The sequence below is a fragment of the Lelliottia wanjuensis genome, from assembly GCF_030238365.1.
GTDB lineage: Bacteria > Pseudomonadota > Gammaproteobacteria > Enterobacterales > Enterobacteriaceae > Enterobacter > Enterobacter wanjuensis.
In genome coordinates this window covers 113,898-229,240 of the sequence record NZ_JASSOT010000065.1, presented here as the reverse complement: position 1 = coordinate 229,240, position 115,343 = coordinate 113,898, and the positions used below count along the sequence as shown (strand labels likewise).

The 115,343-nt window shown below is 55.8% G+C and carries 92 protein-coding genes and 1 CRISPR repeat array (2 of these 93 cut by a window edge); of the genes, 37 read left to right on the top strand and 55 right to left on the bottom strand.

All coding sequences use genetic code 11. The annotated features are described in order from the left end of the window. The 6 genes from rmf to rlmKL all read right to left on the bottom strand — a co-directional run. Positions 1 to 155: the 5' portion of a ribosome modulation factor gene (gene rmf / locus QQF33_RS18955; protein WP_100780687.1), read on the bottom strand. Its footprint begins 13 nt before the window's first position; only the first 155 of its 168 coding nucleotides appear in the window; the start codon lies at positions 153 to 155; its stop codon lies beyond the left edge, outside the window. 254 nt (positions 156 to 409) lie between these two features. Further along, a complete protein-coding gene (gene pqiC / locus QQF33_RS18950; protein WP_095281474.1) occupies positions 410 to 976 on the bottom strand; it encodes a membrane integrity-associated transporter subunit PqiC in 567 nt (188 codons plus the stop codon). After that, the gene (gene pqiB / locus QQF33_RS18945; RefSeq protein ID WP_282492405.1) at positions 973 to 2,613 is read right to left on the bottom strand and encodes an intermembrane transport protein PqiB; all 1,641 of its coding nucleotides are present in this window, start codon (positions 2,611 to 2,613) and stop codon (positions 973 to 975) included. Before pqiB ends, pqiC begins: the two co-directional genes overlap by 4 nt. A 4-nt stretch (positions 2,614 to 2,617) precedes the next feature. Continuing rightward, complete coding sequence (pqiA, locus tag QQF33_RS18940; protein ID WP_285149162.1) at positions 2,618 to 3,871, bottom strand: membrane integrity-associated transporter subunit PqiA; 1,254 nt, start codon at positions 3,869 to 3,871, stop codon at positions 2,618 to 2,620. A gap of 13 nt (positions 3,872 to 3,884) precedes the next feature. Further along, positions 3,885 to 5,792, bottom strand: a complete 1,908-nt coding sequence (locus QQF33_RS18935) for an ABC transporter ATP-binding protein (RefSeq protein WP_282492403.1) — start codon at positions 5,790 to 5,792, stop codon at positions 3,885 to 3,887. 12 nt (positions 5,793 to 5,804) lie between these two features. After that, positions 5,805 to 7,913 carry a bifunctional 23S rRNA (guanine(2069)-N(7))-methyltransferase RlmK/23S rRNA (guanine(2445)-N(2))-methyltransferase RlmL gene (rlmKL, locus tag QQF33_RS18930; RefSeq protein WP_285145407.1) on the bottom strand — a complete coding sequence of 703 codons (2,109 nt, stop codon included), beginning with the start codon at positions 7,911 to 7,913 and terminating at the stop codon, positions 5,805 to 5,807. A gap of 103 nt (positions 7,914 to 8,016) precedes the next feature. On the opposite strand from rlmKL, the gene QQF33_RS18925 reads away from it, so the two are divergent. Then, positions 8,017 to 9,129 (top strand): YcbX family protein, encoded by a 1,113-nt coding sequence (locus QQF33_RS18925; protein WP_285158421.1) that lies wholly within the window; start codon positions 8,017 to 8,019, stop codon positions 9,127 to 9,129. Here the strand turns inward: QQF33_RS18925 and zapC are convergent. Continuing rightward, a complete protein-coding gene (gene zapC / locus QQF33_RS18920; RefSeq protein WP_095281468.1) occupies positions 9,126 to 9,668 on the bottom strand; it encodes a cell division protein ZapC in 543 nt (180 codons plus the stop codon). The two genes, QQF33_RS18925 and zapC, sit on opposite strands and share 4 nt — an antisense overlap. A 166-nt stretch (positions 9,669 to 9,834) precedes the next feature. Next, entirely contained in the window at positions 9,835 to 10,845 is a 1,011-nt protein-coding gene (gene pyrD, locus QQF33_RS18915) for a quinone-dependent dihydroorotate dehydrogenase (protein WP_285145409.1), read from the bottom strand. Positions 10,846 to 11,092: 247 nt separating this feature from the next. Between pyrD and ssuE the strand changes: the two genes are divergently transcribed. From ssuE to ssuB, 5 genes are read left to right on the top strand one after another with little or no spacing between them, the layout of a single operon-like run. Beyond that, positions 11,093 to 11,668 (top strand): NADPH-dependent FMN reductase, encoded by a 576-nt coding sequence (gene ssuE, locus QQF33_RS18910; protein ID WP_282492398.1) that lies wholly within the window; start codon positions 11,093 to 11,095, stop codon positions 11,666 to 11,668. Continuing rightward, positions 11,661 to 12,611 (top strand): sulfonate ABC transporter substrate-binding protein, encoded by a 951-nt coding sequence (locus tag QQF33_RS18905; protein ID WP_285158420.1) that lies wholly within the window; start codon positions 11,661 to 11,663, stop codon positions 12,609 to 12,611. The genes ssuE and QQF33_RS18905 overlap by 8 nt, the downstream gene beginning before the upstream one ends. Then, positions 12,608 to 13,753: an FMNH2-dependent alkanesulfonate monooxygenase gene (gene ssuD, locus QQF33_RS18900; RefSeq protein WP_285158419.1), complete on the top strand. Its 1,146-nt coding sequence runs from the start codon at positions 12,608 to 12,610 to the stop codon at positions 13,751 to 13,753. The genes QQF33_RS18905 and ssuD overlap by 4 nt, the downstream gene beginning before the upstream one ends. Positions 13,754 to 13,763: 10 nt before the next feature. After that, entirely contained in the window at positions 13,764 to 14,555 is a 792-nt protein-coding gene (gene ssuC / locus QQF33_RS18895; RefSeq protein WP_100780699.1) for an aliphatic sulfonate ABC transporter permease SsuC, read from the top strand. After that, positions 14,552 to 15,319, top strand: a complete 768-nt coding sequence (gene ssuB, locus QQF33_RS18890; RefSeq protein ID WP_285145413.1) for an aliphatic sulfonates ABC transporter ATP-binding protein — start codon at positions 14,552 to 14,554, stop codon at positions 15,317 to 15,319. Before ssuC ends, ssuB begins: the two co-directional genes overlap by 4 nt. A gap of 90 nt (positions 15,320 to 15,409) precedes the next feature. On the opposite strand, the gene pepN is transcribed toward ssuB, so the two are convergent. Continuing rightward, entirely contained in the window at positions 15,410 to 18,022 is a 2,613-nt protein-coding gene (gene pepN / locus QQF33_RS18885) for an aminopeptidase N (RefSeq protein WP_285158418.1), read from the bottom strand. A 265-nt stretch (positions 18,023 to 18,287) separates the two neighbouring features. Between pepN and pncB the strand changes: the two genes are divergently transcribed. The 4 genes from pncB to aspC all read left to right on the top strand — a co-directional run bounded on the left by pncB (position 18,288) and on the right by aspC (position 24,116). Beyond that, positions 18,288 to 19,490, top strand: a complete 1,203-nt coding sequence (gene pncB / locus QQF33_RS18880; RefSeq protein ID WP_285155648.1) for a nicotinate phosphoribosyltransferase — start codon at positions 18,288 to 18,290, stop codon at positions 19,488 to 19,490. Between the two features lie 164 nt (positions 19,491 to 19,654). After that, the gene (asnS, locus tag QQF33_RS18875) at positions 19,655 to 21,055 is read left to right on the top strand and encodes an asparagine--tRNA ligase (protein ID WP_282492391.1); all 1,401 of its coding nucleotides are present in this window, start codon (positions 19,655 to 19,657) and stop codon (positions 21,053 to 21,055) included. Between the two features lie 606 nt (positions 21,056 to 21,661). Further along, positions 21,662 to 22,741: a porin gene (locus QQF33_RS18870; RefSeq protein WP_285158417.1), complete on the top strand. Its 1,080-nt coding sequence runs from the start codon at positions 21,662 to 21,664 to the stop codon at positions 22,739 to 22,741. 184 nt (positions 22,742 to 22,925) lie between these two features. Then, complete coding sequence (gene aspC, locus QQF33_RS18865) at positions 22,926 to 24,116, top strand: aspartate transaminase (RefSeq protein WP_282492389.1); 1,191 nt, start codon at positions 22,926 to 22,928, stop codon at positions 24,114 to 24,116. A gap of 76 nt (positions 24,117 to 24,192) precedes the next feature. Here aspC and QQF33_RS18860 read toward each other — a convergent pair whose 3' ends face one another. The 7 genes from QQF33_RS18860 to cmoM form a co-directional block, all read right to left on the bottom strand. Beyond that, the gene (locus tag QQF33_RS18860; protein WP_282492388.1) at positions 24,193 to 24,840 is read right to left on the bottom strand and encodes an MBL fold metallo-hydrolase; all 648 of its coding nucleotides are present in this window, start codon (positions 24,838 to 24,840) and stop codon (positions 24,193 to 24,195) included. Positions 24,841 to 24,855: 15 nt separating this feature from the next. Then, positions 24,856 to 25,407 (bottom strand): YcbK family protein, encoded by a 552-nt coding sequence (locus QQF33_RS18855; RefSeq protein ID WP_282492386.1) that lies wholly within the window; start codon positions 25,405 to 25,407, stop codon positions 24,856 to 24,858. Between the two features lie 175 nt (positions 25,408 to 25,582). Further along, positions 25,583 to 27,406: a L,D-transpeptidase gene (ldtD, locus tag QQF33_RS18850; RefSeq protein WP_285158416.1), complete on the bottom strand. Its 1,824-nt coding sequence runs from the start codon at positions 27,404 to 27,406 to the stop codon at positions 25,583 to 25,585. A 182-nt stretch (positions 27,407 to 27,588) separates the two neighbouring features. After that, positions 27,589 to 32,037: a chromosome partition protein MukB gene (gene mukB, locus QQF33_RS18845; RefSeq protein ID WP_285158415.1), complete on the bottom strand. Its 4,449-nt coding sequence runs from the start codon at positions 32,035 to 32,037 to the stop codon at positions 27,589 to 27,591. Continuing rightward, positions 32,037 to 32,741: a chromosome partition protein MukE gene (mukE, locus tag QQF33_RS18840; protein ID WP_282492383.1), complete on the bottom strand. Its 705-nt coding sequence runs from the start codon at positions 32,739 to 32,741 to the stop codon at positions 32,037 to 32,039. The genes mukB and mukE overlap by 1 nt, the downstream gene beginning before the upstream one ends. Beyond that, positions 32,722 to 34,044: a chromosome partition protein MukF gene (gene mukF, locus QQF33_RS18835; RefSeq protein WP_282492382.1), complete on the bottom strand. Its 1,323-nt coding sequence runs from the start codon at positions 34,042 to 34,044 to the stop codon at positions 32,722 to 32,724. Before mukF ends, mukE begins: the two co-directional genes overlap by 20 nt. A gap of 3 nt (positions 34,045 to 34,047) precedes the next feature. Further along, the gene (cmoM, locus tag QQF33_RS18830) at positions 34,048 to 34,827 is read right to left on the bottom strand and encodes a tRNA uridine 5-oxyacetic acid(34) methyltransferase CmoM (protein ID WP_282492381.1); all 780 of its coding nucleotides are present in this window, start codon (positions 34,825 to 34,827) and stop codon (positions 34,048 to 34,050) included. A 124-nt stretch (positions 34,828 to 34,951) separates the two neighbouring features. On the opposite strand from cmoM, the gene elyC reads away from it, so the two are divergent. Beyond that, entirely contained in the window at positions 34,952 to 35,731 is a 780-nt protein-coding gene (gene elyC / locus QQF33_RS18825; RefSeq protein ID WP_285149153.1) for an envelope biogenesis factor ElyC, read from the top strand. Here elyC and QQF33_RS18820 read toward each other — a convergent pair. The 7 genes from QQF33_RS18820 to QQF33_RS18790 all read right to left on the bottom strand — a co-directional run bounded on the left by QQF33_RS18820 (position 35,708) and on the right by QQF33_RS18790 (position 44,012). Then, positions 35,708 to 36,601 carry a YcbJ family phosphotransferase gene (locus QQF33_RS18820; protein WP_100776991.1) on the bottom strand — a complete coding sequence of 298 codons (894 nt, stop codon included), beginning with the start codon at positions 36,599 to 36,601 and terminating at the stop codon, positions 35,708 to 35,710. The genes elyC and QQF33_RS18820 overlap by 24 nt on opposite strands. Positions 36,602 to 36,744: 143 nt before the next feature. Then, on the bottom strand, positions 36,745 to 37,491 hold the full coding sequence (gene kdsB, locus QQF33_RS18815) for a 3-deoxy-manno-octulosonate cytidylyltransferase (RefSeq protein WP_282492379.1): 747 nt from the start codon (positions 37,489 to 37,491) through the stop codon (positions 36,745 to 36,747). After that, complete coding sequence (gene ycaR, locus QQF33_RS18810; protein ID WP_282492378.1) at positions 37,488 to 37,670, bottom strand: protein YcaR; 183 nt, start codon at positions 37,668 to 37,670, stop codon at positions 37,488 to 37,490. Before ycaR ends, kdsB begins: the two co-directional genes overlap by 4 nt. A 45-nt stretch (positions 37,671 to 37,715) precedes the next feature. Next, positions 37,716 to 38,945, bottom strand: coding sequence for a winged helix-turn-helix domain-containing protein (locus tag QQF33_RS18805; RefSeq protein WP_285158414.1), 1,230 nt, complete (start codon positions 38,943 to 38,945; stop codon positions 37,716 to 37,718). A gap of 43 nt (positions 38,946 to 38,988) precedes the next feature. Beyond that, positions 38,989 to 39,966 (bottom strand): tetraacyldisaccharide 4'-kinase, encoded by a 978-nt coding sequence (lpxK, locus tag QQF33_RS18800; protein WP_285158413.1) that lies wholly within the window; start codon positions 39,964 to 39,966, stop codon positions 38,989 to 38,991. Then, positions 39,963 to 41,711, bottom strand: coding sequence for a lipid A ABC transporter ATP-binding protein/permease MsbA (gene msbA / locus QQF33_RS18795; RefSeq protein ID WP_285158412.1), 1,749 nt, complete (start codon positions 41,709 to 41,711; stop codon positions 39,963 to 39,965). The genes lpxK and msbA overlap by 4 nt, the downstream gene beginning before the upstream one ends. Before the next feature lie 36 nt (positions 41,712 to 41,747). Continuing rightward, positions 41,748 to 44,012 carry a ComEC family protein gene (locus QQF33_RS18790; RefSeq protein ID WP_285149149.1) on the bottom strand — a complete coding sequence of 755 codons (2,265 nt, stop codon included), beginning with the start codon at positions 44,010 to 44,012 and terminating at the stop codon, positions 41,748 to 41,750. On the opposite strand from QQF33_RS18790, the gene QQF33_RS18785 reads away from it, so the two are divergent. Further along, complete coding sequence (locus tag QQF33_RS18785) at positions 44,011 to 44,169, top strand: hypothetical protein (RefSeq protein ID WP_285149148.1); 159 nt, start codon at positions 44,011 to 44,013, stop codon at positions 44,167 to 44,169. The genes QQF33_RS18790 and QQF33_RS18785 overlap by 2 nt on opposite strands. A gap of 56 nt (positions 44,170 to 44,225) precedes the next feature. Here the strand turns inward: QQF33_RS18785 and ihfB are convergent, their stop codons facing one another. The 7 genes from ihfB to QQF33_RS18750 all read right to left on the bottom strand — a co-directional run bounded on the left by ihfB (position 44,226) and on the right by QQF33_RS18750 (position 51,606). Further along, the gene (ihfB, locus tag QQF33_RS18780; protein WP_012016828.1) at positions 44,226 to 44,513 is read right to left on the bottom strand and encodes an integration host factor subunit beta; all 288 of its coding nucleotides are present in this window, start codon (positions 44,511 to 44,513) and stop codon (positions 44,226 to 44,228) included. Between the two features lie 237 nt (positions 44,514 to 44,750). Continuing rightward, complete coding sequence (gene rpsA, locus QQF33_RS18775) at positions 44,751 to 46,424, bottom strand: 30S ribosomal protein S1 (protein WP_100776997.1); 1,674 nt, start codon at positions 46,422 to 46,424, stop codon at positions 44,751 to 44,753. A 109-nt stretch (positions 46,425 to 46,533) separates the two neighbouring features. Continuing rightward, positions 46,534 to 47,217 carry a (d)CMP kinase gene (gene cmk / locus QQF33_RS18770; protein WP_282492372.1) on the bottom strand — a complete coding sequence of 228 codons (684 nt, stop codon included), beginning with the start codon at positions 47,215 to 47,217 and terminating at the stop codon, positions 46,534 to 46,536. Between the two features lie 169 nt (positions 47,218 to 47,386). Further along, positions 47,387 to 48,154, bottom strand: coding sequence for a metalloprotease LoiP (gene loiP / locus QQF33_RS18765; RefSeq protein WP_285149147.1), 768 nt, complete (start codon positions 48,152 to 48,154; stop codon positions 47,387 to 47,389). A gap of 153 nt (positions 48,155 to 48,307) precedes the next feature. Continuing rightward, complete coding sequence (aroA, locus tag QQF33_RS18760; protein ID WP_285149146.1) at positions 48,308 to 49,591, bottom strand: 3-phosphoshikimate 1-carboxyvinyltransferase; 1,284 nt, start codon at positions 49,589 to 49,591, stop codon at positions 48,308 to 48,310. Between the two features lie 71 nt (positions 49,592 to 49,662). After that, entirely contained in the window at positions 49,663 to 50,751 is a 1,089-nt protein-coding gene (serC, locus tag QQF33_RS18755; RefSeq protein ID WP_285149145.1) for a 3-phosphoserine/phosphohydroxythreonine transaminase, read from the bottom strand. A 162-nt stretch (positions 50,752 to 50,913) separates the two neighbouring features. Beyond that, entirely contained in the window at positions 50,914 to 51,606 is a 693-nt protein-coding gene (locus QQF33_RS18750; protein ID WP_285149144.1) for a DUF421 domain-containing protein, read from the bottom strand. A 138-nt stretch (positions 51,607 to 51,744) separates the two neighbouring features. Here QQF33_RS18750 and ycaO point away from each other — a divergent pair, with 138 nt between their 5' ends. The 4 genes from ycaO to pflA all read left to right on the top strand — a co-directional run bounded on the left by ycaO (position 51,745) and on the right by pflA (position 58,046). Continuing rightward, complete coding sequence (gene ycaO / locus QQF33_RS18745; protein ID WP_285149143.1) at positions 51,745 to 53,505, top strand: 30S ribosomal protein S12 methylthiotransferase accessory factor YcaO; 1,761 nt, start codon at positions 51,745 to 51,747, stop codon at positions 53,503 to 53,505. Between the two features lie 406 nt (positions 53,506 to 53,911). After that, a complete protein-coding gene (gene focA / locus QQF33_RS18740) occupies positions 53,912 to 54,769 on the top strand; it encodes a formate transporter FocA (protein ID WP_133159644.1) in 858 nt (285 codons plus the stop codon). A 49-nt stretch (positions 54,770 to 54,818) separates the two neighbouring features. Then, entirely contained in the window at positions 54,819 to 57,101 is a 2,283-nt protein-coding gene (pflB, locus tag QQF33_RS18735; RefSeq protein WP_282492366.1) for a formate C-acetyltransferase, read from the top strand. 204 nt (positions 57,102 to 57,305) lie between these two features. Then, positions 57,306 to 58,046 (top strand): pyruvate formate lyase 1-activating protein, encoded by a 741-nt coding sequence (gene pflA, locus QQF33_RS18730; RefSeq protein WP_095281433.1) that lies wholly within the window; start codon positions 57,306 to 57,308, stop codon positions 58,044 to 58,046. 37 nt (positions 58,047 to 58,083) lie between these two features. On the opposite strand, the gene QQF33_RS18725 is transcribed toward pflA, so the two are convergent. The 9 genes from QQF33_RS18725 to lrp all read right to left on the bottom strand — a co-directional run bounded on the left by QQF33_RS18725 (position 58,084) and on the right by lrp (position 71,459). Continuing rightward, the gene (locus tag QQF33_RS18725) at positions 58,084 to 59,232 is read right to left on the bottom strand and encodes an MFS transporter (RefSeq protein ID WP_095281432.1); all 1,149 of its coding nucleotides are present in this window, start codon (positions 59,230 to 59,232) and stop codon (positions 58,084 to 58,086) included. 273 nt (positions 59,233 to 59,505) lie between these two features. Beyond that, positions 59,506 to 60,369, bottom strand: a complete 864-nt coding sequence (locus tag QQF33_RS18720; RefSeq protein ID WP_285149142.1) for a dimethyl sulfoxide reductase anchor subunit family protein — start codon at positions 60,367 to 60,369, stop codon at positions 59,506 to 59,508. A gap of 1 nt (position 60,370) precedes the next feature. Continuing rightward, positions 60,371 to 60,988 carry a DMSO/selenate family reductase complex B subunit gene (locus QQF33_RS18715; RefSeq protein WP_282492364.1) on the bottom strand — a complete coding sequence of 206 codons (618 nt, stop codon included), beginning with the start codon at positions 60,986 to 60,988 and terminating at the stop codon, positions 60,371 to 60,373. A gap of 10 nt (positions 60,989 to 60,998) precedes the next feature. Next, positions 60,999 to 63,443, bottom strand: coding sequence for a dimethylsulfoxide reductase subunit A (gene dmsA, locus QQF33_RS18710; RefSeq protein WP_285158411.1), 2,445 nt, complete (start codon positions 63,441 to 63,443; stop codon positions 60,999 to 61,001). 208 nt (positions 63,444 to 63,651) lie between these two features. Then, complete coding sequence (gene serS, locus QQF33_RS18705) at positions 63,652 to 64,944, bottom strand: serine--tRNA ligase (RefSeq protein ID WP_100777011.1); 1,293 nt, start codon at positions 64,942 to 64,944, stop codon at positions 63,652 to 63,654. Positions 64,945 to 65,036: 92 nt separating this feature from the next. Beyond that, positions 65,037 to 66,380, bottom strand: coding sequence for a replication-associated recombination protein RarA (gene rarA / locus QQF33_RS18700; RefSeq protein ID WP_282492361.1), 1,344 nt, complete (start codon positions 66,378 to 66,380; stop codon positions 65,037 to 65,039). Positions 66,381 to 66,389: 9 nt separating this feature from the next. Then, entirely contained in the window at positions 66,390 to 67,004 is a 615-nt protein-coding gene (gene lolA / locus QQF33_RS18695) for an outer membrane lipoprotein chaperone LolA (protein ID WP_282492360.1), read from the bottom strand. A 127-nt stretch (positions 67,005 to 67,131) separates the two neighbouring features. Further along, positions 67,132 to 70,830: a DNA translocase FtsK 4TM domain-containing protein gene (locus QQF33_RS18690; RefSeq protein WP_285158410.1), complete on the bottom strand. Its 3,699-nt coding sequence runs from the start codon at positions 70,828 to 70,830 to the stop codon at positions 67,132 to 67,134. A gap of 134 nt (positions 70,831 to 70,964) precedes the next feature. After that, positions 70,965 to 71,459, bottom strand: coding sequence for a leucine-responsive transcriptional regulator Lrp (gene lrp, locus QQF33_RS18685; protein ID WP_000228473.1), 495 nt, complete (start codon positions 71,457 to 71,459; stop codon positions 70,965 to 70,967). A 549-nt stretch (positions 71,460 to 72,008) separates the two neighbouring features. Between lrp and trxB the strand changes: the two genes are divergently transcribed. The 5 genes from trxB to infA all read left to right on the top strand — a co-directional run bounded on the left by trxB (position 72,009) and on the right by infA (position 77,836). Next, on the top strand, positions 72,009 to 72,977 hold the full coding sequence (gene trxB, locus QQF33_RS18680; RefSeq protein ID WP_282492358.1) for a thioredoxin-disulfide reductase: 969 nt from the start codon (positions 72,009 to 72,011) through the stop codon (positions 72,975 to 72,977). 113 nt (positions 72,978 to 73,090) lie between these two features. After that, positions 73,091 to 74,857: a heme ABC transporter permease/ATP-binding protein CydD gene (gene cydD / locus QQF33_RS18675; RefSeq protein ID WP_285158409.1), complete on the top strand. Its 1,767-nt coding sequence runs from the start codon at positions 73,091 to 73,093 to the stop codon at positions 74,855 to 74,857. Beyond that, positions 74,857 to 76,578: a heme ABC transporter ATP-binding protein/permease CydC gene (cydC, locus tag QQF33_RS18670; protein WP_285158408.1), complete on the top strand. Its 1,722-nt coding sequence runs from the start codon at positions 74,857 to 74,859 to the stop codon at positions 76,576 to 76,578. Before cydD ends, cydC begins: the two co-directional genes overlap by 1 nt. A gap of 46 nt (positions 76,579 to 76,624) precedes the next feature. Continuing rightward, on the top strand, positions 76,625 to 77,329 hold the full coding sequence (aat, locus tag QQF33_RS18665; RefSeq protein WP_285145440.1) for a leucyl/phenylalanyl-tRNA--protein transferase: 705 nt from the start codon (positions 76,625 to 76,627) through the stop codon (positions 77,327 to 77,329). Between the two features lie 288 nt (positions 77,330 to 77,617). Beyond that, complete coding sequence (gene infA / locus QQF33_RS18660) at positions 77,618 to 77,836, top strand: translation initiation factor IF-1 (RefSeq protein ID WP_002211347.1); 219 nt, start codon at positions 77,618 to 77,620, stop codon at positions 77,834 to 77,836. A 142-nt stretch (positions 77,837 to 77,978) separates the two neighbouring features. On the opposite strand, the gene cas6f is transcribed toward infA, so the two are convergent. From cas6f to clpS, 9 genes are all read right to left on the bottom strand, one after another. Continuing rightward, positions 77,979 to 78,533, bottom strand: a complete 555-nt coding sequence (gene cas6f, locus QQF33_RS18655; RefSeq protein WP_285158407.1) for a type I-F CRISPR-associated endoribonuclease Cas6/Csy4 — start codon at positions 78,531 to 78,533, stop codon at positions 77,979 to 77,981. Between the two features lie 9 nt (positions 78,534 to 78,542). Next, positions 78,543 to 79,541, bottom strand: coding sequence for a type I-F CRISPR-associated protein Csy3 (csy3, locus tag QQF33_RS18650; RefSeq protein WP_285149136.1), 999 nt, complete (start codon positions 79,539 to 79,541; stop codon positions 78,543 to 78,545). 13 nt (positions 79,542 to 79,554) lie between these two features. Beyond that, the gene (gene csy2 / locus QQF33_RS18645) at positions 79,555 to 80,490 is read right to left on the bottom strand and encodes a type I-F CRISPR-associated protein Csy2 (RefSeq protein ID WP_285149135.1); all 936 of its coding nucleotides are present in this window, start codon (positions 80,488 to 80,490) and stop codon (positions 79,555 to 79,557) included. Beyond that, positions 80,487 to 81,794, bottom strand: coding sequence for a type I-F CRISPR-associated protein Csy1 (csy1, locus tag QQF33_RS18640; protein ID WP_285149134.1), 1,308 nt, complete (start codon positions 81,792 to 81,794; stop codon positions 80,487 to 80,489). Before csy1 ends, csy2 begins: the two co-directional genes overlap by 4 nt. Before the next feature lie 22 nt (positions 81,795 to 81,816). Further along, positions 81,817 to 85,035 (bottom strand): type I-F CRISPR-associated helicase Cas3f, encoded by a 3,219-nt coding sequence (gene cas3f / locus QQF33_RS18635; protein ID WP_285158406.1) that lies wholly within the window; start codon positions 85,033 to 85,035, stop codon positions 81,817 to 81,819. Then, a complete protein-coding gene (gene cas1f, locus QQF33_RS18630) occupies positions 85,032 to 86,009 on the bottom strand; it encodes a type I-F CRISPR-associated endonuclease Cas1f (protein WP_285158405.1) in 978 nt (325 codons plus the stop codon). The genes cas3f and cas1f overlap by 4 nt, the downstream gene beginning before the upstream one ends. Positions 86,010 to 86,254: 245 nt before the next feature. Next, positions 86,255 to 87,421: a CRISPR direct-repeat array (repeat unit 28 nt; unit sequence TTTCTAAGCTGCCTGCACGGCAGTGAAC). Between the two features lie 176 nt (positions 87,422 to 87,597). Continuing rightward, complete coding sequence (locus QQF33_RS18625; RefSeq protein ID WP_285158404.1) at positions 87,598 to 88,038, bottom strand: hypothetical protein; 441 nt, start codon at positions 88,036 to 88,038, stop codon at positions 87,598 to 87,600. A 706-nt stretch (positions 88,039 to 88,744) separates the two neighbouring features. Next, positions 88,745 to 91,024 carry an ATP-dependent Clp protease ATP-binding subunit ClpA gene (clpA, locus tag QQF33_RS18620; protein ID WP_282492352.1) on the bottom strand — a complete coding sequence of 760 codons (2,280 nt, stop codon included), beginning with the start codon at positions 91,022 to 91,024 and terminating at the stop codon, positions 88,745 to 88,747. 27 nt (positions 91,025 to 91,051) lie between these two features. Next, positions 91,052 to 91,372: an ATP-dependent Clp protease adapter ClpS gene (gene clpS / locus QQF33_RS18615; RefSeq protein ID WP_282492351.1), complete on the bottom strand. Its 321-nt coding sequence runs from the start codon at positions 91,370 to 91,372 to the stop codon at positions 91,052 to 91,054. 319 nt (positions 91,373 to 91,691) lie between these two features. On the opposite strand from clpS, the gene cspD reads away from it, so the two are divergent. Continuing rightward, the gene (gene cspD / locus QQF33_RS18610; RefSeq protein ID WP_100777020.1) at positions 91,692 to 91,913 is read left to right on the top strand and encodes a cold shock-like protein CspD; all 222 of its coding nucleotides are present in this window, start codon (positions 91,692 to 91,694) and stop codon (positions 91,911 to 91,913) included. A gap of 120 nt (positions 91,914 to 92,033) precedes the next feature. On the opposite strand, the gene macB is transcribed toward cspD, so the two are convergent. Both macB and macA read right to left on the bottom strand, forming a co-directional pair. Beyond that, a complete protein-coding gene (gene macB, locus QQF33_RS18605) occupies positions 92,034 to 93,974 on the bottom strand; it encodes a macrolide ABC transporter ATP-binding protein/permease MacB (protein ID WP_285158403.1) in 1,941 nt (646 codons plus the stop codon). Then, positions 93,971 to 95,086, bottom strand: coding sequence for a macrolide transporter subunit MacA (gene macA / locus QQF33_RS18600; RefSeq protein ID WP_285158402.1), 1,116 nt, complete (start codon positions 95,084 to 95,086; stop codon positions 93,971 to 93,973). The genes macB and macA overlap by 4 nt, the downstream gene beginning before the upstream one ends. A 159-nt stretch (positions 95,087 to 95,245) precedes the next feature. Between macA and QQF33_RS18595 the strand changes: the two genes are divergently transcribed. Then, positions 95,246 to 96,202 carry a VirK/YbjX family protein gene (locus tag QQF33_RS18595; RefSeq protein WP_285158401.1) on the top strand — a complete coding sequence of 319 codons (957 nt, stop codon included), beginning with the start codon at positions 95,246 to 95,248 and terminating at the stop codon, positions 96,200 to 96,202. On the opposite strand, the gene QQF33_RS18590 is transcribed toward QQF33_RS18595, so the two are convergent. Next, complete coding sequence (locus QQF33_RS18590) at positions 96,199 to 97,857, bottom strand: ATP-dependent endonuclease (RefSeq protein WP_285158400.1); 1,659 nt, start codon at positions 97,855 to 97,857, stop codon at positions 96,199 to 96,201. The genes QQF33_RS18595 and QQF33_RS18590 overlap by 4 nt on opposite strands. 366 nt (positions 97,858 to 98,223) lie before the next feature. Between QQF33_RS18590 and aqpZ the strand changes: the two genes are divergently transcribed. The 4 genes from aqpZ to hcr all read left to right on the top strand — a co-directional run bounded on the left by aqpZ (position 98,224) and on the right by hcr (position 102,790). Continuing rightward, positions 98,224 to 98,925 carry an aquaporin Z gene (gene aqpZ, locus QQF33_RS18585; protein ID WP_255411544.1) on the top strand — a complete coding sequence of 234 codons (702 nt, stop codon included), beginning with the start codon at positions 98,224 to 98,226 and terminating at the stop codon, positions 98,923 to 98,925. Between the two features lie 190 nt (positions 98,926 to 99,115). Continuing rightward, a complete protein-coding gene (locus QQF33_RS18580) occupies positions 99,116 to 100,015 on the top strand; it encodes a lysine exporter LysO family protein (protein WP_285149127.1) in 900 nt (299 codons plus the stop codon). 143 nt (positions 100,016 to 100,158) lie between these two features. Next, entirely contained in the window at positions 100,159 to 101,811 is a 1,653-nt protein-coding gene (hcp, locus tag QQF33_RS18575; RefSeq protein ID WP_285158399.1) for a hydroxylamine reductase, read from the top strand. Between the two features lie 10 nt (positions 101,812 to 101,821). Then, the gene (gene hcr, locus QQF33_RS18570; protein ID WP_285158398.1) at positions 101,822 to 102,790 is read left to right on the top strand and encodes an NADH oxidoreductase; all 969 of its coding nucleotides are present in this window, start codon (positions 101,822 to 101,824) and stop codon (positions 102,788 to 102,790) included. A gap of 103 nt (positions 102,791 to 102,893) precedes the next feature. On the opposite strand, the gene QQF33_RS18565 is transcribed toward hcr, so the two are convergent. Further along, positions 102,894 to 103,328, bottom strand: a complete 435-nt coding sequence (locus QQF33_RS18565) for a DoxX family protein (RefSeq protein WP_285145455.1) — start codon at positions 103,326 to 103,328, stop codon at positions 102,894 to 102,896. Positions 103,329 to 103,480: 152 nt separating this feature from the next. Here QQF33_RS18565 and poxB point away from each other — a divergent pair, with 152 nt between their 5' ends. The 4 genes from poxB to QQF33_RS18545 all read left to right on the top strand — a co-directional run bounded on the left by poxB (position 103,481) and on the right by QQF33_RS18545 (position 108,792). Next, positions 103,481 to 105,199, top strand: a complete 1,719-nt coding sequence (gene poxB, locus QQF33_RS18560) for a ubiquinone-dependent pyruvate dehydrogenase (protein ID WP_285149124.1) — start codon at positions 103,481 to 103,483, stop codon at positions 105,197 to 105,199. 38 nt (positions 105,200 to 105,237) lie between these two features. Further along, positions 105,238 to 106,239, top strand: coding sequence for a low-specificity L-threonine aldolase (gene ltaE / locus QQF33_RS18555; RefSeq protein ID WP_285158397.1), 1,002 nt, complete (start codon positions 105,238 to 105,240; stop codon positions 106,237 to 106,239). A gap of 10 nt (positions 106,240 to 106,249) precedes the next feature. Then, complete coding sequence (locus QQF33_RS18550) at positions 106,250 to 107,686, top strand: SDR family oxidoreductase (RefSeq protein WP_285149122.1); 1,437 nt, start codon at positions 106,250 to 106,252, stop codon at positions 107,684 to 107,686. Between the two features lie 92 nt (positions 107,687 to 107,778). Then, a complete protein-coding gene (locus tag QQF33_RS18545; protein ID WP_095284225.1) occupies positions 107,779 to 108,792 on the top strand; it encodes an NAD-dependent epimerase/dehydratase family protein in 1,014 nt (337 codons plus the stop codon). On the opposite strand, the gene QQF33_RS18540 is transcribed toward QQF33_RS18545, so the two are convergent. Both QQF33_RS18540 and QQF33_RS18535 read right to left on the bottom strand, forming a co-directional pair. Further along, positions 108,793 to 109,620, bottom strand: a complete 828-nt coding sequence (locus QQF33_RS18540) for an N-acetylmuramoyl-L-alanine amidase (protein ID WP_285158396.1) — start codon at positions 109,618 to 109,620, stop codon at positions 108,793 to 108,795. Next, a complete protein-coding gene (locus QQF33_RS18535) occupies positions 109,617 to 109,940 on the bottom strand; it encodes a heavy metal-binding domain-containing protein (RefSeq protein ID WP_012016782.1) in 324 nt (107 codons plus the stop codon). The genes QQF33_RS18540 and QQF33_RS18535 overlap by 4 nt, the downstream gene beginning before the upstream one ends. Positions 109,941 to 110,047: 107 nt before the next feature. Here QQF33_RS18535 and QQF33_RS18530 point away from each other — a divergent pair, with 107 nt between their 5' ends. The 6 genes from QQF33_RS18530 to artJ all read left to right on the top strand — a co-directional run bounded on the left by QQF33_RS18530 (position 110,048) and on the right by artJ (position 114,557). Beyond that, positions 110,048 to 110,566, top strand: coding sequence for a lipoprotein (locus tag QQF33_RS18530; RefSeq protein ID WP_282492336.1), 519 nt, complete (start codon positions 110,048 to 110,050; stop codon positions 110,564 to 110,566). Between the two features lie 217 nt (positions 110,567 to 110,783). After that, the gene (gene artP, locus QQF33_RS18525; RefSeq protein WP_282492335.1) at positions 110,784 to 111,512 is read left to right on the top strand and encodes an arginine ABC transporter ATP-binding protein ArtP; all 729 of its coding nucleotides are present in this window, start codon (positions 110,784 to 110,786) and stop codon (positions 111,510 to 111,512) included. A gap of 19 nt (positions 111,513 to 111,531) precedes the next feature. Beyond that, positions 111,532 to 112,263 carry an arginine ABC transporter substrate-binding protein ArtI gene (gene artI, locus QQF33_RS18520; RefSeq protein ID WP_095281402.1) on the top strand — a complete coding sequence of 244 codons (732 nt, stop codon included), beginning with the start codon at positions 111,532 to 111,534 and terminating at the stop codon, positions 112,261 to 112,263. 6 nt (positions 112,264 to 112,269) lie between these two features. Further along, positions 112,270 to 112,986: an arginine ABC transporter permease ArtQ gene (artQ, locus tag QQF33_RS18515; RefSeq protein ID WP_285149120.1), complete on the top strand. Its 717-nt coding sequence runs from the start codon at positions 112,270 to 112,272 to the stop codon at positions 112,984 to 112,986. After that, positions 112,986 to 113,654, top strand: coding sequence for an arginine ABC transporter permease ArtM (artM, locus tag QQF33_RS18510; protein WP_285145462.1), 669 nt, complete (start codon positions 112,986 to 112,988; stop codon positions 113,652 to 113,654). Before artQ ends, artM begins: the two co-directional genes overlap by 1 nt. Before the next feature lie 171 nt (positions 113,655 to 113,825). Next, complete coding sequence (gene artJ / locus QQF33_RS18505; protein ID WP_285149119.1) at positions 113,826 to 114,557, top strand: arginine ABC transporter substrate-binding protein ArtJ; 732 nt, start codon at positions 113,826 to 113,828, stop codon at positions 114,555 to 114,557. Positions 114,558 to 114,655: 98 nt separating this feature from the next. Here artJ and QQF33_RS18500 read toward each other — a convergent pair whose 3' ends face one another. Next, on the bottom strand, positions 114,656 to 115,343 hold the final stretch of the coding sequence (locus QQF33_RS18500) for a sensor histidine kinase (protein WP_285149118.1). 785 nt of this gene lie beyond the right edge of the window; only the last 688 of its 1,473 coding nucleotides appear in the window; its start codon lies beyond the right edge, outside the window — the gene reads right to left on this strand; it ends in the stop codon at positions 114,656 to 114,658.

Here is a 115,343-nt window from a genome sequence, read left to right as displayed (position 1 = left end):
ACCCTGTCTCCGATGGCTTCTCGCCAGCCTCCCAGCCATTGTGACCTTTGATTTATCGTCTGATAAGGACACATTTCTTTAGAGCGTCCAGCGATGCCAGCCTGATAACCACGTTGATGAGCCCTTTCCAGGCGATCTCGTTTCTGTCTCTTCATGCCTCGTTTCCCTCATTCTTTGGTCTGGTGGAAAGAAAACAGTGTATGCAAAACGTGCAAACACAGATAACGAATAACCCGAATCTCCCTCAGCGTCAATGCGCAAAATTCACGCCAGTGTCATATTTGTGAGCTACACAGAAGATCATTTGTACAAAAATTGTGAGCTGGCACAAGTAACAGCCTGAACAAAAACCGAAAAAAAAGCCGCCATCAGCGAAACGCGGATGGCGGCTTTGAGTGATGAATTTTACTTATGGCAGACGAGAAATCTCCTGCGCGATACTGGCCGATTCCTGGGCCCAGCCCTGCGCCAGCACCTTCACCATTTCGTCATAACCGTCCTGCTGCTGTTTCAGCTCCAGGTGGAACGGACGCTTAATCAGCTGTCCCTGATGGTTCAGCAGCCACTCACCGCTGATCACCACCTTCCCATCGTAACGACCATGGAAACCCGTCACGTTGACGTTGAGGGTGTCCTGATCGCTGCCCAGAGGCTGAGAGGCCACTACCCAGCCCGGAAGCTGGCTGCTCAGGTTCGCCACCAGCGTATTACGTAATTGCTGGTCCAGCGGGCTGGCCCACAGATTGTTATTCGCAATCACGTACTGCACTTCGCTGGTCTGATACACCACGCCGTTTCCGGCGAGGGAATCAGGAATGGTCACCTGCTCAACCCACAGCAGACGATGCCCCTGGCTGGCGGTGCTTTGCCCGCCCGTCTGCGCTCCCAGCGGCAGCTGGTAGTAGCTCTTGGTGTCACTTCCTGAACTGCAGGCTGTTAAAACCAGTGCTCCGACGATTAATAGCCACTTTTTCATTCTTTTGCCCTCTTCGGCTCAGGATCTTTTTTGTCCTTGGCTTCAAATACCAGCGCGTTGCTCTTCTCGTTCAGCGTTTTCAAAACCGGCTGCAGTTCACGCAGGACCTGATCCAGGCGCTGCATATCCGCCACCATCTTGTTGTACGCCGCCGAGCCAGGCTGGAAGCCCTGCATGCTGCGGTTCAGCTCGCGCAACGTTTTCTGCATATCCTGCGGAAGCTGCTGCATCGACTGGTTAGCCGTAATTTTGTTGATATTATCCAGCGTGGTTTGCAGACGACGCATCGTGGCCTGGCTTTCGGTCAGGCTGTTGGTCGCTTGCTCAAGCATCGGATTCAACGGCAGATTGTTTATCTTATCCAGGGTTTCCATCAGACGCTGTTGGATCTGAGCCAGGCCGCTGCTGACGGTCGGGATAATCGTGTATCCGCCGAACTCGCGCGCACCGGTCATCGCTGGGGCTTTCGGATAGAAGTCCATATCCACATACAGCGCGCCCGTCACCAGGTTGCCGGTTTTCAGCGAGCCGCGTAATCCGCGATTCATCAGCTGATTAATATGCTCCCCGATATCCTGATCCTTACCGATCTGGGCCAGCAAGCGCTCAGGCTCAATGCGGATCAGCACCGGAATGCGATAGTCATCATCCAGCACCTGATGCAGGCCCGGAACGAAGTACGGTACCTGACCGACGGTACCCAGACGAATACCGCGGAACTCGACCGGCGCACCTGGCTGCAGGCCACGAACCGAATCTTTAAAGAACATCAGGTAGTCGACGTGATCCGTATAGAGCGCATCCTGAATGCTTTTCTGATCGTCAAACAGTCTGAACGCGGTTTTTGGCGCGACCGGCTGACCCAGATCCATCCCTTCCGGCACATCAAAGCTCACCCCGCCACCGAACAGCGTGGTCAGAGATCCCATCTCAACGCGCATGCCCGCCGACGTCAGATCCACGGCAATGCCGCTGTCTTTCCAGAAGCGGACGTTGTTGGTGACCAGACGATCGTTTGGCGCATTGATGAACAGCTGGTAGCTGATGGCGCGTTTTTGCGCATCAAAGGTGCTGGTTTCCACGGAACCTACGCGATAACCACGGAACAGCACCGGATCGCCCGGGCTGAGCTGCCCTGCTTTCTTACTGTCGAGGGTGACACGAATACCTTTCGCGTCCGGCGGCGCAAGAGGCGGAGCATCAAGCAGCTGATAGTTTCCGGGCTGGCTGCCTTTCGAGCCGGGCTGCAGCTCAATGTAAGCCCCGGAAAGCAACGTCCCCAGACCACTGATCCCTTCCCGTCCGACCTGCGGTTTGACCACCCAGAAGACGGAATCACCATGTAACAGCTTTTCCATTCCTGAGTGCAAACGCGCTTTGATCTCAACGTGCGTCAAATCGTCCGTCAGGGTTGCGCTTTCGACCACACCCACGTCCACGCTGCGGCTTTTGATGGTGGTTTTCCCCCCTTCAATGCCCTCCGCGTTGGTGGTGATCAGCGTCACTTCCGGCCCCTGATGGCTGTAATGATAAAACAGGATCCAGGCTCCGATCAGCGCGGTGACGATGGGGAAGATCCACACCGGCGACCAGTTCTTGACCTTCTGCACTTTCGCCTCTCCACTCTTATTTTCCATGCTCTCACTCTTCCTCATGGCTTGACTCTGGCTCACGATCCCAGGATAAACGCGGATCAAAAGTCAGGGCCGCAAACATCGTCATCACAACGACCAGCGCAAACATCAGCGCGCCCATAGCGGGATAAATACTCATCAGTCCTCCCATGCGCACCAGCGCGGAGAGGACGGCAATCACAAATACGTCGATCATTGACCAGCGGCCAACAAATTCGACGACTTCATAAATCAGATGCATGCGTTCACTGTCGCGTTTCCCGTGCCCTTTGGCATCCCAGCACAGCCAGGCAATCGCGATCATTTTTAAGGTCGGAACCATGATACTGGCGATAAAGATCACCATAGCGACCGGATACGAACCTTCGCCCCACAGCAAAACCACACCCGCGAGGATCGTCGAGGGCATTTTGTCCCCCAGCAGATCCGTAATCATGATCGGTAAAATGTTGGCGGGTAGATACAGCATGATCGACGTGACCAATAACGCCATTGTCCATTGCAGACTGTTTTTACGCCGCACATGCCCTTTTGTCCCGCAGCGCGGACACACCTCGTGGTCAGCAGGCAAAATCGCGGTACAGCACGAACAGGAGCGTAATCCCTGGCGAATCCCCGGCACGCCCACTTTTACCGTCTGATTAAGGGTTGGCGCAGGCGCGATATCATCCCAGGCCCAGCGGCGGTCCACGCACTGGAAGGCGCGCAGTTGCAGGATGCAGTACAGGCACCAGGGAATAAAACTGCTGCCGATCCCGACGTCGCCGTAGGCCATCAGCTTGACGAAGCTGACCAGAATTCCCGCCAGGAAAATCTCAGCCATTCCCCAGCTTTTCAGCTGGAAAAGCACCCTGGCCAGCATAATTTTCACGCTGTCGGGCATTCGGACGCGGTTGACCAGCAGCAGGATCACCACCAGACAAAAAGCCGGAACGATTTGCACGAAAAGGAGGAAGAAGGTGCCGAGACTGGCGTAATCTTCCGAGAACATGACGCCGGGAATTTCCAGCAAATTTACTTCGCTGGTCATCCCGCCGACTTTCATATAGATGAACGGAAAAAGATTAGAGAGCAGCAGCATAAAGAGTGCCGCGAGCGCATATGCAGTAGGACGCGCACGAGGCGCGTCCCACTCAGTTGTCAGCGTTGCCCCGCAGCGGGGGCAAGTTGCTTTATGTCCGTGATCCAGCTCAGGAAGCGCCACGAGCATATCGCATTGCGAGCATAGAATATGCCGGTCGGCATGGTGCTGATCACACATCGGGTATCCCTGTTTATGCGCCGTTTTTGAGAGCCTCAAGGTACTCCCAGCGCTCAAATGCTTCTTCCAGCGCCTTTTCAGCCTGGGAAAGCTCCGCCAATATTTTCTGAGTATAGTCGTGTGGCTGGCTAAAGAAGGAGGCATCAGCAACCTGAGCCTGCAATGTACCCAGATTCGCTTCCAGCTCTTCCAGACGTTGCGGCAACCCTTCCAGTTCGCGCTGCAGGTTATAGCTCATTTTGACCGTCGATTTTTTGACAGTTTCTGCTTTTGCGACAGGAGTTTGCGATCCAGTTTTGGATTTTGACTGTTTAGTCGCCAAAGATTGCGCCTGCTGCCCGCGCGCATCCTGATAGCCGCCGACATATTGACCAATCCGGCCTTCGCCTTCAAAAATCCAGCACTCGGTCACGGTGTTATCCACAAACTGACGGTCGTGGCTGACCAGCATCACGGTGCCCTGATAGCCGTCGATCAGCTCTTCCAGCAGTTCCAGAGTTTCGACATCCAGATCGTTGGTCGGTTCATCGAGAATCAATAAGTTACTTGGCTTCAGGAACAGACGCGCCAGCAGCAGGCGGTTACGTTCCCCGCCGGACAACGCGCGAACCGGCGTCATGGCGCGTTTAGGATGGAACAGGAAGTCCTGCAGGTAGCCCAGCACGTGGCGCGGTTTACCGTTAACCATCACCTCTTGCTTCCCTTCCGCCAGGTTGTCCATCACGGTTCTGTCCGGATCCAGCTCAGTACGGTGCTGGTCGAAATAGGCCACTTCCAGTTTGGTCCCGCAGTGAACGCGACCGCTGTCAGCCTGCAGCTGGCCGAGCATCAGTTTCAGCAGCGTGGATTTACCACAGCCGTTCGGGCCAATCAGGGCGATTTTGTCGCCACGCTGAACCTGAGCGGAGAAATCGGTCACCAGCACTTTGCCATCGATCTGGTAATTGACGTTTTCCATTTCGAAGACAATCTTGCCGGAGCGAGACGCTTCTTCTACCTGCATCTTCGCGCTGCCCATCACTTCGCGGCGCTCGCTGCGTTCGTTACGCATCGCTTTCAGGGCGCGCACGCGGCCTTCGTTACGGGTACGACGTGCTTTGATGCCCTGACGGATCCAGACCTCTTCCTGCGCCAGCTTACGGTCGAACTCGGCGTTTTGCAGCTCTTCCACGCGCAGGTTTTCTTCTTTCTCCAGCAGATAGGTGTCGTAATCGCCTGGATAGGTGACCAGCTTGCCGCGATCGAGATCGACAATGCGGGTCGCCATATTGCGAATAAACGAACGGTCGTGGGAGATAAAGATAATGGTGCCGTTGAAGGTTTTCAGGAACCCTTCCAGCCAGTCGATGGTTTCGATGTCCAGGTGGTTCGTCGGCTCATCAAGCAGCAGCACTTTTGGCCCGCAGACCAGCGCGCGACCGAGTGCTGCTTTACGCAGCCAGCCGCCCGACAGGGACGCCAGCGCCATATCGGCTTCAAGACCAAGCTGCTCCAGCACTTCATTGATGCGATCTTCCAGCTGCCACAGACCGTGGTGATCCAGCAGATCCTGCAGGCGCGCCATCTCGTTGAGATTTTTTTCGCTCGGATCGGTCATCACCAAATGCGAAATATCGTGATAGCCCTTCAGATACTCGGCCTGCTCGGAGATCCCTTCGGCGACAAAATCATAGACGCTGCCCGCGACGTTGCGCGGTGGATCCTGTTGCAAACGGGAAACGATCAGATCCTGCTCGTAAACGATACGACCATCGTCCAGACCCTGCTCACGGTTGAGGATCTTCATCAGCGTGGATTTACCCGCGCCGTTACGGCCTACCAGACAGACGCGTTCGTTGTCTTCGATGTGCAGTTCAGTATCGTCGAGAAGAGGCGCATCGCTGAATGACAGCCATGCGCCGTGCATGCTAATTAATGACATTTATATTTCCTTTCAGACTGCGGTAATCAACCAGCAGTTGTGAATTTGACGGTTACGGGCGAAGTCCTGAGACAGCGTTTTTTGGCTGATTTCTTGTGCTTTCAGCCCCAGTTTTTCCAGCCCGTCATTGTCCATGCGGAAGCCGCGTTTGTTGTTCGAGAACATAATGGTGCCGCCTTTACGCAGCAGACGTTTCAGGTCGGTCATCAGACGCAGGTGATCGCGCTGAACGTCGAAGGAGTCTTCCATACGTTTCGAGTTAGAGAAGGTCGGCGGATCGATGAAGATCAGATCGAACTGCTCGTCGGTATCGCGCAGCCAGCCCAGCACGTCCGCTTGCATCAGGCGATGCTGACGCCCGGTCAGGCCGTTGAGACGCAGGTTGCGCTCTGCCCACTCCAGATAGGTACGCGACATATCGACGGTAGTGGTGCTGCGTGCACCGCCCAGACCCGCATGAACGCTGGCGCTACCGGTGTAGGCGAAGAGGTTGAGGAAGTCTTTCCCTTTGCTCATCTGGCCCAGCATACGACGCGCGATACGGTGGTCGAGGAACAGACCGGTGTCGAGGTAATCCGTCAAGTTGACCCACAGACGCGCGTTGTACTCGCCCACTTCGATAAAGTCACCCTTATCGCCCATCTTCTGATACTGATTGGTCCCTTTCTGACGCTCACGGGTTTTCAGGATCAGTTTGTTCGGGGCGATGCCCAGCACGCCAATGGTCGCAGCGATAATGTCCAGCAAACGCTGACGCGCTTTTTGCGCATCAATAGTTTTCGGCGCGGCGTATTCCTGCACCACCACCCAGTCCGCGTAACGGTCAACCGCCACGTTATATTCCGGCAGATCGGCATCGTAAATGCGATAGCATTCGATTCCTTCCTGTTTCGCCCACTTTTCGAATTTCTTCAGATTCTTACGCAGACGGTTGGCGTAATCTTCCGCCACGGTGGACGGTTTGCTGTCGCCGTCTTTCTCGGTCAGATGGTAGTTTTTCTGCACACAGTCCAGCGGGCCGTTTTTGGCTTTGAACTGGCGCTCGGCGCGGAGCTGCAGGCAGCTCAGCAGTTCCGGAGAACCGCTAAACAGCGACAGATTCCAGCCGCCGAACGCGTCTTTCATGGTGCGGCCAAACAGGCTGTGCAGCGCGATCAGCGCCGGTTCGCTGTCCAGACGCTCGCCGTACGGCGGGTTACTGATCACCGTACCGTATGGGCCTTTCGGCAGCGGATTGGTTAACTGGGCGACGTCTTTCACCTCGAAATCGATCAGCTCACCGATACCGGCGCGACGGGCGTTGCTGCGCGCGCGTTCAATCACGCGAGCGTCGCTGTCCGAGCCGTAGAAACGGGAGGTGTAGTCTGCCAGGCCTTTACGCGCACGGACCTGTGCTTCGGCTTTGACCTCTTTCCAGAGTGCATCGTCGTGCTGCGCCCAGCCGCTAAAGCCCCACTGTCCGCGGTGCAGGCCCGGCGCACGATCCGTCGCCATCATCGCCGCTTCGATCAGCAAAGTACCGGAACCACACATCGGGTCGAGCAGCGGCGTGCCCGGCTGCCAGCCGGAACGCATCACGATAGCCGCAGCCAGGTTCTCTTTGATCGGCGCAATACCGGCGCGATCGCGATACCCACGCTGATGCAGACCTTCGCCGCACAGATCCAGGGAGATGTGCGCCGTCTCTTTATTGAGCCACACGTTAATGCGCAGATCGGGATTTTCACGATCGACGTTCGGGCGCTCGAGGTTTTTACGCGTGAAGCTGTCGACGATGGCGTCTTTCACTTTCAGCGCGCCGTACTGGCTATTACGGATTTCGTCGTTCAGACCGCTGAAATGCACGGCAAAGGTTGCGCCTGGGGCGAAGATCTCTGTCCAGTCGGTCGCCTGTACGCCGAGGTACAGGTCAAGGTCGCTGTAGACCTTACAGGCACCCAGCGGCAACATAATGCGCGACGCCAGGCGGCTCCACATCAGGCTCTGGTAAATAAGCCGTGTGTCGCCCTCGAAATGGACACCACCCTGAACCACCTGGCACTCCAGCGCGCCAAGGCTTTCCAGTTCAGTTTTTAACAGCTCTTCCAGCCCACGGGCCGTACTGGCAAACAGAGAATTCATATCGTCACTTATTACTCGTAGAAAATTGCTGCGCATTATAGCTAATATGTGCGCTATGTCCTAAAGTTGAGGGCTTATTTTAAATCGTTCGAGGGCGTGAACAGTGGCGACGTTATCCAGGCTTTTTATTCATCCGGTCAAATCCATGCGCGGCATTGGCCTGACCCATGCGCTTGCTGACGTCAGCGGCTTCGCCTTTGATCGCATTTTTATGATCACCGAACCGGACGGCACCTTCATCACCGCCCGCCAGTTCCCGCAGATGGTGCGCTTTACTCCTGCTCCGCTACACGATGGCTTACATCTGACCGCGCCGGACGGTTCCAGCGTGATCGCCCGCTTTAGCGACTTCGCCGCCGTCGATGCGCCCACCGAAGTCTGGGGCAACCATTTTACTGCCCGCGTCGCCCCCGAAGAGATCAACACCTGGCTCAGCGGCTTCTTTTCTCGCGCCGTACAGCTGCGCTGGGTCGGACCGGAACTGACGCGTCGCGTGAAGCGTTTCGAAGCGGTTCCCCTCTCCTTTGCCGACGGTTTTCCTTACCTGCTCACCAACGACGCCTCCCTGCGCGATCTGCAAAACCGCTGTTCCGCCAGCGTGCAAATGGAGCAGTTCCGCCCCAACCTGGTGGTAACCGGCGCACAGGCCTGGGAAGAGGACACCTGGAAGGTTATCCGCATTGGGAGCGTGATTTTTGATGTGGTGAAACCCTGCAGCCGCTGCATCTTCACGACTATCAGCCCGGAGAAAGGTCAAAAGCACCCTTCCGGCGAGCCGCTGAAAACGTTGCAATCCTTCCGTACCGCGCAGGATAACGGCGATGTCGATTTTGGCCAGAACCTGATCCCCCGCAGCAGCGGCGTGATCCGCGTGGGTGATGAGATCGAAATTCTGTCAACGGGACCGGCAAGAGTTTACGGTCACGGGCCGGAGGAAGAAGAAGAGCCAGAAGCGATCACCCAGCCGGTGTCGGCGGTGACCATTCAGTGGCAAGGCAAAACGCTGCCGGGAAATAATCAGCAGGTACTGCTGGAACAGCTGGAACAAGCGGGGATCCGCGTGCCTTATTCGTGTCGTGCGGGGATCTGTGGAAGTTGTCGCATCACCCTGGTCGATGGCGAAGTGACGGCGCTGAAGAAATCAGCGGTAAGCGAGGATGGAACCATTCTGTGCTGTAGCTGCATTCCGAAAACGTCTGTGCAGCTAGAGCTTTAAACGGCCTGTTCGAGGCTGAACGAATCCATACGCAGCTGCGGCTTCAGCCGGTCATTCATCACTTTAATCGCATCACCCAGCTGCATTGTGCGCCCGGCAATCACCACGCCGGGTTGCGCCAGCAGGCACAGGGCGGCATTTTCGCCCGGCTCGACCACCAGCAAACTCACCTCTTCCGAGGTATCACTCAAATTGACGCAGGCCGCATCACCTGTGATCGGCGACCAGGACTGGCCGTGAGCGAGGAAGTGCCAGCTTTTTGGCATCTGCGGTTTCAGGAAGCGAATCGCCACCAGCGCATTCAGCACCAGCTCGGCGCGCTGCTCTTTAGAGAGGATCAGATCGCGACATTTCTCTTCAAACGAGAAAAACAGCGCCGCGTCGTCAACACAAAAGCCTGACGGCGCAAACGCATCCGGGGTCAGCATTCGGCGAGCGAAACGAGAGCGAAATAACATGCCATTGGCTAAATCGAGCATCATTCGATCGTGCTCATCGCAAAAATACCAGCGCCAGTTATCGTCAGGTTTTATTCGCATTTTCCTCTCCTTCCCCACAACGTCCTGTTCTTAAAATGTCCGAATTGTCGCTTCGTTTTATAACATCAATAATAAAAGACCATAATGTCTAAATAAGCAACAAAGACGGAATATAAAACAACCAGGGCTGGAAATAAAGCCCTGGTTGTCTGATATGGAGAAAAGATTAGATATGATTAACGATTTCTTTAATCAATTGTGGGCCTTTAAAAATAAAGCCGGAATAGATTTGCACCAGCGACGCACCCGCCGCCATCTTCTCGCGGGCCGCGATGACGGAGTCGATGCCACCCACGCCGATGATCGGTAAGCGACCCTTTAATTCCGCCGACAGCGCGCGAATAATTTCGGTGCTTTTTAATTGTACCGGACGACCGCTTAAGCCACCCATTTGGTCACAGTTTTTCATTCCCTGAACCAGGGAGCGATCGAGTGTCGTATTGGTCGCAATAACACCATCAATATTATGGCGAACCAAACTGTCGGCCACCTGGATCAATTCTTCGACAGAAAGATCCGGGGCGATCTTCACCGCGATCGGAACATATTTATGATGGGTATTCTGCAGCTCATTCTGCTTATTTTTGATCGCACTTAAGAGATCGTCCAGCGCTTCACCATATTGGAGAGTACGCAGGCCTGGGGTATTTGGCGAAGAGATATTAATCGCAATATAACCGGCATAGGCATAGACTTTTTCCATACAAATCAGATAGTCATCTTTTCCCTGCTCCACCGGCGTATCTTTATTTTTGCCGATATTAATCCCGAGCACGCCGTCAAAATGGGCTTTTTTCACGTTCTCTACCAGGTGATCAACACCGTGGTTATTAAAGCCCATCCGGTTGATCAACCCTTCGGCTTCAACCAGGCGGAACAGGCGCGGCTTGTCATTCCCGTCCTGCGGACGTGGCGTCACGGTGCCGACTTCAATGGAGCCGAACCCCATCGCGCCCAGGGCGTCAATGCATTCGCCGTTCTTGTCGAGGCCTGCTGCCAACCCCAGAGGATTTTTAAACGTCAGGCCCATGCACGAGACAGGTTTTTCCTGCACTTTCTGGCGCACCAGCGCTTCAAGAGGCGTTCCTGTAATGCGGCGTAACTGCTGGAATGTCAATTCATGAGCGCGCTCTGGATCGAGCTGAAAAAGGGCTTTACGAACGAAGGGGTAGTACATGAACTCTCCTGGATTCCGGTGTGCAAACCGGACACGGATTATCAGCGATCGCGCCGGGAAAGGGAATTGACCTGCGGCAAAAAATCCTCGTAAAGCGCAATCGTTTACCTTTCTGCTTCTTTCTTATGCAATTTTCGGCATTTTAATTTCAGATAAATCATTTAGTGGAATCACCCCGCAATGTCACACTCCTGAAAATTGTTATGAATGTTAGGTAAAAGCAAACAAATAGTTATAAGGAGCAAACATGCGCGTCATCACGTTGGCCGGAAGTCCGCGTTTCCCTTCACGCTCCAGCGCCCTGCTGGAGTATGCCCGCGAGCAACTCAATTCGCTGAACGTGGAGGTGTGTCACTGGAATCTGCATAACTTTGAGCCGGAAGATCTTCTTTATGCCCGCTTCGACAGTCCGGCGCTGCAGGCGCTGATTGAGCAGCTCAAAGGCGCTGACGGGCTGATTGTCGCGACGCCCATTTATAAAGCGTCGTTTTCGGGCGCACTAAAAACCCTGCTCGATTTGCTGCCTGAGCGTGCCCTGGAGGGAAAAGTGGTGCTTCCGCTAGCCACCGGCGGCACCGTCGCCCACATGCTGGCGGTAGATTACGCCCTCAAGCCGGTTCTGAATGCGCTGAAAGCGCAGGAGATCCTGCACGGCGTGTTTGCGGATGACTCGCAAATTGTCGATTACCAGCACAAGCCGCAGTTCACCCCCAACTTACACCTGCGCCTCGATACCGCGCTGGAAACCTTCTGGCAGGCACTGCATCGCCGCGACGTGCAGGCCCCCGCCTTTGGTCGTCTGAAAGGAGTCGCCCATGTTTAAAACTCTTTTGACCGCCCTGGTTGCGGTCTCTGCGCTGGCACAGGCGGCAGAACCCGCGCCGGAAAGCCTGCGCATCGGCTACCAGAAAGGCAGCGTCAGCATGGTGCTGGCGAAAAGCCATCAGCTGCTGGAGAAGCGCTACCCGAACACCCAATTCTCTTGGGTTGAATTCCCGGCCGGGCCGCAGATGCTTGAGGCGCTGAACGTTGGCAGCATTGATTTGGGTAGTACCGGCGACATTCCGCCGATTTTTGCGCAAGCCGCAGGCGCTGATCTGGTCTACGTCGGCGTTGAGCCACCGAAGCCGAAAGCGGAAGTGATTCTGGTGCCCGAGAACAGCCCGATCAAAACCGTCGCGGATCTGAAAGGCCATAAAGTCGCGTTCCAGAAAGGTTCCAGTTCGCACAATTTACTCCTGCGCGCCCTTCAACAGGCGGGCCTGTCGTTCAAGGATATTCAGCCCATCTATTTAACTCCCGCGGATGCCCGCGCGGCGTTCCAGCAAAACAATGTCGACGCCTGGGCAATCTGGGACCCGTACTACTCCGCGGCGTTGCTGCAGGGTGGCGTGCGGGTGCTGAAAGATGGTGAAACGCTGAAACAGACCGGTTCGTTCTACCTGGCCGCTCGCCCGTATGTGGAAAAGAACGGCGAATTTGTTCAGGGCGTGTTGAATACCTTTAGCGAGGCGGACGCGCTGACCCAGAGCCAGCGCCAGGAAAGCATCGCCCTGCTCGCCAAAACCATGGGCCTGCCGGAGCCGGTGATCGCCAGCTATCTGGATCATCGCCCGACGACGGTGATCAAACCCGTTGACGCCAAAACCGCCGTCCTGCAGCAGCAGACCGCGGACCTGTTTTACGAGAATCGTCTCGTGCCGAAGAAAATCGATATTCGCGACCGCATCTGGCAACCCTCTGACAAAGAAGGATCGAAATCATGAGTCTGAATCTGTTCTGGTTTTTACCGACCCACGGTGATGGGCATTATCTCGGCACCGAAGAGGGCGCGCGCCCGGTGGACTACGGCTATCTGCAGCAAATTGCGCAGGCCGCCGACAGAATCGGTTTTACCGGCGTGCTGATCCCGACCGGACGCTCCTGCGAAGATGCATGGCTGGTCGCCGCCTCAATGATCCCGGTCACACAGCGCCTGAAATTCCTGGTGGCCCTGCGCCCAAGCGTGATCTCCCCGACCGTCGCCGCTCGCCAGGCCGCAACGCTCGACCGCCTTTCAAACGGTCGCGCGCTGTTTAACCTGGTGACAGGCAGCGACCCGCAGGAGCTCGCGGGCGACGGCGTGTTCCTCGATCACACGGAACGCTACGAAGCATCAGCGGAATTTACCCGCGTCTGGAGACGTTTGCTGGAGGGTGAGACCGTCACTTACGAGGGGAAACATATTCGCGTTCGCGACGCGAAGCTGCTGTTTGCCCCGGTACAACAGCCGCGTCCCCCACTCTACTTCGGCGGATCGTCCGATGTGGCGCAGGATCTGGCCGCCGAGCAGGTCGATCTCTATTTGACCTGGGGCGAACCGCCGGAACTGGTGAAAGAGAAAATTGAGCTGGTTCGCGCCAAAGCCGCCGCACACGGGCGCAAAGTGCGTTTCGGGATTCGCCTGCACGTCATCGTGCGCGAAACCAATGCCGAGGCCTGGCAGGCGGCCGATCGTCTGATTTCGCACCTTGACGATGAGACGATTGCCAAAGCGCAGGCCGCGCTGGCGAAAACCGATTCCGTGGGCCAGCACCGGATGGCTTCTCTGCATAAAGGAAAGCGTGAGAATCTCGAAATCAGCCCGAACCTGTGGGCGGGCGTAGGCCTGGTTCGCGGCGGGGCGGGTACGGCGCTGGTGGGCGATGGTCCAACGGTGGCGGCGCGGATTAATGAGTATGCGGATCTCGGTATCGACAGCTTTATTTTGTCCGGCTATCCGCATCTGGAAGAGGCGTACAAGGTCGGTGAGTTGCTCTTCCCGCACCTGGACGTCGCGATCCCGGAAATCCCGCAGCCGCGCACGCTCCAGCTTCAGGGCGAAGCCGTGGCGAATGAGTTTATCCCGCGAAAAGTCGCGCAGAGCTAACGAGGTCCCTATGGCGAATCCATCCCAAAAATGGCTGCTGCGGCTGGCCCCCTGGTTTCTGCCCGTCGGCATCGTGATTGTCTGGCAAATCGCCTCGTCCGTGGGATGGTTGTCGAGCCGCATTTTGCCCTCCCCGGAGGGCGTCGTGGAGGCATTCTGGTCGCTCAGTTCCAGCGGCGAGCTGTGGCAACATCTGGCGATCAGCTCCTGGCGCGCGCTGATTGGCTTTTCCATCGGCGGCTCGATTGGCCTGACGCTGGGCCTCATCAGCGGCCTGTCCCGCTGGGGCGAGCGTTTGCTGGATACCTCAATCCAGATGCTGCGCAACGTGCCGCATCTGGCGCTGATCCCGCTGGTGATTCTGTGGTTTGGCATCGACGAGAGCGCCAAGATTTTCCTCGTCGCCCTCGGTACCCTGTTCCCGATCTACATCAATACCTGGCACGGTATTCGTAATATCGATCGCGGACTGGTGGAGATGGCGCGCAGCTACGGGTTGTCCGGCTTTGCGCTGTTTGTTCACGTGATCCTGCCGGGTGCGCTGCCGTCGATCATGGTCGGCGTGCGGTTTGCGCTCGGTCTGATGTGGCTGACGCTGATCGTCGCGGAAACCATCTCGGCCAACTCCGGTATCGGCTACCTGGCGATGAATGCCCGCGAATTCCTGCAAACCGACGTGGTGGTGGTTGCCATCATTCTTTACGCCCTGCTCGGCAAACTCGCCGACGTCAGCGCTCAGTGGCTGGAGCGTAGCTGGCTGCGCTGGAACCCGGCCTATTCCACGAAGGAGGCCAACGCATGAATACGGCTCGTTTAACTCAGGGCACGCCGCTCCTGCTTAATGGCGTTACCAAACGCTATGGCGATAACACCATTCTGAATGCTTTAGATTTGCACATCCCTGCCGGACAATTCGTTGCCGTGGTCGGACGCAGCGGCGGAGGTAAGAGCACCCTGCTGCGGCTGCTGGCCGGGCTGGAAGCGCCAAACGGCGGGGAGCTGCTGGCGGGCAATACGCCGCTGGCGGATATTCAGGATGACACCCGGATGATGTTCCAGGATGCGCGCCTGCTGCCGTGGAAAACGGTGATCGACAACGTCGGGCTGGGGCTCAAAGGCAACTGGCGGGACAACGCGCGTCAGGCGTTGAGCGCCGTCGGGCTGGAAAACCGCGCGGGCGAATGGCCTGCCGCTCTCTCCGGCGGACAAAAACAGCGTGTGGCGCTGGCGCGGGCGTTGATCCATCGCCCCGGCCTACTGCTGTTGGATGAACCGCTCGGGGCGCTGGATGCGCTGACGCGCATTGAAATGCAGGATCTGATCGAGTCGCTTTGGCAGGAGCATGGCTTTACCGTGCTGCTGGTGACGCACGATGTGAGCGAAGCGGTGGCGATGGCTGATAGGGTTTTGTTAATTGAGGAAGGCAAAATCGGGCTGGATGTGGCGGTGGATATTCCGCGCCCACGGCGCAAAGGATCGGCACGGCTGGCGGAGCTGGAAGCGGAAGTGCTGGAAAGAGTGATGAAGCGTGGCGCGACTGAAGTCCAGGTCCGGCGTCACGGGTAGAAAAAGGCCGGGCAGCGGCTTCGCCTTGCCCGGCCTACGAGTATTGTGCCGTTGTAGGCCCGGTAAGCGCTAGCGCCACCGGGCATTCACTCAGGCCAGCGCCTTCGTAATCTTCTCGAACAGATCGCCCGACAGATTTTCCAGCCCTTTCAACTGCTCCAGCGCGGCGCGCATTTTCGCCTGACGCGACGCATCGTAACGTTTCAGACGGATCAGCGGCTCAATCAGACGCGACGCCACCTGCGGGTTACGGCTGTTCAGCTCGGTCAGCATTTCCACCATGAACTGATACCCGCTGCCATCTTCCGCATGGAAAGCGGCCGGGTTGCTGCTGGCAAACGCGCCAATCAGGGAACGTACGCGGTTCGGGTTGCTCATGGTGAAGGAGCGGTGTTTCAGCAGATTGCGCACGTTGCTCAGCACATCCGCCGCCGGGCTGGTGGATTGCAGGATAAACCACTTATCCATCACCAGACCGTCCTGATGCCACTTGTCATCGTACTCCTGCATCAGCGCATCGCGGCACGGCAGCTCTGCCGCCACGCTCGCCGCCAGAGCCGCTAACGCGTCGGTCATGTTATCCGCTTCGTGATACTGCTTGCTGACCAGCGTGTTCGCCAGCTCGGTTTCACCAAACGCCAGATAGCGCAGACAGGTATTACGCAGGGAACGCTTGCCGATATCGGCGTGTTCCACGCGGTATTCGTCGAGCTTATTAGCGTTGTAGATCGCCAGGAACTCGTCGGCCAGTTCGGTCGCCAGCGTACGGGTCAGGGCTTCACGCACGGCGGTAATCGCGATCGGATCGATGATCTCGAACAGCTCGGCGATTTCGTTCGCGGAAGGCAGGGTCAGGATCTCAGCGGCCAGCGCCGGGTCGATTTTCTCATCCAGCAGAATCGCGCGGAACGCGTCGGCCACGTGTACAGGCAGCGACAGCGGCTGACCCTGCTGATGACGGTTCACGTTCAGTTTGATATAGGTTGCCAGCAGGCTCTGCGCGGCATCCCAGCGGGAGAAATCGTTGCGCGCATGACGCATCAGGAAGGTGAGCTGCTGATCGCTCCACTTATATTCCAGTTTCACCGGTGCGGAGAATTCGCACAGCAGCGCCGGAACCGGCTGGAAGTAGACATTATCAAAGATAAAAGTCTGCTCCGCCTGGGTCACATTCAGCACCTGATGCACCGGATGACCGCCTTTCTGCAGCGGGATCACTTTACCCTCGTTATCGTACAGCTCAATGCTGAACGGAATGTGCAGCGGGTGCTTCTCTTCCTGCTCAGCCGTCGGCGGCGTGCGCTGGCTGATGGTCAGGGTGTACTGCTCGGTTTCCGGATTGTAGTCATCTTTCACGGTGACAATCGGCGTCCCGGCCTGGCTGTACCAGCGGCGGAAATGGGAGAGATCGACGTTGGACGCGTCTTCCATCGCCTGCACGAAATCGTCGCAGGTGGCGGCGCTGCCGTCGTGACGCTCGAAATAGAGCTGCATCCCTTTCTGGAAGTTCTCTTCGCCGAGCAGAGTGTGGATCATGCGGATGATTTCAGAACCTTTCTCGTACACCGTCAGGGTGTAGAAGTTGTTCATCTCAATCACTTTGTCCGGACGAATCGGGTGCGCCATTGGGCTTGCGTCTTCGGCGAACTGCAGACCGCGCATGGTGCGCACGTTGCTGATGCGGTTCACGGCGCGGGAACCCAGATCGGAGCTGAACTCCTGATCGCGGAACACGGTCAGACCTTCTTTCAGGCTCAACTGGAACCAGTCGCGGCAGGTCACGCGGTTGCCGGTCCAGTTGTGGAAATATTCGTGGCCGATGACGCGTTCGATATCGAGGTAATCTTTATCGGTGGCAGTGTCGGTACGCGCCAGCACGTATTTGGAGTTAAAGACGTTCAGGCCTTTGTTCTCCATCGCGCCCATATTAAAGAAGTCGACGGCAACGATCATATAGATGTCGAGATCGTACTCGAGGCCAAAACGCTCTTCATCCCACTTCATGGAGTTGATGAGCGACGTCATCGCCCACGGCGCGCGATCGAGGTTGCCGCGATCGACAAACAGCTCCAGCGCCACGTCGCGGCCAGAGCGGGTTTTGAAGGTGTCGCGCAGCACGTCGAAATCACCCGCTACCAGCGCAAACAGGTAGCAGGGTTTCGGGAACGGATCCTGCCACTGTGTCCAGTGACGGCCATTTTCCAGCTCGCCCTGCCCCACACGGTTACCGTTGGAGAGCAGGTACGGATAGAGTTTTTTATCGGCAATGATTTTGGTGGTGAAACGCGCCAGAACGTCCGGGCGGTCCAGATACCAGGTGATATGGCGGAAACCTTCGGCTTCGCACTGGGTGCAAAGCGCCACGCCTGACTGATACAGGCCTTCCAGTGCGGTGTTGGACGCCGGGCTGATTTCGGTCACGATGCGCAGGGAGAAACGCTCTGGCAGATTATTAATGACCAGCTGGCTCTCTTCTTCTTTATAGTCTGTCCACGCTTCGTCGTTGACGTGGATCGAGACCAGCGTCAGGTCTTCACCGTCGAGACGCAGCGGTACAGCCGTCGCACTTTGGCGTGTGACCTGGCTTACGGCCGTGACAACGGTTTTGGTGGCATCCAGGTCAAAAGTCAGATCGATATCGCTAATCAGGTATTCCGGCGCACGGTAGTCGTGGCGGTATTTGGCTTGTGGCTGTTGTGTCATAGAAAACCTTATGCATCGTTTGTCGAATAACGAATCCAGTCTATTCCTGTTGTGTAAAACGCGCTACGCAGAATGTTCATCTTTTCAGGGCGAAAACCCAATTTTGCTACATTCGTATAACACGGGGCACGAAATGCTCTCGACCATAACGGCAGCTTATGTTGTGATCGGGGTTCAATAAATCGCTAAACAAGGTATACTCCAGCGGTTTCAATAGTTGTTTATTGTACTAAACGCTCCCGTGAGAGGATGCTACTGCGCACCTATGACTCAATTCGCTTCCCCTGTTCTGCATACACTGCTGGATACCGACGCGTATAAACTGCATATGCAGCAAGCCGTTTTTCACCATTACTATGATGTAGAAGTAGCGGCTGAATTCCGCTGCCGTGGTGATGACTTGCTCGGTATTTACGCTGATACGATCCGTGAACAGGTCGATGCCATGCAGCATCTGACTCTGCAGGACGACGAATACCAGTGGCTCTCTGGCCTCCCCTTCTTCAAAGCCGACTACTTAGACTGGCTGCGCGATTTCCGCTACAACCCCGAACAGGTCACCGTCACCAATAATAATGGTCGACTGCACATTCGTCTGGCCGGGCCGTGGCGGGAAGTGATCATGTGGGAAGTCCCGCTGCTGGCGGTGATCAGCGAGATTGTGCACCGCTACCGTTCGCCGGAAGTGGGCGTTGAGCAGGCGCTGGAAACGCTCGAAAGCAAGCTGGTTGATTTCAATCGAATGACGGAATCGGTGGATATGTCCCGTTTCCGTCTGATGGATTTCGGTACCCGCCGTCGTTTCTCTCGCGAAGTGCAGCAGGCCATTGTCGAACGTTTGCAGCAGGAACCGTGGTTTGTCGGCACCAGCAACTACGATTTAGCGCGTCGCCGCAACCTGACGCCGATGGGCACCCAGGCTCACGAATGGTTCCAGGCACATCAGCAGATCAGCCCCGATCTCGCCACCAGCCAGCGCGCCGCGCTCGCCGCCTGGCTTGAAGAATATCCGGATCAGCTGGGAATTGCCCTCACGGACTGTATAACGATGGACGCGTTCCTGCGCGACTTCGGGCCAGAATTTGCCAACCGCTATCAGGGCCTGCGCCATGACTCCGGGGATCCGGTGGAATGGGGTGAAAAAGCGATCGCCCATTATCAGAAGCTGGGTATCGATCCGCTCACCAAAGTGCTGGTCTTCTCGGATAACCTCGACCTGCCAAAAGCGGTCGATCTCTACCGCCAGTTCTCCTCTCGCGTTAACCTGAGCTTTGGGATCGGTACACGACTGACCTGCGATATCCCTCAGGTGAAACCGCTGAATATCGTGATCAAACTGGTGGAATGTAACGGCAAGCCGGTCGCCAAGCTCTCTGACAGCCCGGGTAAAACCATCTGTCATGACAAAGCCTTCGTGCGCGCCCTGCGAAAAGCCTTCGATCTGCCCCAGATTAAGAAAGCCAGCTAATCCTCTATCGGGGGCTTACCGGCCCCCTGCCTAAATTTTTACTAATTTATCTCTTTTCGCTGCGAAATCTGCTTGTCTGACGGCGGATGCCAGGTAACATAGATATCCCCCCTATAAGGGCGGACAAATATCTATTTTTTCCGACTATTAACAGAGAGAATATTATGAGCGTTGTGCCTGTAGCCGACGTACTCCAGGGCCGCGTCGCCGTTGACCAAGAAGTCACCGTGCGCGGATGGGTGCGTACTCGCCGAGATTCTAAAGCTGGCATCTCCTTCCTCGCCGTCTATGACGGTTCCTGCTTTGATCCTGTACAGGCCGTAATTAATAATTCTCTGCCCAATTACAATGACGAAGTTCTGCGCCTGACCACCGGCTGTTCCGTGATCGTGACCGGGACCGTCGTCGCCTCTCCGGGCCAGGGCCAGAGCTTCGAACTGCAGGCAACGTCTGTCGAAGTCACCGGCTGGGTTGAAGATCCAGACACCTACCCGATGGCGGCAAAACGTCACAGCATCGAATACCTGCGCGAAGTGGCTCACCTGCGCCCGCGTACCAACATGATTGGTGCCGTAGCGCGTGTTCGTCACACACTGGCGCAGGCGCTGCATCGTTTCTTCGACGAGCAGGGTTACTTCTGGGTGTCTACCCCGCTGATTACCGCATCCGATACCGAAGGCGCGGGCGAGATGTTCCGCGTTTCGACGCTGGATCTGGAAAACCTGCCGCGTACGCCAGAAGGCAAAGTCGATTTCGACCAGGACTTCTTCGGTAAAGAAGCGTTCCTGACCGTATCCGGCCAGCTGAACGGCGAAACTTACGCCTGTGCGTTGTCCAAAATCTACACCTTCGGCCCAACCTTCCGTGCTGAAAACTCCAACACCAGCCGCCACCTGGCGGAATTCTGGATGCTGGAGCCGGAAGTGGCGTTTGCCGATCTGAATGACGTGGCCGGTCTGGCTGAAGCGATGCTGAAGTATGTCTTCAAGGCGGTTCTGGAAGAGCGCGCTGACGACATGAAATTCTTCGCAGAGCGCGTCGACAGCGATGCGGTTGCCCGTCTGGAGCGTTTCGTCTCTGCAGATTTCGCCCAGGTGGATTACACCGATGCGGTGGCAATTCTGGAGAAATGCGGCGAGAAATTCGAGAACCCGGTTTACTGGGGCGTGGATCTGTCTTCCGAACACGAACGTTACCTGGCTGAGAAACACTTCAAAGCGCCGGTGGTTGTGAAAAACTATCCGAAAGACATTAAGGCCTTCTACATGCGCCTTAACGAAGACGGTAAAACCGTTGCCGCGATGGACGTGCTGGCCCCAGGCATCGGTGAGATCATCGGTGGCTCCCAGCGTGAAGAGCGTCTGGACGTGCTTGATGCGCGTATGGAAGAGATGGGTCTGAATCCAGCCGATTACAGCTGGTATCGTGACCTGCGCCGCTACGGCACCGTGCCGCACTCCGGTTTTGGTCTGGGCTTCGAGCGTTTGATTGCCTATGTCACCGGTGTGCAGAACGTGCGTGATGTGATCCCGTTCCCACGTACCCCACGCAACGCCAGTTTCTAAGCGCAACTATTAATAACGGCCAGCAACTGCTGGCCGTTATTTTATTCTGTACTGTCAATTTATGTCAGCCGAAAGTCAGTAACTTCCAATTGCAACCCCGCCAAATATTCCACCTGTTACGTTTTATTTCCACGAAACATCTACGAACAAAAAATAAACCGCATTCTTATTGCGCCTAATGCCATTGAAATGCTTTAGCACAAAAAACGCTCACTTACACAGCCACCTGGATGGCTAATGTAAACAATAAGAAAAAGTGAGTTGTTTAACTTCTGTTGATACGAAACGCCTTTATCAAAATTAAATATAAGCAATTCATATATATAGGAATGGGTTAGTGTTTTTATTCAGCAATCAGTTCTGAAATTTGAGGTGCTTCACAAAGTTCCCAATAATTCACATTTAGTTACACATTATTTCTTTTTGTTACTCAATCTTTATCTTTGTAGCACTTTCAGGCTAGCGAAACGGCTATATGAATGGAAAGATGCCTGTCAGATACATAAAGACACCTAACTCTCATCAATAGTTCCGGAAATATTTATTGACAGAATTTATTGACGGCAGTGGCGAGTGTCATAAAAAAACCAATGAGGGTAATAAATAATGATGAAGCGCAATATCCTGGCAGTGGTTATCCCTGCCCTGCTGGTAGCCGGTGCAGCAAACGCTGCAGAAATCTATAACAAAAACGGCAACAAACTGGACTTCTACGGTAAAGCTGTAGGCGAACACCAGTGGACTACCAACGGCGACTCTAACAACAACGACACCACCTATGCCCGTATCGGCTTCAAAGGTGAAACCCAGGTTAATGACCAACTGACCGGTTACGGCCAGTGGGAATACAACATGGACGCTTCCGCTCAGGAAGGCGCTCAGGGTACTAAAACTCGTCTGGCATTCGCTGGTCTGAAAGGCGGCGACTACGGTTCATTCGATTACGGCCGTAACTACGGTGCGTTCTACGATGCACTGGCTTCTACCGATATGTTCGTTATCTGGGGTGGCGACTCCCTGGCAGCAACTGACAACTTCATGACTGGCCGTAGCACCGGTCTGGCAACTTACCGTAACTCCAACTTCTTCGGTCTGGTTGACGGTCTGAACCTGGGTCTGCAATACCAGGGCAAAAACGAAAGTGGCCACACCGCATCTCGTCAGAACGGCGACGGCGGCAGCTACTCTCTGGGCTATGACTTCGGCGAAGGCTTCAACGTCACCGCAGCTTACACCAACTCTGACCGTTCTTCTTTACAGTCTCAGGACGGCAAAGGTAAACGCGCTGAAGGTTGGGCAACTTCTGCTAAATATGATGCAAACAACGTGTACGCATCTGTTATGTACGGCGAATCTCGTAACATGACTCGTGAAAACGACGACGAATTCGCGAACAAAACTCAGAACATCGAAGCTGTCGTTCAGTACCAGTTCGACTTCGGCCTGCGTCCATCCCTGGGCTACGTACAGTCTAAAGGTAAAGACCTGACCGGCCGTAATGGCTTCAGCGGTGGTGATGCTGACCTGGTGAAATACATCGAGCTGGGTACCTGGTACTACTTCAACAAGAACATGAACGTATACGCGGCTTACCGCTTCAACCTGCTGGACGAAAACGACTACACCCGCGCTGTGGGTCTGTCTACCGACGACCAGGCTGGTGTTGGTATCGTTTACCAGTTCTAATAAGCAGCCCTCTCTGCTAAATGCCTAGAAAACAGGACTTCGGTCCTGTTTTTTTATGGCTGAAAGAAAAAAATGGCGTCTTTTGAAAAGGCGCACGCTTTTTGTCGCAAACGGTTGGCATTTTGTAAATCTACCGTTAACCTGATAGCGGATTTCACTTCTGTAATCACAATGGAACCTCGTCATGTTTGAGAACATTACCGCCGCCCCTGCCGACCCTATTCTGGGCCTGGCCGATCTGTTTCGTGCCGATGACCGCCCTGGAAAAATCAACCTGGGTATTGGTGTCTATAAAGATGAAACCGGCAAGACTCCGGTCCTGACCAGCGTTAAAAAAGCTGAGCAGTATCTGCTGGAAAACGAAAACACCAAAAACTACCTCGGTATCGACGGTATCCCGGAATTTGGTCGTTGCACTCAGGAACTGCTGTTTGGTAAAGGCAGCACGATTATCAGCGATAAGCGTGCCCGCACAGCCCAGACGCCTGGCGGTACCGGCGCATTACGCGTCGCGGCGGATTTCCTCGCGAAGAACACCTCTGTGAAGCGTGTTTGGGTGAGCAACCCGAGCTGGCCGAACCATAAGAGCGTGTTTAACTCTGCAGGTCTGGAAGTGCGCGAATATGCTTATTATGACGCGGCGAACCACACGCTGGACTTCGACGGATTGCTGTCCAGCCTGAACGAAGCCCAGGCCGGTGACGTAGTGCTGTTCCATGGCTGCTGCCACAATCCAACCGGTATTGATCCGACGCTGGAGCAGTGGGAACAGCTGGCAAAACTGTCAGTAGAAAAAGGCTGGCTGCCGCTGTTCGACTTCGCCTATCAGGGCTTTGCTCGCGGTCTGGAAGAAGATGCTGAAGGCCTGCGCGCCTTTGCGGCTGTTCATCAGGAACTGATTGTCGCGAGTTCTTATTCCAAGAACTTTGGCCTGTACAATGAGCGCGTGGGTGCCTGTACGCTGGTGGCTGCCGATGAGCAAACCGTTGATCGCGCGTTCAGCCAGATGAAGTCGGTCATTCGTGCCAACTACTCCAACCCACCGGCACACGGTGCCTCAGTGGTCGCGACCATCCTCAGCAATGACGCCCTGCGCGCCATCTGGGAGCAAGAGCTGAACGACATGCGTCAGCGTATCCAGCGCATGCGCCTGCTGTTCGTGAACACGCTGGCGGAGAAAGGCGCGGATCGCGACTTCAGCTTCATCATCAAACAGAACGGGATGTTCTCGTTCAGCGGCCTGACTAAAGAGCAGGTTCTGCGTCTGCGCGAAGAGTTTGGTGTGTATGCTGTGGCTTCAGGGCGTGTGAACGTGGCGGGTATGACGCCGGACAACATGGCGCCGCTGTGCGAAGCGATTGTGGCTGTGCTGTAAAAAAGTCTGTCGGGTGGCGCTTACGCTTACCCGACCTACAAAAAAGCCTGCATTATGCAGGCTTTTTTAATGGGATTTACCAGACAGGCATTTCATCCTGTAGGAACGGGTTATGTACCCGCTCATATCCTAACGTCGACATCGGGCCGTGCCCTGGAATAAACGTCACATCATCGCCTAACGGCAGTAACTTCTGTTTAATCGACTGGATCAACTGACCGTGGTCGCCGCGAGGGAAGTCGCTGCGTCCTACGCCGCCTTTGAAAATCACATCGCCCGAAACGAGCAACCGTGACTGGTCGTCAAAGAAGACGATATGCCCCGGCGTGTGGCCCGGGCAGTGCAATACCTGAAGCGTCACGTTTCCGACGCTAACGCTCTCGCCTTCATTCAGCCAACGATCGGGCGTCAAAGGCTGACACTCATCGAGGCCAAACATCCGGCTTTGGGCAGGTAAACCCTGCAGCCAGAACTCATCTTCTTTTTCCGGTCCAATCACGGGCACACCGTAATGTTGTGCCAGCTCCGCCGCAGCCCCCACATGGTCAAGATGGCCATGGGTCAGCAAAATCTGCATCAGCGTCACGCCGGACGCTTCGACTTCCTGCTTGATCTTCTCAGCATCTCCGCCGGGATCGACAAGCGCGGCCAGTTTGGTTTGTTCACACCAGATTAATGAACAGTTCTGGGAGAACGCAGTCACCGGAATAATACGATAGTTCATACTGCTCCTTCATTATTACCAGTGCCGTGCTGGCCCGGTATCAATATGCACAAAGTTGCTACGTGGGTAATATCCTACACCACCTGCGCGCATAGATAACGCAGCTTTGCGAATATTGGCTAATGAAACGCCTTCGATGTGAAAATCCATCGCCTGTCCTTTGGTGTGGTAGCTTTTTTTGGCTACCCCACGGCTATGGGCGCGCAGTTCGTTATTGGTATCAATAGAGCGATAACCGGAAACGAGTTGCACCGGCTTGCGGGTTCCGAGCAGGCCCTGGAGGCGGAAAAGCTGATCAAACAATCCTGGGTCGATGGCTTTGATTTTATTCGCGCGGTAATCACGGAAAAAATGGTTGAGTCTTGCTAATTCATCCTGAATATAGCCTCTGCCATCGAAAAACTCCGCTTTCAACGTCTCACCGGTGTGAAGATTGTTGAGCGTTAAAATACGCGGACGTGGTGTCGAGAGGGTGGCAAATGCTGGCGTCGGTAAGATGGCCGCTGCGCCCAGCGCAACACCACCTAGCGCCAGCAGCTTGCGGCGATTAGCGTCAAATTTGTCCATGATAATCAGGTCTACAGGTCAATGTTATCGTAAATATGCTTAGCGCACGAAGGGCACCATAACTGCCAGAACTGTTGGCGTCAAGGTGCCCAACCCCAGTAAAGACGGGGCTTACAGCGATATTGCCCCTTCTCTACCATAACTTACGACAATCAATTTTCCCGAACTACTTCATTTACCTGATTAATTGTTCAGCTTTTGGCAAAATTTGTGCGCCGGATCGCGCGGTGAGATCATAATTGTAAATATCTGTACGATATTGGGTCCGCCCATCGGCGCCGACAAACGCCGTCAGGTAGTAAAGATTGACCGGAATATTTTGCCGAATATTCACGTAGCGCGTGTTCCCTTCTTTCAGCGCATCGGAAATCCGCGTGTCGTTCCAGCCCGCATCCCCCAGCAGCATATTAGCCAGTTCAGACGCTTTATTAACTCGAACACAGCCGGAACTCAGGGCGCGCGTATCTTTCTGGAACAGGTTATGGTTCGGCGTATCGTGCAGATAGATCGCATCCGAACTTGGCATATTGAACTTGTACCGACCCAGCGAGTTACGCTCGCCCGGCGCCTGCTGGAAGCGGAAAGGCAGGTTCGACGCCGTGATCGTTGACCAGTCGACCTGATACGGATCAATCGGCTGGTTGCTGTTCCAGCCACGCATCATCGTGTAGCCGTGACGTTCGAGATAACCCGGGTCATTCCACACTTTCGGCAGGATGTCTTTTCGCGCGAGAGTCGGCGGCACGTTCCACGGCGGGTTGACCACCACGTTGTTCAGCGCACTGCTCATCATCGGCGTTTTGCGATCCGGACGGCCCACAATCACGCGGGAGGCCAGCACTTCACTACCATTCTGGTAATAGACCAGCGAGTAGGCCGGAATGTTGACCATAATGCCGGTGGATAAGGTGCCCGGAAGCAAACGTAAGCGCTGAATATTCAACGCCAGCACGCCTGCGCGCTGCGCCGGAGAGACATTCAGCCAGTCGCGCGTCGACTGCCCAATCACTCCGTCGGCACCCAGTCCCTGCGCAGCCTGAAACGCCTTCACGGCGGCAACCAGTTCACGGTCGTAGGCCGCAGGTTTATCGGCTGGCACAGCGGATTTTTTCTTCACGACAGGCGCAGATGGACTGACCACCACGCTCTGGGGATCATCGCCCGGCAGCGCGATTTTCGCCCCTGCATCAGACTCACCGGTACGACGCAGGATTTCGCGCAGCGCAGGAACATCGCTACTCCACTGGCCAGGGCGCAGTGAGGCAGTGCTTTTGAGCTGAGGCCACGGACGAGTATCGGCCACCAGCTGCAATAACGACTGGTGCATCGTGGCATATTGAGGATGCGCCGGAGCCAGGCTCGCGATAAAGCGCGGCAGCGTCCCTTTGTCCAGCGCCACCTGCCACTGGTTAATCACCGAAAGCGCAGGCGTCGACAGCTTGTAAGGCTTTTCACTGTACAGCCAGCGGTTGCCGTTGACCGGAATCCCCGCCACGAACTGCAGATAGCCCATCATGGCGTCAGACAGGACAACATCACGCGCCATGCCCGTCACGGTCGGGTCGGTCAGAAGCTCCACCCAGGCGGTAAACTGCGGCTGAAAACCGGCGATGGCCACTTCCGCCAGCTGTTGCTGGAAGGCACGGACGGCATCGCGGTCTTCCCACATCGGCTTCATGTCGCGCGCGGCATAGATTAAGGTGAGCTGATTAAGATAAGCGGGCGTATATCCCGCAGGCAGTCCGGTTTGCAGCTGCTGGCGCAGCGCTGGTGTGTCCACATCGGCCGGCAGCTGTTTGATGCCCGCCATAATGGCGGTCGCACTGGATTGCTCCAGCGGCTGTAGCAGCGAAGTCGGCTGTGCGCCCATCGTTGCAGAACTGTCGACGGGAACCACTTCAGGCTCATCGGCCCGAGCATTAAACAGTGGAGCAAATATTAACGTCAGGCACACACTGAGTGCGGACAGCTGACGACCATGAATTTTCTTTAGCAACATCCCTTGCCCCCTGTTTGCTTTACGACCAGCCCACAACACCGGGGCTTTTCTTCATTATAGAAAGGCACAGACGCTACTGCCTTACCTTATGTAAAGAAGTTTAAAGATAACGCAGCGTGAAGTGCAAGTTAAGCAAATAAAAAGGGCAGCACCCTTGTGCCGCCCTTTTCATCAAAAACGCGTTACGACGCGTCTGCCGTACCCGGTAACGACTCCGGCGGCTGCGGTGCAAAACCGCGCAGGCCCACGACGTGTACGTGCTCGGTATTATTGAACACCTTACGCACCAGTTTGTAGGTCGTGCCTTTTTCCGGACTGATGTTTTCAGGTGCCGCGATAATCAGCTGCATATCCAGACGGTCACACAGCTCAAACAGCGTGGCGATGGAACGGGCATCGAGTCGCGCAGCCTCATCGAGGAACAGCAGACGGCACGGCGAGATATCCTTGCCGCGCAGGCGTCGCGCTTCATCTTCCCAGCTCTGCACGACCATTACCAGAATCGACATCCCGGTACCGATCGCCTCCCCGGTAGAGAGCGCGCCAGACTCTGCGCGCAGCCAGCCGTCGGAACCACGGTTAACCTCAACTTCCATTTCCAGATAGTTACGGTAATCCAGCAGCTCTTCACCGATGGTTTGCGGCGTGCGCTGGCCCATATCGATCTGCGGATTCAGACGCTGATAAAGCTTCGCCAGCGCTTCCGAGAAGGTCAGGCGGTTGCTGTTGAACAGATCCTGATGCTGTTCGTGCTGCTCCGAGAGCACATCCAGCAGAGTGGCGTGCGCTTCACGAACGTTGACGTTCAGACGCACGCTGTTCACCTGGCCGAACGACACGCTCTGCAGGCCCTGATTGAGCATGCGAATACGGTTCTGCTCGCGCTGGATGGTTTTGCGAATAATGTTCGCCACGCTGCGGGAGCTGATCGCCAGCTTCTGCTCGCGAGAGGTCAGCTCTTCCGTCAGGCGGCCCAGCTCGATTTCCATCTGTTCGATGGCTTCGACCGGATCGTCCGTACGGATGATGTCCTGACGAATACGTTCACGCAGGTGCTGATAAACCGCCACGAAGAACTGAATTTTACGCTCAGGACGTTTCGGATCTTCAGACATACGCAGCACATCACGCAGATGTTCGTTGTCTGCCACTGCAGGGCGCAGGGCACCCAGCGCCTTATCCGACATCGAACGCAGCTCATCACCCGAGAGGTAAGCCAGCTCGCGACGGTGCAGACGACGTTCAACGCCGCTGTCTTTCACCAGTCGCATGACCGCACACCAGCCCGCTTTGGCGGTCACGACCTGCTCGCGCATTTCGTGATAATCGCGTTCCAGCTTGCGCAGGCGACGGGTCAGGTTATCCATCTCCGCTTCGCACAGGGTCAGGGCTTTTTCCAGCTGATGACGACGGGTACGGTTGTTGCTCAGCTGGCTGTGCAGTTCGTCGCGACGAATTCTCGCGCGCTCTTCCGCCCCGCTGTCCGCGCGAACGCCGATATCCTGCAGCTCTTTATGCAGGTCGGTGAGCAGCTCTTTCTTGGTATCGAAGGAGCTTTTCAGCGACGCCAGAACCTGATTGTACTGGCCGAGCTGCGCGGCGTGGCTGCGCAGGGCATCGCGGCTGCGGCTACGCTCCGCTTCCGCCTGCTCCAGACGCTGGCGCAATTTTTCGTTCAAATCGCTGTTGCCGCTCAGCATTTCTGCCGAGTCGCTGTAACCGAAGTGCGCACGACGCTGCACCACTTCGGTCAGGGCAAACGCCTGCTGGCGCGCATCACGCTGCATCTGCTGGGAGTAGGCGTAATCTTCTTTCAGCTGTTCGTACTGTTCCGGGTCGCTTTGCAGAACCGACAGCACCGGCTCCAGCTTCGCGAGCTGGTTGCCGTGCTGCTGCACAAAACGCGCGGCTTCCTGGGCTTCATCCAGACGTTCCTGAATTTCATCCACGCGATCGGCCAGGGTTTCGTCACCCAGCAGATTCAGACGCGGCAGGATACGGTTCAGGGCAGCGACGCCCTCTTTGGCCTGTTCAAACTGCACGCGGCTCTGCTGATTATCATTTTCATGATTGCTCAGGGTTCGTTCCAGTTCGCCGCGGCGGGTGTTCAGTTTACGGATTTCAGCTTCTGGGTCGGCCTCAAAGGCCACGGCCACGTGGCTGCCGATAAAGCGGCTGAACGCCTGGTGTAAACGCTGGGTTTTCTGCACGTCAAACGACAGCGTCGCGAAGCGTTCAGACAGCGTTTCACGTTCCGCGTGCAGGCTTTCGATACGGTTTTCACGCGCGGCGCGGCCAAAGATCGGCAGCGTCGGGAAGCGAGAGTAGCGCCACTGGCGGTCGGCGACTTTCACCACCACAGCTTTTTCCAGCTCATCGACGTTGAACACGCTGTCATCGAAGGACTGAGGATCCCCTTCGATCAGATAGAGATCTTCCGGGCACTCTTCCAGCCCTTCCAACTGATCGGCAATCAGCGACAAATCTGGAACGACGATCGCATGACGGGACGGGCCATACAGCGCGGAGTAATACGGCGCATCTTCAAGGCTGACGTCGTCGTAGATTTCGGACAGCAGCACGCCGCCAAAACGTTCCGCCAGCGCATTCAGACGGGCATCTTCCGCGCCGCCTGGCTGACTTAGGCGTTCAATTTCTTCATCAACAGCGTTTTTACGCGCGCCGACTTCGTCGCGCTCAACAATGGCTTCACGCTCGCGCTCCAGCAACTGTTGCAGATATTCGGTCACTTCAGAGCTGGATTCGAACTCTTCGCCGCACTGCTCGCTCAGCTGGTTCAGGCTGCTCTGCGCAGCCAGCCAGACAGGAGCTCGTTGCAGCAGAGTCTGAGTACGCGACTGAAGCTGTTCCAGCTCCTGGCGCAGCACCATACGCTGCTCGCTGGCGCTGGAGACGCTGTCGGACAGAGACGCGATGCGCGCTTCCAGCTCCTGATGCAGAGTTTCCAGGTCGTCGATATCGACATGCTTGCCCTGACGCTTGCAGAATTCAGCCAGCAGGCGTTCGGCCTCCTGCTGTTCACGCAGACGCTGTTCCAGCTCGTTCAGACGCATGCGCAGCGGCTGCACCTGCTCCGCCAGATGGCGCTGGTTGACGCCGTCGCGCAGCAATTCACGCGCCACTTCCCAGGCATCACTGCGCGCCAGCGGGCCGTTGATCGCCGCGACCAGCTGGTACGCCTGCTCAAACTGACTGTGCGCCGCTTGCGCCACGCTCATTTTCTGATCGAGGGAGAGTAATTTCTCCGTCGCTTCCTGTTCTTTTGCCTGGAAGGTCTCCAGCCACTCGTCGGCACTGTCCGGCGTTAAATCCGGAAGATGGCACAGCTCTTTCGCGCGTTGCAGCGCCTGTAACGCCTGAGTGTACTGAATGGCGCGGGTTTGCTGAACATCGAGCGCCTGCTGATAGTCGGCCAGCTGGTTTTTCAGCTCATCCACTTCAAGCTCAGCGGCTTCAGCGCGCGCCTCTTTCTCTTCCTGCATGTCGGCGGCTTCGGCCACCACTTCATTTTGTTCTTCGAGACGGATCTGCAGCTCATCGAGATCGGCTTCGTAGCGTTCGATTTTCTCCTGCTGACGCAGGGCTGTTTGCACCAGATTCAGGTGGTCGCTGGCGGCCTGATAATCGGCTTCGAGATCCCCTTCCGCGCCGTTGTGTTCGCCCAGCTCGCGGGCCATCTCAACGTGTTTATACTGCTCGGCCACCAGCTGTTTACGCGAGGTGAACAGCTCGCGGCGATACTCCAGCGCTTTATCCAGATGAATGCGACGCTCGTTGGCGTGGCGCATATAGTCCGCCGCCACGTAGTTAGTCGCTTCGCTGATCAGATGTTTGAACAGGTCGCGGTCAGACTGGGTCACGCGGATCGCTTCGAGCGTCATGCGGTTTTCGCGCAGCGCCGCTTCCATGTCCTGGAAGGCTTTACGCACGCCGCTGTTTTCTGGCAACAGGTAGTCGCGCAGGGAGCGGGTAATGGCGCTGGAGATCCCGCCGTAGAGGGAGGCTTCAATCAGGCGATAGTATTTGCTACGGTCCGATGCGGTGCGCAGACGACGCGCGACAACGCCCAGATCGAACATCAGCGAGTGGTAATCGGTAATCGAGTTGAACTGCTTGAACTGGACGCCTTCGATTGCTTCGAGTTTGTCCTTCAGTTCGTTGAGCGGCAGCACGCGCGCCTGACGATCGTTCAGAGTTTCCGTCAGCAAAGAGGTCGGTTGAACCGAGGTCGGCAGCCCCTGAATGGCGAAGGGTTTGATGTCGACTTTACGGTCGCGACCCGCAATTTGCTGCAGACGCACACCGACCACCACGCGCTGATGGCGGGAGTTAATGACATCCAGCACCGAATAACAGACGCCCGCTTTCAGCTTACCGTGCAGACCTTTATCGCGGGAACCGCTTGTCGCGCCCGCTTCGGTGGTATTACGGAAGTGCAGCAGCGTCAAATCGGGGATCAGCGCCGTGACGAATGCCGCCATGGTGGTGGATTTACCCGCCCCGTTACCGCCGGAGAGCGTCGTGACCAGCTCATCCAGATCGAAGGTTCGGGCGAAGAAACCGTTCCAGTTAACCAGCGTTAGCGAACGAAATTTACCGCGTTCAATCATTATTCTTCCTCCCCGCTATCCGGCTGACTCTCTTCAATCTCATCATTGAGCTGTAAATTGTTTTCTAATGGCATGGCTTCACCGTCGCGGATCATGCGCAGCTGCGCTTCACGCGGGTCGTCGCCAGTGCGCACGTCAGCGCCAAAGCGGAACACGGATTCGGTAATGCGGAATTTGCTGCTGTCGTGGCCCATAAACCAGACCATCCCCAGACGACGCAGACGGTTCAGGGAAGAGCGCACCTTTTCCTGTAACTTCTGACGGTCAAGGTCAGAACCGGTAGAGCGGTTGTTCACCAGCTTGAGCAGTTTGCTCTCGTCCGCCAGGCTCAGCAGCTCTTCATACAGCTCCTGCTGGGTGAAGATCCCTTCGTTCGCCAGACGTTCCGGGCTCAGGTAGAGATAGCACAGGATCTTGCCGACCATCATGTCCAGCTCGGACAGCACCGAGCGCGGGATAAGCGTCGTGGAACGCGGGCGGAGGTAGAAGAAACCTTCCGGCGCGCGGATCAGCTCGACGTTATAGCGGGCGTAAAACTCTTCCAGATACTCCTGGAAGTCCATCAGAAATGCGTGATTATCCAGCTCGTCAAGACCAATGTGACGACCGGCACGCAGCTGGCTGTCCAGCGCCGGAAATAACGGATTTGCCAGCGCCTGGGCCAGTTTAACTGGCATCACTTGTTCAATATTTGTCAATGACATGCGCCTGTACCTTGGCTCCGTAATCGTTAATCGGCTGCCACTTCGGCGGCAGTCCGGTGAAATCTGCTTGCGCGACGCCCAGGCGCACGGCCTGGTCGACGACGATGCGGGCGATATCAAAATGGCGCGCACGCGGGTATTGCACCAGATAGTCGCGCACCACGAGACCAAGATCCAGCGGCACTTGTCTGGTTTTATAGACGGCGAGCTGTTCTTCGATCATTGCCGCAAGTTGCTCGCGAATTTCGTTGAATTCTTCAAACTCCAGATCCGGAGGCAGTTCACCGGTGACCTCTTCGTCGCGCAGCGCCATCTCTTCGTCGCGCATATCCAGCAGACGATCGGCGTTGGCGTGGGTCAGCGCCCACGGCGCATCGAAATAACTCTGTACCGACTGGCGCAGACGCTGGGCGAACACGCGGTTCTTATCCATGTCGATGGCTGTTCGGATAAATTTATGCACGTGACGGTCATAGCCGATCCAGAGATCGATCGACTGCTGGCCCCAGCTGATAATGCGGTCGAGTTTGCTTTGCAGATCAAACACCAGACGGTCGACAAAGTGCAGATCGTCATGGGCCAGCGTCGCATCCTGGATGCGCAGCAAGTTCGCCTGGAGTTTATCCCCCGCCGCTTCCAGCGTGTCCTGCAGTTCGCGCAAAGTACCAGAGGTTTCTGACAATAGAAGTTCACAGCTGGAGATCGCCGCGCGCCAGTCTTTATTCAGCAGCTGCGCGATATCGTCTTTCACCTGCTGCTGCTGCTCGTCCATCAGACGCTGGGTCAGATCGATGCTGTCGAAAATCTCGGCCACCGAGTATTTCAGCGGGGCGTAGACGTTGCGATGCCAGTGGAATTCATCCCCATTTTCGTCCGCCGCATCGGCCGCGCGTTTCAGTTCGCCCGCCACAATCGACAGCTGCATAGAGAGACGCAGCGTGGAGAATTCGCGCTGGCGAATGTAGTAATCCGTGATGCCGATGCCCAGAGGCGTCAGACGATAGATGGCGTTTCCTTCCGCCTGCTCGCTGGTAAAGCGGTTCAGCAGACGTTGACGCACCATCTCGTTGATCGCGTTGTTGGCACGCACGTTAATGGTTTCGCTGGTTTGCTCAAACGCATCACTGACATGGCGGAACGCGTCCACCAGTTCACCCTCGCTCATTTCTCCATCCAGACGTTCGCCGTTCAGCGTGGCAACCGCCAGCAGGAATGAGAGTCTGTCGACCGGCAGCGAGATGGAGAAATCGTTTTTCCTGGCCCAGGCAACCAGTTCGGGGACTGTCTGGGAAAATTCACTCATAAATTATCCTTGCTTCTGCGGCTTGCGCGCGATGACGTGAATGTATCGCCCAAGACTGATAAAGGGTTCCTGACGGCAATACCGCGTTTCTATTTCTGTTAACGCGTCAAGACAGTCATGCTGTTTTTGTTTATCGCGCAGATAATCATGAAACACCCTGACGCCCGTTTTCCCGGTGATCTCCCAGCCCATCTCTTCCAGCCAGCCGTAGACCTGCTGCGGATCGCGGGGGAAATCCGGCGAAAGCGTGCGCCGTTTCTTTTTATACATGCCCTGCTGTACATAGCCGAAATTGCCCACCAGGACGTTACGCATCAGCAGGCCGTTAGCATTGTAGAACATCAGCGACAATGCGCCGCCGGGCGTCAGCACAGACCACAGGATTTTTAGCATCTCCTGCGGCTCGGCGACCCACTCCAGCACAGCATGAAACAATATCAGATCAACCTGAGTTTCCAAATGCTGCGCAATGTCCTGAGCGGCGCAATGTATAAAATGCATGTTGTCGCTCACACCTTTCTCTTCTGCCGCGCGCTTCGCGCGTTCGACCATTTCAGAAGAGAGATCGCAAAGCGTAACGTGATGGCCGCGCTGCGCCATTAAAATAGCAGTCTGACCTTCACCGCCGCCCGCGTCCAGAACCCGCAACTTTCGGTCACCAAAGGTGGCCAGCACGGTGTCGAGATCCTGCCACAGGATCGTCTGACGCAACTGCCCCTTGGTGGTGCCGTAAATGTTCCGCGAAAACTTTTCCGCGATGTCATCAAAATTGCGATCCCGCATTGGGAGAGTTCCATCCGCTAGCAGCAAAACCGCTATTTTGTCACACCCGCGCGGAGAATGAACCTCTCTGGTGTAATATCGCGTGTAATCACCTGCTGTATGGTTAAAAAAGGAACCAAAAAGGATGCTTTTTACCCTAAAGAAATACATTGGAGGGATGATGCTTCCCCTCCCTCTCCTGCTGATGTTCATTGCGCTCGGGCTGCTGTTAGTCTGGTTCACCCGTTTTCAGCGAAGCGGTAAAATCGTCATTACGACGGGTTGGCTGGCGTTGCTACTGTTAAGTCTGCAACCTGTGGCGGATGGGCTATTGCGCCCTATCGAAGATAAGTACCCGACGTGGCAGGGAAATCAGAAAGTGGAGTACATCGTGGTGCTGGGTGGCGGATATACCTGGGACGAGAAATGGGCGCCCAGTTCGAACCTGATCAATAACAGCTTGCCGCGGCTCAACGAAGGGATTCGCCTATGGCTGGCCAATCCGGGATCGAAAATGATCTTCACGGGTGCCGCTGCTCAAACCAACCCGGTCAGCACCGCAGAAGCCGGGGCGCGCGTGGCGGAATCCCTTGGCGTGCCGCGCTCGGAGATTATCACCCTCGACAGCCCGAAAGATACGGAAGAAGAAGCCGCTGCCGTGAAACAGGCGATCGGCGATGCGCCTTTCCTGCTGGTGACCTCCGCCTCGCATCTGCCGCGGGCGATGATTTTCTTTGAACATGCCGGATTGCACCCGCTCCCGGCCCCGGCGAATCAGCTGGCGATCGACGCCCCGCTCAACCCGTGGGAGCGCATCATTCCGTCCCCGACCTGGCTGATGCACAGCGATCGCGTCGGGTATGAATCCCTCGGGCGACTCTGGCAGTGGCTGAAAGGCTCGTCAGGCGAGCCAGGGCAGGAGTGATTTCGTCGCCATATCAAAGTTCGCGCGGTTAAAACGCCCGGTATTCACCAGCTGCGCGACTTCATCCCACAGCAGATACAGCCAGCGACGCCAGAGGAAGGATTCCGATACTGGCGCTCGCTGCAGATAGTGCCACATCAAACTCTCAGCCAGCGCGCTTTCGCCTAAGCGGAAGAGTTCATATTCGCGCGGTGCCCACAGCATAATGCCCGGACCGACCATCGCCAGAAGCTGATCGCTACGGGCGTCTTTTAGCATGCTGCGCAGGGTAAAGTTGCCGTGAACTAATACACAGTTGTCGTTAAAGCCCTCGAACATCGTCGGCAGGCATTCGCGGGTGCGGAATAAAATACGCTTATCCTGCATGCTCAGGCCAGTATTGTTGAACTGATTGAGGGTTCCCCAGAGCACTTCCACCCGCTGGCGATACCAGAGCGGCCAGAGATTTTCCTGGGTGCTGTCCACCGGACCGACCAACCCGCGGCTGTCCTGGCGATGCCATGACAACAACCCTTCGACGATCTGATCTTTGAGCTGCTCCCAGCGATCCGGCGTTCTGGCGGGTGCTTCGACCGGGACACCGCGCAGCCGCTCAATCAGCAGCACATCCGGGCCGGGATGTTCTTCGTGGGTCATGACGCCGTACACCGTCGGCATGCGCACTGTCCCGCTACGGGCCAGCATCGACATTTTCCACGCCAGCTGCCTGGCGACACCCGGGGAGGTAAAGCTTCTCGCCATTAACGGCATGGGATTGCCGTTACTGTCATACAGCGACCACAGGGAAGTGTCCGCCTTCTCGCTCACGCACTCCACCCGACTGAGTTTTTCGCCCAGCAGGTGGCTCAGCTCAGCACGCAATTGTTCCATATGAGATTACCCCCATCAAAACTACTGCTTTCATAATGAGCGCGTAGCCGACGGATGTCACCCTTATGAGATCAATTTGAAGCCAGAAAAATGAGATAAAACGAGGCGGTAAAACATCCCCCCGAACGAGGGGATGCTGGAGATTATTTCAGTTCTGCGCGCACGCGTTCGAGATCTTCCGGGGTATCCACGCCGGTTCCCGGTACTTCCTCAGCCACAGCCACATGGATCTTTTCGCCGTACCACAGCACACGCAGCTGCTCGAGCATTTCGATCTGCTCCAGCGGACTTGGCGCCCAGGTCACGTAGCGGCGGATAAAGCCAGCGCGGTAGCCGTAAATGCCCAGATGACGCAGGAACGTATCGCCGATAGCCTCTTTAGACTGGGCAAAACGGTCGCGATCCCAGGGGATGGTCGCACGGGAGAAATAGAGCGCGTAACCTTCCGCGTCCATCACCACTTTTACGGCGTTCGGATTAAACGCCTCTTCCGCGTGATGAATCGGCACCGCCAGCGTTGCCATTCCCACTTTGCGCTGCGCGAGGTTTTCCGCCACCTGACGGATGATGACCGCCGGGATCATCGGCTCATCGCCCTGCACGTTAACGATCACCGTATCATCGCTGAAACCGCATTTCTCAACCACTTCCGCCAGGCGTTCAGTACCGGACTGGTGATCCGCGCGGGTCATGCACACTTCGCCGCCCGCGGCTTCCACCGCACGCGCCACGTCTTCGTGATCGGTGGCGACGATGACGCGCTCGGCACCGGATTCGCGCGCCCGGTCGAGCACGTGAACAATCATCGGTTTACCGTTGATATCGACCAGCGGTTTGCCCGGTAAACGGGTTGAGGCAAAACGTGCCGGGATGATGACAACAAAACTCATGGTCTGCTCTCTTCTGCCGCCAGCGTACGGGCTTCGGTTTCCAGCAGGACGGGAATGCCGTCACGAAACGGGAATGCCAGGTTGTCGATTTTGCAAATCAGCTCTTGCTTATCCTGGCTGTAATACAGTTTGCCGTTGCACACCGGGCAGGCAATGATTTCAAGTAAACGGTGATCCATAGTTCCTCCGTATAGGTTATCGCTAAAGCTTACCACATTCCTTTTTCAGGCTATGTCTATTTCCCAGCCACTCCGACAGCCCGCAAACAACCCGTCCGGCAGTCGTGCCAGGGTGATCTGACGAGCCTGCTGCCAGAGGGCAAAATCGTTGAGCGCGGAAGTGAGACCTTTCTCCAGCGTTACGCTGACCTTCACGCCCTCTTCCAGATACAACGCAATCACTTCCAGTACGCCGGTTTTGCGATGCATTTTCGCGTCCATTCGCCCGACCAGACGGCCTTTGTGCAGCAGCGGCAGGACAAAATAACCAAACTGCCGTTTAGGCGCGGGGGTGTAGCATTCCAGACGATAGGTGAAATCAAACAGCTGCTCGGCGCGTTTGCGGTCCCAGACGACGGGGTCGAAGGGAGATAAGACCGCACTGTGCGACGCGGTCAGCTTATCGTCCTCAGCCTGAGGTAACAGAGGGAAGAGATCCGCATGGAGCCACATTTCGCCAAGCCGCTCGACTTCCACGCGCAGTACGCGCTGATTGTTTTGCCAGCTTTCGAGCAGCGGTTTCAGCGCAGGCTGGCGCAGACGATAGTAATCCGCCAGCCACTGGCCGCGGAAAATTCCCAGGCTGCGGGCGCTGTTTTCCAGCATCATATTTTCAGCCGTGGACTGGTCCAGCAGATCGCGCTCGTCGTCCCAGTGCGGCATCACCCGGTGAGTCAGATCGTAGACGCGCTGGAAATTGCGCCGCTCCACCACCATGACTTTCCCGGAGGTAAACAGCCCTTCCAGATGGCGCTTATGCGGTTTCCACTCCCACCAGCCGCTGGTGCCTTTGCGCGGATGTTCAAAATCGGCGGATCGCACCGGGCCGTTGTCCTGAATATGGGCGATCAGCTGGTCGATCTCATCGGCATTTTCCTGCATCCACTCTTGCCGGTACTTCCAGCCCATTTTCTCAGGGGCAAGCATGCGATGGCGCACCAGACCGAAATCGCTGCGCGGCAGGAAACAGGCTTCGTGCGCCCAGTATTCCATGAGATCACCCTGACTCAGGGCGTCATCCAGCCACTGCGCGGGATAATTCCCGAGACGACTGAACAGCACCAGATAGGGGCTGCGGGCGACGATATTAATGGTGTCGATTTGCAGCAGCGACATGCGCTGGATGGCAGAGAGAATATCGGCGGGCTGTGGGCGACGGCGGGGCTTTTTCAACAGCCCCTGTGCGGCGAGGTGTAAATGGCGTGCGGCACTTAGCGAAAGTTGCGGTAGAGACATGCGTTTTCCTGTCAGTCTTCGCGCTACCAGAACCGCATTCGACTTAGCGCACCAGCGCCATCAGTTCCTGGAGCAAGTGTTCGGGTTTGTCGCCGCTCAGCTCTGCGTCAACGGGCAGATACCACCAGTTGGCTTTGGCAAAGGCCCGGCATTTGACCGCATCTTTTTCGGTCATGATCAAATTCTGGTGAGGAGCGGCCAGAGGCTCAACGCTCTCCAGACTCAGCGCCTGGTGGTCGGCGAGCGGGATTCTGTTTTCAAGCGTTGCGCCATTGCTTTCTAAAGTGGCAAAAAAGCGCGGAGGATGACCAATACCGGCCATGGCAACCAGAGAAGGCAATTGCGTGATTTCTCGATGTTCGCCCGTGAGTAAATTCACCGCCAGACCTGGCTTTAAGGTCATCGGGATTTCGCCGGACCGCGCTTCGCCGCCGTTCACGATCACCGCATCGACGGAACGCAGACGGGAGGCACGTTCGCGCATCGGCCCGGCTGGTAACCACCAGCCGTTGCCGAAACGGCGCACGCCATCAATCACCACGATCTCTTTGTCACGCGCCAGGGCGTAATGCTGTAAGCCGTCGTCGGTGATAATGATTCGTAGAGGATGTTCTGCCAGCAGCGCCTGAACAGCTTCGCTGCGGTTGGGAGAAACGGCGACCGGTGCGCCGGTGCGCTGGAAGATGAGTACGGGTTCATCCCCGGCTTGTGCCGTAGTGGTGGCATTTGTCAGCAGCAGCGGGTAGCGCTCGGCTTTTCCGCCGTAACCGCGCGACACCACGCCGACACGAACGCCCCTTTTTGTCAGCTGTTCGACCAGCCAGATCACCACGGGGGTTTTCCCGTTGCCTCCGGCGGTGAGATTCCCGACGACTACAACGGGTACCGGCGCTCGCCAGGATTTTTTAAGTCCCAGGCGATAGCTCAAACGAATGATGCCGCTCACCAGGCCATACAGCCAGGAGAGCGGCAACAGCAGCAGCCAGAGAGGAGATTCCCCGGACCAGATGCGTGCAATCATGCGCCAAACTGCATTTTATGGAGCTGAGCGTAAACACCGCGGTGCTCAATAAGATCCGCATGGCTTCCACGCTCAACAATGATACCGTCTTCCACAACCACGATTTCGTCCGCCTGCTCAATAGTCGACAGACGGTGCGCAATCACCAGTGAGGTACGGTTTTTCTGCAGTTCGTCCAGCGCCGACTGAATCGCGCGTTCTGACTCAGTATCCAGCGCCGAGGTGGCCTCATCCAGAATCAGAATCGGGCTGTCGCGCAGCAGCGCACGGGCAATAGCGATACGCTGGCGCTGACCGCCGGAAAGCAGCACGCCGTTCTCGCCAATGACCGTATCCAGACCATTATCCATCTTATTGATAAAGTCCATCGCATAGGCCATACGCGCCGCATTCTCGATCGCTTCACGGCTGTACTCTTCCGTACGGGCGTAAGCGATGTTGTTGGCAACCGTATCGTTGAACAGGTGAACGTTTTGAGACACCAGCGCCACCTGATTACGTAGCGACTGCAGGGTGTATTCCCGCAGATCGTGGCCGTCGAGCAGGATTTCGCCTTCGTCAATGTCGTAAAAACGCGTCATCAGGCTGGCGATAGTCGATTTACCCGAACCCGAACGCCCTACCAGCGCCACGGTTTTACCGGCCGGAATGTTCAGGCTGATATTGCGCAGGGCGGGTGTTTCACGGCCTGGATAGGTGAAGGTGACGTTACGGAATTCAACGTTGCCGTTGGCGCGATCAATCACGCGTTTGCCTTCGTCTTTTTCCTGCTCCGTATCCAGAATGCTGAACAGCGTCTGACAGGCCGCCATACCGCGCTGGAACTGGGCGTTGACGTTGGTCAGGGATTTCAGCGGACGCATCAGCGCAATCATCGAGGAGAAGACCACGGTAATGGTACCGGCGGTCAAGGTTTCCATGACGCTCGGGAAGCTCGCAGCATAGAGAACAAATGCCAGCGCCAGAGAGGCAATCAGCTGAATGATTGGGTCAGAGATGGACGAGGCCGAAACCATTTTCATCCCCTGCAGACGCATTTTATTGCTGACTTTATCAAAGCGTTTTGTTTCGACGTCCTGGCCGCCAAAGATCAATACTTCTTTATGGCCTTTCAGCATCTGCTCGGCACTGGTGGTCACCTGCCCCATCGTGTTCTGCATGTTTTTGCTGATGTTACGAAAACGCTTAGAGACCACGCGGATAGCGATCGACACAATCGGTGCCAGCACAATCAGAATGATCGACAGCTGCCAGCTGTAATAGAACATCATGATGAACAGGCCGATGATCGACGCACCTTCACGCACCACGGTAATCAGGGCGCTGGAAGAGGACGACGCGACTTGCTCAGAATCGTAGGTGATGCGCGACAGCAAGGTCCCGGTGGACTGCTTGTCAAAGAAGGAGACCGGCATGCCCATCATATGGCTGAACAGGCGGCGACGCATGGTCATTACCACTTTTCCCGATACCCAGGAAATGCAGTAGCTGGAAATATAGCTGGTGATGCCACGTAAGATCATCAGTCCGATAACCACCAGAGGCATCCATAGCAACACTGAGCGATCCGTTTTACCAAAACCGTCATCCAGTAACGGTTTGAGGAGCGACAGCATAAAGGTATCGCTTGCTGCGTTGAGGATTAACGCGACACCCGCCACGATCAGACCTGTTTTGAAGGGTGCAATCATCGGCCAGAGTCGGCGGAAGGTCTGCCACGTGGAGAGATCTTTGTCGTTATGCATTCATAAAACCAGCATTTGTTGAAATAGCCGCATATTCTACCCGTTATCTACGGGCGCGCCAAACCACTGATGGTACCAACGAGGTAAAATTTGATCTCGTAAGCGATGGATTTGCCAGCCTCGTGGCGAAAAACTGACTGAGATTTGCCCGGATTGCGGTGTATCGAACCAAGAATAGCCCTCCTTTTTATAGCGCCTGACGACTTTTACTGACGGAAAATGCCATGCGTTGTAGCGCGCCGCAGAGGCTAAAGCGACCTTCCCTTCCACGCGCTGGACAAGCGGCAGTGAAGACGAGGTATTACTCCCATGATGCGGCACCTGGATAAGTGTAGACCTTAGCCACTGCCAGCGATGGCTTAACATCAACTGCTCGGCTGTCGCTTCGATATCCCCGGTGAGCAACACGCTGTGCTCGCCATCGTCAATCTTCACCACGCACGAATGGTTGTTCCCCTGCGCCTGATACCCCTTCGGCGGCCAGTGAACCGTAAAGGTCAGGCCCTGCCACTGCCAGTGCTCGCCACGAAAACAGGGCTGATGCCCGGCCCAACCCAGCGGACTCTTTATCCACATCGTAGGCCAGGCATTAAGCAACGAGTTCAATCCGCCGATATGGTCCATGTGCTCGTGACTAATAATCACCCCTTCCGGCGTCAGATGATGCCAGCGCAGCCAGGGGATGATCTGCTGCTGCCCACTGTCGCCACCCGGCCAGGCTAACCCGGTATCGTATAAAATCGCCTTCCCCTGACGTTCGACGACCATCGCCAGACCCTGTCCGATATCCAGCATATGAACCGTCCAGCCTTCTGTTTTATGCGAACGCCACAAAGGAAATGTCAGCAATACACTTCCCGCGATGCACACGGCTGGGGCCGATTTCCAGGCACGTACACGCCAGACCATAATGGCAAGCCAGGGAAGACAGGCCGCCGCCAGCCAGCGCTCATCAATATCGATCCAGCCATCCGGTAATGCCTTTAACAGTCGAAAGAGCAGATCCAGCGATTTGTCGGCCAGAAACCAGATCTTTGCTTCCAGCAAACCGAGTCCGCTCAGATGCAGCAGCATTCCGGCCAAAATCAGCGGTACGGAGATAAAGGTAACCAGCGGCACGGCAAAGAGGTTGGCGACCAGAGAGGAAATGCTCATCCCGTGAAAAATACTGACCTGGAGCGGTAAGAGCAAAAACAGCATACCCAGTTGCAGGTGCAGCAATGCCAGTAGCGGTTTTATCCACTGGTGAACCGGCCACTGAGGGAATGGCAGCCACTGATACCAGAAAATCAGCGCGGCGACGGCGAACGCCGACAGGGCCAGACTTTGCGAAAGCACGGCCAGCGGATCGATAAACAGAATAGCCGCCACACAGCACAGCCAGACCAGCCACGGCGACCACTGCCGTCCGCTCAGGCGTAGCGCCGCCAGCACCGCGATCGAGACGACCGTTCGCAATGCTGGCGGTTGCATCCCGGTGAGCCATGCATAAAACGCTGCGAAGCAAACGCCTGCCAGCAACGGCGTGCGCCAGTCTATCCACTGACACGGAAGTAAAAACTGGAGTCCACGCACGATAAGCCAGACGAGGGATGCCGCAAGAGCAATATGCAAACCCGAGATCGCCATCAGGTGCAATGTGCCGGTCTCACGCATTAGCTTTTTGACCTCTTGCGCGACCGCGAGGCGCTCGCCCATCCCCAACCCGAGAATAACGGTGCCCCACTGATAAGGTTTCAGCTCTGCGGTGAGAGAGTTGAGATATCGTGCCCGCAAACTGCAGTTTGCCTCCAGCACTTCTGCGTGAGTGAACCTCCCGGTTAAAGGCTGATGTGAAGCTAGCGCGCTTCGCTGCGAGTCGTATCCGCCGTCGTTGAGCTCACCGTGAACGGCGCGAAGGCGCAGTGTCATTGCCCACCGCTGTCCCGCACACGCGGGCTGCGGTAAGTAATTGCCGTATAGCATTACACCGGTCGTTGAGCGCCAGGGTTTGCCGTTCAGGCGCACAATCTGTCCCTGATGCGTGGTGGCCCCATCAGTGGCGGTAATCGCCACTTCAGCCTGCTGTGGGCCATCCGTTAGATGCTGCATCGGCCAGATGGCTTCCTGCGCCGCTAACACACCCCAGGCAAAAAACAGCAGCCATAAGCCGGTATAGCGCAGATAGATCAGACGCTGTGCAGCCAGCAGAATGCCAACGGCAATACATACCCAGATGACTGGCAGACCGGGCAGCGAAGGCAGCCACAGCAACGGTATTATCGCCATGATGAGACAAGCACTGATTGCAGGAATACCCATGAACACCTCCCTGTTTTGGGGCAGTGTGCATCAGGAATATCAGGGCGTCAGGGAGGAAAAAGTGAAATTACAGTCTTTGCCGAAGGGATTATTTGTATTTGCAGCAATGATAAATATGAAATGCGGAGAGGCTTCCAGTTTGGGTTGTCGCCAATAAAAAAAGCACCCGAAGGTGCTTTCTTTAGATAACCCAGTTTCGCCCGCAGGCTAAACTCAGTTCCCGTAAATATTGGCGCGATCGCGCAGTTCTTTACCCGGCTTAAAGTGCGGAACGTATTTGCCTTCCAGGTCGACTTTATCGCCAGTCTTCGGGTTACGCCCGGTTCGTGGAGCACGATAATGCAGAGAGAAACTACCGAAACCGCGGATTTCAATGCGCTCGCCTTGTGCAAGAGTCGAGGCCATATGCTCTAGCATCTCTTTCACTGCATCTTCCACTGCTTTTGCGGGGATGTGCGATTGTTGACTGGCAAGTCTTTCAATCAATTCTGACTTGGTCATGATTCCTCCGGTTCCTTCAAACCAATTAGCTGAACAGCTTATTAAACAAGGGCGGCCGTAGCCGCCCTTTGTTATTGATTACAGAACGAATCCTGCAATCTGTCAAGTCTGCTCGTTATCCTTCGAGCGGTCACTGCGTTAACTTCGCCTGCACACCCCAGTCACTTACTTAAGTAGGCTCCTGGGGTTATCAGGCTCGTTGCCTTGTTACCGCTCAAATGATTTAGAGCTCTTGAATTACTCGCCTTTAGCTGCTTTGAAAGCTTCAGCCATTGCGTTGTTGGAGAAACCTGCATCTTCCTGTTTGTTAACAGTTGCGATGGCATCTTTCTCATCAGCTTCGTCTTTAGCACGAACAGACAGGCTGATTGCACGGTTCTTACGGTCAACGCCGGTGAATTTAGCTTCAACGTCATCGCCAACGCTCAGAACCAGAGTTGCATCTTCAACGCGGTCACGTGAAGCTTCGGAAGCGCGCAGGTAACCTTCAACGCCGTCAGCCAGTTCTACGGTTGCGCCTTTCGCGTCAACTGCAGTCACTTTACCGTTTACGATTGCGCCTTTCTTGTTCAGTGCAACCCAGTTATTGAACGGATCTTCTGCGAGCTGTTTAACGCCCAGAGAGATACGCTCACGTTCTGCGTCAACCTGCAGAACAACTGCAGCGATTTCGTCGCCTTTTTTGTATTCACGTACTGCTTCTTCGCCTGCAACGTTCCAGGAGATGTCAGACAGGTGAACCAGGCCGTCGATGCCGCCGTCCAGGCCGATGAAGATACCGAAGTCAGTGATAGACTTGATTTTACCTTCAACACGGTCGCCCTTGTTGTGGGTTTCCGCGAACTGCTGCCATGGGTTGTTTTTGCACTGCTTCAGGCCCAGGGAGATACGACGACGTTCTTCGTCGATATCCAGAACCATCACTTCCACTACATCACCAACGTTAACAACTTTGGATGGGTGGATGTTTTTGTTGGTCCAGTCCATTTCGGAAACGTGCACCAGGCCTTCAACGCCTTCTTCGATTTCAACGAAGCAGCCGTAGTCGGTCAGGTTGGTAACGCGACCAGTCAGTTTAGTACCTTCTGGGTAACGTTTAGCGATAGCGACCCATGGATCTTCGCCCAGCTGTTTCAGGCCCAGAGATACACGAGTACGCTCGCGGTCGAACTTCAGCACTTTAACAGTGATTTCGTCGCCAACGTTCACGATTTCGCTTGGGTGTTTAACGCGTTTCCACGCCATGTCGGTGATGTGCAGCAGGCCATCAACGCCACCCAGATCAACGAATGCACCGTAGTCAGTGAGGTTCTTAACGATACCTTTAACTTCCATGCCTTCCTGCAGGTTTTCCAGCAGCTGATCGCGCTCTGCGCTGTTCTCAGATTCGATAACGGCACGACGGGAAACAACAACGTTGTTACGCTTCTGGTCAAGCTTGATAACTTTGAACTCAAGCTCTTTGCCTTCGAGGTGCAGAGTGTCGCGAACCGGACGAACGTCTACCAGAGAACCTGGCAGGAACGCGCGAATACCGTTCAGCTCAACAGTGAAGCCACCTTTAACTTTGCCGTTGATAACACCGACTACAGTTTCAGCTTCTTCGTAAGCTTTTTCCAGCGTGATCCAAGCTTCGTGACGTTTAGCTTTCTCACGGGACAGCAGAGTTTCACCGAAGCCGTCTTCTACTGCATCCAGTGCAACGTCAACTTCGTCACCTACCTGGATTTCCAGCTCGCCCTGGGCGTTTTTGAACTGCTCTGCCGGAATGGCAGACTCAGATTTCAGACCGGCGTCAACCAGTACGATATCTTTGTCGATAGCAACAACAACACCACGAACGATGGAACCCGGACGGGTTTCGATTGTTTTTAAGGATTCTTCAAATAGTTGAGCAAAAGATTCAGTCATGTTTAATCTTCAGGTTAATATAACGTCCACCTGGCTCCATGCCGGATGGGGTTGTTTCACATACCCGCCGTCAATCCATTGCAGCGGGGGTACTACAAATCTGTCGCGATTAAGCGAGTGCCAATTTCTGGCGCGCGTATTGTAACGCTTTTTCAATCACTTGCTCAATAGTTAAACGGGTAGAATCGAGCACTAAAGCATCGTCTGCCGGAACAAGTGGCGCTACAGCACGATTCCGATCGCGGTCATCGCGCTCTTTTATCTCGGATAAAAGGCGTTCAAAGTTAACACTAAAGCCATTTTCCTGCAACTGAAGCATACGACGTTGCGCGCGCTCTTCCGACGAAGCGTCAAGGAAAATTTTCACCGGCGCGTCAGGAAATACCACGGTTCCCATATCACGACCGTCCGCTATCAGACCAGGCGCTTCACGGAACGCACGCTGACGACGCAGCAGCGCCTCGCGAACGCGCGGGAACGCAGCCACCTGTGATGCAGCATTCGCCACTTCCTGAGTACGGATCTCACCGCTGACGTCTTCCCCTTCAAGGATGACCTCAAGATTGCCATTCGTCGAGACGAAGCGGACGTCAAGATGTGCTGCCAGCGGGACTAGTGCTTCTTCAGAAGCCACATCCACATGATGATGCAGTGCCGCTAACGCCAGAACGCGATAGATTGCTCCTGAGTCTAAAAGATGCCATTGCAATGCTTCCGCCATCGCTTTGCACAAGGTGCCTTTACCTGCACCGCTTGGCCCATCAATGGTAATTACCGGGGCAATTGCTGTCATCGTTCTCTCCTTCATTAGAGGCGTCAGTTACATAAACGCCGCGCATTATACGCGCCATTGCCAGCAACCGTTAATGTTGCGTGTAAATAACGGAATGTTTGAAGGTGAGTGTAGAAGAAATAGACATTAAAGTACGGGCTGGTGTGAAACCAACCCGTAAGTCAAAGCGTTACTTCTTGTCTGCCGCAATACGATCGCGGATATGCTGGGCACGTTCAGCCGAAGGCGGATGTGAATCAAACAGGGATTTGGCATGAGCGCCGTCGAGCGCAGCCAGTTTGTCGAAGCTACTGGCTAAGCCCGCAGTACTGATTTTGCGTTTTTTGAGCAGATCATAAGAGAAATCATCGGCTTCTGATTCCTGACTACGCGAAAACGCAGAGTTTATTGCCCCTTCGGCAATATCACCTAACTGCGATTGCGTAAGCTGAGCCGCCACCCCGCTGGTTGCAGAGACGGCATCGCGAGCCGCTACGGTGGCATAAGCTGTCTGCATCGCTTTACGGGAATGACCTAACGCCACATGCCCTAGCTCATGACCCAGCACACCTTCAATTTCGTTGTCTGTCATCATATCCATCAGGCTGCTGTATACACGGACGCAACCATTTGCCATCGCCCAGGCATTGATATCGCTGGTCAAATACACCTTATAGTTGACGGGTGTGCCGTTAATATTATTGCCCAACGCCTTAGCTATTTTATTGATACGCTTAGTGTATTTGCTTGAAGCGCCAGCAATATCATTTTGGCTGTCCAGCTCCTTACAGCCGCCGTTGGCGATTGCTTTTGCATCAGCATCCGTGAGGGTAGCGGCCTGATAGGCGGACATCCCGGCGCTGGCGAGCCCATTTGCATCGACGCCGCCCATGTTTTTACAGCCAGAAAGCAGCGTGGCAGCAATCGCCAGCGATAAAAGCAGTTTACGATTATTCATATCTATCTTCCGTTGATTAACATATTGAAAAATTATGGGTTATCCCACAAAGTTCACGCGAAGATAGCACTCCTGTGGATCCTTAAAAAAGTTTGAAACGGGACCAAAAAAAAGCCGACTCATGGTCGGCTTTTTCATATCGGGCATGTGTACTCAGGCAAGCGTACTGATGCGCGCCAGCTGCTCGAAATAATCCGGGAAGGTTTTCGCGGTGCATTTCGGATCAAGAATAGTGACCGGTGTATCAGACAACGCCACCAGCGAGAAACACATCGCCATGCGGTGATCGTTGTAAGTACCAATTTCAGCGACCTGCAGGTTGGCCGGCGGTGTCACGCGAATATAGTCTTCGCCCTCTTCCACTTCGGCACCCACTTTACGCAGCTCCGTCGCCATCGCGAACAGGCGATCGGTCTCTTTCACACGCCAGTTGTAGATATTGCGCAGCGTAGTGGTGCCGTTGGCAAACAGCGCTGCCGTGGCAATAGTCATCGCCGCATCAGGGATATGGTTCATGTCCATATCGATCGCGTTCAGCTCACCGCGCGTGCAAGCGATAAAGTCATCACCCCAGGTGATTTCGGCACCCATTTTTTCCAGCACGTCGGCAAAGCGAATATCGCCCTGAACGCTGTTACGACCGATACCGGTGACTTTAACGGTGCCGCCCTTAATCGCGCCCGCCGCGAGGAAATAGGACGCAGATGACGCATCGCCTTCCACCAGGTAGTTGCCCGGCGACTGGTACTCCTGCCCACCGCGCACCACAAAGCGCTGATACGCCTGGTTTTCAACTTCAACGCCAAAGGTCTTCATCAGATGCAGGGTGATATCGATGTAAGGCTTAGAAACCAGCTCGCCTTTGATGGTAATCACCGTATCCTGCGGGGCCAGTGGAGCCGTCATCAGCAGCGCCGTCAGGAACTGGCTGGACACGCTACCATCCACAGCCACTTCACCGCCCGTAAATCCACCGCGCAGGCGCAGTGGCGGATAATTTTCCTGCTCCAGATAATCAATGTGCGCGCCGCCCTGACGCAGGGCATCCACCAGATGGCCAATCGGGCGCTCCTTCATGCGTGGCTCGCCGGTCAGCACAATATTGTTGCTACCCAGACACAGCGCGGCCGCCAGCGGACGCATCGCCGTACCTGCGTTACCGAGAAACAGCTCAAGTTCTTCGGTCGTTTGCAGCGCTCCGCCGTTGCCTGTCACTTCACAACGCGTACGATCGGCTGACAGTGTGTAGTGAACACCTAACGCTTTCAGCGCATTCAGCATGTGGCGAACGTCATCACTGTCCAGCAGATTGGTGAGGACGGTGGTGCCGTTTGCCAGAGCAGCCAGCAGCAGGGCGCGGTTCGAGACACTTTTTGAACCAGGCAGATTGATGGTGCCATCTACCCGCGCGATCGGTTGTAACGTCAGGGATTCCATGAAAACTTAACTCTCAAATCAACATAATAAAAACCCCGAAGTCGGGCTTCGGGGGTGAAAAACTCGCGCGATTAACCGTGGCGACGTTCGAAGTCGACCATAAAATCAGTCAGCGCTTTAACACCTTCGAGCGGCATCGCGTTGTAGATGGAAGCACGCATGCCGCCCACCACGCGGTGGCCTTTCAGCGCGTGCAGACCTGCAGCGAAGGACTCTTCGAGGAACACTTTGTCGAGTTGGCTGTCGGCAAGCTGGAACGGCACGTTCATGCGGGAACGGTTCGCTTTGGCCACGTCATTGCGGTAGAAATCACTGCCGTCAATTACGCTGTACAGCAGAGTCGCTTTCTGCTGATTAATCTTGTCCATCTGCGCCACGCCGCCATTTTTCTTCAGCCATTTAAAGACCAGGCCAGAAAGATACCAGGCAAAGGTCGGCGGAGTGTTGAACATGGAGTCGTTATCGTTCAGGACGGTGTAGTCGAGAATCGACGGACAGGCCTGATGCGCTTTACCTAACAGGTCTTCACGAACAATGACCAGCGTCAGCCCGGCCGGGCCGATGTTTTTCTGCGCGCCAGCGTAAATCACGCCGTAGCGGCTGACATCCAGCGGGCCAGAGAGAATGGTGGAAGATAAATCAGCGGTCACGATGACGTTGTCGCCAAAATTCGGCTCTTCGTGAATGGCGATCCCGTCGATGGTTTCGTTCGGGCAGTAGTGAAGGTACGCCGCATTGTCTGACAGCTGCCATTCACTCATCGGGGTGACACCACGCAGACCATCGACGGTAATTTTCGCGTCGATAACATTCGGGGTGCAGTATTTTTTGGCTTCTTTCACCGCGCTGGCGGCCCAGTAACCGGCATCGACGTAATCCGCTGTCGTTTTATCACCCAGCAGGTTCAGTGGAATACCCGCAAACTGACCGCGCCCGCCGCCGTGGCAGAACAATACTTTGTAGTTCGAGGGGATATTCAGCAGATCGCGAAAATCCTTTTCTGCCTCTTCAGCAACCTGGATAAACTCTTTTCCACGGTGGCTGATTTCCATCACCGATGTACCAAGACCCTGCCAGTCGCAAAGCTCCTGCTGAGCTTGTTTAAGCACATCCGCCGGTAGCATTGCCGGACCTGAACTGAAATTAAAGACCTGAGCCATTTACCCTCACCACGCTTAAATTCATAAGTTATTACTGTGGATATCGGTTTTATCATTCAGTGACACGCGCCGCAATGTCTAAAACCAAGACCCAGGAAAATGTGCCCCCGGTCACACAAAACAATCTGCCAGCACGTTGTCACAAAACCGACAAATTGGCTGTCAGGTGACGCGTTTCGCCCGACTCACCTTCGTCCATACTGGATTTGCACAGCGAGGGCAGAGTTGGTGATCACCCGGCTGCATCGTAAGCACATGGCTGCAGCGTCGACAGGCATACTCCCCTGCTTCGGGAACGGTGGTAAATCGTTCAACGTATTCATCCGGCAAAATACAGAGGCCTGGCTTGACGTCCGCATCGTCGTAGTAATAGACACTGATCTGCCCGTTGGTTTCCATGATCGCCAGCCGCACCTGCCCCAGCTGTTCCACGCTGTTTAAGCGCAGCTCCATGAAAAACTCAAATTCCGTCATATTCGCGCTGCGAACTTTCTCCCAGGCCAATTGGCCCTCTTCGACAATCACCACTGGTTTCCCTTCCAGCAGATCCTCGATTTTTTCACTTTTCGACATCAGCCACATCACCAGGCGATAGAGCAAACCCAGGGTGACAAACACAATCAGCACCGGAATCATCGGCACGTCGTCGTAAAAGGCCACGTCACCCGCCGCAGAGCCGAGGGTGAGGATGATCAGCACCTCGAACAGCGACATCTGCCGCACGCCGCGCCGTCCGGTGATTTTGAGAAACAGAAAGACCAGAATAAAGGTATAGAGACTGCGCAACGCCACTTCGCCTAAAAACTCCAGCGGCACTTTGTCGAACGCCATCCGGTGAAGATCGAACGCTTTCATTTTTATTTGCCTTAACAGTAAGTTACTGTTGATAAGCATAGCTGACTCTTTTATTTTCGCTGTTCTCCTCGCGAAGATAGCGCCTGTCACGCAAAACCCGTATCATTGCGCGCTTTACGTACGATAAAAGTGATCGCCATGACTCAAACATTTATCCCCGGCAAAGACGCCGCACTGGAAGATTCCATCGCTCGCTTCCAGCAAAAACTGACCGACCTGGGTTTTAATATCGAAGAAGCCTCCTGGCTCAACCCGGTTCCTCACGTCTGGTCTGTGCATATTCGCGACACCGACTGTGCGCTGTGCTTTACCAACGGTAAAGGCGCCACCAAAAAAGCGGCTCTCGCTTCTGCCCTGGGTGAGTATTTTGAGCGCCTGTCCACCAACTATTTCTTCGCCGATTTCTGGCTGGGCGATACCATCGCCAACGGCCCGTTCGTGCACTATCCGAACGAAAAATGGTTCCCGCTGACGGAAGATGACGAGCTGCCGGAAGGCATCCTCGACGCGCGTCTGCGCAAGTTCTACGATCCTGATAATGAACTGACCGCCGGCATGCTGGTGGATCTGCAGTCTGGCAACGACGAGCGTGGCATCTGCGCCCTGCCGTTCACCCGCCAGTCTGACGATCAGACCGTCTACATCCCGATGAACATCGTCGGCAACCTGTACGTCTCCAACGGTATGTCCGCCGGTAACACCCGCAACGAAGCCCGCGTGCAGGGTCTGTCCGAGGTGTTTGAGCGTCATATTAAAAACCGCATTATCGCTGAGTCCATCAGCCTGCCGGAGATCCCGAACGAGGTGCTGGCGCGCTATCCTGGTGTGGTGGAATCCATCGCCAAACTGGAAGCAGAAGGTTTCCCAATCTTCGCTTATGACGGCTCTCTGGGTGGCAAATACCCGGTGATCTGCGTCGTTCTGTTTAACCCGGCGAACGGCACCTGCTTCGCTTCGTTTGGCGCGCATCCGGACTTCGGCGTGGCGCTGGAACGTACCGTCACCGAGCTGCTGCAGGGCCGTAGCCTGAAAGATCTCGACGTCTTTACCCCGCCAACGTTTGACGACGAAGAAGTGGGCGAGCACACCAACCTCGAAACCCACTTCATCGATTCCAGCGGTTTGATCTCCTGGGATATGTTCAAGCAGGACGCGGACTATCCGTTCGTGGACTGGAATTTCTCCGGCACCACAGAAGAAGAGTTCGCCACGCTGATGGCCATCTTCAAAGCGGAAGATAAAGAAGTGTACATCGCGGATTACGAGCACCTGAGCGTCTACGCGTGCCGCATTATCGTTCCGGGCATGTCCGACATCTATCCGGCGGAAGATCTGTGGCTGGCGAACAACAGCATGGGCAGCCATCTGCGTGAAACGCTGCTGGCGCTGCCGGGCAGTGAGTGGGAAAAAGAGGATTATCTGAACCTGATCGCCCAACTGGACGACGAAGGCCACGACGATCTCACCCGCGTACGTGAGCTGCTGGGTCTGGCAACCGGCAAAGACAACGGCTGGTACACCCTGCGTGTTGGCGAGCTGAAATCGATGCTGGCCCTGGCCGGTGGCGATCTGGATCAGGCCCTGGCCTGGACGGAATGGACTATCGAATACAACCAGTCGGTATTCAGCCCGGAGCGCGCCAATTATTACCGCTGCCTGCAAACGCTGCTGTTGCTCTCGCAGGAAGAAGATCGTCAGCCGCTGCAATACCTGAATGCCTTCGTGCGTATGTACGGTGCAGAGGCTGTCGAAGCAGCAAGCGCCGCGCTGAGCGGTGAAGCGCCGTTCTACGGCCTTCAGGCGGTTGATAAAGATCTGAAAGCCTTCCCGGCACATCAGTCGCTGCTGAAAGCTTATGAAAAACTGCAGCGTGCCAAAGCCGCTTACTGGTCAAAATAAGCGCATATAGTACTACTGGCAGTAGGCGTACTCACGCGTCTGGGCTATATTACGGGGCAATTTCATTGCCCCGTTTTTTTATTTCTTTTGCAATGAATATTGATTGTAATAATAAAGTTAAATACAGGTAAATATAATTATGTTTACCTGGGCTTTGCTGTTACTTTTTAGGGTAATTACTCCATTTTAATTAACTGCTTTGGGAGAGGTTTCAGGAAATTATTCAACTCTTTTCATAACTTTTAAAATTTATTTTTATACGGATAATCAACAACTTACTCCGCAATCGCTGCAAAACCATGCGCTTTGCGGGCCTATAAGCCAGGCGAGATATGATCTATATCAATTTCTCTTCTATAATGCTTTGTTAGTATCTCGTCGCCGACTTAATAAAGAGAGAGTTAGTGTGAAAGCTGACAACCCTTTTGATCTAATACTCCCAGCTGCGATGGCCAAAGTTGCCGAAGAAGCGGGTGTCTATAAAGCAACGAAGCACCCGATGACGACGTTCTATCTGGCGATCACCGCTGGTGTGTTCATCTCCATCGCTTTCGTCTTCTACATCACTGCTACCACCGGTACTGCTGCGATGCCTTTCGGTATTGCGAAACTGATTGGCGGTATCTGTTTCTCACTGGGCTTGATTCTGTGCGTCATCTGCGGCGCCGACCTCTTTACCTCAACGGTACTTATCGTGGTGGCTAAAGCGAGCGGAAGAATCACCTGGGGTCAGCTGGCGCGCAACTGGATTAATGTCTACGTTGGCAACCTGATTGGCTGTTTACTCTTTGTTCTGCTGATGTGGTTATCTGGCGAGTATATGACCGCCAACGGTGGCTGGGGACTGAACGTCCTGCAAACCGCTGACCACAAAATGCATCACACCTTTATCGAAGCCGTCGCTCTCGGCATCCTCGCAAACCTGATGGTCTGCCTGGCCGTCTGGATGAGCTACTCTGGCCGCAGCCTGATGGACAAAGCCATGATTATGGTTCTGCCGGTTGCGATGTTCGTTGCCAGCGGCTTTGAGCACAGTATCGCAAACATGTTTATGATCCCGATGGGTATTGTAATCCGTAACTTTGCGAGCCCGGAGTTTTGGACTGCTGTTGGTTCAACCCCGGAAAGTTTCTCTCACCTGACTATTATGAACTTCATCACAGATAACCTGATCCCTGTCACTATTGGGAACATTATCGGTGGGGGTCTGCTGGTTGGGTTGACATACTGGGTCATTTACCTGCGTGGCGACAATCATCATTGATGGTTTCTCAGGCAGTAAAGAAAAATCCACTTAAGAAGGTAGGTATCACATGTCCGAGCTTAATGAAAAGTTAGCCACAGCCTGGGAAGGTTTTGCGAAAGGTGACTGGCAGAAAGAAGTCAACGTACGCGACTTCATTCAGAAAAACTATACCCCATATGAAGGCGACGAGTCTTTCCTGGCTGGTGCAACTGACGCAACAACCAAGCTGTGGGACAATGTAATGGAAGGCGTCAAACTGGAAAACCGCACTCACGCGCCAGTTGACTTCGATACTTCCGTTGCCTCTACCATCACTTCTCACGACGCTGGCTACATCAACAAAGCGCTTGAGAAAATCGTTGGTCTGCAGACTGAAAAACCACTGAAACGTGCGATCATTCCGTTCGGTGGCATCAAAATGGTTGAAGGTTCCTGCAAAGCGTACGATCGCGAACTGGACCCAATGCTGAAAAAAATCTTCAGCGAATACCGCAAAACTCACAACCAGGGCGTGTTTGACGTTTACACCAAAGACATCCTGAACTGCCGTAAATCCGGTGTTCTGACCGGTCTGCCAGATGCGTATGGCCGTGGCCGTATCATCGGTGACTACCGTCGTGTTGCTCTGTACGGTATCGACTTCCTGCTGAAAGACAAATACGCACAGTTCCTGTCCCTGCAGTCTGACCTGGAAAACGGCGTAAACCTGGAAGCGACTATCCGTCTGCGCGAAGAGATCTCTGAACAGCACCGTGCGCTGGGTCAGATCAAAGAAATGGCCGCTAAATATGGCTGCGATATCTCTGGTCCGGCAACCAACGCTCAGGAAGCTATCCAGTGGACTTACTTCGGCTACCTGGCCGCGGTTAAATCTCAGAACGGCGCAGCAATGTCCTTCGGTCGCGTATCCACCTTCCTGGATGCTTACATCGAACGTGACATCAAAGCAGGCAAAATCACCGAGCAAGACGCACAGGAAATGATTGACCACCTGGTCATGAAACTGCGTATGGTTCGCTTCCTGCGTACCCCAGAATACGATGAGCTGTTCTCCGGTGACCCAATCTGGGCCACTGAATCTATCGGCGGTATGGGCGTTGACGGCCGTACTCTGGTAACCAAAAACAGCTTCCGTTTCCTGAACACCCTGTACACCATGGGCCCGTCTCCGGAACCGAACATCACTGTTCTGTGGTCTGAAAAACTGCCTCTGAACTTCAAGAAATTCGCGGCTAAAGTCTCCATCGATACCTCTTCTCTGCAGTACGAGAACGATGACCTGATGCGTCCTGACTTCAACAACGACGACTACGCTATCGCTTGCTGCGTAAGCCCAATGGTTGTTGGTAAGCAAATGCAGTTCTTCGGTGCGCGTGCTAACCTCGCGAAAACCATGCTGTATGCAATCAACGGCGGCGTGGACGAAAAACTGAAAATCCAGGTTGGTCCTAAATCTGAACCAATCAAAGGCGACGTTCTGAACTTCGACGAAGTCATGGATCGTATGGATCACTTCATGGACTGGCTGGCTAAGCAGTATGTCACCGCCCTGAACATCATCCACTACATGCACGACAAGTACAGCTACGAAGCGTCTCTGATGGCTCTGCACGACCGTGACGTGGTTCGCACCATGGCATGTGGTATCGCAGGTCTGTCCGTTGCAGCTGACTCCCTGTCTGCAATCAAATATGCGAAAGTTAAACCAATTCGTGACGAAGATGGTCTGGCGACTGACTTCGAAATCGAAGGCGAATACCCGCAGTTTGGTAACAACGACTCTCGCGTAGATGACATGGCCGTTGACCTGGTTGAACGTTTCATGAAGAAAATTCAGAAACTGACTACCTACCGCAACGCTATCCCGACTCAATCTGTTCTGACCATCACTTCTAACGTTGTGTACGGTAAGAAAACCGGTAACACCCCAGACGGTCGTCGTGCTGGCGCGCCATTCGGTCCAGGTGCTAACCCAATGCACGGTCGTGACCAGAAAGGTGCTGTTGCCTCTCTGACCTCCGTTGCTAAACTGCCGTTTGCTTACGCGAAAGATGGTATTTCTTATACCTTCTCTATCGTTCCAAATGCGCTGGGTAAAGACGACGAAGTGCGTAAAACCAACCTGGCAGGTCTGATGGACGGTTACTTCCATCACGAATCTTCTATCGAAGGTGGTCAGCACTTGAACGTGAACGTGATGAACCGTGAAATGCTGCTCGACGCGATGGAAAACCCGGAAAAATATCCGCAGCTGACCATCCGCGTATCTGGCTACGCAGTACGTTTTAACTCCCTGACTAAAGAACAGCAGCAGGATGTTATCACCCGTACTTTCACTCAATCCATCTAACTGGAATTGACTGAAATCACGCAGTAAAAAGCGTACAATAAAGGCTCCACATCAGTGGGGCCTTTTTAACACCTTCTCCAAACCAGTCTCTTTTGGCCGCTGTCTATATACTTAATGGATAACAGCCAAAACAGACTCGACATAGCCGATGAGCTATGCACATAAACAGGCCCCGGACGGGCCGAATCTGGAGATATCACCGCAATGTCAACTATTGGTCGCATTCACTCCTTTGAATCCTGTGGCACTGTCGATGGCCCAGGCATCCGCTTTATCACCTTCTTCCAGGGCTGCCTGATGCGCTGCCTGTACTGTCACAACCGCGACACCTGGGATACACACGGCGGCAAAGAGGTCACCGTTGAAGAGCTCATGAAAGAAGTGGTGACCTATCGCCACTTTATGAATGCGTCCGGCGGCGGCGTCACGGCGTCAGGCGGCGAGGCCATCCTGCAGGCCGAATTTGTTCGTGACTGGTTCCGCGCCTGTCGCAAAGAAGGCATCCACACCTGCCTCGACACCAACGGCTTTGTGCGTCGCTACGACCCGGTGATTGATGAACTGCTGGAAGTGACGGATCTGGTAATGCTCGATCTGAAACAGATGAACGACGAAATCCACCAGAACCTGGTCGGTGTGTCGAACCATCGTACGCTGGAATTTTGCCGCTACCTGGCCAACAAAAATATTAACGTCTGGATCCGCTATGTGGTTGTTCCGGGCTGGTCAGACGATGACGACTCTGCGCATCGCCTCGGTGAATTCACCCGCGACATGGGCAACGTCGAGAAAATCGAGCTCCTGCCCTACCACGAGCTGGGCAAACACAAATGGGTGGCGATGGGCGAAGAGTACAAGCTCGACGGCGTGAAGCCGCCGAAGAAAGAGACGATGGAACGCGTGAAAGGTATTCTCGAACAGTACGGTCACAAGGTGATGTACTAAAACAATAGCCCGGGCATCTGCACCGGGCTTTTTTGTATCAGGCGTGTGCCACTGGCGTCGGATGCTCGCCCGCTTTGCGCAGCAGCATCAGGAGATAGATAAACGACACGCTGGCGATCATGATAAACAGCAGATTATCGGAATAGCTTTGCATCAGCATCGCGGTAAACGTCGGGCCCAGCAGGCTGCCGATGGTGTAGCTCAACAGCAGCGCCTGGTTCATTGCCACCAGCTGATGGTGCTCTACTTTCTCACAGGCCCAGGCCATCGCCACCGGATAGAGCGTAAAGCCCGCCGCACCGAGGATAAACAGCGCAGGGGCCATCGCCGCACTGCCGAGCATCGCCAGACAGCCCATGATCACCACAAAAACCTGCACGCGCAGCACCAGCAAACGGCCAAATTTATCGGCCAGCTTACCAATCGGCCACTGGCCCACAATACCCGCGCTGACCATCACCGCCATCCAGAAGCCGATGCTGGAATCACTCACGCCTTTATGGTTCAGGTAGAGCGGCATTAGACCGTACAGAGAACCCAACACAATCCCGGAGATGATGCAGCCGTTAATGCCAAGGCGCGCATGGCGCAATCTGAGCATCGGCCAGACATGCGTCGCTTCCTGATGCTCACTGCTCTGGTTCACGATCCGGGTAAACAGCAGCGGCAGGATCGCTGCCAGCACCATGCCGGTCACCCACGGCAGGACGCTCATTAAATCGGTCGGCAGTTTGCTGATCATCAACTGACCCAGCACCGTCCCCACGTAATAGACCATCATGTACGCGGCCAGCAGGCGACCACGATTGCGGGACGTGCCGCTGCACATCAGCGCGCTTTCCACCACCACCCAGATCATCGCGCAGCCAACGCCGGCGATAAAACGCCAGGTCATCCAGCTCCAGAACCCCATCATCACGCCCAGGCCAACACATCCGGCCGCAAAAATCAGCGAGGCCAGATAATAGCTGCGGTTGAAACCAAAGCGTTTGATTAATTTACCGGTCAGCAAAGTCCCCAGCAGATTACCGGTAAAATAGGAGGAACTAACCATGCCTACCTGCCACGTCGGGAGGTTTTCATGGGCGAGCCAAAGCGGGACAAGGGTATTTAATACCGCTATCGCCAGGGTCAACAAAAGCAGGCCACAGAGCAAAAGGAGCACTGGGCGGGTATAGGTGGTCATGGGTAAAAACCGTGAGGAAGTAAAGATTTCGAGCGCATCATGCCACCGGTAAAAACAAAGTCAATCCATGCAGTTAGCGGCCTCGCACGATTTGTTCTCTGTCGATTTAAAAAATTCATCCTCCTTACGCATCCAATAGAATACGTAATAATTATCTGATTGTTTTTATTCATCTCTGAGGCAAATAAATACCTGCGCTCAGTAGAAAAATTTCATGATAGAAAATAAAAAAGCCGGAGCGTTTGCCCCGGCTCGATATAACGAAACGATTGATTAACTGGCGATAGCCATACCGACTGTCATATGCAGGCCGTAGAAGACACCGCGACCAATCAGCTCCCCTGCCAGCACCAGCACAAAGGCCAGTGACAGGAGCGGAACCGCAGGCTGATAACCCTTGACCTGCGGGATCACCCAGCAGGCCAGCGCCGCGACCAGCAGCCCGATACGCCAGGCCATCAGCGAACCATAATCCGGTACCAGCGCAGAGGCTTGCTGAATAGAGCTATGGATAGCCGCCAGCTCAGCGCCCTGCATCAGCGCCACCATCGCACTGACCACCAGCGCCAGCAGTGATACCGCAGGCAGCAGACGCATTGCCCAGCCATCAACGCCTGCCACGCGCAGCAGCAGGAAGCCCAGCAGCGGACCGCCAATGAACATGGTCAGGAAGAAGCTCATCGGCGTCCAGACGCTGTACCAGGTCGGAACGGTATCGATGGTGTTGTAAACGCGCACCATCATCCACACGAACACCACTCCGAGCACCATGGTCACAATCAACCACACACCGCGCAGCCCGGACGGCAGTTTCTTCAGTGCTGCCAGCAGCCAGCCAAGGCCACCGATAGCAAAGAAGATCGCCCCACTCGCGATTTCATTACTGAGCGAAGAGGCACCGATCCGGTTCAGGGAGTTAAAGGCGCGCAGCGGCGATCCCAGGTGCAGGGTCGAGGCGATAAAGCCAATTCCCATCAGCACCCACAACCCAAACATGCTCAGGATCAGACGCTGTTGCTGCTCAGCGCGTAAATCACCTTTGAGCAAAGCCAGCGCCAGAACGATAAACCCGCCCGCCACGCACTGTCCGAAGACGGTGAAAATCATTAACGGCCATTCATGCCATCCACTTCCCATCTCACACCTCCTTCGGATTAGCCAGGTAGCCGGTGGTATCACCCGTCGGACGGCTATTGGCATTCGGTTTAATGACGATACTTGGCTTGGTGAAGTGCGCAGACGGCAGCGGCGCGACAGCCGCGAGCTGACCGTGTTTCTGACGCAGTTCTTCAATCGGACCAAAATCGAGCGCACGCAGCGGACAGGACTCTACGCAGATCGGTTTTTTGCCATCCGCAACGCGCGTGTGGCAGCCGTCGCATTTGGTCATGTGACCTTTCGCCGCGTTGTACTGCGGCGCACCGTACGGACAGGCCATATGGCAGTAGCGGCAGCCGATACAGACATCTTCGTCCACCACCACAAACCCATCTTCACGTTTATGCATCGCGCCGCTCGGACAGACTTTGGTGCAGGCCGGATCTTCGCAGTGGTTACAGGCAATCGACAGGTAGTAGGCAAACACGTTCTGATTCCAGACGCCGTTGTCCTCCTGCCAGTCGCCGCCCGCGTATTCGTAAATACGACGGAAGCTGACGTCTGGGGTTAAGTCTTTGTAATCTTTACAGGCCAGCTCGCAGGTTTTGCAACCGGTGCAACGACTGGAATCAATGAAAAATCCATACTGGGTAGTCATCGGTTACTCCTTATACCTTTTCAACCTGAACGAGGTTCGTGTGGGACGGGTTACCTTTCGCCAGTGGCGACGGGCGCTGCGTGGTCAGCACGTTAATGCTGCCTGCCTGGTCGATGCGATTGGCATCCGGGTTGTACCAGGCCCCTTCCCCCAGCGCGACCACGCCAGGCATCATGCGAGGCGTCACTTTCGCTTCGATGTGCACTTCGCCGCGATCGTTGAAGATACGAATACGGTCGCCGTTGGCGATGCCGCGTTTCTGCGCATCCATCGGGTTCATCCACATCTCCTGACGACAGGACGCTTTCAGCACGTCGACGTTGCCGTAGGTGGAGTGAACGCGGGCTTTGTAGTGGAAACCGGTCAGCTGCAGCGGGTATTTCGCCGTCAGCGGATCGTTATAGTTTTCAAACCCTGGGGTGTAGATCGGCAGCGGATCGATCACGTCGCCTTCCGGCAATTCCCAGCTGGCGGCAATTTTTGCCAGCGCTTCGGAGTAGATCTCGATTTTGCCCGACGGCGTGGTCAGCGGGTTCGCCTGCGGATCTTCGCGGAAGGCTTTGTACGCCACATGGTGCCCTTCCGGATCGCGCTGCTTGAACATCCCCTGCTTGCGGAAGGTGTCAAAATCTGGCAGTTCTGGCATCGCTTTGCGGGAGAGTTCATGCAGATGACGCATCCACCCTTCCTGAGTGCGCCCTTCGGTGAACTGCTGCTCTACGCCAAGGCGTTTAGCCAGTTCCGTCGTCATCTCATAGATGGTTTTGCATTCGAAGCGCGGTTTGATCGCCTGGTCGGTGAAGATGACATAGGACATGTTGCCGCAGGAAGCATCCAGCGCGAAGTCCATCTGTTCGGAGGCGGTGCAGTCCGGCAGCAGAATATCGGCATATTTGGCCGAGGAGGTCATGTGGCAGTCGATCACCACAATCAGCTCGCATTTTTTGTCGTCCTGAAGGATGTCGTGGGTGCGGTTGATGTCGGAATGCTGGTTGATAATGCAGTTACCCGCATAGTTCCAGATCATCTTGATCGGCACGTCCAGCTTGTCTTTCCCGCGCACACCGTCGCGCAGCGCCGTCATTTCCGGGCCGCGTTCAATCGCATCCGTCCACATAAACATGGAAATACTGGTCTGAACCGGGTTTTCCAGCGTCGGCATGCGTTCGAACGGCACTTCATAAGAGCCTTCGCGCGCGCCGGAGTTGCCGCCGTGGATGCCGACGTTGCCGGTTAAAATGGAGAGCATCGAAATGGCGCGAGTGGCGATTTCACCATTCGCGTGACGCTGCGGGCCCCAGCCCTGGCTGATGTAGGCCGGTTTCGCCGAGCCAATTTCACGCGCCAGCTGCACGATGCGCTCGACAGGAATACCGGTGATAGTCGACGCCCATTGAGGGGTTTTCGCTACGCCATCACTGCCCTGTCCAAGGATGTATGCCTTGTAGTGACCATTAGCGGGTGCGCTGGCTGGCAGGGTTTTCTCGTCGTAACCGACGCAGTATTTATCGAGGAACGGCTGATCGACGAGGTTTTCAGTGATCATCACCCACGCCAGCGCATTCACCAGCGCGGCATCGGTCCCCGGACGAATCGGGATCCATTCGTCTTCGCGTCCGGCACCGGTGTCGGTGTAACGCGGATCGACGATGATCATTCGGGCGTTGGATTTTGCGCGCGCCTGTTCGAGGTAGTAGGTCACCCCGCCGCCGCTCATACGCGTTTCACCCGGGTTGTTACCGAACAGAACCACCAGTTTGCTGTTTTCGATATCTGACGGGCTGTTGCCGTCTGCCCAGCCGCCGTAGGTGTAGTTCAGACCCTCGGCAATCTGTGCGGAAGAGTAGTCACCGTAGTGATTGAGATAGCCGCCACAGCAGTTCATCAGACGGGCGATCAGCGTTTTTCCCGGTGGCCATGAGCGCGTCATGGTGCCACCGAGGGTGCCGGTGCCGTAGTTCAGGTAAATGGATTCGTTGCCGTGGTCTTTGATCAGTCGCTGCATGTTCCCGGCGATGGTGTCAAAGGCCTCTTCCCAGCTGATTTTCTCGAACTTACCTTCACCGCGTTTGCCGACGCGTTTCATCGGGTATTTGAGACGATCCGGGTTGTAGACACGACGACGCATCGAGCGCCCACGTAGGCAGGCGCGAACCTGATGTAACCCTTCGTAGTTATCATCCCCGGTGTTATCGGTTTCGACGTATTTGATTTCGCCGTCAACGACGTGCATACGCAGCGGGCAACGGCTGCCACAGTTCACGGTACAGGCGCTCCAGACCACTTTTTCCGGGGCGCTCATCGGCGCGATAGCTTCCGCCGCCGATGCCATACGTGAAAAAGGCAGAGAGAACGCGCTGCTGGCGACAGCGAGACCGCCAATCGCCGTGGTTTTCACTAACCCGCGACGACTCACCTCGGCAGCCAGTAGAGCATCAGGCGCTTTGATTTTCATAGAAACTCACTTTGGTTGCTCACAAAAAATTAAGGTGCGGATGACACCGCTATATAGATTTTTATATAACGAATTTCTTCGTTACTAGATTTTTATGCTAATAATAAGTGAGGTGAGTATTACTACTTTAGGGGGATGAGTTATTGTCTGGCGTCAAAACGGAGGCATAAAAAAAGCGCCATCAGGCGCTTTTTTGTTTTACGGCAAATCAGCCGATGTACTGCTGGCCTTTCATGTAAGGGCGCAGCACTTCAGGGATCTCGATACGACCATCGGCCTGCTGGTAGTTTTCCAGCACCGCAACCAGTGTACGACCCACAGCCAGACCAGAACCGTTCAGGGTATGAACCAGACGGGTTTTCTTGTCAGATTTGCTGCGGCAGCGAGCCTGCATACGGCGCGCCTGGAAATCCCAGACGTTAGAGCAGGAAGAGATCTCGCGGTAGGTATTCTGCGCCGGGACCCACACTTCCAGATCGTAAGTTTTGCATGCGCCGAAGCCCATATCACCAGAGCACAGCGCCATACGACGGTACGGCAGACCCAGCAGCTCCAGCACTTTCTCTGCATGGCCGGTCATCTCTTCCAGCGCATCCATTGATTCTTCCGGGCGAACAATCTGAACCATCTCGACTTTGTCGAACTGGTGCATACGGATCAGGCCACGGGTATCACGACCGTAGGAACCCGCTTCAGAGCGGAAGCACGGAGAGTGCGCGGTCAGTTTGATCGGCAGATCGTCTTCGTCGATGATTTCATCACGAACGAGGTTGGTCAGCGGCACTTCTGCAGTTGGGATCAACGCGTAGTTGCTGCTGTCAGCTTCTTCGTCCAGCGGACGGGTGTGGAACAGATCGCCGGCAAACTTCGGCAGCTGGCCTGTACCGTACAGCGTATCGTGGTTAACCAGATACGGAACGTAAGTTTCGCTGTAGCCGTGCTGTTCGGTGTGCAGATCCAGCATGAACTGTGCCAGCGCACGGTGCAGATGCGCGATCTGGCCTTTCATCACCACAAAGCGAGAACCGGTCAGCTTAACGGCTGCGGCAAAATCCAGGCCCGCATGCATCTCGCCCAGCGTGACGTGGTCGCGAACGTCGAAGTCGAATTCACGCGGGGTACCCCAGCGCTTCACTTCCACGTTGTCGTTTTCGTCTTTACCGACAGGAACGCTATCGTCAGGAATGTTCGGGATCGCCAGGGCGATATCACGAATTTCGGTCTGAAGAACGTCGAGTTCAGCTTTCGCCTGATCCAGCTCTTCACCCAGTTTGTTCACTTCCAGACGCAATGGCTCAATGTCTTCCCCGCGTGCTTTCGCCTGGCCGATGGATTTCGATCGAGAGTTACGCTCAGCCTGCAGATTTTCAGTTTGTACCTGCAGAACTTTACGACGCTCTTCAAGAGCGCGCAGCTTATCTACATCCAGCTTAAAGCCCCGGCGTGCCAGTTTTTCAGCGACTGCGTCTGGCTCGTTACGCAGCAGATTGGGATCGAGCATGCTTATCCTGTGCTTATCGAATTAAAATGAGGAAAAGTGACCACAGCCTGCGGTCACAGGGATACATTGCCAACATTACCGCAACGATCGCGCTAACGGTAGCGTTTTATAGGGCTATTTTGATCCTGTCCGGTAAGCCAGGCGAGCTTTTCGCCAATCTTGCCTTCAAGACCTCTGTTGGTCGGGCGATAATAGCGCGTTTGTGCCATTTCCTGCGGGAAATATTCCTCACCGGCGGCATAGGCATTCGGCTCATCGTGGGCGTAGCGATACTCCTGGCCGTAACCCATCTCTTTCATCAGTTTGGTCGGCGCATTCCGCAGGTGAACCGGCACGTCATAGTCAGGACGATCGCGCGCATCTGCCATCGCGGCTTTAAACGCGGTGTAGACAGCATTACTTTTCGGCGCGCAGGCCAGATAGACAATCGCCTGAGCAATCGCGCGCTCCCCTTCTGACGGCCCGACGCGGGTAAAACAGTCCCAGGCAGAGATCGCCACCTGCATCGCGCGCGGATCGGCATTGCCGACATCTTCCGAGGCTATCGCCAGACAGCGCCGCGCGACGTACAGCGGATCGCCCCCGGCGGTAATAATGCGCGCATACCAGTAGAGCGCCGCATCAGGCGCACTGCCGCGAACGGATTTGTGGAACGCCGAAATGAGATCGTAAAAGCGGTCGCCTTTGTTATCGAATCGCGCGCTGCGCTCTCCGGCAATTTCAGTCAGCAGCTCCGCTTTCAATACGCGCTTGCCGGAACCGTCCAGCTCGGCCATATCAGCCATCATTTCCAGCGTGTTGAGTGCCCGGCGCGCATCGCCGTTAACCAGCTCGGCAATCGCACGACGGGTGTCATCCGGCAGGACGATATCCTGCCCGCCGTAGCCGCGTGCACTGTCTTCCATCGCCTGAGTGAGTACCTGCTCAATATCGTCGGTGGTGAGCGACTTCAGCAGATAGACACGGGCTCGCGAGAGCAACGCCGAGTTGAGTTCAAAAGAGGGGTTTTCGGTGGTCGCACCGATAAAGAAGATGGTCCCGTCTTCAATGTGCGGCAGGAACGCATCCTGCTGGCTCTTATTGAAACGATGGACTTCGTCGACAAACAGAATCGTTCGACGACCGGCGTTGCGATTCTGACGGGCGCGCTCGATGGCTTCGCGGATCTCTTTCACACCGGAGGTGACGGCAGAAAGGCGCTCGACGTCGGCATTAGCGTAGCGAGCAATGACTTCCGCCAGCGTGGTTTTGCCGGTACCCGGCGGTCCCCACAGGATCATCGAATGCAGATGCCCGGCTTCGATAGCCCGCGGCAAGGGTTTCCCGGCAGCCAGCAGATGCTGCTGACCAATGTACTGCGCTAAATTTTCTGGCCGCATACGGGCGGCCAGAGGTTGAAACGCATTATCAGAAAAATCGAGCGACAGGTTGCCCACTCACGCCTCTTACTTATTGCGTTGATCGTCCACCGTTACGCCCTGCGGCGGGGTAAAGGTGAACTTCGATGCGTCAATCGCGCCATTCTGCTGAGATTTGAGCTGATAGCTGCTGCGCTGCTCATCTTGCTCAACGGCGCTGAACTGATTGATAGTCCCGTTGCTGCTCACATTAATGGTGAACTGCTTGAGGTTACCGTTAGTGCCTTTCGGCGTCAGCACAAAATCATCACCATTCTGTTTGATGTTGTACTGCTGCCAGTCGCTGGACTGGTTGCGGGCAATCAGCATGAACGGCGTGTTGCTGGTCGCGTCCTTCAGCAAGGTGGCTGTCGCCTGCTCCACAAACGGGTTGTAAAACCACAGGGTTTTCCCGTCAGAAACCAGAATGCTTTCATCCGGCTGCGTCATGTGCCAGTTGAACAGATTAGGACGTTTAACCCACAGATCGCCCTGACCTTCCTGCACCGCGTTGCCGCTGCCATCTGTCACTTTCTGCGTGAAGCTGGCGTGGAAGCTGCTGACTTTATCCAGGCGGCTTTTAAGGTCGCTTGCGGCATCGGCCCAGACGCTGCTGGCGACAAAGCTGGTCAGTAGTGCTCCGACAATGGCGATTTTTTTCATTATTGATCCTTAAAATTCGTCATCCCCAACCGGGGTCTGTCCTCTATTCTGGACCTGCCCGCAGGCAGGCGACAGAAGAAAATGCTTAATTTTTGCTGATTTACCCATCTTTGCAATCGGCGACAGATTACTCGAACGGCGGCGGTGCCAGCACTTCGCGGTTACCGTTGTGCCCCTGCTCGCTCACAATGCCCTGCGCTTCCATCTGCTCGATGATACGCGCCGCGCGGTTGTAACCGATGCGGAACTGGCGCTGCACGCCAGAAATGGAAGCTTTGCGTTTTTCTGTGACGAAATTGACTGCCTGATCGAATAACGAATCCAGCTCTTCACCACCGTCAAAGCCACCACCGCCGCCCTCGCTTTCGCTTTCGGAGGTGATGCCGTCGACATACTGCGGACGACCGCGCGCTTTCCAGTCCTGAACCACGGCATGCACTTCCTGGTCACGAACAAAGGCACCATGCACACGTACCGGCGTCGTGGAGTTCGGGCCAGAATAGAGCATATCCCCCATACCCAGCAGCGACTCGGCGCCACCTTGATCGAGGATAGTACGGGAGTCGATTTTGCTCGATACGGTGAAGGCGATACGCGTCGGGATATTCGCTTTAATCAGACCGGTAATAACATCCACGGACGGACGCTGCGTCGCCAGCACCAGGTGAATACCTGCCGCACGCGCTTTCTGCGCCAGTCGGGCGATCAGCTCTTCCACTTTCTTGCCAACGGTCATCATCAGGTCGGCGAACTCATCCACCAGCACCACGATATACGGCAGTTTTTCCAGCACCGGATGCTGGGCATCCATGCTGTCGCCCGGTTTCCAGTATGGGTCCGGAATCGGACGCCCCATACGCGCAGCTTCGGCGATTTTTTCGTTATAACCGGCAAGATTACGCACACCCAGGGCTGACATCAGCTTGTAGCGGCGTTCCATCTCGTTGACGCTCCAGCGCAAGGCGTTGGCGGCGTCTTTCATGTCGGTCACCACTTCGGTGAGCAGATGCGGAATGCCTTCGTAGACCGACAATTCCAGCATTTTCGGGTCGATCATGATGAAACGCACATCTTCCGGCTGCGCTTTGTAGAGCATGCTCAGGATCATGGCGTTCACACCGACGGATTTACCGGAACCGGTCGTACCGGCCACCAGCAGGTGCGGCATTTTCGCCAGATCGGCAACGACAGGCTCGCCCGCGATATCTTTGCCCAGCACCACGGTCAGCGGCGACGGGTTATCACGGAACTTGGCGTTATCCAGCACTTCGCGCAGATAAACGGTGTGGCGTTTCTTGTTCGGCAGTTCCAGGCCCACATATGGCTTGCCCGGAATCACCTCAACTACACGCACCGCGACGGTCGAAAGAGAACGCGCCAGGTCACGGGAGAGGTTAGAAATTCGCGCCGCTTTCACACCCGGCGCCAGGTTTAACTCAAAGCGAGTAATGACCGGGCCCGGAGAGTAGTTCACCACATCCGCTTTGATGCGGAAATCCGCCAGACGCGTTTCGACCAGACGCGCCATTTGTTCGAGGGCAAAGGTATCGACTGGCTCAACTTCCGTTGGCGGAGAGGTTAACAGGTCCAGCGACGGCAGCGGCGTCGTCGGTCTTTGCACAGGACGGCTGTCGCCATTGCGCATCAGCAGCGGGTGAATCAAGCTTTCATGCGGCTGTGCCACAGGCTGCTGCGGTTGCGCATACTGCGGTGGAGCTGCAACTGGCTGCTGGGGAGCCACTGGCTGCGGCACATGCTGCGGTTGTGCAGGAGCATACTGCTGACGCGGTGGCTCCGCTTCTGGCATCACGCTCGGGGTAAACAGCGGCTCGCTCGGCGTGTCATCCACCAGATCTTTCATTGGTGAAAATTCAAAATCCGACAGGGAGAACGGATTCGCATTTTTTGGCTGTTCGCCAGAATAACGCTGTTCCTGCGAGGCGGCGAACTGACGCGCGAGCTCAGCTTCGGCGGCATCGTCTTCCTCTTCCTGCTGCTGATAAGCCTGCGTAGGATCCTGATACTCTTCGCCGTAACGCTGATGCTGCTGGGCGGCAAACTGGCGAGCCAGCTCGTCCTGCTGCATTTCGTCGGCATCATCGATGTCATCCGGATCGCGCGCTTTCTCCTCGGCCATACGCTGAGAAGGCAGTTTGATGCCATAGGAAGCCAGCTCGCGGCGAGTCGGAACACGCACGCGGTTTGGTCGCGGTAATTGCGGGCCGATGCCCTCTTTCACCTGCGGACGCGGCGCACCACCAGCGGCCAGGCTGAATACCGGCGCGGCTGCAGCAGCGGTCGCCGCCACGGAGGCGGTCGCTTGCTTAATGCCAGCTGCAACAGGCGCCACGGCTGCCGTCGGGTCAACATCCGGTGCGGTAAAGGACGGTGGCGTCACGGAAGGCGCGACAACGGGCTCGCTGACAGGTTCAGGCACGGGCTGATACCAGGCGGCAAGCTGCTCACGTTCGCGGGCGCGTTTCTCTTCCACTTCTTCGAAATAGTACATCGGCGGACGAGCAGGTTTGACCTCTTCCACCTCAATCTGCGGCTCTTGAACTGGCTCAGGCGTGTATTCCTGATACGGTTGTTCAGGCTCAGCGTATTGCGGATAACCTTGCGGTTCGTAAACCGGCTCAGGCTGATACGGCTGCTGCCATTGCTGATCCTGCGGCGGAACCGGCACATAGCTTTCTGGCTCTGGCGCAATGGTCGGTTCCGGCGTGTGAACGCCCGGCGCCGTTTGCCAGTCAACCACCGGCTGCTGCATCGCAGGTTCTGGTGTCTGAACCGGTGCGGCCGGCATCACGGCTTGTACAGGCGCGGCATACGCTTGCGCAGCCGTCGTCGCGATAGCCGCTGCGGCAACAGGAGCCGTGACGGAATGGCCGTTTAACAGCGGATCGTATTCGTCGAAATCGCCCGGCGTCGCGCGGCTGCCGGAGAACAGCACGTCGTCCGGATCGGCGGCAACACCGCCAGCGGTATAGGTCACTTCCTCTTCATCATCCATGCGTTTGCCGGAGAAGAGTGCGGCATCGGTTTTACGCGCCAAAGGATTGGTGAATTTTTCTGCGACGCGTTTACGACGCGCCAGCGCCCCGCGCATAATGCGCGTGCGGCGAGATTCGGTTCGGTTGGCGGAGGACGACTCTTCTTCATAGTCGTCATCTTCGTATTCGTCTTCATCCACCCAGGTATCATCACGACGGGTGCGGTTGCTGGCGAAAGTCAGAATATTAAGGATAAAGCCGCCGAGTTTTTCGGCGATGCTGACCCACGACCAGCCGGTAAAGAGCGTCAGACCCGCCGCCCAGATGCAGAGCAGCGTGATTGTGCCGCCGCTGCTGTGAAGCATCGGCTTCAGCGCGGTGCTGAGCAGGCTGCCAATCACGCCACCAGAGGCAAAATACCAGATATCATCAGCGTTGATCGCCGCCAGCCCGCAGGAGGTCAGGATCAGCGCCAGCGCGCCAATCAGGCGGAGCGAAACGGCAAAGTAATCGATATACTCTTCGTTCTGACGATGACGCCAGGCAAACCAGCATCCGCCGACAATAATGATCGGGATGGTGTAAGCCATTACGCCAAAGACGAAAAAGAGCGTGTCCGCCAGCCATGCGCCAGGCACACCACCCAAATTATGGATAGGTTCATGCCATGCCGTTTGCGACCAGCTGGGATCGGAAGGATTGAAACTGAGTAAGGCGGCCATCAACCAGACGGCAAAAAGGGCAACAAGAATCAGTAACGCCTCAAGGAGTCGGCGCCCGCTGCTTAACTTCGTTAAAGTGACTTCTTTGTCTTCAGTATATTCCTGGCTCAAAAAAGGCTCTCCAGGTACCAGGCATTTCCTGCCTGTTTGCTAAAACGGACAACAGCGCCGGGATACCCGGCACTGTTGCTGTATGGATTAACAGGAGTGTAATCAAATTACGCTGATTTTGCACCTGTTCCGTATTAGCGCGTCTTAATAACCAGACGATTGCTCTGTTTGACCTCTTCCATCACCACGTAAGTACGGGTGTCATTCACGCCAGGCAGTCGCAGCAGGGTTTCACCCAGCAGTTTACGATAGGCTGACATGTCCGGTACGCGGGTCTTCAACAGGTAGTCGAAATCGCCAGAGACCAGATGACATTCTTGAATTTCTTCAAGTTTTTGTACTGCGGTGTTGAATTGCTCAAACACATCCGGTGCGCCACGATTCAGAGTAATCTCAACAAAAACCAGAAGTGAGGCATCCAGATAATGCGGGTTCAGCAGAGCCGTATAGCCCTGAATGAAACCCTGTCTTTCCAGTCGGCGCACACGCTCAAGGCATGGCGTCGGAGAAAGTCCCACACGTTTTGAAAGCTCGACGTTGGAAATACGCCCATCCTTTTGCAATTCATTCAGAATGTTACGATCGATACGGTCGAGATCTTTGCCAGGGCGCTTCTTGCTATCTACCATTATTATTGTCTCTCTGTATTCCTTCCCTACTCCTGCCTGGACCCTGTGCACATCACTGTTCAGAGCCTATACCCGGATCGTCACATCGCCTTTTATAGTGTGTATGCGATGCAGATTCGGGTTCTACGGTGAGAAGACCGTTGCCAAAAGGCTGTCACCGACATCACGCATGGCATCTGTCCACACCATGCGTAGATTTCACTGACCCGGTAAAAATGGCGTTTCCGTGCATGTCTATGCGACACACCGTTCGCGCGGCTTTTTTTTCTTCCTTCAATGTTTTCGCAAAAGCGCAGGGGATTGTCAAAGCAAAACATCGTTTTTTAGTACAACGTGCCAGTTATTCATGGCGGCCGGGTATTAATCCTCATTTTGTCGCCGTATAAACGACCATTTTTAACGGATAGCGCCCTGTTATCGCGCCAGAATCCGGCCTCCCATCGCCGCTGTCTATTGCACAAATCGTTTACAAAATTGCTGCGCTCTTTTTTTACGGCAACAAATTCCCTACAATCCGAGCAAATGTCTGCCAACAACAATGGGGATCTCATGGGCACGGCTAAACACAGTAAGCTGCTAATCCTTGGTTCTGGACCTGCGGGCTACACCGCAGCGGTCTATGCTGCACGCGCTAACCTGCACCCGGTATTAATCACCGGCATGGAAAAAGGCGGTCAGTTGACCACCACAACTGAAGTGGAAAACTGGCCAGGCGATCCAAACGACCTGACCGGGCCGCTGCTGATGGAGCGTATGCATGAGCATGCGGCCAAGTTCGAAACCGAAATTCTGTTCGACCACATCAACAAGGTTGATCTGCAGAACCGTCCGTTCCGTCTGACCGGCGACAGCGGGGAATACACCTGTGACGCGTTGATTATCGCTACCGGCGCTTCTGCACGTTATCTCGGTCTGCCGTCTGAAGAGGCGTTCAAAGGCCGCGGTGTGTCCGCCTGCGCAACCTGCGACGGTTTCTTCTACCGCAACCAGAAAGTCGCGGTAATCGGTGGCGGTAACACGGCGGTTGAAGAAGCGCTTTACCTGGCCAACATTGCCTCCGAAGTGCATCTGATCCACCGTCGCGACACTTTCCGAGCGGAAAAAATCCTCATCAAGCGTCTGATGGACAAAGTGGAAAGCGGCAACATCGTGCTGCACACCCACCGCACGCTGGAAGAAGTCACGGGCGATCAGATGGGCGTTTCCGGTCTGCGTCTGCGTGATACGCAGAACAGCGACAACATCGAATCGCTGGAAGTGGCAGGTCTGTTTGTCGCTATCGGCCACAGCCCGAACACCGCCATCTTCGACGGTCAGCTGGAGCTGGAAAACGGCTACATCAAAGTGCAGTCCGGCATCCACGGCAACGCCACACAGACCAGCATCCCTGGCGTCTTCGCGGCGGGCGATGTGATGGACCATATTTACCGTCAGGCGATCACCTCTGCGGGCACCGGCTGTATGGCCGCGCTGGACGCTGAGCGTTACCTCGATGGACTGGCTGAATTAAGTCAATAATCGTTACAAGTCAGTAACAAACGTAAATAAAGGCGGCCACAGGTCGCCTTTATTTTTTCCCACGTGTAACATGCGGTTGTCTAATTTCTTATAACTCACCTGCAAAGCGCGTAATGGAAAAAACCCGTCAACAAGAGTTAACTCGCTGGCTGAAACAGCAAAGCGTTATTTCCCGCCGCTGGCTGACTATTTCCCGTCTTTTGGGTCTTATCAGCGGTTTGTTGATTGTTGCCCAGGCATGGCTGCTGGCCCGCATTCTTAACCATATGATCATGGAGAACATTCCACGCGAGGCAATATTATTGCCCTTTATCGTGTTGGTGTTGATCTTTGTGCTGCGCGCCTGGGTGGTCTGGCTGCGCGAACGCGTGGGCTTTTACGCCGGACAGCAGATTCGCTATGAAATCCGCCGTCAGGTCATGGACAGGCTTCAGGAAGCCGGTCCCGCCTGGATTCAGGGCAAACCTGCCGGAAGCTGGGCGACGCTGATCCTTGAGCAAATTGACGATATGCACGACTACTACGCCCGCTATCTGCCGCAGATGGCGCTGGCGGTCTGCGTTCCGCTGCTGATCGTGCTGGCGATTTTCCCGTCTAACTGGGTAGCGGCGCTGATTCTGCTCGGCACCGCGCCGCTGATCCCGATGTTCATGGCGATGGTCGGCATGGGCGCGGCGGATGCCAACCGACGTAACTTCCTCGCGCTGGGCCGTCTGAGTGGGCATTTCCTCGACCGCCTGCGCGGCATGGAAACCCTGCGCGTCTTTGGTCGCGGCGAAGCGGAAATCGATAACATTCGCGTCGCGTCACAGGATTTCCGTCAGCGCACCATGGAAGTGCTGCGCCTGGCGTTCCTCTCCTCCGGCGTGCTGGAGTTCTTCACCTCCCTTTCGATTGCGCTGGTCGCGGTTTACTTTGGATTCTCCTATCTTGGCGCGCTGGATTTTGGTCACTACGGCACAGCCGTGACGCTTTCCGCCGGTTTCCTGGCGCTGATCCTGGCCCCTGAATTTTTCCAGCCGCTGCGCGATCTGGGGACGTTCTATCACGCCAAAGCGCAGGCCGTGGGTGCTGCCGACAGCCTGAAAACCTTCCTCGAAACGCCACTGGCAAACCCGGAGCGGGGTGATATCACGCTCAACAGCCAAGAGCCGATCGCCGTTCATGCGCAAGATTTCTCTGTGCTCTCGCCGGAAGGCAAAGTGCTGGCCGGGCCACTCAACTTTACCCTCTCGGCGGGCCAGCGCGTGGTGCTGGTAGGGATCAGCGGCTCGGGCAAAAGCTCGTTGCTGAATGCCTTATCCGGATTTATGGCTTACACCGGCTCACTACAGATCAACGGCACCGAACTGCGCTCGCTGGAGCCTGATGCCTGGCGCAGGCAACTCAGTTGGGTCGGGCAAAACCCTCAGTTACCGGCCGCCACGCTGCGCGAGAACGTGCTGCTGGCGCGCCCTGACGCCCGCGAAGACGAACTGCAATCAGTGCTCGACCGCGCCTGGGTCAGCGAGTTTCTGCCGATGCTGCCGAACGGCGTTGATACCGTCGTGGGCGATCAGGCGGCAGGATTGTCCGTCGGGCAGGCCCAGCGTATCGCTGTGGCGCGCGCATTGCTCAACCCCAGCCAGCTCATGCTGCTCGACGAACCCGCCGCCAGCCTGGACGCACACAGCGAACAACGTGTGATGCAGGCGCTGAACGAAGCTTCACGCCAGCAGACTACCCTGATGGTCACGCACCAGCTCGAAGGCATTGCCGACTGGGATCAGATCTGGGTGATGGAAAACGGACATATCGTCGAACAAGGCGATTACGCGATGCTCGCGGCCGCGCAGGGGCCGTTCGCCGCCCTGCTGGCTAATCGTCAGGAGGATATTTAATGCGCGCCCTACTGCCGTATCTCGCCCTGTATAAACGCCACAAATGGATGCTGACGCTGGGGATTGTGCTGGCGATTGTCACTCTGCTGGCCAGTATCGGCCTGCTGACGCTCTCCGGCTGGTTCCTCTCGGCCTCTGCGGTCGCAGGCGTTGCCGGGCTCTACAGCTTTAACTACATGCTGCCCGCCGCAGGCGTGCGTGGCACCGCGATTGCCCGTACCGCCGGACGCTATTTCGAACGACTGGTCAGCCACGATGCGACCTTCCGCGTCCTGCAACATCTGCGCGTTTCCACCTTCAGCAAACTGCTGCCGCTCTCCCCTGCCGGGCTGGCGCGTTTTCGCCAGGGCGAACTGCTGAACCGCGTGGTGGCTGATGTCGATACGCTGGATCACCTCTATCTGCGGGTGATTTCCCCGCTGGTCGGGGCCTTTGTGGTGATTGTGACCGTCACGCTCGGCCTGTGCGTGCTCGACGTGCCTATCGCCCTGACGCTCGGCGGCATCATGCTGCTCACCCTTATCCTGCTGCCGCCGCTGTTTTATCGCGCGGGGAAATCGACCGGGGAAAGTCTGACGCGTCTGCGCGGTGACTATCGTCAGCAGCTGACCTCCTGGCTGCAGGGTCAGGCGGAGCTGACGATTTTCGGGGCCAGCCGCCGCTATCGCGCCCGCATGGAAAGCACAGAACTGAGCTGGCACGAAGCCCAGCGCCGACAGTCTGAGCTGACGGCCCTCTCCCAGGCGGTGATGATGCTGATCGGCGGGATTGCGGTGATCGCCATGCTGTGGATGGCATCCGGCGGCGTGGGCGAAAACACCCAGCCTGGCGCACTGATTGCGCTGTTTGTCTTCTGTGCACTCGCGGCGTTTGAAGCCCTCGCCCCGGTCACCGGTGCTTTCCAGCATCTCGGCCAGGTGATCGCTTCCGCCGTGCGTATTACCCAGATTACCGAGCAACAACCTGAAGTGCAGTTCACCACGAAAGACGACACCGTTCCTGAGTCTGTGGCGGTGCATCTTCATAACGTGACCTTTGCCTACGACGGGCAGGCGCAAAACGCGCTGGATGGTATCAGTCTGACCATTCCGGCGGGTAAACACATTGCCGTGCTGGGCAGAACCGGCTGTGGCAAATCAACTCTGCTGCAACTGCTGACCCGCGCCTGGGACCCGCGCCAGGGTGAGATCCGCTTTAACGACACGCCGCTGGCGGAGTTTAGCGAGTCGACCCTGCGCAAATCCGTGAGCGTGGTGCCGCAGCGCGTGCATTTGTTCAGCGCCACCCTGCGCGAGAACCTGCTGCTGGCGTCACCGAACGCCTCGGACAGCGAACTGAGCGCCGTGCTGGAACAGGTCGGCCTGCAAAAACTGCTCGAAGGCGATGGCTTAAACGAGTGGCTCGGTGAAGGCGGACGTCAACTTTCGGGCGGCGAGTTGCGTCGTCTGGCGGTCGCGCGTGCGCTGCTGCACGATGCACCGCTGATGTTGCTCGACGAACCGACGGAAGGGCTGGACGCGACCACCGAAAGCCAAATCCTTGATTTACTGGCACAAGTGATGAAAAACAAAACCGTGCTGATGGTGACGCATCGCCTGCGCGGACTGGCGAATTTCGACCAAATAATTGTAATGGACAACGGACAAATTATTGAGCAAGGTAATCACGCAGAGCTGTTAGCAAAACAGGGTCGCTACTACCAGTTTAAACAACGTCTGTAGACTATATTTGAACCGATCCTAACTCGCGTATTGGAGTTTCGCAGTCATGCGCCTGGTCCAGCTTTCTCGTCATAATATTGCGTTCCCTTCGCCAGAGGGAGCGCTACGTGAACCCAATGGGCTGCTGGCGCTCGGGGGCGATTTAAGCCCCGCGCGACTGCTGATGGCCTATCAGCGCGGTATTTTCCCCTGGTTTTCCCCCGGTGACCCCATTCTGTGGTGGTCGCCCGATCCTCGCGCCGTGCTGTTACCAGCAGAGTTTCATCTCAGCCGCAGCATGAAACGCTTCCATGCTAAATCACCTTATCGCGTCACCCTCAATCATGCTTTCGGCGAGGTGATCGAAGGCTGCGCCAGCGATCGTCATGAAGGCACCTGGATCACCCATGACATCGTCACGGCGTACCACCGTTTGCATGAGCTGGGCCACGCCCACTCTATCGAAGTGTGGGAGAACGACGAGCTGGTTGGGGGCATGTACGGCGTGGCGCAAGGCACGCTGTTTTGCGGTGAGTCGATGTTCAGTCGCGCCGTGAATGCCTCTAAAACAGCTCTGCTGGTGTTCTGCCAGCAGTTCGCTCTGAGCGGTGGTCAACTGGTGGATTGCCAGGTGCTGAACGAACACACCGCGTCGCTCGGCGCCGTTGAAATATCGCGTCGTCACTACCTGGAAAAGTTGGATGCTATGCGTTTGCAGAAGCTGCCGCAGAACTTTTGGGTGCCCAGAACACTGTTTGTGCCTCAGCTCTAAATGTTTTCCGCCCATTTCTGATGAGGAGTGTTATAATTGGTGCCGCAGAGTAGGTTCAGCCTGTTGCCCCGCCGCCGTTTGGGAATCCTTCGCACCAGATAACGTCCTAGCGTTTATCCTGTCGCCTCCCCTTTACGAATGCGCTTCTCGTACGGTTATACCGTGACGACTGGGCAATACGCCGAAACTGTTTTGTTGCGTTTTAAACGCACAATTCTTTACTTAATTGATGAATTTCGGCATTATCTTGCCGGTTCAAAACTTGGTAGTGATACCCCAGAGGATTAGATGGCCAAAGAAGACAATATTGAAATGCAGGGTACCGTACTTGATACGTTGCCTAACACCATGTTCCGCGTAGAACTGGAAAACGGTCACGTGGTAACCGCGCACATCTCCGGTAAAATGCGCAAAAACTACATCCGTATCCTGACGGGCGACAAAGTGACTGTTGAGCTGACCCCGTACGACCTGAGCAAAGGCCGCATTGTCTTCCGTAGTCGCTAATTGTTATCGCCAGTCAAAGGCGTAGAGATATTTAAAAGGTCGGGGAATCCCCGGCCTTTTTTATTCGTATAAAAAAACACCGCACCTCTGACGAATTATTAATAGCAAAACGCACCCTTATTGCGGGTGCGTTTTGCATTTATTAAAACCAGGGGATCGTCGCGGTCGGGCTTAATCCATAGCTGGAAAATTCACCCGTGACGGCTGAGTCGACAATATCGCCGTGGTGAATAAATAACCGAAAGCTTTGCCCGCTGGAAAGGCTTCGCACAGTGAGCCACGGCAAATCCGTGTGCTCCTCCTTCATGGTCTGCAGCTTTTGCTGCGCGTCCTCCTCACTCAGCCAGCCCTTTTTGACCGAACGCCGTAACAATCGGAGGGGACTGCTTTTCACCTGTACACGGCTGACGCAGCGCCAGCCCGTCGCAACAGGAACCGGTGTGATGTTGCCGCACTGACAATAATCGCTCAGCCCTCTGCGCCAGGCCATCTGTTCCAGTTCCGACAGGGACGACAGCGTACCGTGCAGGCGCAACACATCGCCCGGTTTGATCCTGTGCTGCGGAAAGCTGACGCCAATATCGCCCCTTCCTCTTGCCCCGAGCACCCGATGAAGTTTGGCAAACAGTGCCGCCATCAGGACCTCTTCGCTGAATTCGGGATCGGGAACCACCCTGATCTCCAGATAGTGATCCATACCAGCCCCTTATTCGCTCTTCTCGCCAAAGACACCGCCACGAATAAGCACTGCCATCACATAGTGCTGCTGATCGACGTCAGGCTTCTGCCCTTTGGTCACCCAATTATCGAGCAAAGTATAGAAATCCATTTTATCCTTCGGCTGACGGCAGGCCACGCCGCGACTGGTCACGGAGCCATAAGGTTCAACGGCGATGGCACCAAGCTCAGCGGCATGGGGATGCCAGGTATCAATAGTGCGCAGCGCATTGCCGATTTTCTGCGAATGCATTCCCGCCACGTTATCCACCTGATACAGCAGACGGCTTTTGGTGCTGTTGCTGTCCAGCACCAGCTCCTGCGACGGGAAAATCTCTTGTCCAGCCCCCAAACGTACTTGCGCCTCCACGCTCAGCAACACAAATCCATCGCCACGGAGCCCTTTTTCAATCTCTTGCGCGAGGCCAGACAGTTTCTCATCTGTCGCGGAGAAATCACGTAACCCATGTGCATGAGCGTCGAAGGCCCACTCCTGGCTGCCTTTGACCTTGATCGTAATTTGCTCTGCGCCCACGCGGTTACGCCACAGAAAGCGGCCATTCGCCAGATTTGTCGCATAGCGCCGCGCCAGTTCGCCAAAGCCATGTTCGCCAATGTACCCCTCAACAACCTGGCATAATTCATCCTGATAGACCCGATCATTACAGACGGACGGCGTGGAGAGATTGCCCAATATCCGCAGCGTGAATTTCACCTGCAGCGTATCGGCATCCGCCGGAAGCGCGGCCACATCCACACGCTGTAAGTTCGCTTTTTGAATTTCCGCATCCAGCTTTGCCGGATCGCTGGTAAGGGTATTTTTCAGGCGATTGGAAATGGTGCCGCGCACCGCCTTTTCCTGAATGCGGATGGGCTGCCAGTTCTCGCCCTGCCAGTTTCCCGAATACATCACCGCGTCAGAGGTGGCCAGTTTACGTTCGAACGCCAGCACAGATGCCGTTTTAACGGCCGTTGGAGCCTTTGCCATAAGAGAATCCCTTTCAGTTTTGATGTTGACCGACCAGCGGCGCATCCGCTCCCTGGCAGTAATAACCGATTTGTGTCGTGCGATAGCGCCAGAAGATCGCTTCCAGTGATGTGATACGGTGCATCCCGCACCACTCGCCAATCCCGTAGACCGCTTCGGTAAAAGCGAACGGCGTTTGCGCGTCACGCGCATGAGCGACGACACCCGGCGCATAGAGTTCAGAGATGCGCTGATATCCCGTCATCAGCGGCACCAGATAGCCTGGCCGCGGTTTCCCGACGCGGTGCCACTCAGCAGGCTCGCCTTCGTGAATATCGCCCTCGTCCGGCGTTTCCGCCTCGATTTTGAGCGCGGCAAAGTCGAGCCAGGCATCAAGCACAGTGGCTGTCGAATCGCTTGCCAGTAACGCCTGATGGTGTTCAGCAAGCCAGGCGCTGCGATCGCGAAGGACGAATCCCGGCATCAGCCGCCACTGCAAACGGCACATCTCAGCGGCTGTCTGCGGCATATCCAGTACGCGAATATCCTGAATATCGACAATCATCCCGCCCGCCAGTCTGAGCGTCGGGCAAATCTGTTGCAGGGCATCCGCCAGTTCCTGCTGCCCGTACTCGCCGTTGGCGATTTCTCCGTGACATTCCAGCAGCAGCGAGACCGTCATGTGCATCCGTCCCTCTTCGTTGAAGGAGGCCGTTTTGCCCTCGCGCGTCAGCGGGTTACGGGTTAACGCGAATTGATAATCGCGCCCGGAAGTATGCGCGTGGACCTGATGCTCGTGGCTGACGACGGCACAGCCGTCGAGGTGCAGCCCGTGGGTGACGCTGAGCTTGCGGGATAAGGCATGGGTGAACCCCAGAAAATGGGTGATCGCCGGGAAACCCCAGGTCACGCCCGCAATAGCATTGGCGTTCTCAACGCGAACCCGGCGAAGCAGGATCAACGAACTCATTTCAGCTCCTCCTGAATGATTTTTTCCAGCTCGCGCAGATTGTCACGCAGATGCTGACGGGTTTCCCATTCTCGTTTTTCCCCCGCCCCCACTTCCGGCAACGCCTTGCGCAGACGGGCATTCAGCCACAGGGCAAAGTCTTCCGCTACGCTGGCCTGCCAGTCGTCTTTTTCCCGCTCCAGACGGAATGCTTCATCCGTTTTCGTGCGCCAGGGATCGAGCCACAGCTGCTGATGGGTTTTCAGTTCAGGGCAGTTTAGCGTCCAGCCTTGCCATGCTTCGCGCTGAATCTCAGTTGCCACCAGAAACAGCAGGTCGATCAGCGCTTCAATGTACTCTTCACGCGCACCGCGAATTCGGTGGTTAGTGTATTTACCGGTTCTGGACAGCAACGACACCAGCAATGTCACGGTGCCTCTGGCACGTCGATCAAACTGACCGCCGAACGCAAACAGGGAATGCATATTCACCGGCGGTTTTTCCGCCCGTTTCCACTGCGGTGGCTGCGCGGAGAGCAGCCACGTACGCCCACCGCGCACGCTGTTCAGGTAAGAAATATTCTGCGGTTTCGTGCCGCCAAAATGCGTTTCTGCCGCATCGGGAAAGCGCACCAGCGGCTGCGGATGCCAGGTTTTTTCGCGGCGCGCTTTCCAGATGGCTTTCACTTCGTCGCCAAAACGCAGAGCAATCATTTTCTGATGCAGGGCGTGAACAAAAGAGGTGGCAAACAGCGGGCTGAGCAGATGGTAATCGCCGTTGACCGGGAAATAGTTTTGCTTTGCCAGCTTATGCGAAGCGGGTTCGGCGGCGGTAAGTGCGCGGGAAAATCCGCTGATCCATTCATTCAGCTGAGTGCCATCATCCGTAAAGGCCGCAAAGGGTCGATGATCGCCGCGCTTCAGGCAGTCCAGCAGCGAATCACCTTCTATGCGTGCTTGCAGTAACTTCGCGACATCCAGCGCCGCCGCATTGCCGACTGCATCCGGTTCCAGACCTTGCAACGCCGCGCTGCTGAGGTAACCTTCCGCCGCCACTGCCTCGCTATAGATACTGCTACTTTTTGAATCTCCATGCGTAAATTTTGCTGCATGGGTCACGAGGCTAATTTGCCCGGCTCGTTTCGCCGCATCGGTCAGCCATGCTTTTGGCTCGTAGCGACGTTCCAGCTCACGGCGCTCTTCCGCAAGCGTTGCGCTGTCCTCAGCGCTCCGCTTTGCGGCTTCTTTTTCGAAAGCGTCCAGCTTGGTTTGCCGTCTCCCGGCGATGTACTCCGCGATAAACGCGGCCAGCGATCTGTCATCCATACCTGCTCCTGCCAGTGAGTCACTATTCCCTGAACACACCCAAAATCGGGTGATATCGCCATTGTTCGGTGGCGTCTTTACCCTTCATCCGTAACGATATTTCCCCGTAGCGCAGCGAGACTTTTCGCAACTCCATCTGCTTCGCTTCCGCAAGGTCGACCAGCACCTCCTGATAATCGATGTCGACCCAGGCCCGTACACCAACGGCCATCGACAACGCCTGCTTCTGAAATAAACCAGCAGGTTTAAGCGCCCCATCTTCCTGCAACAGGCAAAACGTAGGGTCGTCATCATCCTCATTCATGGTCAGAAACCAGGACACCTGCGGGGAGGATTGCCTGAAAGGAGTGCGCCGCTGCAATTCACCGTTCCAGTCCAGGGGAAGTCGCCACCACTGCGCGGCAACCACGTCATTTTTGTCTCCCCCTTCCAGCAGCGCGGCACGCAACCGAGTGTGTTCCAGTCGGGCAAAGGCGTTATCCGGCACATCCTCGACAATCCGCGGGATCGCGCTAAGAGTACGCAGCGTAGATTCGGGCAGGAGTGCATTTAAATCATGGTGAGTCAGCCGATGCTTTTCCGTTTCAAAGCCCGGCTTACAATACGCCACCGATTCACCGCGTAGCGCCCGCAGATTGCGGTTGAAAACCACCAGATTGTCACTTTCCGGAACCTGCTGACGATGGCGCTGAATGCGTCCGGAAAACTGAATCAAAGAGCGCATCGAGCTCGGCTCGATAATCCCCCAGTCGGCGTCAAAATCGCGCCCTACTTCCAGCACCGAGGTACCGAGCACCACAAAAATATGATGCTGTTCAGGGGAGACCAGCGCTTGTCTGACTTCGGGCAATGCCCAAATCTGCTCAGGTTGATGACGTGTAAACGCCCTGTCCAGCCGCTTCTCGATCATGGAGCGCACCGCCAGCGGGTGCTGACTGTGATAGACGCAATAATGAATGCAGTAATTTTCCGGTGCAGGCATGGCCATCAGTACTTGCGCCACGGCCACCAGCGGGTTGATATTCGCCAGCCGCACCAGACCAAACGAGACTGTTTTGCCACTTGAATGGAGATTGCGATGCTGTTGGTGCAGCGCCAGCATGTTCTGATAAATCGATGCCGCCGCCGCACCGTAGACGTCTGCTCCTGGCGCAATAGCGGCCAGCTTTCCCCGTCGCAGAGAGGGTTGCCGGATTAAATGCGCCACCCGACGCGCCACAAACTGACTGTGCGTCTGACGGAATGTGGCGTCATCACTCACCTCCTGCGACCTCGCGCCATACTCGTCGAACCAGGCGCAGCAAACCGTAACCGATTTTCCCGGCACCCCGCAGGCTGCCTGCCAGGCTTTACGCCCTTCCTGATAAGCCTCAAACAGCGCTTCGGTTAAGGCGGGCGGTAACGTTGCGGATGAAAGCAACACGCGCGACCCGAGCATTCCCGCCCAGTTCACCAGCCGACACAGGGCGTGCAAATCATCAACGTCGAAATCATCCGGCTCATCAAGGACCAGATCGCTGGTGAGAAGACGCAGCATCGCCGGGATCTGCCTGCCACCCCGCACACCTTCTGTCGCAGGCATGAGGTGATCCACCGTCGTCACCAGCACCGGCGCACTCACCAGGCGATTCAGCGCAGGCTCCGCAGCCAGCCATTGCTGTGCCGCACCCTGACTGGTGCTGCCTTCGTAGTGAACATAATGATGGCTGGCGAAGAACGCTTCATCACTGGCGCTGCTGTTATCCGCGTCGTCTTTATCCTGCTCATACAGTTCCCGAACGGCAGCCGAGCCCGTCACCACCGCCAGCGTGTCGTCATCAAGCCCCAGCCGCGACTGCAACGCCTGACCAGTTTGCAGCGTTAGCGTGCGCAGTCCCAGCGCAACGCTAAAGCGACAACCCTCCTGTTCATTTGCCAGACCATACATAATTCGGGCATTGGCGAAGGTTTTCCCGCAGCCCGTAGAAGCCATATTCACACCGAAAAAACCCTGTTCGGCGCTGCGTTCGCGTAACGCCAGAGCAATATCCCAGGCCTGGTTTTGCCAGTGAAACCGGGCGTCTTTCGCCCTTTCGCGAAAAGTCTTGTGTCGGGAGATAGCCGGGAGCGAGCGACGAAGCCAGGGTAAAGATCGGCCCGTCAGCAGCGCATGGTGAGCGACGCCGCAGTTGTGCTCATCCAGTTTTTGTTTCAGCTGTGCAGTCTGGCGATCGCTGTTGGCCCACAGATCGCAGGCGTCATCCTGCCAGATAAGAGAAGGAAGAAACGCTGAGTAAAAGTGGTCGGCCAGCATCAGTGAGAGCCGCGCGAGATGGACCGTGAATCGGTTATCCAGCGATCCATACTGGGCTAGTGACCCGGCATTTTTTGCCCGCTTGCCAATTTGCCTGGCTTTCTCCCGCCAGGTCTGGCTGCGAAGCGGTGTGCCGTTGGGAAATGACCAGACGTTTTTATAGTCTCGCTCGCGCCACGGGTGCTTCTCACTGGGTTTGTGATTCAGCGAATTCCAGTCGGCGTTCAGCTGTCGATCCAGCCAGCCAGTGCAATATTTCAGCTGTGGCGTGGCGGATAATGCCTGAGGCAAACGGTGGTGGGAGACGATCAACCACGCGACGGTTTTCGCCAGCGGCGGCATGCCACGCAGCGGACTGTCACTCTTTGATGGCATATCGGCGAAAAGGGTTTTGAGCCAGATTTTCTCATCCGACGCTTTGAAATGTTCCAGCTCAGACAGCCACTCCTGATCTGTTTTTTCACCGATAAACGCCTGAAACAGGCGCACGGAGATCCATTCATGGCGGTAAGGCTGGCAGCGCTGCTGACTTTCACCTTTTAGCGTCTGCTGGAAACAGCGACCCGCTTTGCCAAAATCATGAAACAGCCCAGCGATAGCCGCCAGCAACGCGATACTTTCGGCGCAGTGCCAGCCATGTTCCGCGCCATTTTTGAGCACATCCGTGGTGGTGCGATGTGTCGGAGCCCGCCCCTGAGCATTGAAGCGACGCAGATTACCGACAATCCACAGCAGTTCGGTTTGCCCGCTCTTTTTGAGCCAGTGACAGGCCACCGCCGTGTTACGCCGCGCGGTCTTACGCAACAGTTTGCGCAGCGTGTTGATCCCTTCGAGGGTGATCGTGGTTTGCCAGGCGGCATCCCCCGTGCGCTCGGCAAACTGATCGACTATTCGGCAACTTTCTTCGCGGGCGTTTCTGGTACACCGGGAGATAATCAGCACGTTCATCGTGCCGCTCCCGCTTCCGCCGTTTCCTGCAATGATGTGATCATTACATCCAAAGCATCCGCCTGTTGAAAGGCGTTGATGCAGCGCTGGCGAAACATCTGGTTGTCTTCGCCCTCCATCGCCGCCAGAAACGCCTGCGGCATCACCAGCGCATCCTTGATTAAATCCGCGATGTCAAACACCAGCCCACCGCGCCGGGTTTTGCCATGCATCACCGCCAGCGCATGGGGAATGCCCGTCACCCAGGTCGCAACGGCAGCAAGCCCATAGGCCAGATAATTCCCTTGATCGAGAAAACGGTTTGCCAGATCGATACCTCCGCCCCGTTTGGCGCGGGTAAATTGACCGTAGCCCACAGTTTGGCTGGCTAATTTATAAAGTGATTTGGTGAGTTGCGCTTCCTGAAGCATTAGCGCGGTATGATCTTCTGCATTTTCCATTCCCAGCCTGGCGTGTTCAAGAATGTTCTTCAGGGTGTTCTTATCCGGATGAAATCGTTTTTCCAGATGCGGGCGCGAGCCAAGCCAATATTTCTCGATTTGGATTAAACGAATAAACTGGAACTGTTTTGCTGCCTGTAATCGTTTCTCTTCGTCAAACCAAAAAGACACCCAGTTTTGCAGATACGTTGTCGGACGATATTCACTTTGCGGACTGAGCCAGGAAACATCAATATCGATTTCATTCGCAGAATAAAGCGGTGTGCCGTCTGTCCCGCAAAAACCGACCATGACTCCTGCGCGCGCAAATTCTCTCATGGCCATTTGCGTGACCGACGTGCCCATCCCCAGCATAACCGCCGTAGTGTTGGCGATGGGGATGTTCCAGTAAAAGGACTCTTTACCCTCCTGCGTAACATACTCAACCCGACCGCCATTCACCTGCACGCGACATTTTTCGAGATAATAGATATTGGCGCGCTTAGAATGGAGAATCGTTTTGAGGTCGGATGGAGTAACTCCTTTTACAGACATAGCAATATCCTGATTAAATAGTATTTAATGTGGTTCTCGCGTCAAATTTCATTGCCATGATTAGAGCGTATTTAATGCATGAAATCAATCTGCAAAAAATACAAAAAGACATCATTGGCGTTTTAATAAAATTAAAAATTACATGTTAATTTCGAATAATAAAAATAATTTCATGTCGGGTGATTATTAATAAAGGATGGGTAGTATTATGTTTATTAATATAGGTTTATTTAATTAACTAATAGGGTTTATGCTGCCTGTACGGCAGTGAACGCAGATATCATAATCGAGAATCTTGAGCGCAATTTCTAGGCTGCCTATACGGCAGTGAACTCTGCCACCCGCTCATCTGTTAGTTTGTTATTTTTCTAAGCTGCCTGCACGGCAGTGAACATGGTGCGCCATGCTTTCTGGTCTTCTTCTCTTTTCTAAGCTGCCTGCACGGCAGTGAACCAACTCCTGCACTAACTGATTTATGCGGGGGATTTCTAAGCTGCCTGCACGGCAGTGAGCGATATCCACCAGCTTTCCGGATCCGTCTTTTTTTCTAAGCTGCCTGCACGGCAGTGAACATGAAGGTCAACAACTCCAAGCTGCTCTACATTTTCTAAGCTGCCTGCACGGCAGTGAACGACCAGTGCCGCCAGAACTGGCAGGGCTACCATTTCTAAGCTGCCTGCACGGCAGTGAACTTAATGGGTGACAGTTTTTCCCCGTTGAAACGTTTCTAAGCTGCCTGCACGGCAGTGAACAAAAGAGCCGTAATGACCTGCTTGCCATCAAATTTCTAAGCTGCCTGCACGGCAGTGAACTCTTCGTATCGCTGCCAGAGCTTTGACATGCTTTTCTAAGCTGCCTGCACGGCAGTGAACCTGAGGCCCTGCGAGCCATTCAAGCCGATGTTTTTCTAAGCTGCCTGCACGGCAGTGTACTCTCATCGATTGAAGGAGCTCGACGCCTGGGTTTTCTAAGCTGCCTGCACGGCAGTGAACGACTACGCCGAATCCGAGCGCTACGGTCGCCATTTCTAAGCTGCCTGCACGGCAGTGAACTCTGCACCGGCACTATCAGCGGAAGATATACATTTCTAAGCTGCCTGCACGGCAGTGAACTTTTAGCGCTTCCTGTTGCTCTGGGGTTATCTTTTCTAAGCTGCCTGCACGGCAGTGAACATTATCGTATTAATGGTCGCTGAAGTACTGCTTTTCTAAGCTGCCTGCACGGCAGTGAACGCTGCGCTGGGGTGTGTGGCCTGTTATATCCATTTCTAAGCTGCCTGCACGGCAGTGAACCGCCAGCGGCTCTCTTCGGGGCAGTCTTCGCTTTTCTAAGCTGCCTGCACGGCAGTGAACGGGTCAAAGTGCGCCTCATATCCTTCCTGCTTTTTCTAAGCTGCCTGCTCGGCAGTGAACTGGAGCGTAACACCCTTATCTCATTGTTGCCAAAGATAATAATCAACTTCAGGGAGTTGTAACCCTTTTTATTTCCGTCATTAATCCCACACAAAAATCAATAAGTTACAATCAGCCGGAAAAAAAGGGTCTGGACCCCCACGCCGGGAGATCGCTCCCGGCGCGGTGCAAATAAATCAGCAATGAATCACGGTAACGGTGGGTTGATGACTGGATGCCACCAGTCCGTCGGCCATCATATGCGTCATATCATGCAAAAGCCCGGTCAGGTGCGGGAGCATATCGCGGTCAAAATGCGAGATCAGCAGAACATGATTTAACGCGCGACAGTAATTGCACTGTGTTTCTGTATCCTCCAGAAACCAGCCCCTGGGTTCTGGCTGTTCTTGCTCGTCAGAAATCTCAACAACACGAAAATCGGCCATCGATTTTTCCAGTTCTGCCTGCAGGATATCCAGATATGCGGCAAAACAACGAGCAACTGGCTGCGTTTGCGGTAGCGAATTACAGTCGAGAAGAATTTCGGCGAGCAATTTACAGCGCTCGGCAAGTGTCGGGAGATCGGGGATATCCTGGCTGAGTTCGCTATAGAGTGGGAAAGTTTTCGTGTTTTCCATTTAATAAAGACTCCGTGTGAAATTTGAATATTTCCACCCGAACGCCAAGTCAGGTGGCAGACTGAACCGGTTTGGCGTACCGACTCACACGAAAAATCGGCGCTTCAAAAGAAGCCCCAGTTCAGCCCACCATAATTGAGCTTACGGATTATATCCGCAGATTTCAAAAGAGTGAACGAACCCAATGATTGTTGATAAATCAACATCATCCATCGCATGAGTCAGGACGCCAATCCCGGCACCTGATTTTGCAGGTGCGCCGCCATTTTATTACTGTGATTTTATCCAGCAATAACCATATTTAAATTCTGGAAAACGCCTCGCAAAATTTCAGCGGCTCAAGATATTCATCTTGTGAAGGTATCGCTGCGAGGGCGGCGTCAGCACCAGAGCCGCATGTTCCCCCTCACCCTAACCCTCTCCCTCAAGGGAGAGGGGACCGACTGAGCAAACACTTTCACCATGGGGATCACCTACACAGACAGGGGACCGATTGAGCAAATACTTTCACCCTGGAGATCACCCACACAGACAGGGGACCGATTGAACAAACACTATCACCCTGGAGATCACCCACACAGACGGGGGACCGATCGAGCAAACACTTTCCCCCTGGAAATCACCCACACAGACAAGGGACCGTTCGGGCCGAAAACAGGCATAAAAAAACCGGGCTTTCGCCCGGCTTTTACCAAAACAATCAAACTCAGTGAGCCGCTTCCGGCTTATGCTTCTGCGCACTCTGGAAGTCGTACGTCAACTCCCCTTTCGCCTGATCCAGCGCCACTGTCACCTGGCCGCCGTCTACCAGTGAACCGAACAGCAGCTCGTTGGCCAGCGGTTTTTTCAGGTTGTCCTGAATGGCTCGCGCCATCGGACGGGCACCCATCGCACGGTCGTAGCCTTTCTCGGCCAGCCAGTTGCGGGCCTCCTGGCTCACTTCCAGCGACACGCCTTTCTGATCCAGTTGAACCTGCAGCTCGACGATGAACTTGTCCACCACCTGATGGATCACCTCGGTCGACAAGTGATCGAACCAGATAATGTTGTCCAGACGGTTGCGGAACTCTGGCGTAAAGATCTTCTTGATCTCTTCCATCGCATCGGTGCTGTTATCCTGGTGGATCAGGCCGATCGATTTACGTTCCGTTTCACGCACGCCGGCGTTGGTGGTCATCACCAGCACCACGTTGCGGAAGTCCGCTTTGCGCCCGTTGTTATCGGTCAGCGTCCCGTTGTCCATCACCTGCAAGAGGATGTTGAACACGTCCGGGTGCGCTTTCTCGATTTCATCGAGCAGCAGTACCGCGTGCGGATGCTTGATCACCGCGTCGGTGAGCAGGCCGCCCTGGTCAAAGCCCACGTATCCTGGAGGCGCACCAATCAGACGACTGACTGTGTGGCGTTCCATGTACTCGGACATATCAAAGCGCAGCAGCTCGATGCCCAGCGCTTTCGACAGCTGCACCGTCACCTCAGTTTTACCGACACCGGTTGGACCGGCGAACAGGAAGGAACCGACCGGTTTATGCTCGTGTCCCAGCCCTGCACGGGCCATTTTGATGGCTTCGGTTAAAGCTTCAATGGCTTTATCCTGACCAAACACCAGCATTTTCAGGCGATCGCCGAGGTTTCTCAGGGTGTCGCGGTCGCTCTGAGAAACACTCTTCTCAGGGATACGCGCGATGCGAGCCACGACGGATTCGATATCCGCCACGTTGACGGTTTTCTTGCGTTTGCTGACCGGCATCAGACGCGCACGCGCGCCCGCTTCGTCGATAACGTCAATCGCTTTATCCGGCAGGTGACGGTCGTTGATGTATTTCACCGCCAGCTCCACCGCCGCACGCACCGCTTTGGCGGTGTAACGCACGTCGTGGTGCGCTTCGTACTTCGGTTTCAGGCCGTTAATGATCTGCACCGTTTCTTCAACGGATGGCTCAGTAATATCAATTTTCTGGAAGCGGCGCGCCAGCGCACGGTCTTTCTCGAAAATATTGCTGAACTCCTGATAGGTGGTCGAACCCATCACCCGAATCTTGCCGCTGGAGAGCAGCGGTTTGATCAGGTTGGCCGCATCCACCTGGCCGCCAGACGCCGCGCCTGCCCCGATGATGGTATGAATTTCATCGATAAACAGGATGCTGCTGGTGTCTTGTTCCAGCTGTTTCAGCAGCGCTTTAAAGCGTTTTTCGAAATCGCCGCGGTATTTGGTGCCCGCCAGCAGAGAACCGATATCCAGCGAGTAGATGGTGCAATCGGCCATAATTTCCGGGACATCGCCCTGCACAATACGCCAGGCCAGCCCTTCGGCAATCGCGGTTTTACCGACGCCCGATTCCCCCACCAGCAGCGGGTTGTTCTTACGACGGCGGCACAGCACCTGAATCGCGCGTTCCAGCTCTTTATCGCGGCCAATCAGCGGGTCGATTCCGCCGACGCGAGCAAGCTGGTTAAGATTGGTGGTGAAGTTTTCCATACGATCCTCCCCGCCTGCTTGCTCTTCATTATTATTGACCTGATTGCTGGAGTCCGAGGCCTGATTCGGCTCGTCTTTTCGCGTTCCGTGAGAGATAAAGTTCACCACGTCGAGTCGGCTGACTTCGTGTTTGCGCAGCAGGTACGCAGCTTGCGACTCCTGCTCGCTGAAGATGGCAACCAGCACATTCGCGCCGGTCACTTCGCTACGGCCAGAGGACTGGACGTGGAACACCGCACGCTGCAGGACACGCTGGAAGCTGAGCGTCGGCTGAGTGTCGCGCTCCTCTTCGCTGACGGGCAGCACCGGGGTGGTTTGTTCGATGAAGGCTTCGAGTTCCTGACGTAACGCCACCAGGTCCACGGAGCAGGCTTCCAGCGCTTCGCGGGCAGATGGGTTGCTGAGCAGTGCAAGCAGCAGGTGCTCAACGGTCATAAACTCATGACGGTGCTCACGCGCTCTGGCGAAAGCCATGTTTAAACTGAGTTCCAGTTCTTGATTGAGCATAGGCACCTCCCCCAATTTTATGCCTTTTCAGGCTTTTTCCAGCGTACACAGCAACGGATGCTCGTTCTCCCTTGCATACTCGTTCACCATCGCCACTTTCGTTTCGGCCACTTCGGCAGTAAAAATGCCGCAGATGGCTTTGCCTCGATAGTGAACGGTGAGCATCAGTTGCGTTGCACGTTCAACATCATAAGAAAAGAACTTTTGTAGCACGTCAATAACAAATTCCATCGGCGTGTAATCATCGTTCATTAACATCACTTTATACATAGATGGCGGTTTTAGCGCGTCGCGCACTTTGTCTTCCGCCAGCTGGTCAAAATCCAGCCAGTCGTTGCTCTTACCCATTGTCAGTCGTCATCATCGGTTACGTTTTCCGGCAGAACATTTTCGCTGACAGGCATTGATACCTATTCTGAATCTACCTCAGATATCAGATAACAAACATCTATTACTGCCATCCGCGATGTCTGTCACATTCCCGTCAATAGCGTTAACTGCTTCAAATTTTGGTTGATTATTGTCCCAACTCCAGCGCCTGACACTTGACGATAAGGCTGGTTTATCTAAATTGTACAGGCGTGAGTTGGCGAGGTTTTGAACAGCCCCCACTCCACCACCGGTTCATTCCATCTTACTTAATAAGATATACGAAGGATGTCGAAGCATGGAAATGGGTACTGTTAAGTGGTTCAACAACGCCAAAGGGTTCGGGTTCATCTGCCCTGAAGGCGGCGGCGAAGATATCTTCGCTCACTACTCCACCATTCAGATGGATGGTTACAGAACACTAAAAGCCGGACAGTCGGTTCGGTTTGATGTTCACCAGGGGCCAAAAGGCAATCATGCCAGCGTCATTGTGCCCATCGAAGCAGAAGCTGTCGCATAGCCCTCTGATTCATTGTGTACATCCTGTCGTCAAAATGCCAGCCCGATCGGCTGGCATTTTTATTTCCAGCGCGTGGTGCCCGGCGGCGCTACGCTTGCACGGGCCTACAAAACCAATCACTTACTCGCGGGCCAACGCATCCACCGGATCGAGCCGCGCCGCATTGCGCGCCGGTAACCAGCCAAACAACACGCCCGTCGCCGTCGAACACAAAAATGCCGTCAGCAGCGCGAAAGGTGAGAAACCAATTTCCCAGCCCGGTAAGAACAGCTGCAACGTAAAAGCAATCAGCATCGACAGCGTGATGCCAAACGCACCGCCCACCAGACAGACCAGCACCGCTTCGATCAAAAACTGTTGCAGCACATCGCTGGCGCGAGCGCCGACTGCCATACGGATGCCGATCTCACGCGTACGCTCCGTCACCGACACCAGCATGATGTTCATCACCCCAATCCCGCCGACGACCAGCGAAATCACCGCCACCAGCGTCAGGAACATCTGAAGAGTACGTGTGGTCTTTTCCGCCGTTTTCAAGACGCCGTCCATATTCCAGGTGAAGAAATCTTTCTTCCCGTGGCGCAGGGTGAGCAGTCGCTCAATCTGCTGTTCGGCCTGGGTGCTGTCGTAGCCCTCTTTCACCCGCACGGTGATGGAGTTAAGCCACGACTGCCCCATGATGCGCCCGGAGATGGTGGTGTACGGCAGCCAGACGCGCAGGATTTTACTGCTGCCAAACATCGACTGTTTCTCTTCCGCCACGCCGATCACCGTCGCGGGCATGTTGCCCACCAGAATCACTTCCCCGACGACGTTGGTTTTATTGGGGAACAGCTGACGACGCGAGTTGTCATCCAGCACCACCACCTGCGCGCGGCCCGCGAGCTGCTCGGCGTTGAAAGTCGCGCCCTGGCTGAAGGTCATGCCGTAGACGTTAAAATAGTCCCCGCTCACGCCGTTGGCGCTGGCCGCGACGTCGATATTCCCGTAGCGCAGGCGCAGGTTTTGCGACACCGCAGGGGTGGCAGAGTTAACCCACGGCTGTTTTTGCAGCGCCACCAGATCGTCATACTTCAGCGCCTGCTGGTTTTGTGGCTCGTCGTCACCGAAATCTTTCCCGGGATAAATATCAATGGTGTTGGTCCCGATGGCGCGGATATCCGCCAGCACCAGCTGTTTCGCCGCATCGCCAACCACCACAATCGACACCACCGAGGCGATGCCGATGATGATGCCGAGCATCGTCAGCAAGGTGCGCATTTTGTTTGCCACCATTGCCAGCCAGGCCATGGTCAGCGCCTCGCGAAATCCGCTGACGAACTGCCCCCAGCCCGTCGACGGCGGCATGACTTCTCTTTGTACACCGGCATGGCTTTTCTTCGCAGGCGGATTGCTGACCAGCTCCCCGTCGTGGATCTCGATGATCCTTTCCGCCTGCGCCGCCACCTGCGGATCGTGGGTGACGATAATCACCGTATGGCCCTGATCGCGCAGCTGGTGCAGGATCGCCATCACCTCTTCGCCGGAATGGCTGTCCAGCGCCCCGGTTGGTTCATCGGCCAGAATCACCTGTCCGCCGTTCATCAGGGCGCGGGCGATACTCACACGCTGCTGCTGGCCGCCGGAAAGCTGCGAGGGCTGATAATCCACGCGCTCGGCCAGACCCAGCCGCGTCAGCAGCGCCTGAGCGCGCTCAAGGCGCTTCTTGCGCTCAATCCCTGCGTACACCGCCGGGACTTCGACGTTTTGCGCCGCCGTCAGATGCGAAAGCAGATGGTAGCGCTGGAAGATAAACCCGAAGTGCTCCCGGCGCAGTTTCGCCAGCGCGTCGCTGTCGAGGGTGGAAACATCCGTCCCCGCCACGCGATAGGTGCCGCTGGTCGGTTTATCCAGACAGCCGAGAATGTTCATCAGGGTGGATTTCCCGGAGCCCGATGCCCCGACAATCGCCACCATCTCCCCGGCTTCGACGCGCAGGGTGATGCCCTTTAGCACCTCCACCGCGCCGTCCCCGGAAGGATAGCTGCGGCGGATATCGTTGAGCTCAAGCAGTGCCGTCATTGGGCGGCTCCGGGCAGGGTTTCGCTGGTCACCACCTCGTCGCCCTCTTCCAGACCTTTGACGATCACCACGTCCGTATCATTACGCTCGCCAATCTCGACTTCGCGTTCGCGGGTTTCGCCGTTGCGCAGGACTTTCACCTTATAGCGATTGTTGCCTGCCGGTTCGCCCAGCGCCGCCAGCGGAACGGTTAAGACATCTTTCACGCCCGTCAGCTGAATGTGGACCTGCGCGGTCATGTCCAGGCGCAGCACGCCTTTCGGGTTAGGCACTTCGAAGCGGGCATAATAGAAAATGGCGTCGTTGACTTTCTCCGGCGTCGGCAGGATATCTTTCAGCACCCCTTCGTAGCGCGTATTGGGATCGCCGAGCACCGTAAACCAGGCCTTCTGGCCGGGTTTCAGATGGATCACGTCCGCCTCGGAAACCTGGGCTTTCACCAGCATGGTGCCCATGTCCGCCAGCGTCAGAATGTTCGGCGCCTGCTGCGCGGCGATCACCGTCTGGCCCTGCAGGGTGGTGATTTGCGTCACTTCCCCGGCCATGGGGGCCACGATGCGGGTGTAATCGAGGTTAGTTTTGGCCGTGTCGAGAGAGGCCTGATTACGTTTGATTTGCGCATCAATGGTGCCAATCTGCGCCTGTTTCACCGCCAGCTCGGTGGTGGCGGTATCCAGATCCTGGCGAGAAACGGCCTGGGTTTTCGCCAGCGCCTGCTGACGCCCAAGCGTCACCTGCGCAAGCTTGCGTTCCGCTTCCGCCTGGCTGCGCTGAGCGCGTAATTCCATTAGCGTCGCTTCTACTTCGCGGATCTGGTTTTCCGCCTGCTCGGGGTCGATTACCCCCAGAAGCTGACCTTTTTTCACTTTGTCGCCAATCTCAACCGACAGCGTTTTTAACTGACCGCTGACCTGCGCGCCGACGTCAACTTTACGCAAGGCGTCCAGTTTGCCTGTCGCCAGCACGTTTTGTTGCAGCTCACCCGGACGCACAATCAGCGTCTGGTAGTGTGGCACAGGCGCGTTGAGGATCTGCCACAGCCAGAATCCGCCCACCAGCACGACGACGGCTAACAGCAAAAACAGCTTCCTGCGTTTTCCCTTGAGATTCATAAATGTTCCAAATAAATGTTCTGGCAATTATAAACGTTGATTCTAACTAAACTGTTCCTCAACGAAACCCCCGTTTTTTGTCTCTCAACCCGTTTGTTGACGAGATGTTGATTAAACCCCTGCTGAAATAGCGATCTCATCCAGAAGCCAGGAATAATCATGTCTTCCATCGCCGATATACCTTCTTCCCAACGTTCTCAGCCAAAATCGGGCTGGCAGCTTTTCCAGAGCCTTGCATCCGGCGAATTAACGCCAGGGCTTGCGTGGCAAAACCCCGCTTATCGGCGTAAATTCATGCTGCGTACACTTGCGGCACCGTTCAGCACCGCGCGCCTGCTGGCAAGCCTGGCAAAACAGCCGCGGTTAATGCAAATGTTGAAAGTGCAGCCAGGGCTGCCGTGCCGTCTGCATCGTCCCTGGCTTTCGGTAGACATGAGCCGTCAGAAAGCCCTCGAGGCGCTGAACTGGCACTACCAGACCATGAGCAAAACCCTTCCGGCAGCGCTGATGAACGGCTATTTATCAAAACAAGGTGTCACCTTGTTGACGCTGACCGGCAAAGACGAACAGCAGTTTAGGATCCGTCTGTGCGCCGACGCATTCCTCGATAAAGAGGGCGAAGCGACGCTGGCGTTTTGCGATCACCAGAATACGGTGCTGGCTGAGATGACGTTTACGCTCTGTCAGCGCGACGGGAAAACCACCCTGTTTATCGGTGGCCTGCAAGGGGCGAAGTCTTTTGTGCCTCACGAACTGATCCAGGGCGCTACCAAAGCCTGCCACGGTCTGTTCCCGAAACGTCTGCTGGTGGAAGCGGCGATGACGCTGGGCGCGGCGTTCCCGGTCGAGCAAATTATGGCGGTCAGCAACCATACGCATATCTATCGCAGCTGGCGCTACCGCAAGAAAAAAGAGGGCAAACTGCTGGCGGATTACGACAGCTTCTGGCTCTCGTTAGGTGGCGAAGCGCAGAAGAGCGGCCACTTCCAGCTGCCGCTGGCGATGGCGCGTAAACCAATGGAAGAGATCGCGAGCAAGAAACGCTCCGAATACCGCCGCCGCTACGAACTGCTGGACAGCCTGATCGCTCAGGTCAATCAGGCAGCCCGCAGCTAATCGGCTTTCCCGCGTGCCAGCCACAGCACGCGGGAGAACATTTTGCGCAGCAACGTCGGCACCGCGTCCACCCCTCTTCTTCCCGCTTCCGCCGCCACTTCAATGGCCAGATCCGGCTTCGATGAACGATGAATCGCTTTGGCGATGACCCGTCGCATATTCATCGGCACGTCCGGCGAAATCATGGCGACGCGATGAAAGACATCGCTGAATCCCTGGCGATACATAAAGTGTTCCATATCCATCGCCGGTAATTCCGTGAGGTGCTCGCGCTCCTCTTCCCGGTTGTTGTTCAGCAAACCGCGCACGGTGCTGGCGTATTTTTTCCCGGCCTCGTCGCCATCCACCAGCACATGCCACTCGATGCCCATCCGGCGGGCGAATTTGATCAGCGGTTTTAATCCCGACTGGGCAAACTCAATGACTTTGATCCCTTCAGCGTCGAAATGGTGGCCGCACTGGCGCGCCAGTTCGTTAATCACCCAGGTTTCCGTCTCCCCTTCGACCAGCAGCCAGCAGCGGGCAAACAGCGACGATGCGCGGTTAAAGCGGATGTGAAACGCGATCCGCCGACCGTCTTCCGGGCTTAATCCCCCCAGTCCAAGACGAAACGCGGTAACGCGGGACGATTCGCGCACCAGACGGCAGACATGTTCCACCGGCGTAAGGGAGAGCAGTTCGCCGGAATTGGTGGTGGTAATGCGCTGGAGCGGTAAGAGATTCAGAAGGTGCCACGCAACAGAGAGCATGATGGGATGCAGCCGCGTCTCCGGGTCTTCCACCAGCAGCAGCGGACGCGCGTCGCGGTCCAGGCGCACCGAGCCTTTCGCCTGCAGCAGCGTGGAGAACAGGCCCAGCAGGATCACCCGATGCGCCCGCCCGCCGGGCCGGTCGATCATGCGGTTGATGATATCCAGATAGCGCCAGCTGCGCTGCTCGTCGTGGGAACGACGGCGCATCAGGCGGTTGTGAGTTTGTGAGGTGCCCTGCTCGGAAAAGTAGTGCTCCAGCAGCTGAACCATCGCCGACAGTCCCTGGCGAATCTGCCCGTCGGTCAGATTTTGCGGGCGCGCCACCAGTTCGCGCGCCAGATAATCCAGCTCGCGGGCGGTGACTTCCACTTCAGGCAGATTCGGCACCGCCCCGTTGCGGATCCGGCGCATAAAGCGCGCATCCCGCAGGCGCAGCACCGGCATCAGGCGCACAAGGTGTCCGGCCAGGGCGTCGATGTCATCGAGAATAATCGGCTGCCCGCGGGCATCCATAAACCCGCGCAGGGTCAGGACGCTGTTGTCTTCCGCCAGCTCGCCTTCCAGACGGTAAAAAATGCGCTGATAGCCATCATCCGAGGGCGTCCAGCAGGGGGAAAGCGGTCGATAACGACGCACGCGATGACGGCCAGGTTCAAGCTCGCGAAAGGTCAGAACGATATGCAGGTGGTGCTCGCGCCCGAGAATATCCCCCGGCGGAAACCAAAAGTCCTCCCGAACGAAGCTGTAAAGCTCAGCGCCTGGCGAAAGCAGCAGGGTTAAGGCATCCAGCAGGCTGGATTTACCCCAGGCGTTTTCGCCGATCAGCACGTTGTTCTGTTCCAGCATCAGCGATATGCGATTAATGCCGCGAAACCCGACGATCTCCACACGTTCGAGAAACATACATCCCCCTTGAAACGCTCACTTTTTCCTTCAAGTTATCAGCAGTATAGCGGGAGGTGTGGCGACAGGACACATTAACCTTTACCGAATATGTCGGGGCTGGCGGTAAAAATCAGAATTTGCTTCTCGACTTTCGTTTGAAACATATTAGTCCGCATAAGATACTTCGCATTCCGAATTGGACTATGCTTTAAATCCATCCAGTTCGAACAAGGATTAACATCACATTGCCATAAATCAAATTAAGCAGATTTATTTAACTGGCGAAGGGGTGTTGTTGGTTTTTAAAATAATGGCTCTTTGAGTCGTCATCCCTTTAGGCGATTTAGTAGCCCGCGCGCAGGACAGCGCGCGGAAATTAACGAGGTGGTTATGTTTAGAAAATTAGCGGCAGAATGCTTTGGTACATTCTGGCTGGTGTTTGGTGGTTGCGGTAGCGCCGTTCTGGCAGCTGCATTCCCGGAATTAGGTATTGGTTTCGCGGGCGTGGCATTAGCCTTTGGCTTAACCGTATTAACGATGGCATTTGCTGTCGGTCATATTTCCGGCGGCCATTTTAACCCGGCGGTGACATTAGGTCTGTGGGCCGGCGGTCGTTTCCCGGCGAAAGACGTGATTGGCTATATTATTGCGCAGGTGGTTGGCGGCATTATTGCGGCAGCGGTTCTGTACGTGGTAGCCAGCGGTAAAGCGGGCTTCGACGCAGCAGCCAGCGGCTTTGCCTCTAACGGCTATGGCGAGCACTCTCCGGGCGGCTTCTCTATGCTCTCTGCGATTGTGATTGAAATTGTATTGACCGCAGGCTTCCTGCTGGTGATCCACGGTGCCACTGATAAACACGCTCCCGCCGGTTTCGCACCGATTGCGATCGGCCTGGCGCTGACCCTGATTCACCTGATCAGCATTCCCGTGACCAACACCTCCGTGAACCCTGCGCGCAGCACCGCAGTGGCGATCTTCCAGGGTGGCTGGGCGCTGCAGCAGCTGTGGTTGTTCTGGGTGATGCCGATTGTCGGCGGTATCCTCGGCGGGCTGCTGTACCGTACGCTGCTGGAAAAACGCGACTGATAGATTGTGTACGCTGTGGTGTCGGGTGGCGGCTACGCCTTACCCGACCTACAAGAGCGTGATCGAGGCAAAATGTAGGCCGGGTAAGGCGTAGCCGCCACCCGGCTTTTCTTTTGCACTTTGACTGCGCAGCCGAAAATGGGTAGTGTCACAGGCGCTCTTCGGACATTCAAAAAGGACCCGGCTGTTCATGTTTTCAGGACTCTTAATCATTCTGCTGCCGCTGGTAGTGGGCTACCTTATTCCCCTTCGTCATGAGTCGGCATTAAAACTCATTAATCGCTTTCTCAGCTGGATTGTCTACGTCATCCTGTTTTTCATGGGAATAAGCCTTGCGTTCCTGGATAACCTGGCCGCCAATTTACTCTCTATTCTCCATTATTCTGTTGTGACGATTGTGGTTATTCTGGCATGCAATATTGCCGCGCTATTCTGGCTTGAGCGCTCGCTGCCATGGATTAATCACCACCAGCAGGAAAAATTACCCTCGCGAATTGCGATGGCGCTGGAATCATTAAAATTATGCGGCGTGGTCGTTCTCGGTTTTTTGCTTGGCCTGACCGGATTAGCCTTTTTACAACACGCCACCGAAGCCAGCGAATATACCCTGATTTTCCTTTTATTCCTGATCGGCATTCAGTTACGCAATAACGGCATGACGCTAAAACAGATCGTGCTTAATCGACGCGGAATGATCGTTGCGGTCGTGGTCGTCGGCAGCTCGCTTGTCGGCGGCGTCATTAATGCCTTTATTCTCGATCTGCCGCTGAAAACCGGGCTGGCGATGGCCTCCGGTTTTGGCTGGTATTCTCTGTCCGGTATTCTGATGACGGAATCCTTTGGCCCGGTGATTGGCAGCGCCTCATTCTTTAACGATCTGGGTCGGGAGCTTATCGCCATCATGCTCATTCCTGGCCTGGTGCGTAAAAGCCGCTCTACGGCGCTCGGCCTGTGCGGTGCGACCTCGATGGACTTTACTCTGCCCGTCCTGCAGCGCTCCGGCGGCCTGGAGCTGGTCCCGGCGGCCATCGTTCACGGCTTTATCCTGAGCCTGCTGGTACCGATTCTGATGGCGCTCTTCTCCGCATAATACCTCTCTGGCGGTAGGTCTCTGCCGCCAAAATTGCGTTAAATCAATCTCCCTTTACTTTGTAGCAGAAAGACCTTTTCTCCGTCCGACCACAGGCATAACCTTAAACATGTATATCAAATATAACTTTAACAGGTGTGATTATGTTTTGTGTGCAATGTGAACAAACCATCCGTACCCCAGCCGGCAACGGCTGCTCCTACGCGCAGGGCATGTGCGGGAAAACCGCCGAAACGTCTGACCTGCAAGATCTGCTGATTGCCGCCCTGCAAGGCCTCTCCGCCTGGGCGGCTAAAGCGCGTGAATACGGCATTGTCGACCACTACATCGACAACTTCGCCCCGCGCGCCTTCTTCTCGACGCTGACTAACGTCAACTTCGATTCGCCACGTATCGTGGGCTACGCGCGTGAAGCCATCGCCCTGCGCGAAGCGCTGAAAGCGCAAAGCCTGCAAGCCGACGCCAGCGCTGCGGTCGACAACCCAATGGCCGGCCTGCAACTGGTCAGCGACGATCTAGGCGATCTGCAGCGTCAGGCGGCGGAATTCACCCCGAATAAAGACAAAGCGGCGATTGGCGAGAACATTCTCGGCCTGCGTCTGCTGTGCCTGTACGGTCTGAAAGGGGCGGCGGCCTACATGGAACACGCCCACGTTCTCGGCCAGTACGACAACGATATCTACGCCCAGTACCACAAAATCATGGCGTGGCTCGGCACCTGGCCTTCCGATATGAACGCTCTGCTGGAGTGCTCTATGGAAATCGGCCAGATGAACTTCAAAGTGATGAGCATTCTGGACGCGGGCGAAACCAGCACCTACGGTCACCCGACCCCCACTCAGGTCAACGTCAAAGCCACCGCCGGGAAATGTATTCTGATTTCCGGTCACGACCTGAAAGATCTCTACAATCTGCTACAACAGACCGAAGGCACGGGCGTGAACGTTTACACCCACGGCGAAATGCTGCCTGCCCACGGCTACCCGGAGCTGCGTAAATTCAAACATCTGGTCGGGAACTACGGCAGCGGCTGGCAGAACCAGCAGGTGGAGTTCGCCCGTTTCCCTGGCCCAATCGTCATGACCTCCAACTGCATCATCGATCCGACCGTCGGCTCCTATGACGATCGCATCTGGACCCGCAGCATCGTCGGCTGGCCGGGCGTGAGTCACCTCGAGGGCGATGATTTCGGTCCAGTGATCACCCAGGCGCAGCAAATGGCGGGCTTCCCGTTCAGCGAAATCGAACACCTGATCACCGTCGGCTTTGGCCGTGAAACCCTGCTCGGTGCGGCGGATTCGCTGATCGACCTGGTGAGCCGCGAAAAACTGCGCCACATCTTCCTGGTCGGCGGCTGCGACGGCGCACGCGGGGAACGCAACTATTTCACCGATTTTGCGACCAACGTTCCGCAGGACTGCCTGATCCTGACCCTGGCGTGCGGCAAATATCGTTTCAACAAACTGGACTTCGGCGATATCGAAGGCCTGCCGCGTCTGATCGATGCCGGTCAGTGTAACGACGCCTACTCGGCGATCATTCTGGCGGTGACGCTGGCCGAGAAGCTGGGCTGCGGCGTGAACGATCTGCCGCTGTCGCTGGTGCTTTCGTGGTTCGAGCAGAAAGCGATCGTGATCCTGCTGACCCTGCTGTCGCTCGGCGTGACCAACATCGTGACGGGCCCGACGGCGCCAGGTTTCCTGACCCCGGATCTGCTGGCGGTACTGAACGAGAAATTTGGTCTGCGTTCTGTGACCACCGTTGAAGAAGACATGCAGCAACTGCTGAGCGCGTAAGGAGTTTTTCATGACGATGCCAACCTCACAATGCCCGTGGCGGATGCAGGTTCATCACATCCATCAGGAAACGCCGGATGTGTGGACGCTGTCGCTGCTGTGCCATGATTTTTACCCGTATCGCGCCGGTCAGTATGCGCTGGTGAGTGTCCGCAACTCGGCGGATACTCTGCGCGCCTATACGATCTCCTCAACGCCGGGGGTGAGTGAGTACATCACGCTCACCGTGCGGCGGATCGACGACGGTGCCGGTTCCCAATGGCTGACCAACGAAGTGAAGCGCGGGGATTATCTGTGGCTCTCCGACGCGCAGGGGGATTTCGTCTGCGACGACAAAGCCGACGATAAATTCCTGATGCTGGCGGCAGGCTGCGGCGTGACGCCAGTGATGTCGATGCGTCGCTGGCTGGCGAAAAACCGTCCGCAGGCCGACGTGCAGGTGATCTTCAGCGTGCGCTCGCCGGAGGATGTGATTTTCGCCGACGAGTGGCGCAATTATCCGGTGACGCTGGTGGCAGAAAACAACGCCACCCATGGTTTTGTCGCGGGTCGTCTGAGCCGCGAACTGCTGCAAAGCGTGCCGGATATCGCCTCACGCACCGTGATGACCTGCGGCCCCGCGCCCTATATGGAGATCGTGGAGAAAGAGGTGAAAGCGCTCGGCGTGACTCGCTTCTTCAAGGAGCAGTTCTTTACGCCCGTCGCCGATGCGGCTACCAGCGGGGTGAAATTCACCAAACTGCAGCCAGCCCAGACCTTCTTCGGGCGCGTTGGCACCACGCTGCTGGAAGCGCTGGAAAGCAACAAGGTTCCGGTGGTCGCCGCCTGTCGCGCGGGCGTGTGCGGGTGTTGTAAAACGAAAGTGGTTTCAGGTGAGTATTCTGTCAGCAGCACCATGACGCTGACGGACGCGGAAATTGCCGAGGGTTACGTGCTGGCGTGCTCCTGCCATCCGCAGGGTGATTTGGTTCTGGCATAAATTTGTGCGTGTTGTGCCCGGTGGCGCTGCGCTTACCGGGCCTACGATATCTTATACACCTGTAGGCCGGGTAAGGCGTAGCCACCACCCGGCTTTATTTATCTCACCGCCACGCCGGATCCCGCGCCAGCGCATACCGCCCTGCCCCCATAAACGCCACGGCCAGCGCGCCGATGAAGAAATAGACCAGGCTTTCAATCGCCCAGGCCCCAACCGCATCCAGCGCGAAAGTTTTGCCGGTGCCGACCATCAGCCACGCGACGATCATGGTAAACGCCAGCACCAGCGCCGCCGGACGCGTCAGGATCCCCAGCACAATCAGAACCGGTGCCACTACTTCACCAATCAACACGCCATAGGCAATAAACCCCGGCAGCCCTTTTGCCACCAGCATGCCGCTGATAAAGCCCACGCCGCCAAACAGCTTGTGCAGACCGTGAAACAGCATCAGCCCGCCGACCGCCAGACGTAATAACAGCTTGCCAAAATCGTCGTGCGTTAGCGTTCTATTAACAGCAATTAACAATGATTTAACCATCTGAAATGATTCCTGTTTTCACCCTGTGTCCCAGCAGAATATGACGAAATGTTGCACAAAGAAAGTCACTATTAATCGGGGGCATTAAACGGGCATAACGCTCAGTTTCTTCTAAGCTTGTAAGCGTTATCACAAAACGGAGAAGGACAACCATGAAACAGACCGTAGCGGCCTACGTAGCAAAAACCCTGGAACAGGCGGGCGTCAAACGCATCTGGGGCGTCACCGGCGATTCCCTCAACGGCTTAAGCGACAGCCTCAACCGAATGGGCACCATCGACTGGATGCCGACCCGTCACGAAGAGGTGGCGGCCTTTGCCGCAGGCGCAGAAGCGCAGCTGACAGGCGAGCTGGCGGTGTGCGCAGGATCGTGCGGGCCGGGCAACCTGCATCTGATTAACGGTCTCTTCGACTGCCATCGCAACCACGTTCCGGTGCTGGCGATTGCGGCGCATATTCCGTCGAGCGAAATCGGCAGCGGCTATTTTCAGGAGACGCATCCCCAGGAGCTGTTCCGTGAATGTAGCCACTACTGCGAACTGGTCTCCACGCCGGAGCAAATCCCGCAGGTGATGGCGATCGCCATGCGCAAAGCGATCCTCAACCGCGGCGTGTCGGTGGTGGTCCTGCCGGGCGACGTGGCGCTCAAAGCTGCGCCAGAAGGGGCCAGCACCCACTGGTATCAGGCTCCGCAGCCGGTCGTCACACCGGCGGAAGAGGAGCTGAAAAAACTCGCGCAACTCCTGCGCTACTCCAGCAATATCGCCCTGCTGTGCGGCAGCGGCTGTGCGGGGGCGCATAAAGAGTTAGTGGAATTTGCCGGAAAAATTAAAGCGCCGATTGTTCACGCCCTGCGCGGCAAAGAACATGTGGAATACGACAACCCTTACGATGTCGGCATGACAGGCCTGATTGGCTTCTCGTCCGGGTTCCACACCATGATGAACGCCGACACCCTGGTGTTGCTCGGCACCCAGTTCCCCTATCGCGCGTTCTATCCAAACGATGCCAAAATCATCCAAATCGATATCAATCCCGGCAGCATCGGCGCGCACAGCAAAGTCGATATGGCGCTGATCGGGGATATCAAATCGACGCTGGCCGCCCTGCTCCCGCATCTGGAGGAGAAAACCGATCGCAAGTTCCTCGACAAGGCGCTGAGCGACTATCGAGACGCGCGCAAAGGGCTGGACGATCTCGCCAAACCGAGCGAAAAAGCCATTCACCCGCAGTATCTCGCGCAGCAGATCAGCCATTTTGCGAGCGACGACGCGATTTTTACCTGCGATGTCGGCACGCCGACCGTCTGGGCGGCACGCTATCTGAAAATGAACGGCAAACGCCGCCTGATTGGCTCCTTCAACCACGGCTCGATGGCCAACGCCATGCCGCAGGCGCTGGGTGCGCAAGCCACCGCGCCGGAGCGTCAGGTGGTGGCGATGTGCGGTGACGGTGGGTTCAGCATGCTGATGGGCGATTTCCTGTCGGTGGTGCAGATGAAACTTCCGCTCAAAATCGTGGTGTTTAACAACAGCGTGTTAGGTTTTGTGGCGATGGAGATGAAAGCCGGGGGCTATCTGACGGACGGCACCGAGCTCCACGACACCAACTTCGCGAAGATCGCTGAAGCCTGCGGGATCACCGGCATCCGTGTGGAAAAAGCGTCTGAGGTTGACGAAGCGCTACAGCGCGTCTTCTCCATCGACGGCCCGGTGCTGGTGGACGTGGTAGTCGCCAAAGAGGAGCTGGCCATTCCGCCGCAGATCAAACTGGAGCAGGCGAAAGGCTTTAGCCTGTATATGCTGCGCGCCATTATCAGCGGGCGCGGCGACGAGGTTATCGAACTGGCAAAAACCAACTGGCTCAGGTAAAACAGTCGGCATTGCCTTTTAAAACACAGGGAAATGCCATGATTGATTTACGCAGTGATACCGTTACCCGTCCGAGTCGCGCCATGCTCGAAGAGATGATGGCCGCCCCGGTCGGGGATGACGTTTACGGTGACGATCCCACCGTCAATGAACTCCAGCGCTACGCCGCCGAATTAAGCGGTAAACAGGCGGCGCTGTTCCTGCCGACTGGCACTCAGGCTAACCTGGTGGCGCTGCTCAGCCACTGCGAGCGCGGCGAAGAGTATATCGTCGGCCAGGGCGCGCATAACTATTTGTACGAAGCCGGTGGCGCGGCGGTGCTCGGCAGCATTCAGCCGCAGCCTATCGACGCCGCCGCTGACGGCTCCCTGCCGCTCGATAAAGTGGCGGCCAAAATCAAAGCCGACGATATCCACTTTGCCCGCACCAAACTCCTGAGTCTGGAAAATACCCACAACGGCAAAGTGCTGCCGCGCGAGTATCTCAAAGCCGCGTGGGAATTCACCCGCGAGCGCAAACTGGGCCTGCACGTCGACGGGGCGCGTATCTTTAACGCCGTGGTGGAGTATGGCTGCGAGCTGAAAGAGATCACTCAGTACTGCGATTCGTTCACCATCTGCCTGTCGAAAGGGCTGGGGACGCCGGTCGGCTCCCTGCTGGTCGGGAACGCGGACTACATTAAGCGCGCTAACCGCTGGCGTAAAATGACCGGCGGCGGAATGCGTCAGGCCGGGATTCTGGCGGCGGCCGGGCTGTACGCCCTGAAAAATAACGTCGCTCGTCTGAAAGAAGATCACGACAACGCCGCCTGGATGGCGACGCAGCTGCGCGAGATCGGCGTGGATGTGATGCGTCACGACACCAATATGCTGTTCGTTCGCGTCGGCGAAGAGAATGCGGCGGCGCTGGGCGAGTATATGAAAGCCCACGGCGTGCTGATGAACGCCTCACCGATTGTGCGTCTGGTAATGCACCTCGATGTGAGCCGCGAGCAGCTGGCGGAAGTGGTCAAACACTGGCAGGCCTTTTTACAGCGTTAAGGAGCATGACGTGTCGCAACGAATTCTGGTGCTCGGCGCCAGCGGGTATATCGGTCAACATCTGACGACAGCGCTCAGCCAGCACGGTCATCAGGTGCTGGCGGCGGCACGTAATGTGGAACGCCTGCAAAAACTTAATCTGCCCAACGTCACCTGCCACGCGGTGGATCTCAACTGGCCGAAGGAGCTGCCCGCGCTGCTGGAAGGCGTCGATACGCTCTATTATCTGGTGCACAGCATGGGCGAAGGCGGTGACTTTATCGCCCATGAGCGCCAGGTGGCGCTGAACGTGCGCGATGCGCTGCTCCAGACGCCGGTGAAGCAGATTATTTTCCTCAGCTCACTCCAGGCACCAGAAAACGAACAGTCCGACCATCTGCGCGCCCGTCAGCTGACGGGCGAAATGCTGCGCAGCGCGGAGATCCCGGTGACGGAACTGCGGGCGGGCATTATCGTCGGCGCCGGTTCCGCGGCCTTCGAAGTGATGCGCGATATGGTCTACAACCTGCCGGTGCTCACGCCGCCTCGTTGGGTGCGTTCGCGCACCACGCCGATTGCGCTGGAAAACCTGCTGCACTATCTGGTGGAACTGCTGAATCATCCCACACAAACCCATCGCGTGCTGGAAGCGGCCGGGCCGGAAGTCCTCAGCTATCAGGAGCAGTTCGAACACTTCATGACCGTCAGCGGCCGTCGTCGCTGGCTGGTACCCATCCCCTTCCCCACCCGCTGGATTTCGGTGTGGTTCCTGAACGTGATCACTTCGGTTCCCCCGACCACCGCCAAGGCGCTGATCCAGGGGCTGAAGCACGATCTGCTGGCCGACGACCGCGAACTGCGGGCGCTGATTCCGCAGGATCTGACCCGCTTTGACGACGCGGTGCGCCACACCCTCAAAGAGGAAGAGGAGCTGATGAACTCCAGCGACTGGGGGTACGACGCCCAGGCCTTTGCCCGCTGGCGACCGGAGTATGGCTACTACCCGAAGCAGGCCGGTTGCACGGTGAAAACCACCGCCAGCCTCGCCGCGCTGTGGGAAGTCATTAACCAGATCGGCGGCAAAGAGCGCTATTTCTTCGGCAACATTCTCTGGGACACGCGCGGAATGATGGATCTGCTGGTCGGGCATAAGCTGGCAAAAGGCCGCCCTGCGCACCCGTATTTACAGACCGGTGACGCCGTCGACAGCTGGAAGGTGATCATCGTCGAGCCGGAAAAACAGCTGGCGCTGCTGTTCGGCATGAAAGCCCCCGGCCTGGGTCGTCTATGCTTTACGTTGAAGGACAAAGGCGATCACCGCGAGCTGGACGTTCGCGCCTGGTGGCACCCGCACGGCATGCCGGGGCTGTTCTACTGGCTGTTTATGATCCCGGCGCATCTGTTCATCTTCCGGGGTATGGCGAAGCGTATTGCGCATCTTGCAGAAGGAATGACGGAAAAAGTCTGATTAATCCTCTGATTCTTTCACCTTTCCCATTGCAACATGACGTAATTCACGGAAGAATGCGCACGAAATTCTTTTCAACACAGTGGATAGATATGAAGGTACTGGTTACCGGCGCCACCAGCGGCTTAGGTCGAAATGCGGTCGAGTTTTTGCGTCAGAAAGGCATTAGCGTCAGAGCTACCGGTCGTAACGAAGCGATGGGTAAACTCCTGCAAAAAATGGGCGCGGAATTTATCCACGCCGATCTGACGGAGCTGGTTTCCTCGCAAGCCAAAGCCATGCTCGCCGGTATCGACACACTGTGGCACTGCTCCAGTTTTACCTCGCCGTGGGGAACGCAGCAGGCGTTCGACCTGGCTAACGTTCGCGCTACCCGCCGTCTCGGCGAATGGGCCGTGGCCTGGGGCGTGCGCAACTTCGTGCATATCTCCTCCCCGTCGCTCTATTTTGACTATCACCACCATCGCGATATTCAGGAAGATTTCCGCCCGGCGCGTTTCGCCTGTGAGTTCGCGCGCAGCAAAGCGGCCAGCGAAGAGGTGATCGATCTGCTCGCGCAGTCCAACCCGCACACCCGCTTTACCGTTCTGCGTCCGCAGAGCCTGTTTGGGCCACACGACAAGGTGTTTATCCCGCGCCTGGCGCAGATGATGCACCACTACGGCAGCGTGCTGTTGCCGCGCGGCGGCGATGCGCTGGTGGATATGACCTACTACGAAAACGCGGTGCACGCGATGTGGCTGGCGAGCCAGACCGAGTGCGATCACCTGGTCTCCGGTCGCGCCTACAACATCACCAACGGCGAACCGCAAACGTTGCGCAGTATCGTCCAGCGCCTGATTGATGAGCTGAACATCCACTGCCGCATTCGTTCTGTGCCCTACCCGATGCTGGATATGATCGCCCGCAGCATGGAACGTTTTGGCAATAAATCGGCGAAAGAACCGGCCCTGACGCACTACGGCGTGTCAAAGCTGAACTTCGATTTTACGCTGGACACCACGCGCGCCGAGACCGAGCTGGGCTATCAGCCGATCGTTACTCTCGATGAAGGGATCGTGCGCACGGCGGCGTGGCTGCGGGATCACGGCAAACTGCACCGCTAATTACCCCTGCCCGTACTTCTCTAATAACGCTCTAGCAATCGCCAGCGTTTCAGCATCGGCAATACCGTTCCAGAGCTCGGGACGGTAGTGCATCTGGAAGACCATAATCACCCGCTTTTGCTGCGCCGCGGTGCTGTTATCCGGCACTTCGTAGCCGTAGCGCGTCAGCAGATCGAGCAGCGCTGCCGTGTCGACGGGCTCATACTTCGACTTTCCATTGAGATAAAAGGTCACGCGCGCGGGATCGGGCCAGGCACCGATGCCCTGCTGGGCCAGCCTCTGCCACGGGAACAGCGGGCCGGGATCGTCTTTGCGCTGGGGGGCGATATCCGAATGGGCCACCACGTTCTCGGGCTTGATGTTGTAGCGGGCGATAATGTCTTTGGCGAGAGGGATCAGCGCCGCGATTTGCGCCGGTTCAAAGGGCGTAAAGGTTTTCTCGCCGTTCGATTTTTGCCAGCCGCGGTTTTCCAGCTCAATGCCAATCGAGGTATCGTTGATGCGGTTGGTCCCGCGCCAGAAACTGATCCCCGCATGCCAGGCTAACTCTTTTTCCGGCACCAGCTGCCAGATGCGCGGTTTGCCCGATGGCTGAGGGGGATTCGCAGGGATGAGATAGTGGGAGCTGACGTTTTTGTCCGTGAGCGTCGCCAGCGAGCTGTCAAAATCATCGGCGGTGTAGTGGATCACCAGCACTTTAATGCGCGGATACGCGGCCTGCGCCTGATGGCGGGTGTCCAGCTCATAGGCCCCTTTATCGATAATCCCTTTCTCCGCACAGCCTGCCAGCAACAGCGCCAGCAGGAGTGTCGATAATACGCGTTTCATCGGCGCGTTTTCACCGCCGTCCCGCTGACGCTCACCATCAGCATGCTGGCGTCTTTCCCGACGGTTTCGTAGTCGATATCAATGCCAACGACCGCATCCGCGCCCAGCGCTTTGGCCTGCTCGCCCAGCTCTTTAAAGGCGATTTCGCGCGCCTTGCGCAGCTCTTTCTCATAGGCTCCGGAACGACCGCCGACGATATCGCGGATCCCGGCGAAAAAGTCGCGGAATATATTCGCGCCAAGAATGGCTTCACCGGTCACGACGCCGCAATACTCGACAATCGGTTGTCCTTCCAGCGTCGGGGTTGTGGAAAATTGCATCATTTATCTCCCTCTTTAGCGTTCAATGCCTTAGGCGGCTAACTCAACAGCATTATCGGTTCGTTACGCTATTATTGAAAGGATAGTTAATCATTAAGGAAATCAACATGCGCTATTCTGCTTTGACGCTTTTAGTGCCGTGCGCGCTGCTGCTCAGCGCCTGCACCACCACGGTCACCCCTGCTTTTAAGGATATCGGGACACGCAGCGGTCCGTGCATTGACGGCGGCCCTGACACCGTGGCTCAACAGTTCTACGATTACCGTATTTCCCACAAGAGCAGCGATCTCACCGCCCTGCGCCCGTACCTGAGTGATAATCTGGCGAAACTGCTGAACGACGCTTCACGCGATCCGCAGCATAACGCGCTGCTCAAATCCGATCCGTTCTCCAGCCGTACCACGCTGCCTGACAGCGCCGAGGTTTCCAGCGCTTCCACCATCCCGAACACCGACGCACGCAACATTCCGCTGCGGGTCAAACTGACCCAGGGCAGCCAGACCTGGCAGGATGAAGTTCTGATGATCCGCGAGGGCCAGTGCTGGGCCATCGACGACGTGCGTTACATCGGCGGCAGCGTCCACGCCCCTGCCGGTACGCTTCGCCAGTCGATCGAGAATCGTTAGTTCAGAATGGTTTCCCCCGTAAAATGTGCGGCATTTCGTGAGGAATGCCGACATTTATACTCGCGCCCATAGCCGTACGCGATTTTGTGCTATGTTTAAACCTGAATACGGTTTATATTTAACTTTTAACGCATAAATATTGCATAACTATTCTGTCAACGGTACTATCTGCGGCCTCAATTGCTATAGATTGCCTGGATGAGTAAAGACTGCCCCGATGAGTATTCAACTAAACGGCATTAACTGCTTCTACGGCGCACACCAGGCGCTGTTCGACATCACGCTGAACTGCCCAGAGGGCGAAACGCTGGTTTTGCTTGGCCCAAGTGGCGCAGGTAAAAGCTCACTGCTGCGCGTCCTCAATCTGCTTGAAATGCCACGTTCCGGCCAGCTCGATATCGCCGGTAATCATTTCGATTTCACCAAAGCCCCTTCCGATAAAGCGATTCGCTCTCTTCGTCAGAACGTTGGCATGGTGTTTCAGCAATACAATCTCTGGCCGCACCTCACCGTGCAGCAAAACCTGATCGAAGCGCCCTGCCGCGTGCTGGGGTTAAGCAAAGAAAGGGCCCTCGCCCGTGCGGAAAAACTGCTCGAACGTCTGCGCTTAAAACCTTACAGCGATCGCTATCCGCTGCATCTCTCCGGCGGTCAGCAGCAGCGTGTTGCCATTGCCCGCGCGCTGATGATGGAGCCGCAGGTGCTGCTGTTCGATGAGCCGACCGCCGCGCTGGATCCGGAAATTACCGCCCAGATCGTCAGCATTATACGCGAGCTGGCCGAAACCAATATCACCCAGGTGATCGTCACCCATGAAGTGGAAGTGGCGCGCAAAACCGCCAGCCGCGTGGTGTACATGGAAAACGGTCATATTGTTGAACAAGGTGATGCGAGCTGCTTTACCGCCCCGCAAACCGACGCCTTTAAAAACTATTTATCTCACTGATGTGTTAGGGAAAATGACAATGAAAAAAGTACTGATAGCCGCCCTGCTTGCTAGCGTCAGCCTTTCCGCAACCGCAGCACAGACCATTCGTTTCGCCATGGAAGCCTCGTATCCTCCGTTTGAATCTATGGACGCCAGCAATAAGATCGTCGGCTTCGACGTGGATCTGGCTAACGCCCTGTGCAAAGAGATCGACGCCACCTGCACCTTCACCAACCAGGCGTTCGACAGCCTGATTCCCAGCCTGAAGTTCCGTCGTTTTGACGCGGTGATTTCCGGTATGGACATCACCCCTGAGCGTGAAAAGCAGGTCCTGTTCACCCAGCCGTACTATGAAAACTCTGCCCTGTTCGTCGGCCAGAAAGGCAAAATTGCCGATATCGCCGCGCTGAAAGGCAAAAAAGTCGGGATGCAGAACGGCTCCACGCACCAGAAATTCATCACCGATAAGCACCCGGAAATCACCGTTGTGCCTTACGACAGCTACATGAACGCCAAGCTGGATATGCAGAATGGCCGTATTGATGCGGTATTCGGTGACACTGCCGTAGTGACCGAGTGGCTGAAAGCGGAGCCGAAACTGGCCGCTATCGGCGATAAAGTGACGGACAAAGATTACTTCGGTACGGGTCTTGGCATCGCCGTTCGTCAGGGCAACACCGACCTGCAGCAGAAACTCAATACTGCGCTGGATAAAGTGAAAAAAGACGGTACTTACCAGACCATCTATTCCAAATGGTTCCAGAAGTAAGATCTGATGAACGAACTTTTTCCATTAGCAAGCGCCGCCGGGATGACCGTCGGCCTTGCCGTTTGCGCACTCATTATCGGCCTGGTGCTGGCGATGTTCTTTGCGGTGTGGGAGTCAGCCAAATGGCGCCCGGTCGCATGGGCGGGCTCAGGGCTGGTGACCATTCTGCGCGGGCTGCCGGAAATCCTGGTGGTCCTGTTTATCTATTTCGGCTCGTCACAGCTGCTGCTGATGCTGTCGGACGGCTTCACGATTAATCTCGGCTTTGCGCAGATCCCGGTGCAGATCCAGATTGAGAACTTCGACGTCAGCCCGTTCCTGTGCGGCGTGATCGCCCTTTCCCTGCTCTACTCCGCCTATGCGTCCCAGACGCTGCGCGGCGCGCTGAAAGCGGTGCCGGTCGGCCAGTGGGAATCCGGCCAGGCGCTGGGGTTATCGAAAGCGGCAATCTTCTTCCGCCTGGTGATGCCGCAGATGTGGCGTCATGCCCTGCCAGGGCTGGGCAATCAGTGGCTGGTGCTGTTGAAAGATACCGCGCTGGTCAGCCTGATCAGCGTCAACGATTTAATGCTGCAAACCAAAAGCATCGCCACCCGCACCCAGGAGCCTTTCACCTGGTATATCGTTGCGGCGGCTATCTACCTGGTGATCACGTTGCTGAGCCAGTACGTTCTTAAACGTATTGACTTGCGCGCAACGCGTTTTGAACGGAGACCTGGCTGATGCTTGAGTATTTACCGGAGCTGATGAAAGGGCTGCACACCAGCCTGACGCTGACCGTGGCGTCCATCGTGGTGGCTCTGATTCTGGCACTCTTTTTCACCATCGTTCTGACGCTGAAAACGCCGGTGCTGGTATGGGTGGTTCGCGCCTATATCACCCTGTTTACCGGCACGCCGCTGCTGGTGCAGATCTTCCTGATTTACTACGGACCGGGCCAGTTCCCGTCGCTGCAGAACTATCCGGTCATCTGGCATCTGCTGTCTGAACCGTGGCTGTGCGCCCTGATTGCGCTCTCCCTGAACAGTGCTGCCTATACCACTCAGCTGTTCTATGGTGCGATTCGCGCTATTCCGGAAGGACAATGGCAGTCCTGCGGTGCGCTGGGGATGAGCAAGAAAGACACTCTGGCGATCCTGCTGCCGTATGCCTTTAAACGCGCGCTCTCTTCGTATTCCAACGAAGTGGTGCTGGTGTTTAAAAGTACCTCGCTGGCCTACACCATCACGCTGATGGAAGTGATGGGCCACGGGCAGCTGCTCTACGGACGCACCTATGACGTGATGGTCTTTGGCGCGGCGGGTCTGGTTTATCTGGTGGTGAACGGCCTGCTGACGCTGCTGATGCGCCTCATTGAGAGCAAAGCGCTGGCCTTCGAACGTCGCAACTAACTGCATAATAACTGCATCACGAAAACGGGTAAGTCTAACGGCTGCCCGTTTTTTTTATCTCAATGAAAATACTTAATCATATTTATTGCATACAAATTCATTAACTGGCATTGTACGTCCATGCCGCAGACACGGCGCATAATGACAAGATTGACAGACGGGAGCATTAAAATGAAAAAGTTAGTTCTGGCTGCATTACTGGCAACCCTCGCCGCAGGCGCATCGGCCGCTGATAAAATCAATTTCGGCGTTTCAGCCACTTATCCACCGTTCGAATCGCTGGATGCCAGCAACCAGATCGTCGGTTTTGATATCGATCTCGCCAAAGCGCTGTGCAAACAGATGCAGGCCGACTGTACCTTTACCAACCACGCGTTCGACAGCCTGATCCCGTCTCTGAAATTCAAAAAATACGACGCGGTGATTTCCGGAATGGACATCACGCCAGAGCGCAGCAAGCAGGTCTCCTTTACCGACCCGTACTACGCCAACTCGGCGGTGGTGATTGCGAAGAAAGGGGCGTTCAGCTCTTTTGAGCAGCTGAAAGGCAAACGCATCGGCATGGAAAACGGCACCACGCACCAGAAATACCTGCAGGATAAGCATCCGGAAGTGAAAACCGTGGCGTATGACAGCTACCAGAACGCGATCATCGACCTGAAAAATGGCCGTATCGATGGCGTGTTTGGCGACACGGCGGTGGTGAACGAGTGGCTGAAAACCAATCCGCAGCTGGGTACGGCGACGGAGAAAGTGACCGACGCACAGTATTTCGGCACCGGTCTGGGTATCGCGGTTCGTCCGGATAATAAAGCGTTGCTGGAAAAACTGAACGGCGCGCTGAAAGCGATTAAAACTGACGGGACGTATCAGAAAATTAGCGACCAGTGGTTCCCGCAGTAATTGTGCGAGTTTTTGCCGGGTGGCGGCTACGCCTTACCCGGCCTACGGGATCGGGGGTTTTTGTAGGCCGGGTAAGCGTAAGCGCCACCTGGCACCTCTTACAGAGGAACATAAAACCTAAACTTCGCCCCCGGTTCAAAATCCTGCAAAGCTATCCCGCCCCCATGCAGCTCCAGCATCCGTTTCACAATCAACAACCCCAGCCCACCGCGATTCTCACGCGATGCCTGCGGGTTTAACGCTGATGGCCGCTGGAACAGATCCTCACGTAACGACTCGTCAATCCCCGGCCCGCTGTCGGTCACTTCCACCTGCAGTTGCTCATTCTCCTGCCACACAGACAGACGAATATCCCCGCCCGACGGCGTATGGCGCACCGCGTTATCCAGCAGATTCGTCACTACCCGCTCGATCATCGACACATCAGCAAACACCAGCGGCAGCGGCCCCGGCACGTCGATATGCAGCCGCAGCTGGCGCGTCTGGGTGGTCAGCTCGAATTTCTGCGCCACGTCGGAGATCAGCTCCGCCATCGCAAAACGCTCGCGCTGCGGCTTGATGCCACCGTGCTCCAGCCGTGCCAGCTCAAACAGCTGCTGCGAAAGATGGCGCACCTTCTGCCCCTGGCGCAGGGCCGTCGCCAGATACTGCTGATGCTGCTCCGCGCTCAGGGTGGCGGATTTCAGCGACAGGGTTTCCAGATAACCCAGCAACGACGTCAGCGGCGTGCGTAAATCGTGAGAGATATTGGCGATGAACTCCCGGCGCTGGCGGTCGCTGTCGGCC

What these genes read in the sequence shown, in the direction of transcription:
- csy2 (WP_285149135.1), bottom strand. Translation starts at nt 80,490, where the DNA reads ATGAGTTCGTTGATCCTGCTTCGCCGGGTTCGCGTTGAGAACGCCAAT.
- artQ (WP_285149120.1), top strand. Translation starts at nt 112,270, where the DNA reads ATGAACGAACTTTTTCCATTAGCAAGCGCCGCCGGGATGACCGTCGGC.
- ycaR (WP_282492378.1), bottom strand. Translation starts at nt 37,670, where the DNA reads ATGGATCACCGTTTACTTGAAATCATTGCCTGCCCGGTGTGCAACGGC.
- pflA (WP_095281433.1), top strand. Translation starts at nt 57,306, where the DNA reads ATGTCAACTATTGGTCGCATTCACTCCTTTGAATCCTGTGGCACTGTC.
- rpsA (WP_100776997.1), bottom strand. Translation starts at nt 46,424, where the DNA reads ATGACTGAATCTTTTGCTCAACTATTTGAAGAATCCTTAAAAACAATC.
- cas6f (WP_285158407.1), bottom strand. Translation starts at nt 78,533, where the DNA reads ATGGATCACTATCTGGAGATCAGGGTGGTTCCCGATCCCGAATTCAGC.
- cspD (WP_100777020.1), top strand. Translation starts at nt 91,692, where the DNA reads ATGGAAATGGGTACTGTTAAGTGGTTCAACAACGCCAAAGGGTTCGGG.
- aat (WP_285145440.1), top strand. Translation starts at nt 76,625, where the DNA reads ATGCGCCTGGTCCAGCTTTCTCGTCATAATATTGCGTTCCCTTCGCCA.
- QQF33_RS18580 (WP_285149127.1), top strand. Translation starts at nt 99,116, where the DNA reads ATGTTTTCAGGACTCTTAATCATTCTGCTGCCGCTGGTAGTGGGCTAC.
- kdsB (WP_282492379.1), bottom strand. Translation starts at nt 37,491, where the DNA reads ATGAGTTTTGTTGTCATCATCCCGGCACGTTTTGCCTCAACCCGTTTA.
- artM (WP_285145462.1), top strand. Translation starts at nt 112,986, where the DNA reads ATGCTTGAGTATTTACCGGAGCTGATGAAAGGGCTGCACACCAGCCTG.
- QQF33_RS18905 (WP_285158420.1), top strand. Translation starts at nt 11,661, where the DNA reads ATGTTTAAAACTCTTTTGACCGCCCTGGTTGCGGTCTCTGCGCTGGCA.
- cmoM (WP_282492381.1), bottom strand. Translation starts at nt 34,827, where the DNA reads ATGCGGGATCGCAATTTTGATGACATCGCGGAAAAGTTTTCGCGGAAC.
- QQF33_RS18535 (WP_012016782.1), bottom strand. Translation starts at nt 109,940, where the DNA reads ATGCAATTTTCCACAACCCCGACGCTGGAAGGACAACCGATTGTCGAG.
- serS (WP_100777011.1), bottom strand. Translation starts at nt 64,944, where the DNA reads ATGCTCGATCCCAATCTGCTGCGTAACGAGCCAGACGCAGTCGCTGAA.
- loiP (WP_285149147.1), bottom strand. Translation starts at nt 48,154, where the DNA reads ATGAATAATCGTAAACTGCTTTTATCGCTGGCGATTGCTGCCACGCTG.
- csy1 (WP_285149134.1), bottom strand. Translation starts at nt 81,794, where the DNA reads ATGGATGACAGATCGCTGGCCGCGTTTATCGCGGAGTACATCGCCGGG.
- ssuE (WP_282492398.1), top strand. Translation starts at nt 11,093, where the DNA reads ATGCGCGTCATCACGTTGGCCGGAAGTCCGCGTTTCCCTTCACGCTCC.
- ldtD (WP_285158416.1), bottom strand. Translation starts at nt 27,406, where the DNA reads ATGTTGCTAAAGAAAATTCATGGTCGTCAGCTGTCCGCACTCAGTGTG.
- pncB (WP_285155648.1), top strand. Translation starts at nt 18,288, where the DNA reads ATGACTCAATTCGCTTCCCCTGTTCTGCATACACTGCTGGATACCGAC.
- macA (WP_285158402.1), bottom strand. Translation starts at nt 95,086, where the DNA reads ATGAATCTCAAGGGAAAACGCAGGAAGCTGTTTTTGCTGTTAGCCGTC.
- QQF33_RS18785 (WP_285149148.1), top strand. Translation starts at nt 44,011, where the DNA reads ATGAACACCTCCCTGTTTTGGGGCAGTGTGCATCAGGAATATCAGGGC.
- trxB (WP_282492358.1), top strand. Translation starts at nt 72,009, where the DNA reads ATGGGCACGGCTAAACACAGTAAGCTGCTAATCCTTGGTTCTGGACCT.
- poxB (WP_285149124.1), top strand. Translation starts at nt 103,481, where the DNA reads ATGAAACAGACCGTAGCGGCCTACGTAGCAAAAACCCTGGAACAGGCG.
- clpA (WP_282492352.1), bottom strand. Translation starts at nt 91,024, where the DNA reads ATGCTCAATCAAGAACTGGAACTCAGTTTAAACATGGCTTTCGCCAGA.
- aspC (WP_282492389.1), top strand. Translation starts at nt 22,926, where the DNA reads ATGTTTGAGAACATTACCGCCGCCCCTGCCGACCCTATTCTGGGCCTG.
- QQF33_RS18545 (WP_095284225.1), top strand. Translation starts at nt 107,779, where the DNA reads ATGAAGGTACTGGTTACCGGCGCCACCAGCGGCTTAGGTCGAAATGCG.
- zapC (WP_095281468.1), bottom strand. Translation starts at nt 9,668, where the DNA reads ATGCGAATAAAACCTGACGATAACTGGCGCTGGTATTTTTGCGATGAG.
- ycaO (WP_285149143.1), top strand. Translation starts at nt 51,745, where the DNA reads ATGACTCAAACATTTATCCCCGGCAAAGACGCCGCACTGGAAGATTCC.
- dmsA (WP_285158411.1), bottom strand. Translation starts at nt 63,443, where the DNA reads ATGAAAATCAAAGCGCCTGATGCTCTACTGGCTGCCGAGGTGAGTCGT.
- QQF33_RS18625 (WP_285158404.1), bottom strand. Translation starts at nt 88,038, where the DNA reads ATGGAAAACACGAAAACTTTCCCACTCTATAGCGAACTCAGCCAGGAT.
- QQF33_RS18590 (WP_285158400.1), bottom strand. Translation starts at nt 97,857, where the DNA reads ATGTTTCTCGAACGTGTGGAGATCGTCGGGTTTCGCGGCATTAATCGC.
- cas3f (WP_285158406.1), bottom strand. Translation starts at nt 85,035, where the DNA reads ATGAACGTGCTGATTATCTCCCGGTGTACCAGAAACGCCCGCGAAGAA.
- QQF33_RS18540 (WP_285158396.1), bottom strand. Translation starts at nt 109,620, where the DNA reads ATGAAACGCGTATTATCGACACTCCTGCTGGCGCTGTTGCTGGCAGGC.
- QQF33_RS18715 (WP_282492364.1), bottom strand. Translation starts at nt 60,988, where the DNA reads ATGACTACCCAGTATGGATTTTTCATTGATTCCAGTCGTTGCACCGGT.
- aroA (WP_285149146.1), bottom strand. Translation starts at nt 49,591, where the DNA reads ATGGAATCCCTGACGTTACAACCGATCGCGCGGGTAGATGGCACCATC.
- infA (WP_002211347.1), top strand. Translation starts at nt 77,618, where the DNA reads ATGGCCAAAGAAGACAATATTGAAATGCAGGGTACCGTACTTGATACG.
- ssuD (WP_285158419.1), top strand. Translation starts at nt 12,608, where the DNA reads ATGAGTCTGAATCTGTTCTGGTTTTTACCGACCCACGGTGATGGGCAT.
- hcr (WP_285158398.1), top strand. Translation starts at nt 101,822, where the DNA reads ATGACGATGCCAACCTCACAATGCCCGTGGCGGATGCAGGTTCATCAC.
- ssuC (WP_100780699.1), top strand. Translation starts at nt 13,764, where the DNA reads ATGGCGAATCCATCCCAAAAATGGCTGCTGCGGCTGGCCCCCTGGTTT.
- cas1f (WP_285158405.1), bottom strand. Translation starts at nt 86,009, where the DNA reads ATGTCTGTAAAAGGAGTTACTCCATCCGACCTCAAAACGATTCTCCAT.
- macB (WP_285158403.1), bottom strand. Translation starts at nt 93,974, where the DNA reads ATGACGGCACTGCTTGAGCTCAACGATATCCGCCGCAGCTATCCTTCC.
- QQF33_RS18595 (WP_285158401.1), top strand. Translation starts at nt 95,246, where the DNA reads ATGTCTTCCATCGCCGATATACCTTCTTCCCAACGTTCTCAGCCAAAA.
- pqiA (WP_285149162.1), bottom strand. Translation starts at nt 3,871, where the DNA reads ATGTGTGATCAGCACCATGCCGACCGGCATATTCTATGCTCGCAATGC.
- pflB (WP_282492366.1), top strand. Translation starts at nt 54,819, where the DNA reads ATGTCCGAGCTTAATGAAAAGTTAGCCACAGCCTGGGAAGGTTTTGCG.
- QQF33_RS18725 (WP_095281432.1), bottom strand. Translation starts at nt 59,232, where the DNA reads ATGACCACCTATACCCGCCCAGTGCTCCTTTTGCTCTGTGGCCTGCTT.
- pqiB (WP_282492405.1), bottom strand. Translation starts at nt 2,613, where the DNA reads ATGGAAAATAAGAGTGGAGAGGCGAAAGTGCAGAAGGTCAAGAACTGG.
- cmk (WP_282492372.1), bottom strand. Translation starts at nt 47,217, where the DNA reads ATGACAGCAATTGCCCCGGTAATTACCATTGATGGGCCAAGCGGTGCA.
- rlmKL (WP_285145407.1), bottom strand. Translation starts at nt 7,913, where the DNA reads ATGAATTCTCTGTTTGCCAGTACGGCCCGTGGGCTGGAAGAGCTGTTA.
- QQF33_RS18565 (WP_285145455.1), bottom strand. Translation starts at nt 103,328, where the DNA reads ATGGTTAAATCATTGTTAATTGCTGTTAATAGAACGCTAACGCACGAC.
- QQF33_RS18855 (WP_282492386.1), bottom strand. Translation starts at nt 25,407, where the DNA reads ATGGACAAATTTGACGCTAATCGCCGCAAGCTGCTGGCGCTAGGTGGT.
- clpS (WP_282492351.1), bottom strand. Translation starts at nt 91,372, where the DNA reads ATGGGTAAGAGCAACGACTGGCTGGATTTTGACCAGCTGGCGGAAGAC.
- ltaE (WP_285158397.1), top strand. Translation starts at nt 105,238, where the DNA reads ATGATTGATTTACGCAGTGATACCGTTACCCGTCCGAGTCGCGCCATG.
- msbA (WP_285158412.1), bottom strand. Translation starts at nt 41,711, where the DNA reads ATGCATAACGACAAAGATCTCTCCACGTGGCAGACCTTCCGCCGACTC.
- QQF33_RS18790 (WP_285149149.1), bottom strand. Translation starts at nt 44,012, where the DNA reads ATGGGTATTCCTGCAATCAGTGCTTGTCTCATCATGGCGATAATACCG.
- mukE (WP_282492383.1), bottom strand. Translation starts at nt 32,741, where the DNA reads ATGTCATTGACAAATATTGAACAAGTGATGCCAGTTAAACTGGCCCAG.
- artI (WP_095281402.1), top strand. Translation starts at nt 111,532, where the DNA reads ATGAAAAAAGTACTGATAGCCGCCCTGCTTGCTAGCGTCAGCCTTTCC.
- cydC (WP_285158408.1), top strand. Translation starts at nt 74,857, where the DNA reads ATGCGCGCCCTACTGCCGTATCTCGCCCTGTATAAACGCCACAAATGG.
- asnS (WP_282492391.1), top strand. Translation starts at nt 19,655, where the DNA reads ATGAGCGTTGTGCCTGTAGCCGACGTACTCCAGGGCCGCGTCGCCGTT.
- QQF33_RS18870 (WP_285158417.1), top strand. Translation starts at nt 21,662, where the DNA reads ATGATGAAGCGCAATATCCTGGCAGTGGTTATCCCTGCCCTGCTGGTA.
- ssuB (WP_285145413.1), top strand. Translation starts at nt 14,552, where the DNA reads ATGAATACGGCTCGTTTAACTCAGGGCACGCCGCTCCTGCTTAATGGC.
- elyC (WP_285149153.1), top strand. Translation starts at nt 34,952, where the DNA reads ATGCTTTTTACCCTAAAGAAATACATTGGAGGGATGATGCTTCCCCTC.
- cydD (WP_285158409.1), top strand. Translation starts at nt 73,091, where the DNA reads ATGGAAAAAACCCGTCAACAAGAGTTAACTCGCTGGCTGAAACAGCAA.
- QQF33_RS18750 (WP_285149144.1), bottom strand. Translation starts at nt 51,606, where the DNA reads ATGAAAGCGTTCGATCTTCACCGGATGGCGTTCGACAAAGTGCCGCTG.
- QQF33_RS18935 (WP_282492403.1), bottom strand. Translation starts at nt 5,792, where the DNA reads ATGTCATTAATTAGCATGCACGGCGCATGGCTGTCATTCAGCGATGCG.
- pyrD (WP_285145409.1), bottom strand. Translation starts at nt 10,845, where the DNA reads ATGTACTACCCCTTCGTTCGTAAAGCCCTTTTTCAGCTCGATCCAGAG.
- pqiC (WP_095281474.1), bottom strand. Translation starts at nt 976, where the DNA reads ATGAAAAAGTGGCTATTAATCGTCGGAGCACTGGTTTTAACAGCCTGC.
- mukB (WP_285158415.1), bottom strand. Translation starts at nt 32,037, where the DNA reads ATGATTGAACGCGGTAAATTTCGTTCGCTAACGCTGGTTAACTGGAAC.
- lolA (WP_282492360.1), bottom strand. Translation starts at nt 67,004, where the DNA reads ATGAAAAAAATCGCCATTGTCGGAGCACTACTGACCAGCTTTGTCGCC.
- mukF (WP_282492382.1), bottom strand. Translation starts at nt 34,044, where the DNA reads ATGAGTGAATTTTCCCAGACAGTCCCCGAACTGGTTGCCTGGGCCAGG.
- QQF33_RS18820 (WP_100776991.1), bottom strand. Translation starts at nt 36,601, where the DNA reads ATGGAACAATTGCGTGCTGAGCTGAGCCACCTGCTGGGCGAAAAACTC.
- QQF33_RS18805 (WP_285158414.1), bottom strand. Translation starts at nt 38,945, where the DNA reads ATGTCTCTACCGCAACTTTCGCTAAGTGCCGCACGCCATTTACACCTC.
- serC (WP_285149145.1), bottom strand. Translation starts at nt 50,751, where the DNA reads ATGGCTCAGGTCTTTAATTTCAGTTCAGGTCCGGCAATGCTACCGGCG.
- hcp (WP_285158399.1), top strand. Translation starts at nt 100,159, where the DNA reads ATGTTTTGTGTGCAATGTGAACAAACCATCCGTACCCCAGCCGGCAAC.
- lrp (WP_000228473.1), bottom strand. Translation starts at nt 71,459, where the DNA reads ATGGTAGATAGCAAGAAGCGCCCTGGCAAAGATCTCGACCGTATCGAT.
- artP (WP_282492335.1), top strand. Translation starts at nt 110,784, where the DNA reads ATGAGTATTCAACTAAACGGCATTAACTGCTTCTACGGCGCACACCAG.
- pepN (WP_285158418.1), bottom strand. Translation starts at nt 18,022, where the DNA reads ATGACACAACAGCCACAAGCCAAATACCGCCACGACTACCGTGCGCCG.
- ihfB (WP_012016828.1), bottom strand. Translation starts at nt 44,513, where the DNA reads ATGACCAAGTCAGAATTGATTGAAAGACTTGCCAGTCAACAATCGCAC.
- QQF33_RS18530 (WP_282492336.1), top strand. Translation starts at nt 110,048, where the DNA reads ATGCGCTATTCTGCTTTGACGCTTTTAGTGCCGTGCGCGCTGCTGCTC.
- artJ (WP_285149119.1), top strand. Translation starts at nt 113,826, where the DNA reads ATGAAAAAGTTAGTTCTGGCTGCATTACTGGCAACCCTCGCCGCAGGC.
- QQF33_RS18860 (WP_282492388.1), bottom strand. Translation starts at nt 24,840, where the DNA reads ATGAACTATCGTATTATTCCGGTGACTGCGTTCTCCCAGAACTGTTCA.
- QQF33_RS18720 (WP_285149142.1), bottom strand. Translation starts at nt 60,369, where the DNA reads ATGGGAAGTGGATGGCATGAATGGCCGTTAATGATTTTCACCGTCTTC.
- lpxK (WP_285158413.1), bottom strand. Translation starts at nt 39,966, where the DNA reads ATGATTGCACGCATCTGGTCCGGGGAATCTCCTCTCTGGCTGCTGCTG.
- csy3 (WP_285149136.1), bottom strand. Translation starts at nt 79,541, where the DNA reads ATGGCAAAGGCTCCAACGGCCGTTAAAACGGCATCTGTGCTGGCGTTC.